This window comes from Qipengyuania sp. L-5Y (assembly GCF_056859455.1).
Map to the genome: position 1 here is coordinate 1 of NZ_JBSXOM010000024.1, position 112393 is coordinate 112393.

A 112393-nucleotide genomic window follows, 5' to 3' on the forward strand; every position below is an offset into this window, starting at 1 on the left:
TCCGCCACCCGATAGCCGCGCTCGGTGATCTGCGCCACTGCATCGCGCTTGAACTCGTCGCTGAAATTAGCCTTGCCCATCGTCGCCTCCTGTCCTCAAAATTAGGAAAGAAAGCGTCCACAAATCTAGGGGCTATTCAGAAATTGCTCAGACGTGCAGATACGACCACGCTTCCCGTACTCCCTTCCGAGCCTTGCTGAAAGCTCATCAGACTCCACCCACGAAAAACGTGTCATTCTTCGAAAGATTCTATAGTCGTGCTCGGAGAGTTTCTGAACTCTAAGAATTCGGCAAAGATTTTTTTTAAGACTGTCGTGATTTATATTATCGAAGAAACCACTTACATCTACTGCTATAGCAGTACAGTCTCCCCGGTTAGTAATTTCATCAAACAGCGCCTTTGCGTGTGTGATGTTATTTCCTACTCCTCCGCGATATGCCAAAATCGCATTAGAGATTGGCCGCTTCGAGAGGTGCCCCTCATAAATTTCGCCCAAAAACTTACTATACCATTCCAGAAGGGCAGCATCAGAATGGGACGCAAATTTGATTGGGCGCTTTTTTTCTTCAAAGGTAGTTTCACCCAGATCATTCTTCCTCATTCGGCGCTCAACATCTTCGAAAGCGAGAAGCGGCCAAAATGAATGATGTCGCAGGTCGTGGGCGGAGAACGAAAGCTTACCTCTCTGCTCTTCGTTCAGAGGAAGATCGAAATGGAGATATTTCCGCTCTTTAGAAACGAAGTCATCAATCTGCGGATCGAATTCATCTTCTTCAGGTGCGTACCCGGAGGCTTCGGATACCGTTCGTCCCATATCCTCCGGGTTACCAACCTTACTCCCGACCTAACGATCGGTTCGAATAATACCTAGTGTGTTATAATATTGGCATGGCCGAAATTACATCCACACTCCATCTCGGAATCGAGGTCACCATGAGCATAAGACTCACAGCTCTCGTTGCCATCATGCGCTTCTGCGCACTTGACATCCTAAACAGTGCTCCCCGCCGCCAACTGCTTCGGGCATGATCAGTTATGGAGACAAACGCCCTTCGATGCAACTAAGTAGGGAATCTTACCACATGAGTGTCCATTTATGAGACACGTGTAACTTACATTGAAATCAACCCTTCATGTGCAGCACTGAGGAAGTAATACTTATTCTTAAATTCTCGGTTCGACCTCACCCCCGCAAAATTTTCTCCATCGCCTTGCCGCGCGCGAGTTCGTCGATGAGTTTGTCGAGATAGCGGATTTCGCGCATCGTCTCTTCCTCCACCTCCTCCACCCGAATACCGCAGATCGCGCCGGTGATCAGGGTCCGGTCGGGGTTCAGGCGCGGGGCGCGTGCGAAGAAGCTTTCCATGTTAGTGCCATCGGCAATGACTGCTGCCAGCGCTTCCTCGCTATAGCCGGTCAGCCAGCGGATTATGGCGTGGACGTCCTCGCGTGTGCGGCCCTTCTTTTCCGCCTTGAGAACGTAGAGCGGATAGACCTTGCCGAACGCCATCTGGTAAACCCGGTGTGCCACAGGTGCGCACTCCCTTCTCTGTCGCCGCCCCGATGATGCAGCCCTTGAGGTTTTGGTGCAAGATGGTGCTGGCTATGCCCGCGACCAGCGGTGCTCGGTCAGTGCTCCACCCCCGCAAGCCGCGCATACCGCAGGTCTTCCGCGTCGAGTTCCGGCAGCTTCTCCGCCAGAAGCCGCACCGCCTCCACCGCGTTGCGCACGTCCAGCTTCGTGAAGATGTTCGCCCGGTAGGTTTCCACCGTGCGCGGGCTGAGGCCGAGATCGCGGGCGATCTCCTTGCCCGTGCAGCCGTTGAAGATGCCTGCCAGCACCTCCTGTTCGCGCGGGGTCAGTACCTCCACCAGCGCGCGGCTGCGGGCATAGGCCTGGTTGCGGCGGAAGATCTCCTCCGCCTTGTCCGCGCCGAGCGCCAGCGTACGGCACAGGCGGTCGTGGGCGCAGGGCCAGTCGAGATAGCCGACGGCGCCGTAGCTGTGCAGCGCCTCCACCACCCGTTCGATCGACGGGGCGCTGCTGTAGGGGATCAGCGGGAAGCGCATGCCGCCGCGTTCCAGCCATGCGTGCAGTTCGCCGAGCCGGTCCCCTTCGTCATGCACGAAGATCTGGCAGCGGGCGGGCCATAGCTCTGCAATCTCGCGCGGGTCGGCGACCGTATGCGACAGGCCCAGCCCCGCGAGCGCGCAGGCGAGATCGCGCTGGCGGGCGAAATCGGGGTCGACGATGATGAACTTGGGCTGCGCCACGATGCTGTCCGGTCCTTTGCCGGAGGGGTGTGTTCCGGGGGGCCGCATGTGTTGAACAGGGAACGAACGCGCCAGTCACGTGATTGAGGGACATGGGATTGAAGGAACGCTGCAGTAAGCAGCGCAGCATGACTGTCGGTTCGCGAAACGAAATATCACCAAGGAGGTGGTTGCGTAATGCCCGACAGTGAAATCTTTCGTCAGATCGACGAGGCCGCAACGCGCGACGACGTGCTGGATGTGCTGGCCGAATTCTATCGCGCGCGAGGCTTTCGATCGTTCTGCTTCGTCATTCCCATGATCACCAAGCCCGACCAGTTCCGCCTGTACGAGCGCGGCATGCCGCCCGAATGGATGCGGCGCTATCTGGAGCGCGATTTCGACCTGATCGACCCCGTGTCCACCGCGGCGACGACCCGCAACAAGGTGGGTACGCTGGGCGAATTGCTGAAGCAGCTGACGGTGAACGACGTGGGGCGCCTGTTCGTGGAAGAAGCGACGCGGATGGGCCTGACCGACGGGCTGGCGATCCCGACATCGGGCCTGCGCCATGCGCGCGGGTTCTTCGGCGTGGACAATGTGGCGGCGGAGGACCTGGCGAAGGTCGACCGGTCGCTGATGTGCGCGGTGGCACAGCACGCCCATCTGCGGATCGACCGGATCGAGGAGGAACACGGCGCCGGGATCGACGGGCTGTCCCCGCGCGAGGCGGAAATCCTCAACTGGGTGGCGGCGGGCAAGTCCAACCCGGAAACCGCGATGATCCTGGGGATCAGCGAGGCGACCGTGGGCACGCATCTGAAGCGGCTGTTCACCAAGCTGGGCGTGCACGACCGGGTTTCGGCCGTGCTGGCCGGGTTCAAGCTGGGGATGCTGCGCTAAAGCGGCAGCGGCGGGGCGCGAAGGCCCCTATGCCGCCGCTTCCTTCTGCCGTTCGAGCATGGGCGCGAGATAAGCGCCGGTGAAGGAGCCTTCGACCCGGGCGACATCTTCGGGCGTGCCCTGCGCAACGACCTCCCCGCCCCGCACGCCGCCGCCGGGGCCGAGATCGAGGATGTGGTCGGCGGTCTTGATGACATCGAGATTGTGCTCGATCACCACGACCGAATTGCCCTGGTCGACCAGCCGGTGCAGCACCTCGAGCAGCTTGCGCACGTCTTCGAAATGGAGGCCGGTGGTCGGCTCGTCGAGGATGTAGAGCGTCTGCCCGGTGCTGCGCTTGGCGAGTTCCTTGGCGAGTTTGACGCGCTGCGCCTCGCCCCCGGACAGCGTGGTCGCCTGCTGGCCGACCTTGACGTAGCCGAGGCCGACTTCGTTGAGCATCGCCATCTTGTCGCGGATGGGGGGGACGGCCTTGAAGAAGGTTTCCGCATCCTCGATCGTCATGTCGAGCACGTCGGCGATGGAGTGGCCCTTGAACTTCACCTCCAGTGTTTCGCGGTTGTAGCGCTTGCCGCCGCATTCCTCGCAGGTGACGTAGACGTCGGGGAGGAAGTGCATCTCGATCTTGATCAGCCCGTCGCCCTGGCACGCCTCGCAGCGGCCGCCCTTGACGTTGAAGCTGAAGCGGCCGGGCTTGTAGCCGCGGGCCTGGCTTTCGGGGAGGCCCGCGAACCAGTCGCGGATCTGGGTGAAGGCGCCGGTGTAGGTGGCGGGGTTGGAACGCGGGGTGCGGCCGATGGGCGACTGGTCGATCTCGATCACCTTGTCGCAATAATCGAGGCCGGTGACCTTGTCGTGCGCGCCCGCGACCACGCGCGCGCCGTTGAGATGGCGCGCGGCGGAGGCATAGAGCGTGTCGATGGTGAAGGACGACTTGCCCGAACCCGACACGCCGGTGACGCAGGTGAAGGTGCCCAGCGGCAGCGATGCGGTGACGTTGTTGAGATTGTTCGCCCGCGCGCCGTGGACGGTGAGCTTGTGCCCGTTGCCCTTGCGCCGTTTGGCCGGGACCGCGATTTCGCGCCGCCCGGTAAGGTATGCGGCGGTAAGCGATTTCTTGGACTTGAGCACCTGTTTCAGCGTGCCTTCGGCCACCACCTCGCCACCGTGGACGCCGGCGCCGGGGCCGAGATCGACCACGTAATCGGCGGCGCGGATCGCGTCCTCGTCATGCTCGACCACGATCACCGTATTGCCGAGATCGCGCAGGCGCTTCAGCGTTTCGAGCAGCCGGTCGTTGTCGCGCTGGTGGAGGCCGATGGAGGGCTCGTCCAGCACGTAGAGCACGCCCGACAGGCCCGAGCCGATCTGGCTGGCGAGGCGGATGCGCTGGCTTTCCCCGCCCGACAGCGTGCCGCTGGTCCGGTCGAGGTTGAGATAGTCGAGCCCGACATTGTCGAGGAAGCCCAGCCGCTCGTTGATTTCCTTCAAGATGGCATGCGCGATTTGCGCCTGCGTTTCGGAAAGCTGGCCGGGCAGCGCGAGGAACCAGCCCTTGGCATCGGCCACGCTCATCTTGGTGGGGGTGGCGATATCGGTCGGGCCGTCGGGGCCCGGGACCTTCACCGCCAGCGCCTTCTCGTTGAGCCGCTTGCCGCCGCAGGTCTCGCACGGCTGCGCGGTCTGGAACTTGGCCAGCTCCTCGCGCATCCAAGCGCTTTCGGTCTGCAGCATGCGGCGGTTGAGATTGCCGATCACGCCTTCGAAGGGCTTCTTGACCGTGTAGCTCTTGCGCCCGTCCTTGAAGGTGAGCGGGATGGCCCGGCCCTTGGTACCGTAAAGGATGATGTCGCGGATTTCCTTGTCGAACTCCTCCCACGGGGTGGTGAGATCGAATTCGAATTCCTTCGCGAGGCTGGCCAGCACCTGCATGTAATAGGGCGATGGCGGATTGCTCTTGGCCCAAGGCACGACCGCGCCCTTCTTGAGGCTGAGCGCTTCATTCGGCACGACCAGTTGCGGGTCGAACAACTGCTTTTCGCCGATCCCGTCGCAGGTCGGACAGGCCCCCTGCGGCGCGTTGAACGAGAACAGGCGCGGTTCGACTTCCTCGATGGTGAAGCCGGATACCGGGCAGGAGAAGCGTTCGGAAAAAACGATACGATTGGCAGGCAGACCCGCCCCCTTCATCGCCCCGCCCGCTTCGCCTTCATCCTCGCGCCCCGGCACGACGCCATCGGCGAGATCGACATAGGCGAGGCCATCGGCGAGCTTGAGCGCCTGTTCGAAACTGTCGGCGAGGCGCGTTTCGATCCCTTCTTTCACGGCGAGGCGATCGACGACCACTTCGATGTCGTGCTTGAACTTCTTGTCGAGCGCGGGCGCTTCCTCGATCCCGTACATCTCGCCGTCGATCCGCACGCGGGTGAAGCCGGCCTTCTGCCATTCAGCCAGTTCCTTGCGATATTCACCCTTGCGACCGCGCACGACCGGCGCGAGCAGGTAGAGCCGCGTGCCATCGGGCAGTGCCATCACGCGGTCGACCATGTTGGACACGGTCTGCGCCTCGATCGGCAGGCCGGTCGTGGGCGAATAGGGCACACCGACGCGCGCCCACAGCAGACGCATGTAATCGTAGATCTCGGTTACCGTCGCCACGGTGGAGCGTGGGTTGCGGCTGGTGGTCTTCTGCTCAATCGAGATGGCGGGAGACAGCCCGTCGATATGTTCGACATCGGGCTTCTGCATCATTTCGAGGAACTGGCGCGCATAGGCGGACAGGCTTTCGACATAACGACGCTGCCCTTCGGCATAGATCGTGTCGAAGGCCAGGCTCGACTTGCCCGACCCGGAAAGCCCGGTGATGACGATCAGGCTGTCGCGAGGCAGATCGATATCGACGCCCTTGAGATTGTGTTCACGCGCGCCGCGGACCGAGATTTTGGTGAGTGCCATGAAAAGGAGAGTGTTCCCGTTGTGTTCGAAATTACGTGGTATCCGTGAGGACGCGTTATCGCAACCTTTCCACGTTTGCCTGCCACATGGGAACGAACGATCCAAAACGCCAGTGGGCCCCTTCGACCCGAAAAACCATTGCCGCGACAAAGATTTGGCGCGGAGGCCGATAGAGACCCCCGTATTAGCCCCTAGTCCGGCGCATCGAGCAAAAAGTTCATTAACTGGTAATCATAAAGATAACCAATCGGTTAACCTGATCTGCGACCGAGTTCGATAAGGGATTGGTAAGGATACTTCCTAGGGTATCGGCGATTCCGTTCGAAGACCAAATTAAGATTATCAAACAGATGTTTACGCCCGTTCCTAAATGGGAGAACATCAATGGTTAGAAGCAAAATCGTTAACATGGCGACTGCAACTTCATTAGCCGCCTTATCTTTCGCAATTCCCCAAACACCGGTTTACGCGCAGACAGACCCTGTGGTGGATGTTTGTACGGGCCTCAGCCTGAACGAATCCGATCTGACAGCTCTGTTGGGAGAGGTGAACACCGGTATCGTTACTCCAGTTCAGGGTACCGTCAACGACTTGCTCGGTGTCTTGACTGTGCTTGGTCTGCCTGCCCCTCTCAATATCAATGTCAGTGATATCGTCGGCAACGCGGTCACCGGCAACCCGATCAGCGTCGATGTGCTGAATAGCAACAACACAATCGTCGGTCCGGGAGAATGCAATGTCACGGTCGATGGCCTTACCCTCAACAATCCCGCCGGTATCGGCATCGGCGGCAACCAGATCACCGGCCTTGGCGAAGGCGAGGTTGCCAGTGCGGGAACAGCGGATTCGATAGCATTCGGCAACGGTGCCAACACTGGCCTGACGGCGACCGGCGCGATTGCGCTGGGGACCGACGCCGAAGTGACTGCCGTCAATGGCATGGCTCTTGGTACCGGCTCGACAGCGAGTGCCATCAACTCGGTTGCCTTGGGTACAGGGTCGCTGGCGGATCGCATCAACAGCGTTTCCGTCGGCGCCTTGGGTGCGGAACGGCAGATCACGAACGTTCTGGACGGTACGGCCGACACCGATGCTGCCACCGTAGGTCAGGTCAATGCATCCATCGCCGCCGCAGTGGGCGACACAGTCACATACGATAGCGCTGCCCATACAACGATTACACTCGATGGGGTCGGAGGAACGACCATAACCGGCCTGGCTGCCGGCACGTTGGATGCGACATCCACCGATGCCGTAAACGGGTCGCAGCTTTTCGCAACCAACCAGAACGTCACGGCAAATGCCGATGATATCGATGCCATCGATACGCGCGTAACTGCAAACGAGGGCGACATTGCTGCCCTGCAGGATACGTCCGTGATGTACACCGACGCCACCCAGACTGCGATTGCCTTGGGCGGCGCTGGCGGAACGACCATTTCCAACGTGGCCGATGGCGAGTTGAGCGCGACGTCGACCGAAGCGGTGAACGGTTCGCAATTGTTCGCCACCAATCAGGCCGTCGATGCACTGGACGGGAGGGTGACGCAGAACGAAACCGACATCGCCCAGAACCGGACCGACATCAACAACCTGCAGACGAGTGTCGGACAGATCCAAGTGACGGTGGACGGCTTCGACGACCGCATCACGCAGAACGAAACCGACATCGTCAATCTCGACAATCGCGTAACGACGAACGAAGGCGACATCGCCAATCTTGATAACCGGGTAACCGTCAACGAGGGCGACATTGCCAATCTCGATGGCCGCGTGACGGTGAACGAGGGTGACATCGCCAATCTGGACACACGGGTTACCGTCAATGAAGGTGATATCGACAATCTCGACGACCGGGTCACGGTGAACGAGGGCGATATCGTCACTCTCGATACGCGAGTGACCGTCAATGAAACGGATATCGACCAGATCCAGGCGGACCTTGCCAATGTTCCGGTTGGCTATGTGGCGACGGCCGATACATCGACCCGCAGCAGCACGCCGACGAATACGGTTGCCTTCTTCGGTGCCGATGACGGTCCGGTGCAGGTCACCAATGTCGCCGCGGGGACGCTGTCCGCGACGTCGACCGATGCCGTGAACGGTTCGCAGCTCTTTGCCACGAACCAGAACGTTCAGCAGAACACGGACGATATCCAGACCATCAACAACAATCTGGCAGGCAGCACGATCGTGGCGGTTCAGTACTCGAACCCCGACAATCCGACGGCCAGCAACGGCGGGACCATCACCAACGATGTCACGCTGATCGGCAGGGATGCGTCTGCCCCGGTGGCGCTGCATAATGTCGCCGATGCGACTGCGGCAACCGATGCCGTCAATCTGCGCCAGATGGAGGCCGGACTTACCGGCGTCCTGACGGACTCGATGAACTACACCGACATGCGAGTGGCACAGATCGGCTTCGATCTGGCTGAACTGCGCGACGATGCTTTCTCCGGTACGGCTTCGGCCATGGCGATGGCTTCGATCCCGCAGGCCCTGGAACCCGGCAGGATGATGGTCGGCGGCGGTGTCGGCTACTATCGCGGCGAGGCTTCGTTCGGCTTTGGCCTGTCGTCTGCCTTCGCCGACGGCAAGGCCGTCCTGAAAGTCAGCGGCACCATGGGTGCCAATGGCAAGGGCGGTGTGGCTGCGGGAGCCGGTTTCTCCTTCTAAACTGTTCTCCCAGACGGGCTCTGCCCGTCAACCAAGAAGGCCGCGGGACAGTGTTCCGCGGCCTTCACCTGTGCCGAGACCTGCCGTTTACCGAGGCGACCGGATCGCGAGGGCACGAGCGTGTCTTTCGCCGATGCGCGTCGGCCGCTTGCCGATTAGCGCGATGCCGGAAAAGCCACCGATCCTATATCAAGGCGTATTCGATCAACGGGGACTCAAGCCATGTATCGCAAACTCCAAACTCTGTCCGCAGCCTCGGCACTGGCGATCGGCCTTGCCCTCGCCGCTCCTGCCTTTGCCGACGAAACCGCGTCCGACGAGAACACCATCGTCGTCACCGGCCAGGCCAAGATCGGCGATTACGGCATCGATCTGACAGCGCGCGATCTGACCGCCGACCCCGGCGACGATTTCGAACGCTATGCGTCCGGCGCGTGGATGGACCGGACCGAAATCCCGGCTGACCGCCCCTCTGTCGGATCGTTCTACAATCTGCGCGAAGATGTAACCGAAGAAGTGAACGGCCTCGTCACGGATGCGCCGGCAGGTTCGCAATATGGCGCGCTCTACACCAGTTTCATGGATGAAAAGGCGATCGAAAAGGCAGGCATCGCCCCGCTGAAGCGCGAGCTGGCGCAGGTGGACGCCATTTCGAACAAGGCAGAATTCGCCCGTTACATGGGCTCGACCTATGGCAAGTTCGGCGGTTCGCTGTTCGGGGCGGGTCCCTATGCCGATCCCGACGATCCGACCATGAACACGCTGTGGCTGTCGTCCGGCGGGCTCGGCCTGCCGGAGAAAGAGTATTATTTCGACGAGAAGTTCGCGCCGCAGCGCGGGGCCTATCTCGATTACCTCGAGCGCACGTTCCGCAATATCGGCCAGTCCGACCCGCGCGAGGCGGCCAGCCGCGTGATGACGTTCGAGACCTATGTCGCCGAGCTAAACTGGGACGCGGAACAGAAGCGCCAGATCGAGAAGATCAACAATCCCATGTCGGGACCGCAGCTGGCCAGTTATGCGCCCGGGGTGGACTGGAATGCATTCTTCCAGGGCAACAACATCCCGCCGCAGGACCGCATCATCGTAACCGATAACACGGCGGTGAAAGCAATCGCGGCGCTGTATGCCAGTACCGATCTGGACACGCTCAAGCTGTGGGAAAAAGCGCATATCGCCGATCAGGCATCGCCGTTCCTCAACAAGAAAATGGTCGACAGCCGGTTCCAGTTCACGAGCGCGCTGAACGGGACGAGCGAACAGCGCGCCCGCTGGAAGCGCGCGGTGGACACCATCGACGGTTCGCTGGGCGAGCAGGTGGGCAAGGCTTACGTCGCCGAATATTTCCCCAAGATCGCCAAGACGCGCATGGACGAACTGGTGGCCAATCTGAAGCTGGCCATGGGCGATCGCATTCGCGGCAACGAATGGATGAGCCCCGACACCAAGCAGGCCGCGCTGGACAAGCTGGAGCGGATGGACGTGATGGTCGGCTATCCGGAGAAATTCCGCGACTACTCGCAGCTGCCGATGTCGCCGGACGATCTGTATGGCAACATGGTCGCCGCGACGAAGTTCAATGCCGATTACGCGATGAGTGATCTTGGCAAACCGGTCGATCGCAAGAAGTGGGGCATGAACCCGCAGACCGTGAACGCCTATAATGGCGGGCTGGAAAACAAGATGGTCTTCCCCGCGGGGATCCTGCAGCCGCCGTTCTTCGATGCCTATGCCGACCCGGCCGTCAATTACGGTGCGATCGGGGTGGTGATCGGCCACGAAATCAGCCACGGCTTCGACGACCAGGGCCGCAAGATCGACGCCAGCGGGGCGATCAAGGACTGGTGGACCGCGGGCGATGCCAAGCGGTTCGAAGCGGAAGCCAAGAAGTTCGGCGACCAATACGCCAAGTTCGAAGTGGTCCCCGGCAGTTTCATCAATCCCGACCTGACGATGGGCGAAAACATCGCCGACCTTGCCGGCGTGCTGGTGGCCTACGATGCCTACAAGAAAGCCCTGAACGGCCAAGAAGCACCCGTGATCGACGGACTGACCGGCGATCAGCGCTTCTTCCTTGCCTATGCGCAGGTGTGGCGGGCCAAGGCGCGCGAGGATTCGCTGCGCAACCAGGTCGCGACCGACCCGCACAGCCCGTCACGCTATCGGACCATCGCTCCGCTGCGTAACGTGGACGCCTGGTACGAAGCGTTCAATATCACGCCGGATGACGAGATGTATATCGCGCCGGAAGATCGCGCGCGCATCTGGTGATCCGGGATAAAGTGAATTTTGCGAGCAGGAACGTTAACGATTGGACGGTATTTTCCCAAGACCCGGCGTGAGAGGGTGTAGGGAAACAACCATTGCGAAACGATCTGGACACTGACGGCAGAGGTGCCGGCGCCTTTACGCGCATCCCGATCGATTCCTACGAAGTCGATCGGGAAGCGGTTATCGCAATGCTCGATCGCGAGCGGCGTTCGCTTCCTTCCAGCCTCATCGGCCTGAGCATGCTGGCGCTGGGTGTCGCCGTGCTGCCCAACCCGGCCGCCATGGCGCTGTTGCTGGCATTGCGGCTGGCGTCGTTCCTGTTCACCCGCAATGCGACGGCGAGACTGGATGTGCGCGTACGGGCGCGCCAGCCGATCAAGACCATGCAGCGCATCGTGTTCGGCGCGATGGCGTTGACCGGCGTTACCCTGGCACTGATGTTATGGCCGCAACCGGCCGGGGCATCCATCGCGGCCGTGGCGCTGATACGGGTCGTGGTGGTGGTGACGATCACGTTGATCGCAGTCACGCTTGCCGCCCTGCCCGCAGCGCGCGACGGGATGCTCGTCAGTTTCTGGGCGACGGCGAGCGCGCTCATCCTGTTTCACCCTGCGAACAGCGACCCGGCGATGATCGGGGTGGTGACCCTGGCCGTCGTCGGCATCCGCCTCTACAGTTCGAGTGCGGGACAGCATCTGCGCAGTTCCGCGCGCATGCTGGTGGAAAACCGGCGTTTGTCCGAAGACCTTGCCGCTGCGCTGTCCAGCGCCGAATTCCTCAGCTGGCGGGATCCGCTGACCGGACTGTTCAACCGCCGCAAGCTGTTCGAGGAAACGCATACCGAGGGCGGCGCGCATTCGCGCCACCTCCTGACGATCGACCTCGACCGTTTCAAGGCGATCAACGATACCTTCGGGCATGCCGTTGGCGACGAAGTCCTGATTGCCGCCGCGGATACGATCCGCGACTGGGCTGCCACTCTAGAGGGTACGGGTGAGCACCTTGCATTCAGGCTTGGCGGCGAGGAATTTCTGGTCATCGCCCGCGGGGTTACCGATACGGCCATCGCCGAGGGGGCAGACGATCTGCGGATGATGATCGCCAAGCTGGAAGACCGGTTCAGCGAGCGTCCCGGCATCCGCATCTCCGCCTCGATCGGCCTGTCGCCCTGGCTGTTTGGCGAGAGCATCGATGATGCGCTCATGCGCGCCGACCTTGCGTGTTACGAAGCGAAGCGCACGGGCAGAAACAGGGTCCGCCGGGCTGCCTGATCGGCACGGCGCGGCCCGGACGGGGCTGCGCAGCGACGAACCGTGGACCGATTGGGCCCCATGAACCGTTCTAAAGACAAGACAGACAGCGCACGGCATTTCCCGCGCCCCTAACGGCGGCTCAGGAGGTGTCGTGCCAGAGCAGATAGAGACCGAAAGGTGCCCGCCTTATGGACAAGGACACCGCTCCACACCCGCAGGGAAGCGATAAACGATCAAGCAGTACGCGGCGCAATACCCAGACGAATGCCAGGCTCGAAGCTATCCTGACCGACTTCAACCGTCCGCTGGACGACATAGATTGGTCGCGCGCGCCATCGCGCGTGGGAAACAACGGAAAATCGAAAGGGATTTTCGAAAGACTGAACCGGCAGCGTCGGCATCGCCGCGATCTTCGCCGTGCGCGCCGCGCAGCCTATCAAGCTTTCCATGTCAAACCCAAACTTTCCGCGCGTAGGCGCGCCACCCTGATGCTCGGCGCGGGCGCGTTGGGCCTAACGGCGTTCACCGGCCCACCGAAAGCGCGCAAGGCTTTCGGCATCGACGAAGACATGCAGCGGGTGGTGGATGACGTCGCAGGTGTACGCAAGCCTGCTGCGCTGATGAAAGCGAGCGGCACATTCAAACAAGCGTTGATCGAGGAAGAAGGCGTACGATACACCGTCTACCGTGATGTGGCCGGATATCCGACCGTAGGGGTCGGTCACCTGATCCTTCCCGAAGACGATCTGCAGGTCGGTGATCGCGTCGACGAGGCGCAGGTCCTGCAATTCCTGGAACACGAACTGGCGAAAGCGGAACAAGGCGTGCGCCTGCTGGTCGGCGACCTGCCGCTTCACCAGCATGAATTCGATGCCCTGCTCGATCTGGTGTACAATGTCGGCCTGGGGAATGTATCGGAAAACGAGAGCCCGCGGCTTAACACGGCAATCGAAAGCCGCGATTACGAGGCGATCGCGGCGGAACTGGACTATACGCACGCCGGCGGAAAATTCGCCCGCGGTCTGCAATTTCGCAGCGAGCGCCGGGCCAAGATTTTCATGAAGGGCCGCTATGGGAATCCGCGCCAGAACGACGACCCCTATTCGACCTGACCGATCGCTCAACGGTCCCAGATATTATCGTCCAGTGACAGTTTTCTAGCATGTCTCACCGCCTCTTCGTCGGCATTCGTCCACCGCCAGAGATACGCGACGCCCTGATCGATCTGATGGAGGGCGAAGACGATGTGCGCTGGCAGGATGATGACCAGATTCATCTCACGCTACGCTATATCGGAGAGGTCGATACGCATCTGGCTGAGGACCTGGCCCTCCAGCTTCACGCCATCGAGCTACCGACCCTCGACCTGACGATTTCAGGTACGGGAGTCTTTGTGCGCAAGGGCCGGGTTCACACCCTTTGGGCTGGCGTGGAGATTTCACCCGAACTGAAGCGCCTTCGCCAGAAAATCGATCGTCTATGCGTATCGGCTGGCGTCGAACCGGACCATCGCAAGTATCATCCGCACATCACGCTGGCCCGGGTCAATAGCTCTTCAGGTCCGCTGGAACCGTTTCTCGAGCGAAACGCGAGCTTGCGACTTGGCCCTTGGAGAGCCGATTCCTATACGCTCTTCGAAAGCACCCTGCACCGCCACGGTTCGATCTACGAACCGATCGTTATCTACGCCCTCAGAACGCCATCATGAACCGCCTCTACCTCTCCCCCCTGCTACTCGCCGTGACGACGGCATGGGCGTGCGTGCCCGATGGCGAGGGTGAGACGGAAAAGTCAGCCGACATCGTCGGCAAGGGTGAGGCTGCCCCCGGCGACTGCCTGTTGTTGGTATGGTCGAGCCAGAAAGAACGAAATCCCCAGTTCGATCGCGATCATGACTTTGTCGAAGGTGGCGCGATCTCATGTGCCACCGGCACCAGTGCCAGCCAGTTCGACGTGGCGATATCGACGCTGCGCGATGCCGCAAGAAGCGGCGATAAGGCACGCCTGCTGCGCGAAGTCGGCCTGCCGCTGCTCTATATCGATGGCGACGGAAAAAGACGGGAGATCAAGGATCGCACCGAAGTGGAGGCCGTGTTCGACGAGATATTCGACCCGGCAATGATCGAGGTGCTCCAGAAGATCGATCTTTCGCGCATGAGTGTGGCAAGGGACCAGGGCGGTTTCTTCGAACTGGGTGCAATCTGGCTGGTCGTCGACCGTGACGGAGGCCGCCCACGTCTCATGACCGTGAACCGACAGGCGCTGGACGAAGCACTGGATACCGCGCGGGAGCGCGCCGACAGGAACCAGGGCGAGCCTGTCCCGTTCGACTAACGTATGAGATGCGCCGACCGGCGACGTGTGCATGCTTGCGTGCGCGCAACAGGCAGGCCAATCGCGCATAACATTATCGCATTCCCGCGCCCGGGTTCCGCGTGGCGCACAATCATGAGGGGAACAACATGAAGGCCCAGATCCTGGCCACCGTTGCAGCATCCGCACTTCTTGGCGCTTGCGCCACCACTCCGGGCGGAGAAATCGAAACCATGGCAGACGCCAACACCGCGGGCGCAAACATACCGCAGGGAACCAGATATTTCGCGTCCGACAGCACCCTGCCGTTCCACGCGCCCGATTTCAGCAAGATTTCCGAAGACGATTACATCCCCGCTTTCGAGCAGGGCATGGCAATCCACAAGGCTGAAATCGATGCCATCATCAACAACCCCGAAGCGCCGACATTCTCCAACACGATCGTTGCGCTCGAAAAGTCGGGCCGGATGCTGGGCCGCGTCGCCACCGTCTTCTTCGCCCTGACCGGATCGAACACGACCGACCGGCTGGACGAGATCAATACGGAGATCAGCCCCAAGCTGACCGCACATTCCGATTCCATCACGCTCAACCCCGAGCTCTTCGCCCGGGTGAAAGCCGTGTATGACAATCGCGCCGCAATGGCGATGACGCGCGAAGACGCCAAGCTGCTCGAAGACACCTATGAAGGCATGGTTCACGCCGGCGCCATGTTGACCGACGCACAACGTGCCCGGGTGAAGGAAATCAATTCCGAGCTGTCAGAAATCACGACCGAATTCGGCCAGGAAGCACGCGCAGCCATGGCCGATCAGCCGGTCATCTTCGATACACGCGAAGAACTGGCTGGCCTTTCGGAATCCGACATCAAGTCTGCCGCCGATTTTGCCACCGAAAAGGGCCATCCCGGCAAATATGCGATTGCGCTGCAGAACACCACGCAGCAGCCGTTGTTGCCAAATATGACCAATCGCGCCGCGCGCGAGAAGCTGTTCATGGCTTCCTATCACCGTGCAGACGGCACCACCGACATCGATACCCGTCCGCTGGTGGCCAAGATTGCAGCGCTGCGCGCCGAAAAGGCATCGCTGTTCGGCGAACCCGACTGGGCAACCTATGCCATGTGGGACCGCATGGCCGAAAAGCCTGCCACAGCGCTTGGCTTCATGGAACGCATGGTCCCCGCCCTTGCCGCAACGCAGCGGCGCGAAGCAGCCATGCTGGACGAAGCGATCAAGGCTGATGGCGGTAATTTCGAAGTAAAACCGTGGGACTGGTATCGCTACGCTAACAAGGTGAAGGCAGCTCGCTACGACCTCGATGAAGACGCGATGACCGAGTATTTCCAGCTCGACAAGGTGCTAGAGGACGGCGTGTTCTATGCCGCGAACAAGCTTTATGGCCTGTCCTTCGAACGCCGCACGGACCTGCCGGTCTATCACCCCGATGTGTGGACCTACACCGTGTTCGACCGCGACGGCAGCGAACTGGGCATCTTCTATTTCGACCCGTTCCAGCGCCCGTCGAAGCGCGGCGGCGCCTGGATGAGCAACTTCGTCGACCAGAGCAAGCTGTGGAATACCAAGCCGGTGATCTACAACGTGCTGAACATCCCGAAGGCACCGGCAGGAGAGGTCCAGCTGGTCAGCTTCGACAATGTGAACACCATGTTCCATGAATTCGGCCACGCTCTGCACGGCTTCTTCGCCAACCAGACCTATCCCAGCCTGTCCGGCACCGCCGTGGCGCGTGACTTCGTTGAATATCCGAGCCAGGTGAACGAGGTTTGGGCGACCTACCCCGAAGTGCTGTCCAACTATGCCAAGCACTATCGCACGGGCGAACCGATCCCTTCCGAAATGATCACCAAGATCGAAGCGGCGGCGAAGTTCAACCAGGGTTACGACTTCGGTGAAACCGTGGAAGCGGCATTGCTCGACATGAAGTGGGCGGCCCTGTCGAAGGAACAGGCCGAAGCGATCAACACGCCAGCCAAGGTTACCGAATTCGAACGCAAGTCGCTCGAAGAACTCGGCCTTGAAATCGACCTGGTTCCGCCACGCTACCGTTCGACCTATTTCAACCACATCTTCAGCGGACCGGCCGGCTATTCGGCAGGCTATTACAGCTATCTGTGGACCGAAATGCTCGACCGCGACAGCCGCAAGTGGTTCATGGAAAACGGCGGTCTTACCCGCGCGAATGGCGACCACTATCGCGAAACCGTGCTGAGCACTGGCGGCACGATGGATTACTTCGAAATGTTCCGGAACTTTGCCGGACGCGATCCGGACGTTACGCCGATGCTTGAAGCGCGGGGCCTTGTCCCGGGCGACGAAGCTGCGGATAGCGAAGTATCGGACGGCGCGCTGCCGGCAGATACAGCCGGATAATCAGCCGCTGATCAACGCCCGGTGGTTCGGTTCGCCGATCCACCGGACGGGAACTTTCCAGACGCGCTCGATCACTCGTGGGTCGAGCGCGTCTTCGCATCTGCCATCGGCGGCAAGTTCGCCGGCATCGAGCACGACCACCCGGTCGGCGTGGTTCATGGCGTGCGCCAGATCGTGCAGGACAAGAACGACGCCCGCCCCCTTGTCGGCAGCATCGCGAAGATGGCGCAGCAAGGTGAGCTGGTGGGCGATGTCGAGCGCAGCCAGCGGCTCGTCGGCAAGGATCCATCGCGGTTCGCCCGCCAGTACACGGGCCAGCAACACGCGGGCCGTTTCGCCGCCCGATAGCGATTGCGCCCGGCGATTCGAAAGCTGTGCGATGTCGAGCGCGTCCAGAGCGGCATCGACCGGCCCGGACAGACGATCGCCATGCGGCATGCGCCCGAGTTCGACCAGACTGCGCACCGGAACATCCCAGGCAATCTCATGCGCTTGGGGGAGATAGCCGATACACTTTGCTCGGTCCCGTGGTGACTTTGTGGAAGCATCCACCCCGTCGAAGGCCACCATTCCATCATCGGGCACCAGCAAGCCCGCGAGCGCTTCGAGCAAGGTCGATTTACCCGCACCATTCGGCCCGCAGATCGCCGTGATCGAGCCCGGCGCGAGGTCGAGCGAGATGCGGGACAGACGCTTGTCGACGGAGAGTTCCCGTGCCGCGAGCATCATGCCAGCCCCCTGCGCATGCGCAGCAGCAACCAGAGAAAGAACGGAGCGCCAAGGAGGCTCAAGGCGATGCCCAGACGCAGTTCCGTCACCAGTGGCAATATGCGTACGACGCTATCCGCGACAAGCACCAGCAGGGACCCGGCCAATGCGCTCGGCACGATGAGCTGTGAAGGCCGGCTATCGGTGAAGGGCCGAACCAGATGGGGCACGATGAGGCCGACGAAGCCGATGATACCGGCCACCGCGACGCCCGCGCCGACCGTCAGCCCTATACCCACGATCAGCAGCCAGAGCAGCCGTCCGGGTTCGACCCCAAGGGATCTGGCGACGGGTTCCCCCAGCGTGAGCGCATCCAGCGATTTCCCGCTCCGCCAGAGCAGAAGCACGCCCAGCGCCACCAGCGGGGTGGCCAGCCACACTTCGCGCCAGCTCCGGTCGGTCAGCGCGCCGTTCAGCCACATCACGATCTCGCTCATGGCGAAAGCATTGGGCGCCATGCTGATCGCAAGCGCCGTCAATGCGCCGGCGAGGCTCGCAACCATCAACCCGGCGAGCGTGAACAGCGCGATCCCGCCCGTGCGTCCGGCAATCGCCGCCAGCAACGCCATCGCCCCGCCCGCCCCGATCAGGGCGAATGCGGGAAGCAGCCAAGGCGAAGCGGCATAGCCGAACCATAGCGCGGCCACGGCACCCAGCGCCGCGCCCGGGGCGATCCCGAAAAGACCGGGGTCGGCCAGCGGATTGCGCAGGTACCCCTGCATGGCTGCCCCGCCCGCTCCCAATCCCGCGCCCACGACCACGGCCAGCAGGGCGCGCGGCAGGCGCAGCTCTGCAAGGATGAGCGCGGCGTTGGGCGTGCTGGCGGGATCGAGCCAGACCCGCCCGGCCAGCAGCGAAAGCGGAAGCGCAACGATGAGCAACCCGCCGAAGATCAAAGTCGCGCGGTTCACGATACTGTGCTCCGTATCTCCGCCAGTCGGCGAGCGGCACGGATGATCGTCGGACCGCCGCAGTAAAGCAGGCTGGTATCGAAGCGTTCGCGCCGCATATCCGGCAGCCGGTCGAGCACCGGGTGCTGCTGGCCAAGGTCGCCGCCTGCAACCAGCAACACCTGCGGCGGCGCGGCGACCACATCTTCGAGCGCCACATAGTCGGCCTGGGACAGCCCGCGGGCCGGCGCACCGTTCGTGAAACCGGTGCGAGCAAGCAGGTCGCTCACCAGCGATTGCTCGCCCGCGACAATTCCGCCGGGCTGCCACAGGAGAACGTCGACGGCGCGCCCGTCTGGCGCCTCTGCTTCGGTGAGCGCCGCTTCGATCCGTTCGATCAGGCGCTGACCCGCTTGCGGATCGCCGGACAGAGAAGCCAGTTCCCGGATCTGCTCCTCGCTCGAGGCGACATCACTGGCTATGCCGAACGTCACGACCTGCATGCCCAGATCTTCCAGGGCGGCGCGTGTTGCGGGTGCGATAAAGCTTCCCGCCACGACCACATCCGGATCGAGCGCGAGAACCTCCTCGACCGTGCCGCCGGTGGCCCGGTATCGCGACGCCTGTTTCGCCGGCATCGAGCTCGACCGCGGATCCTTGCTGTAATGGGATATCGCCAGCAATTGTCCCGGCGCCGTCACATCGGCAAGGATCGCATCGGTGCAGGGGTTCAGGCTGACGATGGTCGGCCGCGCCCGAGCCGTCGGCGCATCGGCCCCGCCCTGCGCACATGCGGCAAGGAGCAGGACCGATGCGGCGAGCAGCGGTTTCACATCTTCGCCCTGATCCCGCCGAAGACGCTGCGGCCAGCCGTCCCATATCCTGCAACCGTCTGGTAATCGGTGTCGAACACGTTCTCGACGCGGCCAAACAGTTCCAGATTGTCGCCCAGGCCGAAGGATGCCCGCACATCGAGCAACTCGTATCCTTCGAGGCGAACGGTGTTGGAGGCATTATCCCAGCTTGCACCCACGAGGCGCAGATCCGCCCCCAGGCCGAGACCGAAATCGCTGATCCAGTCGCCGTAAATGGTACCGAAATGCTTGGGTCGCCGCGCCAGATCGAGATCGGTCGTACGATCTTCCGCATCGACATAGGAATATGTGCCGGCAAGGCGAAGACCGGGTGCAAGATCGAAGCCTGCCTCCGCTTCGATGCCCTGCGCGCGGGCGCGGGCGGTGTTCAGGTATACGCCGGAAGGTCTTTCAGGCGTAACGCCGAACCCGATCAGATTGTCGCTGTCGCGGCGGAAGCCCGTCAGCGCGAGATGCAGACCTGAGCCCCGCTGCCCTTTCTCAACTCCCAGATCGTAGCTGGTGCTTTCTTCGGGTTCGAGCTCCGTATTCCCGTAGAACGAGAGCAACTGGTACAGTGTCGGTGCCTTGAAACCTTCGCCCACGCTACCGCGCACGCGCCAGTCATCGCCAAAGCCATAGCTCACATCGCCGCCGAAGCTTACATGCGTGCCGAACTGTTCGTGATCGTCCACGCGCGCACCGCCATGGACGGCCAGACGGCCCATCACCCAGCCAAGCTGCGCATAGGCCCCGCTGATTTCGGTTTCGGCGGCCGTGTCGAAGCTCGTTTCAAACTCGGTCCATTCATGATCGCCGCCGAAAGCCAGCGAGAGACCGCCCAGCAAACGGTATTCTCCGCGCAGCGAGATGCGATCGGAGCGGCCGTCGCTGGCAAAGGTCTCCGCCCCGGAACCATCGCGATTGGCGCGCTTGGTATCGGACAGGCTGTACGCGGCGCGCAGGGTCAGGTCGTTGCCGTAATAGGCAAGGCCGACATCGCCCCAGTAACGCGTGGTTTTCTGCGTATCGTCGGTATCCGCGAGAACGAAATCGGGTGCGGGAAAGCCATCGATCTCGACGTCGCCTTCCGCAAAGTTGCCATGCGCGAACAGCTCGAGGCTGGGGGTCAGATTGAGGAAGGCGCTGGAGCCGATAGCGAATTGCTTCGATCCGTCGGCTTCCGTGCCCGATGCGGCTGCGGAAAATCCGTCGGTCTCGAACCATGACCCGGTCAGGCCGATAAAGGCATTGTCATTGCCTGCTCCGGCAGCGGCGCTGGCAAACAGCGTGTCGCGCGAGCCGTACTCGACGCTGGCAGTCATGCCGCGCTCGGCCCGCGTCGAGATGTCGATCACCCCGCCCACGGCTTCCGATCCCCAGATCGTGCTGTTCGATCCGCGCAGAACATCGATCTTGCCGGCTGTACCAAGCAGCAGATTGCCGAAATCGAAGCCGCCCGAAGGGCTCGCCTGGTCGGCCACGCGCACGCCGTCGACCAGTACCAGAAGCTGATCGGGATTGGCGCCGCGCACGTTTACGCTGGTTACCGTACCGACACCCCCGCTACGCGACAGCGACAGACCGGGAACGCGCGCAAGTGCGCGTGCCGGATCGGCACCCTGAATGGTTTCGATCTCTTCCCGTCCGATGACGGTGACCGACTGGCCGGTATTGCGCAGATCGGTGCCGAGGCCGTTGGCCGTGACCGTGATGATCGCCTCGGCCGGGGCCGCGCTGCGATAGCTGCCCACAGTCGCTTGCTGATCGCCAGCCTCGTTTGCCTCGTCCTGGGCGGCGATGATTTCCTCGAGCGCCTGCTCGCTGGCAGTCTGCGCATACGCTGCGCCAGGCATTGCCGAAGCGGAAATCAAAAGCAGATATTTATACACGTAACCTCCTGTCATGAACGAAATGCCGCCCATGACGGGAGGGAGCCGAAACGCTCCATCCACGTTTGCTACAGGTACACCCCGCCCTGCAGCCGAACGACGGTCATGGGCAGGTCTCCTGGCTCCCGGATCAGCGGCCCTGTTCCGCCTTCCCGCTTTCGCAGTGGCATATGGAGCGGACCTCCCCGGTCACAGTTGCGGGAGCAGCGAGGGGCTTGCACCCTCTTCCCTCTTCGGGCCTGCGCAAACAGGCCAACCCGTGACTCGCGGCGCCGACTACTGCGCAATGTGTCGTTGCACAAGACGCAACTTCATTAAGTTTTGCTGTTATAGGGCGCCATCGAATCCCGTCCCGTTGCGGGATGGCGATCGCACACATCTGTCGGCCTTACCGGGTATAGGCTATGGGCAATTCCTGAAAGAAGGACGCAGTTTGAGCGGATTGGAAGTGTTGGCCGGGGACAAGGACCGTGCGCTGCACGTCGCCTCGCCGCGCGCCCAGCGCCGAGCCGCCAGACTGCAGGATCGCCGTAAACTGGCGACCCGCCTCGGTATTCTTGGCGCTGCCATCGCTCTTCCGACCGTGGCTGCGCAAGGCGAATGGTCCGATTTCAGAAGCGCGATTGGCCTGGGCGACGAACGCGTACCCTTGACGCCCATGCCGTTCGAAACGGCTGGCGAAAGCTTTCCTGGATCGGCCTTCTATTACCTCGAAGATGCCCCGCGCCTTGCCACAGATATCGCCGACCTTCGCAAGAGCGAAGGGACGCTTGAAACCGTCGAATTTGCACAAAGTCATGGCGCGGTTGCAGCGGCACAGGCATTTCGCCAGACGGGCAACGGTATCGACAAGGCGCGCGCATTGCAGTGCCTTTCCATGGCCGTGTACTACGAAGCCGCCAGCGAAAGCCTGTCGGGCCAACAAGCGGTGGCGCAAGTGGTCCTGAACCGGGTTGCACATCCCGCCTATCCCGCCAGCATCTGCGGTGTGGTGTTTCAGGGGTCGGAACGCAAGACGGGCTGCCAGTTCAGCTTCACCTGCGACGGATCACTGGCGCGCACCCCTTCCCGCCGGGGGTGGGCGGTGGCCCAATCCGTAGCGCTGGGTGCCTTGGCGGGCGAGGTTTACAAGCCCGTCGGCCTGGCCACACATTACCACACCAATTACGTGAACCCCTATTGGGCCGCCAGCCTCGACTATATCGGTGCCATCGGCGCGCACCGTTTCTATCGCTGGAAAGGCGGGGCCGGAACCGCCGGTGCCTTTACCGACGACTATGCCGGCGCGGAGCCGCTTGCCGCCCCCAACGTTCGGCGCGCGGAAGCGGACGTCCCCGGCCCTGTACAGCCTACCCCTCCGTCCAATGCCGCTATCGGTATCAGTACCGAACCGGATGCGCCGGTTGGGGCGCCCGCCGCCGCAGCTCCAGCCGACAAGCTTCCGCAATCCGGCAGGGTTCGCGAGGAGTATGCCAATTCAGGCAAATGGATCAACGAGCCCGGGAAAAAATAGGCTTGCGGGCCAACACGAAGGCAATCCTTTACGTCTCCACAACCATGCTGCGGAACCGAAGTTTAGCGTGCTTCGGCCATGAGGGGGTTCAACAGCCCAGCCCCCCTGAGGAGACCATGGCATGCCGGTCCATTTCGCTGCCGCACGTTCCACCGCTCATTCGCCGATTGCCCGGGCACTGGCTCGCAAAGCGCACTCGCGCGCGGCGAACGACAATGCCGGGGCAGCGCAGATGGTCGCCACCGCTTCCCCTATCGATGGCGTGATGCATGCAGCGCTGAAGCACTTTGCGAACCATGGGCTGAGCGCGGCGAAAGTTGCAGCGCAGCAGGCTGAACACGCCCATGCGGCCGACGACACCGAAAGTTACGACTGGTGGCTCGGCATCTGCCGAACGCTCGACCGCGGGCTGGCCAGACGCCTTGATGAGCAGCTTGCCATCAAGTCGTTGCTGGCGAGCATATCCCCCGTATAACTCCGGAAAATCCACGTGTTACCGTTAACTGAAATATGATGGATCCGCCTTAAACGCTTTGCCATGGGTGAGCGAAGCGGGTCATTCGATTTGAAGCGGTACGTCGCCCATGCGTCGTCGACAGATCCGTTGAGCGAGAAAGCTCGCAACTCTCTCATTCGTTCTCTCTACGACCGGCGCACGGCCCTTGCAGTAGGCGCCATGAACTGCACCATCTCGAGCACGGTCGTGGCGTATCTGTCCGGTAGCGCCCTCCTCTATTCACTTGTCTTTCTGCTCAGCAGCATCGCCGTCCTGCGCATTGTCAACTCTCGTCACCTGGCGAAGCGCCCGGAAGAGATAAGTGCGGCCCAGCTTGAATTCGCTTACAAGTTCGGCGCGTTCGGCTTCAGCCTCATCCTCGGCACTGTGGCTGCATCGGCCATCGCGCTCGACATCGATGCGATGGCGCAGGTCCTGATCATTTCGAATGCGCTGGGCTACGGCATAGGCATCTGCGCGCACAACGCCGCGCGTCCGGCCATAGCTCTGGGCCAGTTGACGCTGGTGTCGACACCCATAGTCATCGCGTCGATCGCCCATGGTTCGATCGCCGGGGCATGTCTTGCGATAACCATCGCTCTTCTCTTTCCCGCAATGTACTCGATCGTCACCTCCATCTTTCGCACCTTGCACGAATCCCTCGACGCGGCAGACCGCAGCGCAGCGCTGGCAGCGGAAATGGAAACCTTCGCCCTGACCGACACGGTAACCGGGCTTTCCAATCGTCTTGGGCTGGACCGCCTTTTGCCTGGCGTCATCTCGGCGGCAGATGTCGACGGGCGGGCTGGTATTTTCTGGATCGACCTGGACAGGTTCAAGGAAGTCAACGATCTCAAAGGTCATCAAGCAGGTGATGAGGTTCTGCACACTATCGGCGCGCGGATCGCCGCGCTGGTCGGCGAGGACGGTATCGTCGCTCGTTTCGCCGGTGACGAGTTCGTCGTTGCCTGCCAGATAGCCGACCGCAACGCCGCGTCTGTCATGGCCAACACGCTCCTGGGCGAGGTCATGCGTCCGCTGCAAGTCGATGGGGAACGCCTGGAAATGGGCGCATCGATCGGCATCGCCTTGATGCCGATCGATGGCGTGACGGCAGATCAATTGATGCGCCATGCGGATATGGCGCTGTATGAGGCCAAAGTCGCCGGACGATCCCAAATTCGATTCTTCACCCCATCGATGACCAGGGACCTGACCCATCGCCGAAAGATCGAGACGGAACTTCGCCTTGCGCTCTCGCGGCATGAAATGTCCGTCTACTTTCAGCCGATTGTCGATCTGGACACGGGGCGCATTCGCTGTTTCGAAGCGCTGGCGCGCTGGCTCCACCCGACGAGGGGAGAAATTCCTCCCGATCAGTTCATCCCGGTTGCCGAAGAATGCGGCGCAATCGTAACTCTCGGCAACTGGCTCACTGGCGAAGCCGCGCGGGCGGCCGCAGCCTGGCCCGACGATATATCCGTCGCGGTCAATCTTTCGCCGATGCAGATTAAGGCTCCGGGCGCGGCTCTGGGTATTCTCAGCGCGATCAGAGATGCGGGCCTGTCGCCGGACCGTCTCGAGCTTGAAATTACCGAAAACGTGTTTCTGGAAGACAGCCCGAGCATCGGGATGTTCATCGAAGATCTTGCGCGTGCCGGAGTTCGGTTTGCGCTCGACGATTTCGGAACGGGTTACTCTTCGCTGAGCTATATAAATCAATGGCCGTTTTCGAAGATCAAGGTTGATCGCAGTTTCGTGTCGGGCGCACAGGCCGGTCGCAAGAGCGATGCAATCATCCGCGCAGTTTCGCAGATGGGCCGCACGCTCGGCATCGAAATCGTGGCCGAGGGCCTGGAAACCACCGAACAGGTCAAGGCTGTTCGGTTTGCGGGCTGTACGCTTGGACAAGGGTATCACTTCAGCCGCGCCATTCCGGCGTATCAGGCGTCGTTGCTGCTGGCCGAAGACAGATCGTCACAAAACAACGATACGCGCAGTCACGGAACGGCTTGACCAACTTCGCGAAAGAAGGGGATTATCGTTCTGAAATTAGCTTGCGCAACGAGCCGAGCCCACCAGCCTATTGCAATTGCGAACCATTTGCAAAGATAGTTTTCTGCGTGGGCCGTTTGCCGGTTGCATTCCCGAGTTGGCGCGCCTAGGTCGCTCTCGCAATCGACCGGTGCCATGCTTCCTTTGCGGGACACTTGATGCATGGCCCATTCATGGTCCGGGTAACATCGCTGTCCCGCATGGCAGGAACAAGGACGCTACCCCCAATGGCACGCAAGAAGATCGCCCTTATCGGCTCCGGCATGATCGGCGGCACCCTCGCCCACCTCGCCGCGAAGAAGGAAATGGGCGACATCGTCCTGTTCGACATCGCCGAAGGCATGCCGCAGGGCAAGGCGCTCGACCTGTCGCAGTGCGGCCCGATCGAGGGTTTCGACGCGAAGATCACCGGCACCAATGACTATGCCGACATTGCCGGCGCCGACGTGGTGATCGTCACCGCGGGCGTTCCGCGCAAACCCGGCATGAGCCGCGACGACCTGCTTGGCATCAACCTCAAGGTGATGAAGGCGGTCGGCGAAGGCATCAAGAACAACTGCCCCGACGCCTTCGTGATCTGCATCACCAACCCGCTCGACGCGATGGTCTGGGCGCTGCGCGAATTCAGCGGCCTGCCGCACAACAAGGTCGTCGGCATGGCCGGCGTGCTCGACAGCGCGCGCTTCGCCACCTTCCTCGCCTGGGAATTCGACGTTTCGGTGAAGGACGTGAACGCCTTCGTTCTCGGCGGCCACGGCGACACCATGGTGCCGGTCCTGTCCTATTCGACGATCAACGGCATTCCGGTGAAGGACATGGCCAAGATCAAGGGCGTGTCGGAAGACCGCCTGGACGAGATCGTCAAGCGCACCCGCGGCGGCGGCGGTGAAATCGTCGGCCTGCTCGGCAACGGCTCGGCCTATTACGCACCCGCAACCAGCGCGATCGCCATGGCCGAAGCCTATCTCGGCGACAGCAAGCGCATCCTGCCCTGCGCCAGCTATGTCGAAGGCAAGTACGGTCTCGACGGTCTTTACGTCGGCGTCCCCACCGTGATCGGCGCGGGCGGCACGGAAGACGTGATCGAAATCGAACTCGGCGATGAGGAAAAGAGCAACCTCAAGGTATCGACCGACGCGGTCGAAGAACTGCTGGAAGCCTGCAAGGGCCTGGACAGCTCGCTCGCCTGAACGGCGAAGAACACCGAACAGGAAAGACACACATGAGCATTCTCGTAGACAAGAACACCAAGGTCATCACCCAGGGGATGACCGGCGATACCGGCACGTTCCACACGCAGCAGGCGCTTGCCTATGGCACGCAGATGGTTGCGGGTGTGACGCCGGGTAAGGGCGGCACAACGCATATCGACCTGCCGGTCTTCAACAGTGTCGGCGAAGCCAAGGCCGCTACCGGCGCAACCGCATCCTGCATCTACGTGCCGCCGCCGTTCGCTGCGGACTCGATCCTCGAGGCGATCGATGCCGAGATGGAACTGATCGTCGCCATCACCGAAGGCATCCCCGTACTCGACATGGTGCGCGTCAAGCGCGCGCTGCAGGGTTCGAAGTCGCGCCTGATCGGCCCGAACTGCCCCGGCGTCCTGACGCCCGGCGAATGCAAGATCGGCATCATGCCCGGCTCCATCTTCAAGAAGGGCAGCGTCGGCGTGGTCAGCCGCTCCGGCACGCTGACCTATGAAGCCGTCCACCAGACCACCATGGTCGGCCTCGGCCAGACCACTGCAGTCGGTATCGGCGGCGACCCGGTCAACGGCACCAACTTCATCGACGTGCTCGAACTCTTCCTCAAGGACGACGAAACCAAGTCGATCATCATGATCGGCGAAATCGGTGGCAGCGCCGAAGAAGAAGCCGCAGAATTCGTCGCGCACATGGCGAAGAAGGGCGTTGAAAAGCCCATGGTCGGCTTCATTGCCGGTCGCACGGCGCCTCCGGGTCGCCGCATGGGCCATGCCGGTGCCATCGTCTCGGGCGGCCAGGGCGGTGCGGAAGACAAGATCGCAGCGATGGAAAAGGCGGGCATCCGCGTTTCGCCTTCGCCCAGCGAACTTGGCACCACGCTCGACGCGCTGCTCAAGGAACTTGCCTGATACCCGGCGCGGGCCACCCTCCTCCCCGGGACCGTCCGCGCCGCTGAGGCATTGCCATTAGGAGCCGACATTTGGTCGGCGCAAGAAGGTGACCCGGATGGGTAACGAAAGCCATGATTTCCTGCCCGAGCTGGGCGACCAGGAAGGCCCCCAGCAGGGGCCCAGCTGGAGCAATCCTGCCTGGCTGACCGAAGTGGTCGACAGCAGCGCGGATCTTACCGCCGCGCTCGATCCCACGCAGATGCGCGTGGTGGTCGCCAAGGCTGCCGAAAAGGCCGGAAAACAGCTCGACGACAAGGCGCTCGAGAAAGCATCGGACGATTCCAATCGTGCAATGATGCTGGTGCGCACGTTCCGCGTCAGGGGCCATCTTGCCGCCAACCTCGACCCCCTCGGTCTGTCCAAGCGGGAAATTCCCGAAGACCTCACGCTCAAGGGCCACGGCTTCGAGGGTGAAGAGGATCTGGAAGTCTATGTCGGCGGTGTCTTCGGCTTCGGCTGGGTAACCATCGGCGAACTCTACGATGCGTTGCGGCATACCTATTGCGGCAATGTCGGCCTGGAATACATGCATATTTCGGACACCGTCGAGCGCCGCTTCCTGCAGGAACGGTTCGAGACGCCCGAAGAAACCATCCAGTTCACCGACGAGGGCAAGCGCGCCATCCTCGCGGCGGTCATCCGCGGCGAACAGTATGAATCGTTCCTCGGCAAGAAATACGTCGGGACCAAGCGCTTCGGCCTCGATGGCGGCGAATCCATGATCCCGGCGCTGGAAGCTGTCATCAAATATGGCGGCCAGCAGGGTGTGCGCGAAATCATCTACGGCATGGCCCACCGCGGCCGGCTGAACGTGCTCGCCAATGTCATGGGCAAACCCTACAAGGTTATCTTCCACGAATTTTCTGGCGGCAGCGCCAACCCGGAAGACGTCGGCGGCTCGGGCGATGTGAAGTACCATCTTGGTACAAGCACAGACCGCGAATTCGACGGGATCGATGTTCACATGAGCCTCGTTCCTAATCCCAGCCACCTCGAAGCGGTCGACCCGGTCGTGCTCGGTAAGGCCCGCGCGCAGCAGGCCATCCGCGACGATCTGAAGCAGCACGAACAGGTTCTGCCCGTTCTGCTTCATGGCGATGCTGCCTTCGCCGGCCAGGGTATCGTGTGGGAATGTCTCGGCTTCTCGGGTGTACGCGGATACAATACCGGCGGCTGCCTGCACTTCGTGATCAATAACCAGATCGGTTTCACGACCAGCCCGCAATTCGCGCGGTCCTCGCCTTACCCCAGCGATGTGGCCAAGGGCGTCCAGGCACCGATCCTCCACGTCAACGGCGACGATCCCGAAGCGGTGACCTTCGCCTGCAAACTGGCGATCGAATACCGCCAGACCTTCGGCCGCGACATCGTGATCGACATGTGGTGCTATCGCCGGTTCGGGCATAACGAGGGCGACGAGCCCAAGTTCACCCAGCCGTTGATGTATGACGAAATCCGTCAGCACCCCAAGGTCAGCGAACTCTATTCGAAGCGCCTCGAAGAAGAAGGCGTGATCGAAAAGGGCTATGCCGACGGGTTGTGCGCCGAGTTCACCGCGCATCTCGAAAAGGAATTTGCGGCGGCCAAGGACTACAAGCCCGATCAGGCAGACTGGTTCGGCGGTCGCTGGTCCGGCATGAACAAGCCTGCCGATCCGGAAAGTGCGCGTCGCAATGTCGAAACGGCGATCGACAAGAAGCTGTTCGACAGCCTCGGCCGTACGCTGACCGGCATCCCCGGCGACCTGACGATCCACAAGACGCTTGGCCGTGTGCTCAAGGCCAAGGAGGAGATGTTCTCCAGCGGTGAAGGGTTTGACTGGGCCACTGCCGAGGCATTGGCGTTCGGCAGCCTCGTGACCGAAGGGTTCGGTGTGCGCCTGTCCGGGCAGGATTCCGGCCGCGGTACCTTCAGCCAGCGCCATGCCGTGTGGATCGACCAGAAGGACGAACACAAATACATCCCGTTGACAACGCTGCCGCACGGCAAGTTCGAGGTCTATGACAGCCCCTTGTCCGAATATGGCGTGCTCGGCTTCGAATACGGTTTCGCCATGGCGGATCCCAAAAGCCTCGTGATGTGGGAAGCGCAGTTCGGCGATTTCGCCAACGGCGCGCAGATCGTGATCGACCAGTTCATTGCCAGCGGCGAAGCAAAATGGCTCCGCGCCAATGGCTTGGTGCTGCTGCTTCCGCATGGATATGAAGGTCAGGGTCCCGAACACAGTTCGGCCCGCCTCGAACGTTTCCTGCAATTGTGTGCGAACGACAACATCCAGGTCTGCAACATCACCAGCCCGGCGAACTACTTTCACGTCCTTCGCCGGCAGATGCTCCGCAACTTCCGTAAACCGCTGGTCATCATGACGCCGAAGAGCCTTCTGCGTCACCCGCTGGCGAAATCCGAAGCGAGCGAGTTCCAGGGCGACAATCACTTCATGCGGATCAAGTCCGACATGAAGGAGATTGACGACGAGAAGGTGAAGCGCCTCGTGCTGTGCAGCGGCAAGGTCGCTTACGACCTGATGCAGCGCCGCGACGAAGCGGAACTGGAAGATGTTTCGATCGTGCGTATCGAACAGCTCTACCCCTTCCCGGGGGAACCGCTTGCCGTTCGCCTCGAACGCATGAAGAACCTCGAACAGATCGTCTGGTGTCAGGAAGAACCGAAGAACAACGGTGCATGGTTCTTTGTCGACCGTCTGATCGAAGAGGCTGCAGAGGCTGCGGGCAAGTCCGGCATGCGCCCCTGCTACGCCGGCCGTGAAGTGGCGGCTTCGCCAGCAACGGGTTACGCCAGCCGCCATCAGGTGCAGCAGGAAGCCCTCGTCAATATCGCGCTCGGCCTCAACGGTCAGGCGCCCAATGTCCGCAGCGACTGCAAGTAATTCGGGAAAGCAAGAATATGGCCACCGAAGTCAAAGTTCCTACGCTGGGTGAATCTGTCACTGAAGCGACCGTCGGCGAATTGCTGAAGAAAGTCGGCGATGCGGTCGCCGTCGATGAACCCATCATCAGCCTGGAAACCGACAAGGTCGCGGTGGAGGCACCCTCCCCCGTTGCCGGCACGATCAAGGAATTCAAGGTCGACGTCGGCGACACGGTCGAAGTCAATGCAGTGATCGCGGTGATCGAAGAAGGCGACGCTCCGGCGAAATCTTCCAGCGATAGCGACGACGCACCCAAGGCGGACAAACCGGACGCGGACGTCGAAAAGGCTGCGCCCGCTCAGGCCAAGGAAGCGACCGACGGTGACAGTTCGCAAACGCTTTCGCCTGCCGTGCGCCGCGCAGTGCTCGAACACGGCGTCGATCCTTCCACGATCAAGGGCACCGGGAAGGACGGCCGCCTTACCAAGGAAGACGTGATCGCTGCGGCGGAAGCCAAGAAGTCGGGCGGAAGCAAGCCGGCTGAAAGCACATCCGCACCGGCATCGACCGCGGGCGAGCGCCGTGAAGAGCGCGTCAAGATGACGCGTATGCGCCAGACCATCGCCAAGCGTCTCAAGGGTGCGCAGGACAATGCCGCGCTGCTGACGACGTTCAACGACGTCGACATGTCGGCCGTCATGGAAGCACGCGGCAAGTACAAGGACATGTTCGCCAAGAAGCACGACATCCGTCTCGGCTTCATGGGCTTCTTCGCCAAGGCGGCCTGTCTTGCACTGAAGGACGTGCCAGCGGTCAACGCCTACATCGAAGGCGATGAGATCGTCTATCACGACTATGTCGATATCTCTGTTGCCGTGTCCGCTCCCAATGGTCTGGTCGTTCCGGTCATCCGCGATGCGCAGGACAAGGGCTTCGCGCAGATCGAAAAAGACATCGCCGATTTCGGCAAGCGCGCCAAGGACGGCACGCTGACGATGGACGACATGAAGGGCGGCACCTTCACCATCTCGAACGGCGGCGTCTTCGGTTCGCTGATGTCGACCCCGATCATCAATCCGCCGCAGAGCGCCGTCCTCGGCCTGCACCGCATCGAGGATCGTCCGGTCGTGGTGAATGGCGAAATCGTCATCCGTCCGATGATGTATATCGCGCTGTCCTACGATCACCGTCTGATCGACGGCCGGGAAGCGGTCACCGCTCTGAAGATCATCAAGGAAGCGATCGAAGATCCGACCCGGATGCTGATCGACCTGTAAGAGCAACGCCGATTGGAGTGCGTGTGTGCGAAAGGCTGTCCTACAGACTGGCAAAAGTGCCATGATGCCAGCCATGACCCACTCGCTTGATCTGGTCGGCACCTGCGATTTGCGTCCGTTCACCCCGGACCGTTTTTACCCTTTGGACCGTGTAACACCCGGTCCATGTCTGCGACGCAACGAAAGTTAACAGAGACGAATCATGGCAGAATACGACTACGACGTCCTCGTCATCGGTGCTGGCCCGGGTGGCTATGTCGCCGCAATTCGTGCGGCCCAGCTCGGCCTGAAGACGGCGTGCGCGGAAAGCCGCGAGACGCTCGGTGGCACCTGCCTCAACGTCGGCTGCATTCCCTCCAAGGCCATGCTGCACGCCTCTGAATACTTCGACGCGGCCAGTAACGGCACGATGAAGGAAATGGGCATCGAGGTTACGCCCAAGCTCAATCTCGACGCCATGCACGCACAGCGCCGCGACGCGGTGAAAGGTCTGACTGGCGGGATCGAATTCCTGTTCAAGAAGAACAAGGTCGACTGGAAGAAAGGCCATGCCACTTTCCAGGATGCCCACACGGTCAAGGTCGGCGATGAAACGGTCACCGCCAAGAATGTGATCATCGCCACCGGTTCTTCCGTTACCCCCCTGCCGGGTGTCGAAGTCGACAACGAAAAGCAGGTGGTGGTCGATTCCACCGGTGCTCTCGAACTCAAGGCCGTGCCCAAGAAGATGGTCGTCATCGGTGGGGGCGTGATCGGCCTGGAACTCGGATCGGTCTGGCGCCGTCTGGGTGCCGAGGTCATCGTTGTCGAATATCTCGACAAGCTGCTGCCGGGGATGGACGACGATGTTCGCAAGGAAGCGGCCAAGATCTTCAAGAAGCAGGGCATGGAACTGCGTCTGTCGACCAAGGTCACCGGGTGCACCGTCGATGGTTCGAAAGCCACGCTGACGCTCGAACCGGCTGCCGGCGGCGACGAAGAAACGCTGGAAGCGGATTGTGTGCTGGTTTCGATCGGTCGCCGTCCGAACACCGATGGCCTCGGCCTCGACGCGATCGGGCTCGAAGTGAACAAGCGCGGCCAGATCGAAACCGATCACGATTTCCGCACCAAGGTCGATGGTGTATGGGCCATCGGCGATGTCGTCCCCGGTCCCATGCTCGCCCATAAGGCGGAAGACGAAGGCATAGCCTGTGCCGAAAACATCGCCGGCCAGACCGGTATCGTGAACCACGATATCATCCCGGGTGTTGTTTACACATGGCCCGAATTCGCCGGTGTCGGTCTGACGCAGGAAGAAGCGGTCGAGAAGCTGGGCGACAAGGCCAAGGCCAAAGTCGGCAAGTTCCCGATGATGGCCAACAGCCGCGCCAAGACCAATCATGAACCCGATGGTTTCGTGAAAATCGTCGCGGATGCGGAAACCGATCGCGTTCTGGGCGTGTGGTGCATCGCAAGTGTCGCCGGCACCATGATCGCCCAGGCCGCACAGGCCATGGAATTCGGCGCGACCAGCGAAGACATCGCTTACACCTGCCATGCCCACCCGACGCATTCCGAAGCCATCAAGGAAGCGGCGATGGCGGTTCAGGGCAAGCCGATCCACATCTGATCGCTGTCGTGACAGTCGGGACGGGAATCTGAATGTCTGCGCGAGTGTCGACAATTCCGGCACTCGCCATACCCTCGCTTGTCGGGCTGACCTATCTGCTGCTTGCAGGTGCTCCACGAAGCTACCTGCTCGTCAATGCGACAGCTCTGCTGCTGTCGATCGCGCTGATGGCTTTGGGCAAGCCGCGCGTGAAACGCCAGCATCGGCTGCCGATCCTGGTTGTAGCCGTCGCGCTGTTATTCGTCCCCCTGTTCACCGGCGTGGCGGTCAATGGCATCGCGCGCTGGCTGCCGATCGGCCCGGTGCTGCTCCATGCCGGGCTGCTTGTCCTGCCGGCCATCAGTGTTCTAGCCGCAGAAGGTAAGGCGCCCGGCAAGATAGCATTGGTCGCGGCGCTGGTGGCGGTCTTCCTCCAGCCCGATGCCGGCACCGGTCTGGCGATAACAGGTGCCGCAATCGGGCTCTATGTGGCGCGGCCCCACTGGGCGACAGGCTGCATCGCATTTGCAGCCTTCCTCGCCAGCCTGTCCATGCTGGTCCGCGGCGAACTCCCCGCCCAGCCGTACGTTGAACGTATTCTGGTCGACGCTGCTCAGGTTTCGCTGTGGTTGGCAGTCGGCATTCTGGTCGCCCTGCTGGGCACGGTCGCGCTGCTCGCCGGGCTGCGCAGCGGAACGGTAAGCCAGCGCTTTGCCCTTGCCGGATCGTTTGCCGGCTTCTCCATCGCTGCTCTTGTATCGAACTATCCCTTCCCGCTCATCGGCTACGGTGCCTCGGCAATCCTCGGATATGGACTGGCATTGTTCCTCATGGGATCGTCCCGATAAACTTTCCGCTTGCCGATACCCCATCCATGCCGCAGATTTGCGCAACAGGGCATCGGGGCGATCGAGCATGAAAATCAGGCACTTGGCGATCGCCGCAAGCTTTAGCGCAATGGCGCTGATCGGCTGCAGCCGGGAGCCGGATTTCGAGCCACCTCCGCGTGCTACGGATACGATCGACATCGAACCTCGAAGTTCGCTCGTCGCAGTACCCGTAACTGCCGATCTGACCGCGCTCGAAACGCAGATGTCGAAAGAGATACCGCGAACCTTGTGGACCATCGACCGCAAGGACCAGACCTGCGCCGCATCGAAAAAGGTCAAGGTGGCCTTCGTCAAGCTCAAGACGCCCACCATCAAATGCGACATCGTGGGCACTGTGACACGCGGACGCGTTACGATCGACGGTCGCGGACGCGACATCATCCTGACGATGCCGATCCATGCCGAAATCAAGGCGCAGGATATTGCCGGTATCCTCAAACAGGAAACCGCAACGGGAGATGCCAGGGTGCGTGTCGTCGCCCGGCTTTCGATCGACAGTCAATGGAACCCGCAGGGCAAGGTCGACATCCAGTACGACTGGACCGACGAACCCCACGTCGATTTCCTCGGGCAGCGTATCGAGTTCACCAGTGACGCGGACGCCAAACTGAAACCCGTGATCGCGCGCCTGGAACGCAATTTGCCGCAGGAACTGGCGAAGCTGGGTCTGCAGGAAGATATAGAACGCTTGTGGGGCGAAGCCTTCACATCCCTCCAGCTTAACGAGACGAACCCGCCGGTCTGGATGCGGATCGTGCCCGAACAACTCTATTATGGCGGCTACACGCTGCGCGGTAAACGCATGGAGTTGCGACTGGGCATGAAGGCGGTGACCGAAACGTTCGTCGGCAAGCGTCAGCCAGACCCAAAGCGCAAACCCTTGCCGCCACTTGCAAAGCTCGAAGAGCAGCCTGGCAAGATGCAGTTCTTCATCCCCGTCATCGCAGATTACAAACAACTCGAACCGGTGGTAGCCAAAGCTTTGGTCAAACGGTCCGCGCGGCCATTCGAAGTGCCCGGGATCGGGCCGGTCAACGCAAGGTTCGGCCAGGTCGTTGCCTATGGCACTACCGGAAACCGCATCGCGCTGGGCCTGACTTTCAAGGCAGCCCGAGCCGACGAAAAGTTCGGCGATGCGACCGGCCAAGTTTGGCTGACCGCCCTCCCCGTCAACGAGCCGGGCTCTCGCAAGGTCAGTTTTTCAAACCTCGAAATTACCGGCGATACCGATCGCGACACCACCGATTTCCTTTTGCAGATCGCCAATTCGCCCGGGTTTTCCCAAACCATTGCGACTGCTCTGACGCAGAATTTCGAAGAAGATTACGATGAATTGATGGCCAAAATCGCCAATGCCATCGATACCAAGCGCGAAGGCGATGTCGTCATTCGTGCGCAGATCGAAGAGGTGAAGACCGGACGCCTGAAGGCGGCGGGACAGGGCCTGTATTTGCCAGTCTGGGGGACGGGTACCGCATCGGTGATCCTCGCCCCCCGTTGACGGCTATCTACACTTCGCTGGGGTAGATCGGCTGAATATCCACTGGAATATCGCTCATTGCGGCGAAACGTCCGCGCGCCCAATCGTCTAGCTTGGCATATCGAGCGAAGAACGCCTTGGTCCCTTCGTAATCGCCATTCGCCTGCAGCATCAGCTGGTCATGCAAAAGGTCGCGCAGACTGGCTTCCATTTTTGCATAATCGACGATGTAGCGGTTGGCAGCCCCATCCCAGGTGAACGCACCCTTTTCCTTGAGATACCCGTATTGCAATGCTGCGCCCTTGCCGTGCGCCTCATCGATCCCGAAGCGCATCGCGCGGAAAATACCGGCGAAATAGCTGGCATAAAGTTGCTGCTTCTCGGCCGCGGGGATTTCGCCCTTCTCCATCATGAAGAGAATGTTCCAGACGCCCATGACGTCCGCCTTGCTCTCTTCCAGCGCCGAATACTGTTCCTTCAATTCCTCGTTCACCGTCGTCTGGCGGCCATCCTTGGTAATTGTCCCGGGCCCGAGGCTGTGGGACAGTTCATGGAACAGCGTTTCCAGTTCCATGTACTTCTTCGCGACCAGTGCGGCCTGATCCTGCTTCAGCACGACATCGCCGATAGGATCCAGAATGCGTTCGTATTTCGCGCCGAGTACGTTGGCCAGAATGACCTTCTTGGCACCTTTGGCTTCGCGCACCCGCTCGTCGTTGGGAAGGTTGAAAGCAATGGTTTGTACGCCTGGTACATTGTCGCCCCCACCGTGGATCTGATCGGCCACCGCGATGGGGCTTTCGAAGCCGCGCTGGAAATTCTTGTAGCGATCCTCGATCGGAAGGTTGCCTTCCATATCGCGCAGGTAATTCTTGTACTTCGCCAAAGCGGCGCTCTCTTCGGGATTGCGCAGCGTGACGAAGCTTTCGAAGGCGGTTTTCGTACCGTACAGGCGGTCGGTATAGACTTCATAAGGTCCAATCGCGACTTCGATCGGCGTGTCGGCTAAGTCCATCCACGCCATTTCGCTTTCGTAATAGTCGTCGGACAGGAAGCTGGCGGCACGCAATGTCAGGAATTTCTTGAGGCTGGGGTTGCTCGTACGCTGGGCAGCCTGTTCCAAGAGTTTGGCAGCAGGTTCGAGCCACTCGCGATATTCCACCGAATAAGGGACAGCGACCAGCCCATCGCCATCGCGCTTCACCACGGTGTACGGGGCCAGCAATTCGTCTTTCTGTGCAGGATGAGCAGTCAGATAGGCATCGAATTCTTCACGGGTCAGATCGGTGGGATAGAAGCCGGCTCCTTCAGGCAGCGGCTCTGTGCCCCAGAAGGGATGGAACTCGTCGAGATCGTCCCACGCGCCGTAATACCGGTCGAACATCGTCAACAGCAGGTCTCGATCGGCACGGCGGCTGCGCGAGATGGCCTGACGAACCTGCGGGTTGGCGGCGAAGCGCTGGCGCAGATAAATCTCGTCCATATAGTCGCTGGCCTGGATCAGCAGATTGACGACGTCGCGTTCTTCCGCAGTCAGGTAAGACGTGTCCGGTGCCATCTCGATGACGGCCAACTTCGCGTACTGGGCCTGGAGATCGTAACCATCGGACGCGGCAGCGGGGGGTGCATCGGCAGACATGACCGGAGCATCATTGGCAACGGGGGCGCAGGCGGCACTGGCGAGCAGTAGGGGAAGAATGGCGCGACGCATGATCGGTCCTCCAGAATTATCTTTATGACATCAGCGCAACGTCATGCGGCGACCATGTGTCCCGCGCAAGTGGGCGATTGACCGCGGGGTCGGCTTATCCGACATTGCCGACCCAAGAGGAGACATCATGGCTTATCCGACGCTGACCGACAATCCCGGTGCTATCGAACTTGCAGAAGCGATGCGCCGGGGCGAGATGTCCCCGCTCGACGCGGTCGAGGCGACCATCGCGCGGATCGAACGTCTTGATGCGCACATCAACGCCGTGGTGGTGACAGATTTCGACCGGGCCCGGGATCGGGCCAAGGCGATGACGGATGATCGTTCGGCGCGTGAACGCCCCTTGTTCGGCGTTCCCATGACGATCAAGGAAAGCTTCGATATCGAAGGGCTTCCCACCAGCTGGGGTCATGAGGCCTATGCCGACAACATAGCGTCTCGCGATTCCAGAGTGGTCAGCCAGTTGAAGGCTGCGGGCGCCATTTTCCTGGGCAAGACAAATGTGCCGCCCGATCTGGCCGACTGGCAATCGAATAACCCGGTCTATGGCCGTACCAACAACCCCCATGACCATGAGCGCTCGCCAGGCGGGTCCTCGGGTGGTTCGGCTGCGGCCGTCGCAAGCGGCATGGTCCCGTGTGAATATGGCACCGACATCGGCGGATCGGTGCGCGTTCCTGCCCATTTTTGCGGAGTTTGGGGTCACAAGACGAGCTGGGGTCTCATCTCAAAACAGGGACACGATCACCCTTCCATGAGCGGCGGTGATGCCCATGATGGTGCGTTGTCCATCGCTGGGCCGCTTGCCCGCAACGCTGCCGATCTTCGCCTGCTGTTGCAACTGACACAAACCGTTCCGCTGCGGAGGATGGAGAAGACGCTGCGGGACTGTCGGATCCTCCTTCTCACCGAACACCCGTCCTGCCCCACCGACACGTCGGTGCAGGCTCCGATCGAGGCGGCGGCAGCAACATTGGAAGGGGCCGGGATAAGCATCGACCGCAGAAGCGAACTGCTCCCCGATCTGGCGCGACAACAGACGGAATATATGCGGATGCTCAATGTAGCCATGGCTCGCGGCATGCCAGGACCCAACGGTGAGCGGGCCAGCGCGACAGATTGGTTCGACATGCTCGATGCGCAAACCCGCAACGAGAACGCCTGGCATACCCTATTCGATAAGTACGATTTCGTCCTTGCCCCGCCCGCACCTGTTCTCGCTGTCCCGCACCGCGATGGCCGCGTCTTCGATGGGACGATGACCATAAACGGAGCGGAACAGCCTGGGGGAGCGGCGCTGTGCTGGGCCGGGCTGGCGACTTATCCGAACCTTCCCGCCACCGTTCTTCCTGTGGGCGAAGGCGGGGGCCTACCTTGCGGACTGCAGGTCATATCGCGCAGGTGGGCCGACCTCGATTGCATCGCCGCGGCAGAAGCCATCGGCACAATCATCCACGGCTAGGGGGCCTTCGCAAAATGGGACAGCAGCGCGCGATGAAGCGCTTGGCCAAATTGCACATCTGGCTCGGATGGCTGGTGGGCGTTCCAATTCTGATGTGGACGATTACCGGCCTCGTCATGGTGGCGAAACCCATAGAGGAAGTCCGCGGCAACCATCTGCGCAAACATGTTCCAGAACGCGCCCTGCCCGCCGATACGCAAATTGCCGTGTCGCTGCCGGCTGAAAGTACACGTCCGGTACGATCGGTAACCACGCAGGTGGAACGCGGCGAAGCTACCACCCGCATCACCTACATGGACGGCAAGACAGCCCGCTTCCGGCCCGACGGCAGTCCTATGGGTCCGTTGTCTGAAGTCGAGGCTCGCCTGATTGTGGCCGACGGCATCGACGGTGGTGACCAAGTTGCCAGCACGGCCCGTTTCGAAGCGGAAGCGGTGCCGCTCGATTTCCGTCGTGCCATGCCGGTTTGGCAAGTCGTCCTGAATGACGGGACGCATGTTTACGTCGGAACGGAAACGGGGCAGATAGAAGCGGTCCGGACGAAATGGTGGCGTACGTTCGACTTCGTGTGGGGGTTGCACATCATGGACTTGCAAACACGCGAGGACACGCATCATCCGATCCTGATACTCTTTGCCGTCCTGTCGGTCATTGGATCGCTGTTCGGCTGCGTGCTGCTGTTTCGTCGCCGAAAATCGCGTATGGCTGCATCGTGAATTCCGAAGTTCTTACCCCCCTGCTCGACTGGCTGGATCTTGCCGGTGTGGCCATCTTTGCTCTTACCGGCGCTTTGGTAGCGGCGAAGGAGAGGCAAACCTTCGTTACGCTCGCCTTTTTTGCCCTAATCACCGGTGTTGGCGGCGGCACGGTCCGTGACCTTCTGATCGGGGCACCGGTATTCTGGATTCATGATGCTTGGGTTGCGGCCATCTGTCTGGCGATGGCGCTGTTCGCCTGGTTTACGCCTACCCGCTGGTGGGAGGGGCGCTTCCTCTCGGTTGCGGACGGACTTGGCCTGTCTGCCTATGCAGTTCTCGGGTCCGCCAAAGCACTCGAATATGGTTTACCGCCCACCCCTGCCATACTGATGGGAGTTATAACCGGCTGTGTGGGCGGCATCATTCGCGATGTCATAGCTGGCCGACCATCGATCCTCATGCGGCCGGAACTGTACGTCACGGCCGCCGCCCTTTCAGCCACCACCAATGTGCTTGGCGATCTGGTGGGCCTGGTGCGCGAGTGGGTCTGGGTGGGTGCGACAGCCGCCGGGTATGGCCTGCGGCTCGCTGCAATCAGATGGAACTTGGCCCTGCCTGCCTACGGACGGGATTAATTTCCCGCGCCCTGATAGCCGTCACCGTATTCGATATCGGCTGCGCCGTATGACTGGTCCTCTTCACCCGGCAACGGCCCACCGGGATAGGCAGGTACGGCGCTTTCAGTGCGTGCTCGTGCGGCGGCATAGTAATCATCGCTATACTGCCGGTCGTCGATACCATTGTTGGCCTCATAGCCATATCCGCCATCGGAATAGCCATTCCCGTAGGTAGCACCGCCGCGGCCGTAGTCGATCGCATCGATCCGCCCGTTTTCGCCGATCGCACAGCTGAAACTCTGCCCATCATACATTGAACCGGTCACGCTCCACCCACGCGCATTGCGATTGACCGCATCGACGGTCTGAATACGCGCATTACGCTCGATCTCGTCCACACAGATACTGACCGCACGGTCCAGCCCGCGGGTGTCGCCATTATGATAATTGCCGCGCTGAGGATCAGGATAGCGTGGATTTCGATCACGCGAACTACTTGCAGCACTCGCCACTGCGGCAATTCCGCCGAGGATCAAAACGCCTGCAATCACATCGCCGGCGTCCACGCCGCGATGGCGGCGGTGCCTGTAGCGCCGGTATTGATCGGCCGTGTCGTCGCCTGGTGCCCAAGCCGGGCTGATGGCCTGTGTAACATGCACCGGTCCGACCTGCGGCAGTTCGGCTGCTTGGGCGGGCATGGCCGTCATTGATACGACGGCCAGAAGTGCTGGTACGACAGAAATGGATTTAATGGACGGCATGTCCGATACCCCTTCGGCGCGCCCCACCTAAACGCGCAATTGCTGATGATGCGGAGTTAGGCGGTTCAGGCTAAACGATGCCTGAACCGCCATAGTGGTATATTTCGTGAATTACCGCAGCCCGCGGATGCCGCTGAAGTCGAGATCGGCAACGCGTCCGCGTTCTATCCGGCAGGTGAAATTGCCACTGTCACGGTCATTCCAGCGCTGATAGCGATTGTTCCGGTCACGATAGCCATAACGGTCGTAACGCCCACCGGCATAACTGCCATCGACGACCATCCGGCCCTTCACCTTCCAGCCATATCGAGTGTCATCGACATCGCGGATTTCCGTAACCTGGGCATGACGATAACCGTAGCGCCGGGCATCGTTTCTCGCAGCGTTGACACAGCGCTCTACGGCAGCACGCGGGTTGCCTCTGCTTGCATAAGCGTTGCGACGGTAGTCGTTGCCATTGTTGTAATATCGGCCGTCGCGATAATAGCGGTCGCCCCGATAATAGTCGCGGTCCCTGCTGGCGGCGCTGGCGACCGCTGCAATACCGCCGATGATGACGGCACCGGCAATCACTTCGCCGACGGAAATGCCATCGTCGTGGCCGCGAGCCTGCGCGGGGGTCGCCCCTGCGAGTGCCATGGCACCGACGGCTGCCGTTGCGATCCCACCCTTCGCGAACGTCTTTGCAAATGTTTTCATCTCGAGGTCCTCCTCATAGGGCCGCGGCGGGACTGCCTCGGCTGTCGAAGAGGTTCTAAATGATTCGCGGTGAGGTCTGGCTGAACTCTAGCGACAGTCGCCGTTCAGGAATTGCCGCACTTTTCTGAATACCTAATTTTGAAGAGAAACAAGAACATCGCGGGTGAAGGCTGCGATATCGAACCGCGCACCGGGCGGATCCTCTCCCCTTCTCACGATCACCGTGTTCATGCTTGGCACGATAACGACAAACTGCCCGCGATTGCCCATGGCAGCGAACGTATCGGCCGGAACTCCCTCGGAATTGTTGAGCAACCAGAACCCTGCGCCATAACCAAAGGGGCCATCGGGCTGCGGACCGGAGGGAGTAGATACGTAATCAATCCAGCCTTCGGGCAAGATGCGGGTGCCGTTGCGCATTCCATCGTCGAGATAGAGCTGGCCAAAGCGGGCAAGGTCGGCGGCACTGGTCCAGACCTGGCTGGAAAGGATATAGTCACCCTGCCAATCGGTCTCAGCCACGGTTGAGTACATCCCGAGGGTTTCGAACAGTGCGGCCGGCGGATGCCCTTCGAAGATTCCGCCGATCGCCTTGACGGCAGCCAGCGTGTCGTTGTTGGCATAGCGATAGATCGTGCCCGGCGAATGGAGCAACGGCCAGTCGAGCGCCACTTCGCCCACCGTCGCGCCACCGAAATAAAGTGGATCGGTGCGGTTGCCCGGCGTGTCCGAATAGCGGCCCGAGGCCATTCGCAGCAGATGGTCGATCGTTATCGCCCGCCGCGGGTCGCTATCGTCGAGCCCGAGCCCGGCAGAAGCTGCGACATCCGCTTCACCGCGCCGGACCGCCGCACCGATCAGTGTGGCCGCGAGGCTCTTGGCGACCGACCAGGTGCGCTGCGGCAAATCCGCGTCGTATCCCGGCGCATAGGCTTCACCCCGGGTGCGATCGTCCTGCCGGATCATGACCGCCGTCGTCCGGGTCCCCTCTCCGTAGGTTTCTCTCAGAGCCGCCTCGGCCGCGCGCATGGTGGCGGGCGCGATAGCGTCGCGAAGCGGAAAGACATTGGGATCGCCGACCCTGTCGATATGCGCCGAATGCACAGCCTCGCTGTCGGGAAGAGCGGCACCGATCGGAAGCAGCGCACAGCCTTTTCCTTGGCTGTAAGCAGCGACGCGCGGCAACATGTCGTCGGCCCATGGCACTGTTACATAGTCGAGCCCGCCATCGCTCCCGCGCGCGATACTATGCGTAAGTTCCGGCATGATCGCATTGAGCGGCTCCTGAATGCCGGACAGTTCGTAATCGCTCACCGAAGATTCGCTGCGCCGCAGATGCGCCGCATCACCACTCAGCGCGCTGCACAGGAATAGCGCCTTGTACCCGGCGGCCAGAGCACGATCGTAGCGGGCGTCGAGTTCGTCCTGCGTCGTCGACTGGGCGGCAAGTGGGGTGGCGGCGAGAAGTGCGGTTGCTGCAAGGGCATGTCTGATCATCCCCGCCTTTTGGCACGGCTGAAGGCGCGTGCAAAACAAAAGGGCCGGGAAGTTTCCCTCCCGGCCCCGCGTGTCTCGTATTTCGAAGTGCGCCTTACGCGTCTTCGAACTCTTCTTCGCTTTCAACCGGACCCGAATCCTGGCCCTTTGCGTCTTCGTCGCGCTCGACGAATTCGATCACAGCCATCTGGGCGGCGTCGCTGCCGCGATAGCCAGCCTTGATGATGCGGGTGTAACCGCCTTCACGATCCGAATAGCGTTCCGCCAGAACGTCGAACAGCTTCTTGAGCTGCGTTTCGTCCTGCAGGCGGCTCATTGCAAGACGGCGGTTCGAAAGGCCGCCACGCTTTGCCAGCGTGATCAACTTCTCGATGTAGGGACGCATTTCCTTCGCCTTGGGCAGCGTGGTCATGATCTGCTCGTGCTTGATCAGAGCGGCCGCCATGTTGCGGAACATCGCATTACGGTGGCCAGTCTTGCGCTGGAGCTTGCGGCCGGAAATCTTGTGACGCATTTCAGTTCTTCCTTCGTTCGTAGGGGGCCCGTTCTAGGTAGCCCGATACGGGCCGGATTGAGGGGTCCGGCCCATGCCCCACGCGAGGTGTCAGCCCAGCAGCTCTTGTTCGAGCTTCTTGGCCATTTCCTCGATGTTTTCTGGCGGCCAGCCAGGGATGTCCATGCCGAGGCGCAGACCCATCGACGAGAGCACTTCCTTGATCTCGTTGAGCGACTTGCGGCCGAAGTTCGGCGTACGGAGCATCTCGGCTTCGGTTTTCTGAACCAGGTCGCCGATATAGATGATATTGTCGTTCTTGAGGCAGTTTGCCGAACGGACCGACAGTTCCAGCTCGTCGACCTTCTTGAGAAGGTAACGATTAAGCTGGTTGGTGTCGCTTTCCTGAGGTTCGGCTGCCTGACCGATCATCGCCGAAGTCGGCTGCGGGATGCCGTCTTCGAAGTGGACGAACAGCGTCAACTGGTCCTGAAGAATGCGCGCAGCATATGCCACTGCATCTTCCGGAGTGACTGTGCCGTCGGTTTCGATCGTCAGCGAAAGCTTGTCGTAATCGAGTTCCTGCCCGACGCGGGCGTTCTCGACCTTGTAGCTCACCTGGCGAACCGGCGAATACAGGCTGTCGACAGGGATCAGACCGATCGGCGCGTCCACGGGACGGTTCATCACGGCAGGGCGGTAACCCTTACCGGTGTCTGCCGTCAGTTCCATGTTGAGGGTCGCACCTTCGTCGAGGTGACAGATCACGAGATCCTTGTTCATCACCTCGATATCGCCGGAAACAGCGATGTCGCCGGCTTTGACTTCGCCGGGGCCGGTTGCGGAAAGCTGAAGGCGCTTCATGCCCTCGCCTTCCATCTTCAGCGCGATCTGCTTCACGTTGAGGACGATGTCGGTAACGTCTTCGCGCACGCCAGCGAGCGAGCTGAATTCGTGAAGGACGTTCTCGATCTTGATCGAGGTGATCGCAGCGCCCTGAAGCGAGCTGAGAAGCACGCGGCGCAGCGCATTGCCGAGCGTTAGGCCGAAGCCACGTTCGAGCGGTTCGGCCACGAAGGTAACCTTGCGGGCCTTGTCGCCGGTATCCTTGATGTCAAGGACGCTGGGTTTCTTGAGTTCCTGCCAGTTCTTAATATTGACGGACATGAAAATCCCCTGGTTCGGATGCGGGCAGGACCGGCGCTCTTCGATAGAGCGTCCGGTCCGTGAGGGTGTGTCGGCGGCCCGCTAGCGAGCCGCCAGGCAGGTACGGATCAGACGCGACGACGCTTGGACGGGCGAACCCCGTTATGCGGGATCGGCGTCACGTCGCGGATCGACGTGATGGTGAAACCGACTGCAGCGAGACCGCGCAGCGCACTTTCACGGCCCGAACCCGGGCCCTTCACTTCGACTTCCAGCGTGCGCACACCATGCTCGGCAGCCTTGCGGCCCGCGTCGTCGGCGGCGACCTGGGCAGCATAGGGAGTCGACTTGCGGCTACCCTTGAAGCCCATCATGCCTGCGCTGGACCAGCTAATCGCGTTGCCCTGCGCATCTGTGATGGTGATCATGGTGTTGTTGAAGCTGGCGTTGATATGCGCAACGCCGCTCGAAATGTTCTTTTTGTCGCGGCGCCTAACGCGGCCGGGTTCGCGTGCCATGGTTATTCTTCCTTACATTCTCTCAAGAAGGGAAAAGCGCTGGGTTACCCCAGGCCTACTTCTTCTTGCCGGCGATCGGCTTGGCCTTGCCCTTACGGGTACGGGCGTTGGTGTGAGTGCGCTGGCCACGAACGGGCAGACCGGCACGGTGACGCAAGCCACGGAAGGACTTGAGGTCCATGAGCCGCTTGATGTTCATCGCGGTTTCACGACGCAGGTCGCCTTCGACAGTGAAGTCTGCATCGATCGTTTCACGAACGCGAAGAACTTCCTCGTCGGAAAGATCCTGAACCCGGCGCGAGTGATCAATGCCAAGCTTGTCGGCGATTTCGACGGCCTTTGAACGGCCGATACCGTGAATATAGGTAAGCGCGATAATAACGCGCTTGTTGGTGGGGATATTTACCCCGGCAATACGAGCCACTTACTTCTCCATGCTCCACAGGGGCGGCTGATGCCGCAGCCCCATCTCATCGCTAAACACACCGACATCGACGGGTCTTGCCTGAAACAAAAGTCCGGATGGCGCACTAATAGCTACCGCCTGCCGGACACACCGCAATGTCGAATGAAACGCGCGCTTAGGAGGATTCGCCAACAGCGTCAAGCACCCTGCGCGCACGTGACGACAAGGCCGCCGATATGGGCGGCCCGCCTGATAGTTCAACCCTGTTAGCCAATCCCATCGGCACGGTCAAAGTTTCTTACACCACTCCGAACGCGAGCATGGCGTCTGCGACCTTCTTGAAGCCGGCGATATTCGCCCCGCGGACATAATCGACATATCCGTCCGCTTCACCGAATTCGACGCATTTTTCGTGAATGGCGTCCATCAGTTCGGCCAGTTCTTCGCCCAGACGCTCGTGGTTCCAGCTGACTCGTTCGGAGTTCTGGCTCATCTCGAGGCCGGAGACCGCGACACCACCAGCGTTTGCAGCCTTGCCAGGACCGTACATGATCTTCGCGTCGTGGAAGGCCTTCACACCTTCCAGCGTGGTTGGCATATTGGCTCCCTCGGAAACGGCGATACAACCGTTCTTCAACAGCAACCTTGCAGCGCTTTCATCCAGCTCGTTTTGGGTGGCGCACGGCAGGGCCACGTCGCACTCGACGCTCCATGGCTGTTCATCCTCATAATAGGTCGTTTCGGGATATTCGTCCGCATATTCGCTGATACGTCCGCGCCTCTCGTTCTTAAGGCGCTTAACCCAATCGATTTTTTCCTGATCAAGGCCGTCGGGATCGTAGATAAAGCCGCCGCTGTCCGATAACGTCAGGACCTTCCCGCCCAGTTGAACGAGCTTTTCCGCGGCGTGGATTGCGACATTCCCCGCGCCGGAAATGACCGCCGTCTTTCCCTCGATCTCCTGATCAGCATGGGAAAGCATATTGCGCAGGAAATATACCGCGCCATACCCGGTCGCCTCGGGTCGCATTTGCGAACCGCCATACTCGGTGGCCTTGCCGGTCAGCACACCCTCCCACCGATTGGTGATCCGCTTGTATTGGCCGAACATGTAACCAATCTCGCGCGAACCGACGCCGATATCACCCGCCGGCACATCGACATCAGGGCCGATGTGGCGATGCAACTCGGTCATGAAACTCTGGCAAAAGCGCATGACCTCATGATCGCTTTTCCCTTTCGGATTGAAATTCGATCCGCCCTTACCCCCGCCCAGAGGCAGGCCGGTGAGAGAATTCTTGAAGGTCTGCTCGAAAGCCAGAAACTTGAGCACGCTTTCATTTACGCTGGAATGAAAGCGGATCCCACCCTTGTATGGTCCGATGGCGTTGTTGTTCTGCACTCGCCAGCCACGCTCGACGCGAACATTCTGATCGTCATCCTCCCAGCAGACCCTGAAACTTACGATACGATCGGGTTCCGCGATCCTGCGCAGGATCTGCGCCTCGTGATACTCTTCCTTGTCCTCGATGAAACTGTAGACGTCCTGCGCGACCTCCTGGACTGCCTGAACGAACTCTTTCTGCCCTGGATTGCGCTTTTTCACGCCTTCCATGAACGTATCCAGATCTACATGCCGGTCGTAAACGGACGCCAATTGCATCTCCCATCTTGCGCAAACAAGATCACGTGAACTCGTGATCCCGAACACACTCAACGGGTACACTCAGTTAGGTTTCCCCGCTCCCCGGGCCATGCAGAGCTGAAAGCCTCCCCCCGGAAACGGGATTGCGATATATTCGAAGATCATGCGGCACGGGTTGATTTTGCACCCCGCGCAAGCAGCGAGCTACACACGGCGCCCACCATGGCTCGTTCGCCATTTCAGGCGAGAAGCTGTGTAATAATGTGAAGTGAGGTCCGCCCCGCGGATTAGCGAGACAAAATCGAGTCTATGGCGTGCGTGACGTCTTCAATCGAAGCCATCCCATCGACACGGCTAACAATTCCACGAGCTTCATATCCGGGCAGGATCGGTGCTGTCTTGCCACGGTATTCCTGCATTCGCGTGCGTACGGTCTCTTCATTGTCATCTGGGCGACGCTTGAACTCCGTGGAGCCACATTTGTCGCAAACACCTTCCTTCGCGGGAAGATGGAAGACGTCGTGATAGCCAGCGCCGCAATTGGCACAGGTGTAACGCCCGGTGATCCGCTCCACGAGAGCGTCTTCATTGACCTCCAACTCGATCACATGATCGAGCTGACGATTATGCTTCGCGAGAATGTCATCCAGTTGTTCGGCCTGCGCTGCCGTGCGCGGGTAGCCATCGAAAATGGCACCCATCTCCGGGCCCATCTCGCCAAGTTTGGCGTCGATCATTGCGGATACGATCTCGTCCGATACCAGTCCGCCGGAATCCATGATGTCGGACACCTTGCGACCAAGTTCGCTATCGGCCTTGCGGGTCTCGCGGAGCATGTCCCCAGTCGATAGCTGGCGCATTCCATGATGCTCCACCAATCGCTGCGCCTGTGTTCCCTTACCCGCGCCCGGGGGCCCAAGGAGGATGATATCCATTGCGTAAAGTCCCCTTCGCGCCTGACGTGCCTTAGCGCAGGCGTCCCTTCAACTTCGCTTTCTTGATCAGATCGCCATACTGGTGAGCCAGCAGATGCGACTGGATCTGGCTGATCGTATCGACGGTCACGTTCACGACAATCAGCAGACTGGTACCGCCGAGGAACAGCGGAACGCCGGTCTGTGCGATCATGTATTCCGGCAGGACACAGACGATCGTCAGGTAGATCGCGCCAATGACCGTGATACGCGTCAGAACGTAATCGAGATATTCTTCAGTCCGCTTGCCAGGACGGATGCCAGGGATGAACCCGCCGTTCTTCTTCAGATTGTCAGCCGTCTCTTCCGGATTGAACACAATCGCGGTGTAGAAGAAGCAGAAGAAGATGATCCCGAGGGCATACAGCGTCATATAGAGTGGCTGGCCGTGCTGCAGATACTGCAAAACCGACTGCAGAAAGCCGCCAGCTGCACTGTCGGTATCGACCGAGTTACCCGCAAACTGGGTGATCGTCAGCGGCAGCAGCAAAAGCGAACTGGCAAAAATCGGAGGAATGACGCCCGCGGTGTTGAGTTTGAGCGGCAAATGCGAACGATCAGCCTGCATCATGCCGCGCTGCGTTGCCCGCTTCGGATACTGGATGAGCAGACGGCGCTGCGCACGCTCCATGAAGCAAATCCCGAGGATCAGGATTACAACCATGGCGATCAGACCGACGATGATGCCCGTAGCGATCGAGCCTTCGGAATATCCCGAACCAAGGTTTGAGACAAAAGTCGGGAACTGCGCCACGATCCCTGCCATAATGATCAGCGATACGCCGTTACCAATCCCGCGACTGGTAATCTGTTCGCCCAGCCACAGCAGGAACATCGTTCCGCCGACCAGGCTGATGACTGCCCCGATACGGAACATCATGCCCGGATCGACCACTGCCTGCATGCCGCTCTGCGCACCGAAGCTTTCGAGACCGGAGGCTAGAAACCAGCCCTGGATGGCACAAAGAAACACCGTTCCGTACCGAGTGTACTGGTTGAGCTTCTGCCGTCCGACGGTGCCCTCCTTCTTGAGGGCCGCAAGCGATGGATGCAATGCAGCAGCGAGCTGCACAACGATCGACGCCGTAATATAGGGCATGACGCCAAGCGCGATGAGGCTCATGCGCTCCAGGCTACCACCCGAAAATGTATTGAAGAGGTCGAGAATCCCGCCGCGCGTCTGATCGTAGAGATCGCTCAGGATCAGCGGGTTCACGCCAGGCAGCGGAACGAAGCTGAGGAAGCGGAAGACGATCAAAGCACCGATCGTGAACCAGATGCGGTTCTTGAGTTCGGTGGCCTTGGAAAAATTGGCGAGGCTCATATTGCTCGCGATATTGTCGGCGCGTGATGCCATGGGAATCTGTTCAATCCTGAATTGGCGCCGGTCCCTCCCGGCACAGGAAGGCTAGATAGGGAACGGGGGGCGGAATGTCGAACCCCGCCCCCCGAATTTTTCCCGCTTACTTTGCCTTCTTCGCCTTGTTGGCTTCGGCGCGAGCAGCCTTCTTTTCATGTTCGGGCTTGTCTGCCGCGATCACTTCGACCTTGCCGCCAGCCTTTTCGACTGCCTCGATTGCACCCTTGGATGCACCGGCAACCTTGAAGCTGACCTTGGCCTTGAGCTCACCCTTACCAAGGAGACGAACGCCATCCTTGCCGCCGCGAGCCAGGCCGGCCGCGCGAAGCGTCTCATGGTCGAGCACGGCCTTCTCATCGAGCTTCTTCGCATCGATGAACTTCTGGACCATGCCGATGTTCACTTCTGCGTAGTCCTTGCCGAACGGGTTATTAAACCCACGCTTGGGCAGGCGCATGTGAAGCGGCATCTGGCCGCCTTCGAAGCCCTTGATGGCAACACCCGAACGGGCCTTCTGGCCCTTCTGGCCACGGCCACCGGTCTTGCCTTTACCCGAACCGATACCACGGCCCACACGGATGCGGACCTTGCGTGCGCCGGAATTGTCGCGGATCTCATTAAGTTTCATAGTGCACTCGCTTTCGCTTTTGTTCGCGCTGTAAAAATGGAAACGGCCCGCTATCGCAGCAGGCCGCTCCCGTCAAATTGTTAAACCTGGTCGATCAGTCGACCACGGTCACCAGATGCGGGATCTTTGCAATTGCGCCACGCACCTCGGGGGTGTCCTGGCGTTCCACGATCTTGTGCATCTTGTTCAGCCCGAGACCGATGAGGATCTTGCGCTGGCTTTCAGGACGGCGGATCGGCGAACCGACCTGCTTGATCTTGATGGTGTTCTTCTTGTCAGCCATCGAACTTACTCCGCGATAGCGGCGGCATCGGCTTCAGCCTCTGCCTCCGAAGCGCCACCACGGCCAAGAAGGTCTGCAACCTTCTTGCCGCGACGCTGCGCGACCGACTTCGGCGAAGTCTGGTCCTGCAAGGCGTCGAAAGTGGCGCGGATCATGTTATAGGGGTTCGAGGTGCCGACCGACTTGGTCACCACGTCGGCAACGCCGAGGCTTTCGAACACGGCGCGCATCGGACCACCGGCGATGATACCGGTACCTGCAGGTGCCGTACGCACGGTGACCTTGCCGGCGCCGAAGTGACCCTTGCCGTCGTGATGAAGGGTACGGCCCTCCTTCAGAGCGACGCGGATCATCTTCTTGCGGGCAGCGGCAGTCGCCTTGCTGATCGCTTCGGGTACTTCGCGAGCCTTGCCCTTACCGAAGCCGACGCGGCCCTGGCCATCACCCACAACGACGAGTGCAGCGAAACCGAAGCGCTTACCGCCCTTCACCGTCTTGCTGACGCGGTTGATGTGGACGAGTTTCTCAATGATGCCGTCGTCTTCTTCCTCGCGCTGGCGGCGATCGTCGCGACGACCACGACCACGGCCCCGGCCGCCTTCGCGATTGCCACCACGGCCGCGGCCCTGGCGAGGCTGACCTTCGTCGCCCTGAGCGGCAGACTGATTGTCTGCGGCTTCGGACGGCGTATCGGCAACAGCCGGCTGCTCGTCGGTTACCGCGTTCTGCGTTTCCGCGGTCACGGTTTCTTCGTTCTTGTTTTCGTCAGCCATCATCAGAACTCCAGCCCGCCTTCACGGGCGGCGTCGGCCAGCGCCTTGACGCGGCCATGGAACAGGAAGCCGCCGCGATCGAACACGACAGTGGTCACGCCAGCCTTTTTGGCCGCAGCGGCAATGTCGCTGCCAACCTTCTTGGCGGCATCGACATTTGCACCCGAGCCCTTCACGCCGAGCGTCGAGGCAGCGGCAACGGTCTTGCCGGCAGCATCGTCGATGATCTGCGCGTAAATGTGCTGGCCGGTGCGGTGCACCGACAGGCGGGGCTTGCCACCCGACACGTTGCGAAGCGCGGTGCGGACGCGACGGCGGCGGCGTTCAAAGAGAGAGAGCTTTGCCATCTTACTTCTTCTTCCCTTCCTTGCGGAAGATATACTCGCCGCGATACTTGATACCCTTGCCTTTGTAGGGTTCGGGCTTGCGCCAGCGGCGGACCTCGGCGGCAAACTGGCCAACGGCCTGCTTGTCGATACCGGAAATCTCCACGGTGGTCTGGTCCGGCGTTTTCACCTCGAGACCTTCGGGCACATCGAGATCGACATCGTGCGAATAGCCGAGCTGAAGCTTCAGCTTCTTGCCCTGCGCCTGTGCACGATAACCGACACCGGTGATTTCCAGCACCTTGGTGAAACCTTCGGTCACGCCTTCGACCAGGTTAGAAACCAGCGTACGCTGCATTCCCCAGTGGTTACGGGCGGCGCGAGTATCGTTGGCAGGCTTGACCGAAATCTCGCCATCTTCCAGCTTGTACTCGATCAGGTCGGACAGTCCCAATGCCAGGGTGCCCTTCGGCCCCTTCACATTAAGCGTGTCACCGTCGATGTTGGCAGTGACCCCACTTGGGATCGCTACCGGCCTTTTACCGATGCGGCTCATCAGAAGACCTCCGCCAGCACTTCGCCACCGACATTTTCGGTGCGCGCTTCGGCGTCCGAAAGCACGCCCTTCGGCGTCGAGACGATGGTGATGCCGAGACCGTTACGCACAATCGGGAGTTCTTTCGAACCCGAATAGACGCGACGGCCAGGCTTGGAAACACGAGCGACATGCTTGATTGCAGGTTCGCCTTCGAAATACTTCAGTTCGATCCGCAGCGCTGGGTGCTTGCCCGAAGAGTCTTCGCTGTAGCCACGGATGTAGCCTTCGCGCTGAAGCACTTCGAGAACGTTTGCACGCAGCTTGCTGGCGGGCGAAAGGACGCTGTCCTTCTTCGCACGCTGGCCGTTGCGGATGCGGGTGAGCATATCACCCAGGGGATCGGTCATAGCCATCGGTCTTTACCTCACCAGCTCGACTTGGTCAGGCCCGGAATCAGGCCCTTGTTGCCGAGGTCACGCAGTTCGATGCGGTTGAGGCCGAACTTGCGGTAATAGCCGCGCGGGCGGCCGGTGGTGGAGCAGCGGTTACGCACCCGGGTCGGGTTAGCGTTGCGCGGTAGTTCAGCCATCTTGAGGCGTGCGATAAGACGCTCGCCTTCATCGAGGCTTTCATCGTTCGCGATAGCTTTCAGCTTCGCGTACTTGTCCGCATACTGCTTGACGAGCTTCTTACGACGCTCGTTCTTGTTGATCGAACTCAGTTTCGCCATTGGACTTAAGTTCCTCTACTAGCGGCTCACGCCGCCTCCTTCTCTTCCGACTTTTCAGTCGGGAACGGGAAGCCGAACAGCTTCAGAAGCTCGCGAGCTTCGTCGTCGGTTTTCGCCGTTGTGGTTACAATGATGTCCATCCCCCGGACCTTGTCGATCTGGTCGTAGCTGATCTCGGGAAAGATGATCTGTTCTTTCAAGCCCATGGCGTAGTTGCCACGGCCGTCGAACGACTTGGTGTTGAGGCCACGGAAGTCGCGGATACGTGGCATGGCCACGGTCACGAGACGATCCATGAACTCGTACATGCGTTCGCGACGCAAGGTAACCTTGCAACCGATCGGCATGCCTTCACGCAGTTTGAACTGCGCGATGGATTTCTTGGCCTTCGTGATCACCGGCTTCTGCCCGGCAATCAGAGCCATTTCTTCAGCTGCAGTCTGAACCTTCTTCTTGTCCTGGCTGGCTTCGCCCACACCCATGTTGAGTGTGATCTTCTCCAGCTTGGGAACTTCGAGGCGGTTCTTGTAGCCAAACTTCTCGGTCATCGCCTTGACGATTTCGTCGTCGTAGCGCTGCTTCATGCGAGGCGTGTAATCAGCCATCGATGGTCTCCCCGGATTTCACGGCAACGCGCACCTTCTTGCCGTCCTTCTCTTCGAAACGGACGCGGGTCGGCTTGCCATCCTTCGGATCGGCCAGCGCAACCTTGCTGAGAGCCATCGGCGCTTCAAAGCGATCGATGCCACCCTGCGGGTTCTGCTGGGTCGGCTTGCGGTGACGCGCTGCGACGTTGACGCCTTCTACGACGACCTTGCCGTCCTTGGGCATGACCTTCGCGACGGTTCCGGTCTTGCCCTTGTCCTTGCCGGACAGAACGACGACGCTGTCACCCTTCTTGATCTTAGCGGCAGCCATTACAGCACCTCCGGAGCAAGCGAGATGATCTTCATGAACCCGCGACCGCGAAGTTCGCGAACCACCGGGCCAAAGATACGGGTACCGATCGGCTCTTCGCTCTTGTTCACGAGCACCGCGGCATTGCTGTCGAAGCGGATCACGCTGCCATCGGGGCGGCGTACGTCCTTCTTCGTGCGCACGATGACAGCGCGATGGACATCGCCCTTCTTCACCTTCGTGCGCGGTTGAGCTTCCTTCACGGAAACCACGATCACGTCGCCAACGGAGGCAGTCCGGCGCTTAGAGCCACCCAGCACCTTGATGCACTGGACGCGCTTTGCGCCGCTGTTGTCCGCGACGTCGAGATTGGATTGCATCTGGATCATCGATCCGTTTCCTTCTCAATGGCTTGCCGGGACGAGTGCCCGGCAGTTCCTACGTCAAACTTGCTTCAGTTACCTGCGGCTTCGACTTCGAGGTCAGCCTCGACAGCCTGCGTGCCGCCTGCGGTAACACGATCGATCACCTGCCAGGTCTTGGTCTTGGAGATCGGCTTGGTTTCTTCGATGCGCACGACGTCGCCGAGCGTGAACTCGTTCTTCTCGTCATGAGCATGGTACTTCTTCGAGCGGCGAATGATCTTCCCGTAGAGGGGATGCTTCACCTTGCGCTCGACGAGCACCGTAACGGTCTTGTCGGTCTTGTCGGAGGTGACGGTCCCGATCAGGATACGCTTGGGCATGGTCTACTCCTTAAGCCTTCGCTTCAGCCGAGCGCGAACGCTCGCTCTGCAGCGTCTTGATCTTGGCGATCGTGCGGCGAACCTCGCGGATGCGGGCCGGAGCCTCGAGCTGGTTCGTTGCCGCCTGGAAGCGGAGGTTGAACTGCTCGCGCTTCAGCGTGGTCAGCTCTTCGGCCAGCTGGTCGTCCGACTTCTGGCGCAGGTCTTCAGTCTTGGCCATCATTCGCCTCCGAGGTGCGATGCGTCACCCAGACGGGCAACAACCTTGGTCTTGATCGGCAGCTTCATAGCTGCGCGCTCGAACGCTTCAGCGGCCAGCGGACCGGCAACGCCGTCCAGTTCGAACAGGATACGGCCCGGCTTCACGCGAGCGGCCCAGTATTCGATCGAACCCTTGCCCTTACCCTGACGGACTTCGGCAGGCTTCTTGGACACCGGCACATCGGGAAAGACCCGGATCCAGAGACGGCCCTGACGCTTGATGTGGCGGGTGATCGCACGACGCGCAGCTTCGATCTGACGCGCGGTGATCCGTTCCGGTTCCATCGCCTTCAGGCCATAGGACCCGAAGTTCAGCGTGGTGCCGCCCTTGGCGTTGCCATGGATCTTGCCCTTGAACGCCTTGCGGTATTTGGTTTTCTTCGGTTGCAGCATGGTTCTTTCCTAATCCTGCAATCAGCGAGCCGGACGGACGCCAGAGGTCTGGGCTTCCATCATGAGGCGATCCTGAGCGGTCGGGTCATGCGCCATGATCTCACCCTTGAAGATCCAGCACTTGATGCCGATGATCCCGTAGGCGGTCAGCGCTTCGGCTTCCGCATAGTCGATGTTGGCGCGCAGGGTGTGAAGCGGCACACGGCCTTCACGATACCATTCGATACGCGCGATTTCAGCGCCGCCGAGACGGCCGCCGCAGGTGATCTTGATCCCTTCGGCGCCCAGACGCAGTGCCGACTGAACGGCACGCTTCATTGCACGGCGGAAAGCCACGCGGCGGATAAGCTGGTCGGCGATGCCCTGGGCGACGAGCTTCGCGTCGATTTCCGGCTTGCGGATTTCAACGATGTTCAGCTTCACTTCGCTTGCGGTCATCTTCGAAAGCTTGGCACGCAGCTTCTCGATGTCCGCGCCCTTCTTGCCGATGATGACACCGGGGCGAGCGGCATAGATCGAAATGCGGCACAGCTTGGCCGGACGTTCGATCACGACCTTCGAGATGGCTGCCTGCGGCAGGCTCTTCACGATGTACTTGCGGATCTCGACATCTTCGCTGAGCAGCTTGGCATAGTCGCGCCCTTCGGCGTACCAGCGGCTGTCCCAGGTGCGGTTGATCTGCAGGCGCAGACCGATCGGGTTGCTTTTATGGCCCATCTTACGCCTCTTCCTGCTCGCGGACGACGATACGAAGGCGGCTGAACGGCTTCAGGATGCGCGTCGACTTGCCGCGGCCACGGGTGTGGAAACGCTTCATCGTGATCGACTTGCCTACCGAAGCCTCGGCAACGACCAGCGCGTCGACATCGAGGTTGTGGTTGTTTTCCGCATTGGCGATCGCCGAAGCGAGCACCTTGCTGGCGTCACGCGCCATCGCCTTCTTGGAGAAAGCGAGGATGTTCATGGCCTCTTCGGCCTTCTTGCCGCGGATCAGACCGGCAACGAGGTTGAGCTTCTGCGCCGAACCACGAATGGTGGTTCCGACGGCCAGCGCCTCGTTTTCGGCAACGCGACGGGGTGCCTTCTGCTTGCTCATCAGCGCTTACCCTTCTTGTCGGCAGCATGACCCGGGAAAGTACGCGTCGGTGCGAACTCGCCGAGTTTGTGGCCGACCATCTCTTCCGAAACGGAGACCGGGATGAACTTGTGACCGTTGTAGACGTTGAACGTCAGACCAACGAACTGCGGCAGGATGGTGGAACGGCGCGACCAAGTCTTGATCGGCTTGGCGCCACCGGCGTCCTGGGCGGTCTCTGCCTTCTTTAGAAGGCTGAGCTCGACGAACGGACCTTTCCAGACGGAACGAGCCATGTCGGATTACCTCTTCTTCTTCGCGTGGCGCGAACGGATGATCATCTTGTCCGTCTGCTTGTTCTTGCGGGTACGGGCGCCCTTGGTCGGCTTGCCCCACGGAGTGACCGGATGACGGCCACCGCTCGTGCGGCCTTCACCACCGCCGTGCGGGTGATCGACCGGGTTCTTGGCGACACCGCGGGTCAGCGGCTTGATGCCCATCCAGCGACGACGGCCGGCCTTGCCCAGGTTCTGGTTCTGGTTGTCCGGGTTCGAAACAGCACCAACGGTCCCCATGCAGTCGGCGCGCAGATAACGCTGCTCGCCGCTGTTGAGACGCACGATGACCATGCCGCGATCGCGACCGACCAGTTGGACATACGAACCAGCAGCACGAGCGATCTGACCGCCCTTGCCAGGCTTCATTTCCACATTGTGGCAGATCGTGCCGACCGGCATCTGACCGAGCAGCATGGCGTTGCCAGGCTTCGTGTCGCACTTTTCGCCAGCCACGACCTTGTCGCCGACAGCAAGACGCTGCGGAGCAAGGATGTAAGCCAGTTCACCGTCCGTGTACTTGACCAGGGCAATGAACGCGGTGCGGTTCGGGTCATACTCGAGCCGCTCGACGGTGCCTTCGACGTCCCACTTGCGACGCTTGAAGTCAACGTAACGGTACTTCTGCTTGTGACCGCCAGCCATGCCGCGCGAGGTGACGTGACCCTTGTTGTTGCGGCCACCGGTCTTGCGCTTGCCTTCGACGAGCGACTTGACCGGCTTGCCCTTGTAGAGGGCCGACTTGTCGACGAGGATCAGGCCACGACGGCCCGGGCTCGTAGGTTTATAGTTCTTGAGTGCCATGTCTTATCTGCCCTCAGATACCGCTGGTGACGTCGATTGAATCGCCGTCCTTCAGGGTGACCACAGCCTTCTTCTGGTCGACACGCTTGTAAGCCTTGCCCTTCCAGCGCTTGGTCTTGCCCTTCATGTTGATGGTGTTCACGCCCATCACGCTAACACCGAAGATCGCTTCGACCGCTTCCTTGATCTGCGGCTTCGTGGCGGTGTTGGCGACCTTGAAGACGACCGCGTTATGCTCGGAAGCAAGCGTAGCCTTCTCGGTGATGTGCGGTGCGAGCACGACGTCGTAGTGACGTGCTTCAACTTCCTGCTTCTTAGCCATTGAAACGGGCCTCCAGCTTTTCGACCGCGTCCTTGGTGAGGACCAGCGTGTCGTGCTTCAGGATGTCGTAGACGTTGGCACCCATCGCCGGCATCACATTGACGCCCGGGATGTTGCGAGCAGCCTTGCTGAAACCGTCGTTGACGCTTTCGCCGTCGATCACGAGGACCTTGCCGCTCCAGCCATTCTGGCCGAACGTAGCAACAAGCGCCTTGGTCTTGGCATCTTTCAGCTCGAGGCTGTCGACGATCACGAGACCGTCCTTGGCCTTCGTCGACAGAGCCATCTTGAGACCGAGTGCACGAACCTTCTTGTTCAGCGACTGCTCGAAGTCACGCTTGCGCGCACCGTGAGCCTTACCGCCACCGATGAAGATCGGAGCGCCGCGATCGCCATGACGAGCCGTGCCGCCGCCCTTCTGGCGACCCCACTTCTTGCCGGTGCGGGCAACGTCCGAGCGTTCGCGGGTCGGGCGAGCCGTACCACGGCGATTTTCGAGCTGCCAGGTGACAACGCGATGCAGGATGTCTGCGCGCGGCTCGACACCGAACACGTCATCGTTCAGCTCGATGTCGCCCGACGCCTTGCCGTCGATTTTCTGGACCTTCACCTTCACGGATCAGCCCTCCTTGTTTTCGTCCGAGCCGGCATCGGCTTCGGGCGTATCGGTGGTGGTTTCGGTGTCGACACCAGCTTCCTGCTCCTTCAGCAGCTTTTCCTGCTGTTCGGCGGAAACTTCCGTGCTGACTTCATGCTCTGCAGCGTTCTCGACGAGACCGGCATCAGCTTCCTGATGTTCGAATTCGTCACGGTTGCGATACATCACACCCGGGAACGGCAGCTCTGCATGATCGATCTTGACCGCGTCCTTGACCAGCAGCCATCCATTCTTCGCACCCGGGACAGAGCCCTTGACAAAAAGAAGGCCGCGATCAGCGTCGGTACGAACGATTTCGAGGTTCTGCTGGGTGCGTTGACGGTCGCCCATATGGCCGGCCATCTTCTTGCCCTTGAACACGCGGCCCGGATCCTGGCGGTTACCCGTCGAACCGTGCGAACGGTGCGAGAGCGACACACCATGGGTAGCGCGCAGACCACCGAAACCCCAACGCTTCATGGCACCTGCAAAACCCTTACCCTGGGTATGACCGGTGATGTCGACCTTCTGGCCAGCAATGAAGTGCTCGGCCGAAATGCGGGCACCGACGGGAAGCAGCGCTTCTTCGGTGTCGACGCGAAATTCGGCGACCTTCATCTTCAGCGGAACCTGAGCCTTGGCGAAAGCTTCGCGCTGCGGCTTGTTCACATTCTTTTGCTTGGCCTCGCCCGAACCGACCTGGACCGCGAAGTAACCATCGCGATCGGCAGTGCGGTGAGCAGTGACCTGGCAGTTTTCCAGCGCAAGAACGGTAACCGGCACATGCCGACCGTCCTCCTGGAAGAGGCGGGTCATCCCGACTTTCTTTGCGATAACGCCAGTGCGCATCGTAAAACTCCTAAACAGAGGCACCGCGGCCCATCCGAGGTGCTTGCCAGCCCGTTTCATGATACGTCGCCCCGTCCGGGCTGAGTGCCACCGCAGCATATTGCCTAGGTAGCGAGACGGAGGACGCAGACCCGATCTAATTCCTTCTGGAACAGACCGGCGGTATCCCGATGTCTTGCCGGACCTTCCGGACCGGCGGGGCTATCGAGCACCCCTAAACTTCCCTACCCATTTAACGTCCGGGAGGGGGACGGAAATCAGTCGGCTCAGGCCAGCTTGATTTCGACGTTCACGCCGGCAGCAAGGTCGAGCTTCATCAGCGCGTCGACGGTCTGGGCGTTGGGCTGCACAATGTCGAGCAGCCGCTTGTAGGTGCGCACCTCGAACTGCTCGCGCGACTTCTTGTCGATGTGCGGGCCGCGGTTCACGGTGAACTTCTCGATACGCGTCGGCATGGGAATGGGGCCGCGAATAAGCGCGCCAGTACGACGTGCGGTATCTGCGATTTCGCCAGTTGCCTGGTCGAGAACACGATGGTCGAACGCCTTGAGGCGAATGCGGATATTCTGAGCTTCCATTACCTACACCGATGCGAAAGAGCCAATGGACCGTTTCCGATCCACAAAAAAGAAAGGCCAGCCCCGCTGGTGCCGGTTTCCCGGAACGGGCGACCTTTCATGAATTCGTTGTGTTCAGGGGACGAATCCCCGTCTCTTGGCGCGCATATACGGGTGAGACTCGCACATGGCAACCCCTCAATTCCGTCGAATTTGTGAAGACGGAATATTGGCCGAAGAGGAAGGTACGATCGCAACCTTCACCCTCATAAAACGAAGGCCCGCCCCTCTTGAAGAGGAGCGGGCCCGCGATTTAACTTGATCCGACGAAAATTACTTCGTGATCGAGCTCACAACGCCCGAGCCGACGGTGCGGCCGCCTTCGCGGATTGCGAAGCGCAGACCTTCGTCCATGGCGATCGGTGCAATCAGCTTAACGCTGATCGTCACGTTGTCGCCAGGCATCACCATTTCCGTGCCTTCGGGAAGGATCACTTCGCCGGTGACGTCGGTGGTGCGGAAGTAGAACTGCGGACGGTAGTTCGCGAAGAACGGCGTATGACGGCCGCCTTCGTCCTTCGAAAGGACGTACACTTCTGCGCTGAACTCGGTGTGCGGATTGACCGAACCGGGCTTGGCCAGAACCTGGCCACGCTCGACGTCTTCACGGGCAACGCCGCGGATCAGGGCACCGATGTTGTCGCCAGCTTCACCGCGATCAAGCAGCTTGCGGAACATTTCAACGCCGGTCACGGTCGTCTTCGCGGTGTCTTTGATACCGACGATTTCAACTTCGTCGCCAACGTTCACAACGCCGGTTTCGACGCGACCGGTCACAACGGTACCGCGACCCGAGATCGAGAACACGTCTTCGATCGGCATCAGGAACGGCTTGTCGACCGGACGGTCCGGAGTCGGGATGTGCTCGTCGACGGCAGCCATCAGTTCCTTGATCGAGTTTTCGCCGATTTCAGGATCGCGACCTTCGAGAGCGGCCAGAGCCGAACCCTTGACGATCGGAATATTGTCGCCGTCGAAGTCGTACGAGCTGAGCAGTTCGCGAACTTCCAGTTCGACGAGCTCGAGGATTTCCTCGTCGTCGACCTGATCGACCTTGTTCATGTACACGACCAGAGCCGGAACACCGACCTGACGGGCAAGCAGGATGTGCTCGCGGGTCTGGGGCATCGGGCCGTCGGCTGCGTTCACAACCAGGATAGCGCCGTCCATCTGGGCAGCACCGGTGATCATGTTCTTGACGTAGTCGGCGTGGCCCGGGCAGTCGACGTGGGCATAGTGACGTGCGTCGGTTTCGTATTCGACGTGAGCGGTCGAAATGGTGATACCGCGCTCACGCTCTTCGGGAGCCTTGTCGATGTTTGCGAAATCGACAGCCGAACCCTGAACCTTGGTGATTGCCGCGGTCAGCGTGGTCTTGCCGTGGTCAACGTGACCGATGGTGCCGACGTTGACGTGCGGCTTGTTACGCTCGAACTTTTCCTTCGCCATTTTTAAATAACCTCTGTCTTAAAAATTTAATTTCTGCGGGGAGGAAACGGCGCCCGCGGAATCAGGCGCCGCCCCTAGACCTCAAAGCTAGCTTACGCAAGCTTCTCCTTGACTTCCTGCGCGACGTTGGCCGGCACTTCGTCGTAGTGGCTGAACTGCATCGAGTACTGGGCGCGGCCCTGAGTAAACGAGCGCAGTTCGTTGACGTAACCGAACATGTTGGCCAGCGGCACGTTGGCTTCAACGGCCTGCGCGTTGCCGCGCGTGTCGGTGCCCTGGATCTGGCCACGACGGCTGTTGAGATCGCCGATCACGTCGCCGAGATAATCCTCGGGAGTGACGACCTCGACCTTCATGATCGGCTCGAGCAGCTTGATGCCCGAACGGTCCGCCACTTCACGCATGGCACCGCGCCCGGCGATTTCGAACGCGATCGCGCTCGAGTCGACGTCGTGGTACGCACCGTCGTAAAGCGTCACGGTGAAGTCGATGATCGGGAAGCCGACGAGGTGGCCGCTTTCGGCCTGCTCGCGGAAACCCTTTTCGATCGCGGGGATGTATTCCTTCGGAATGTTACCGCCCTTGATCTCGTCTTCGAACACGAAGCCCTGGCCGCGCTCACCCGGGGTGACCTTGACCTTGACGCGGCCGAACTGACCCGAACCACCCGACTGCTTCTTGTGGGTGTAGTCCACATCCACCGGCTTGCCGAGATATTCGCGGTAAGCCACCTGCGGCGCGCCGACGTTGGCTTCGACCTTGAACTCGCGCTTCATGCGATCGACGAGGATGTCGAGGTGAAGCTCGCCCATGCCCTTGATGATCGTCTGACCGCTTTCGTGGTCGGTCGTCACACGGAAGCTCGGATCCTCGGCAGCCAGGCGGTTGAGCGCAACGCCCATCTTTTCCTGGTCGGCCTTGGTCTTCGGTTCCACCGACAGTTCGATGACCGGCTCGGGGAATTCCATGCGTTCCAGAATGATCGGAGCGCTCGACGCACACAGGGTGTCGCCGGTGGTGGTTTCCTTGAGACCTGCGATCGCGACGATATCGCCGGCGAATGCTTCATCGATGTCCTCGCGGTTGTTGGAGTGCATCAGCAGCATGCGGCCGATCTTTTCCTTCTTCTCCTTGACCGAGTTCAGAACCGAACCCTTGGAGAGCTGACCCGAATAGATACGGGTGAAGGTGAGCGTCCCGACGAACGGGTCGTTCATGATCTTGAAGGCCAGCGCCGAGAAAGGTGCCTCGTCCGACGACGGACGGGTGTCTTCTTCGTCGCTGTCGGGCTTCACGCCCTTGATGGCCGGAACGTCGAGCGGGCTCGGCATGTAGTCGACAACAGCGTCGAGCAGGGGCTGCACGCCCTTGTTCTTGAACGCCGAGCCGCAGACGACAGGCACGAAGTCGCGCGCCATGGTGCCCTTGCGGATCAGCTTCTTGAGCGTCGCCGCGTCAGGCTCGTTGCCTTCGAGGTACTGTTCCATGACATCGTCGTCCTGCTCGACGGCAGTTTCGACCAGCTTTTCACGGTATTCGGCTGCCTTGTCGGCGAGGTCCGCGGGGATGTCGACATAGTTGAACGTCGCGCCGAGGCCGTCGTCTTCCCAGACGATGCCGCGCATGTTCACGAGGTCAACGACGCCCTTGAGGTCGCTTTCCGCGCCAATCGGGAGATAGAGGACCAGCGGGGTCGCGCCGAGGCGGTCGATGATCGACTGGACGCAGTAGTAGAAGTCGGCGCCGGTGCGGTCGAGCTTGTTGATGAAGCACATGCGGGGGACGCCGTACTTATCGGCCTGGCGCCACACGGTTTCGGATTGGGGTTCCACCCCGGCAACTCCATCAAACACGGCCACGGCGCCGTCGAGGACGCGCAGCGAGCGTTCGACTTCGATGGTGAAGTCGACGTGTCCGGGGGTGTCGATGATGTTGATGCGGTGCTTGGGACCCTGACCGTCTTCGGCCGACCAGAAGGTGGTCGTGGCAGCCGAGGTAATCGTGATGCCGCGTTCCTGCTCCTGCTCCATCCAGTCCATGGTGGCGGCGCCGTCGTGGACTTCGCCGATCTTGTAGGACTTGCCGGTGTAGTAGAGGATACGCTCGGTCGTGGTGGTCTTGCCGGCATCGATGTGGGCCATGATGCCGATATTGCGGTACCGCTCCAGCGGATATTCGCGAGCCATGTGGTTTTCCTCGAATTCGGGGTTAGCGCAGGTGCGCGCCCCATATGGGTATCAATGTGACCACTTGAAGACCGGGAGAGTAGGAATCCCCCTCCCCCGGTCCTTCAAGCAGGGCGCCCTACCAGCGGTAGTGCGAGAAGGCGCGGTTCGCGTCCGCCATGCGGTGCGTGTCTTCGCGCTTCTTGACGGCATTGCCGCGATTGTTGGCCGCATCCATGAGTTCGCCCGAGAGGCGAGCCGACATGGTGGTTTCCGGACGACCGCGCGCAGCGGTGATCAGCCAGCGGATGGCCAGGGCCTGGGCACGTTCGGGGCGAACTTCGACCGGGACCTGATACGTCGCACCGCCGACGCGGCGCGAACGCACTTCGACCTGCGGCTTGATGTTGTCGAGCGCTGCGTGGAACAGCTCGACCGGATTGGCCTTGGCCTTCGTTTCCACCACGTCGAGCGCGGTGTAGACGATACCTTCGGCAACGGCTTTCTTGCCGTCATACATGAGGTTGTTCATGAACTTCGACAGGACCTGATCACCGAACTTGGGATCAGGCAGGATTTCCCGCTTCTCGGGACGACGACGACGACTCATGTCGCAATTCCTTCTCTTGTCCGGCCCTTCCCGATTTCGTCATCCCCGCACAGGCGGGGATCGAGGGGCGGCCGGTAAATTCCTAAAAAGCCTTGGGACTGGATCCCCGACAAAATCGCCTGAAGCGATTTTCCGAGGATGACCGGTCCCCCGGACCGATCACTTCGGACGCTTGGCGCCGTATTTCGAACGGCTCTGCTTGCGGTCCTTGACACCCTGCGTATCGAGCACGCCGCGAAGGACGTGGTAGCGAACGCCGGGAAGGTCGCGAACACGGCCGCCGCGGATCAGGACAACGCTGTGTTCCTGCAGGTTGTGGCCTTCGCCCGGGATGTAGGAGATGACTTCGCGCTGGTTGGTCAGGCGGACCTTGGCAACCTTACGCAGAGCCGAGTTCGGCTTTTTCGGGGTCGTCGTGTAGACGCGGGTGCAGACGCCGCGCTTCTGCGGGTTCTGCTCCATCGCAGGGACCTTGCTCTTGGCCTTCTGCGGGACGCGGCCCTTGCGGACCAGCTGGTTGATTGTCGGCATGATTACTCACTTCACCGTTGGTTGGCGGCGACTAGAGGGTTGATGGGGCGGTACGCCGGGTTCGTGCCTGCAGCGCGCGCGGCGCGGGTAAGCACCGGGGCGGCATGATCGCACGAGCCTGAAACGCTCCACCCATCGGCCCACACGGCCACCGGGTTACTTTGACGGCTGCCCCCAGCTTTCGCTGCAATAGAAAAGGGCCCGCCAAATGGGAGCCCCGGGACATGACCGGCAATGTTCAGCTCTATCTGCCCGATGGGAATCGCAAGGCGGTTCCTACACCGGATGGGCGCGCACATAGTGAAACGGGCGCACAGCGTCAAGTTCCGTCAATCGCGCGCCCGATCACCAACCGGCGGATCGCCCGCGCCCTCTGCCGCGTGCTGCGACAGTTGCCGCATATGTTCGGCCACCGCGAGGTCCAGATCCTGATAGACATAGGGGCCGACGTGATAGTGGCGCAGATGGTTGCAGATCACGCCCGCCGGCAGAACGACCTGCGGCGGATCGAGCGCCCCGCCCTCACCTTCCCAGGAATTAACCGCCACCGCGGCCGAGGGCTGTTCGAGCGCGCCGGTATAGGTGCCGTAGATGATGGTTTCGGGCTGCGTGATGGTGATCGTGACCGGGTCGAGATTGGCCTTCACCGCATTATCCTCGCGCATGCGCCGCACGCGCTCCGCATATTCGGCCACCTTGGCGAAGTGATTGCCACGCTCGCCATCGTCCGTAGCCTCGCTGGCGCGCCGGACGGCGAGCTCATGTTCGTGAAGCAGATCGTTGATATCCATGACGGTTCCCCTTTCGCGGGGGTTGAAGAAAAGCCCTGCAGGGGGATGGGTCGGACGCGCCGGACGGCGCGCCCCGACCGATCGCACGATCAGCCCATTTGCTGCATGGCCTGCTGCGCCTGCGGATCTCCCGCTTCGGCCTGCCCGTGCGCATCGCTGCGATGTTGCTGGCGCAGATTGGCCGCATGGACCTTGCCGCCACCGGCCTGCTTGGTGTCATAGCCGTAACGCTGACCCTGCCGGGGTTCCGCCGCACGCTGCTGCACATCGTTCCAGCCAAAATGAAGCGGCTCGCCGCCCTGCTCGGGAGCGATGGTGCTACTGCCATTGCCGCTGTCATAGGCCTTGATGGTGCCAAAATTCGTCATGGGAGATCCTTCCAGGTCGCGCAGGCGCTCATCAGCGACCGCTTATGCGCGGGCTAAGAGGCGAAATGGAAAGAAGGGAGGACAACTGGCCCTCGGGACCGTCGATCACGACTGGTAGCTGGGTTTGAGGTGGGGTTGGTTGGCCGGTGTTACAAGATGGGTGCGGAAGGGGGGGGGGGGGCGCGGTCAATGGCATGTGATGCGTTAGCCGGCAGGCCGCTTTTGATACCGATCGGCGGTAAGCTACCGGTCCGCTTATGGGAGCTTCCCGTGAAACCGCGAACGTCCGCAATTGGGGGTGGAAACCGGTCATTCAAGAGATCTGGCTGTTTGACTGGATTTGGGCCGGAAGCGGACCGTCCGCTCTTGGCCTCACATTCGGCAATATGGACATCTACGGGCCCATAAGTCGGTGCGAGACGTTGCCGTTACATGACCATACACCACACGCGCACGGGGCGCGGAAAACCCCTCCTCCTTGTCCACGGACTGGGGGCGACCTGCGGCTCGTGGGACACGATCTCGCCTGCGCTTTCTCAAGTCAGGGAGGTAATTGCCATAGACCTGCCCGGCCATGGGCAAACACCCGACGAGGCGGACAGCGGCACGTTTGACGGACTTGCGCGCAGTTTGGACAACTGGCTCGGCGCGGAGAACCTCACAGGTATTGATATGGTTGGCAGCTCGCTGGGGGCTCGCCTGGTGCTCGAGATGGCGCGGCGCGGCCAAGCGGGCGCGGTTGTCGCACTCGATCCGGGCGGCTTTTGGCAAGGGTGGGAGCGCACCTTCTTCAAAGCCACCTTAATGCCATCGGTTGCTCTGGTTCGCGCACTGCGACCGGCGCTTTCTGCCATCACCGGAAATGTCGCAGGCCGGACCGCGCTCTTGGCCCAGCTCTCTGCTAGGCCGTGGGCGCTCGACGGGGCATTCGTCGCGCGCGAATTGAAGTCGTTGGCTGACACGCGCACCGTCAATTCGCTTGTGAAGGATCTCGCCAACGGCGCGATGCAGGAGGGTTCTGCGAAAACGGCTGCGCCTGTTGTCATCGGCTGGGGACGAAAGGATCGGCTGTGTCTACCGCAGCAGGCGGATCGCGCGATCAAGGCTTTCCCTGGAGCGACGCTGCACTGGTTCGAGCGTAGCGGACACTTCCCGATGTGGGATCGGCCAGAGGAGACTGTTCGCGTGATACTGGATGCAACGAGCATCTAGGAATCGAAATAATACTGCCACTGGGTAATTAGCAAAATGAGGGCCTATGCAGGGGCCGGCCCCATTGCAAAGTCCTTTGTTGGGCCGCTAGCGGTCAGTCCGCTTCGGGTCGACGCGAAGCGAAAAGCTGCCGTGCGGCTAACGACCCCATCTCAGTCATAAGTGCGGAACACTTTGATTGCTAAGAGCAGACGCAATTGGGCTGGGTCGCAATGTCGTAGAATGGGGTAAAAACGGACATTTTTGAGAGCTAGGTTTTGCCTCCAAAATAGATCAGCGCCTCTTGATGTGAAGCAAGGCCCCATGGCCAATATCGACAACCTTCTCTTCGCCGCGCTCTAGATCAACGTGGCCATGAAAGCTGTGGTTGACGTCCTCCGGCCGCTGCCCTTCGCACGGATCATTGTCGTGATCGTCGACTTCCCGTCGCTCTTTGATGTTGAAATAGAGACCAGCCCTTTCCTCAGGGTGTCCATTTTCTCTCACATAAAGCGTGATCTTCCGATACCCGAATTCGACCGCCCCTTTGTCACAAGCTGGAGGAAAAATGCGGGTGCGTGTCTCGGTTGAATAAACGCCCGTGCGAACTTCTTTGCTACCCTCAACGATGGTCTCACCGTCGAGTGTGACTGTGAAGTCGACCAGATAAAACGGCTGCTGCTCAGGGCTCGGAACAGGAGGAGGCGGAGCAGAAGCGGCAAGCACGAATGCAAGAAAACCGATCATTTGCGCTCCAATGTGATTTGGAACCCCGAATATGGTGGAAGGACCACACGCTCACCTGACTTGATGTAAAGCCTGTTGCTCATTTTGGTGATCCGGATGTCAGATTGACCGTGGCAAGGGTCCCCGTTCAGCACTGAACGTTCATATTCAAAGGAAAAATCAAAGCGTTCGGGATTGGCCGCACTAGAGTTATACGGCCGGATGTTGATCGTGAGCTTAGGCACACCAGCGTTGGCAAGAGTGTACGATGGCGCGATCCCATCAAAGGCTCCCACCACGATAATGCAGCCTGGACTTTCGCTGAAGCCAGACTTTATCTCAATGCGGTCTTGTCTTCCGTCGACTTGCCCTCTCCAGAAAAACTCGCCGTCTTTCTCGATCGTAACGCCGATTCGAGTGGGTTCTTGACCCGGGTTAGCCTGTCCCCACGGCCTATGCCCAAAAGGAGCTGCTCTCACCTCTGGCTCGCTATCTTGCGCGGTCGCAGTGAAAGGTTCTGTGCAAATAAGCGCTACAAAGAGGACAAGATATCGCATCATTTGGGCGCAACCTTGAGATAAAGACCTTCATCGCCAAAGAGCGTCACTGAGTGCTGCAAATTGATAGGGACCTCGCGCGCGAATGAAGCCGAATATTCCACGGTCGGAAAGCGCTTGCATGATGGAGTATCCAACCCGGTACCTTCCGGCATCCCTTTGTTGGTGCGCCAAGATGCTCTTACGTCCATTAACTGCGACCGCGCGGTTTCCCCGTAGTTGCGACGCAGAGGTGTCAGGCTCACTCTCACGCTCTGCGTTTCCGCCATACGCCGGACGTCGCGTGGTAAATCAACTCGCCTTGCGATGCAGAATTCTTCAGCGATCAGCGGCCAAGTTCGATCATAAGTGGCATCTTCTTCGCCTGCGATTTGCAGATCAACGCGAGCAAGAATTTCGTCATCCTTCCCCATCTCAATCTGGTACGTCTTGACGTCGTTCCAAGTAAGAGATGAAGAGCCGGAATCCGATTGGAGCGACGCGCAGCTGGCTGCGAAAACAGAAATACAAGAGGTCAAGATTAGTCGATGCTTCAATCCGGCCTTTCCTCGCCTTAATGCTTTGTTTCCCATCGCGTTACACACCGATGAATACCAGAGCCTTAATCAAGAACAAAGTCGGAGAAATGGAGCCAATAGCATCGTCGACTTCTCACCACAGTCCTTGCCAGAAAATGGATGAAATTGGGTCGTTTGCAGTCATGCCAATTTGATGGTGAATGCGTCTTCTTTCTCGGGTTTTGTTTCCAAAACCGGACTTTCCGCTTCCCACCCAACCTCCGACATTCAGGAGCCGCTCGGACAGTCCCGAAAGCGGCTATCATTTTGGACGCGCAGCTATGACCGCTTTCGGGAGCTCTTAGCGGTTAGGCTAACGACCGAGATTGGGGCGCGAATCCGACATCTGGAGCATGTCCGCTTTGGGGTCGTTAGCAGTCGGGCCGCTTTGCGGCGATTGTCTGCCAAGAGCGGACAGTCCGGTAACGGCCCAAATCGAGCCACTAATACGACGCGGGAGTTTCGATAACAGAATACTCAACTGTCCCCGGAACCTCCCCCCGTCCCTCGCCCGTTGGTTGGGCGAGGAGAGCATCATGCCCACACCATCGGACCGCAAGGACGAACCCATCCACTATGACGCCGACAAGGCGCGCGGGGCGGAGATCATTCTGACCAAGCGGCGCAACCGGGTGATCTTCATGGCCGGACTGGTCGGCTTCGTGGTGCTGGCGCTGATTTTGGACTGGTTTGCCTGACCGTCACTCACATAAACACGGGCGCGAAGCCGCACTTGCGGCGCGCGGCGCGCAGACCGGACCATTCCACGCAGGGGCGTCGCGCAGGCTCTCCCGAACTTTCGCGGCTGCGCTGCATTGAGGCTGTGTGGCCGACGAACCCACGCTCTATCTGATCTGGCACGATCCCGCCGCCGCGCCTGCGGAGCCGATCGATCTGCATGGCGACGGGCATCCGCTGGCGGACGAGATGTGGCTGGTGCGTTCCGCCCTCACCCGCTCCAAGCTCTACCACCGGATCAAGTGGCAATTGCCCGAGGGCACGGCCCTGCTCTGCGCGCCGCTGGGGGACGATCCCGACGGCTGGCCCAAGTTCAAGGGGATGGATGCGGGCGCGCTGGCGTGGCTGCGCAGGGATTAACGTGCGTCGGTAAAAACCATTTTCCTACACGCGAATAATCTGCATTCTATGCGTGGTCATGAGCAAGATCGACCGCCCCACCAAGCCATCCGCCCTGCCCCCGCCCGCTGCGGCTGGAGGTCCCCCGACCCAAGCTGCAAAGAAGGCCAAGCCCACCCGCAAGATCGCGCGGCAGGCGACCTCTGCCGTGGCGCGGATCGGCCTGCCGCCGCAGCCGGGCGATCCGCTGCTGGCCTTTACGCCCGTGCCCCACAAGGCCGCGCGCCGCAATTCCATCACTGCCGGGCGCCAGCGCGCCTTCATTGCGCATCTGGCGGCGACGGGCATCGTCACCCAGGCGGCGATGCATATCGGGGCGAGCATGGAAGCGCTGTACAAGCTGCGCAACCGGCCCGGCGCGGAGGAGTTTTCCGCCGCGTGGGATGCCGCGGTGGAGCGCAGCGTGCAGCGGCTGGAGGATTGCGCGCTCGCCCGCGCGATCGACGGCGTGCCCGAATGGAAGACCGACCGCGATGGCGGGCTGATCACCTATGGCGTGAAGCACAACGAGGCGCTGGTGATGTTCTTCCTGCGCAACCGCCGCCCCGAACGCTATAGCGAGCATATCCGCCCCGGGCACCCGGTGTACGAGCGCATCCGGCGCGAGGTGGAGGCTGGTCTGCCCGCTGCGCCTGCGGAGGACCGGGAGGCGCCGTGCGAGGGAGAGACGGATACCCGCGAATGTGCGCTGTCGCGCCATTTCGCCGACCGGCTGGCGCAGGGCGGGCCTGCGGGAACAGCGGCGGTTGCGGAGGACGGCCAGGCACCTGCGCAACTTTTTTGGATAAAACGGGCACCAAAGCGGATCTCGTTCGTAGCAGGGGCCGAGGGGCGAATTCTCGCTCTCGAGATTCACGACAAGGGGAAACCAAGTGAAATTCAAGACAACCGCAATCGTCGCATCTGCATTCGCCATGACCGCGCTGGGCGCATGCTCGGAAAGCGAGCAGGAAGCCAAGGAAGATCTGGCCGAGCAGCAGTACGAATCGCAGGAAGACGTGCTTGAAGAGCAGGCCGACCTTGCCGAAGCACAGGGCGACGAAGCCAAGGAAGAAGCGCTCGACGCACAGGCCGACGCTGCTGGCGAAATGAGCGACCGCGCGGAAGACGCCGTGGAAGACGGCACCGCGACCACGAACTGATAAGCCTAGCCGGCGGCTCCTTACCGCCGGTCAGCATCAAGGCGGCAGTTGTCCCATGGGCGGCTGCCGCCTTTTCCATGGGCGAAGGGGATGTGGGGCCTTGAGGATCGGGGTCGGGATCGGCCGCCCGGATCAGCCCTGCGCGGTGCTGCCGTCGGCGAGGCGGCGCGCGGCGCGCTCGACAATGGCGCGCTTCTCCGCATCGTCGGCCGACTGCCAGCCGGCGATCTCCTCCAGCGAGCGGCCGCAGCCGACGCACAGCTCCCCCGCAACATCGAGACGGCACAGGTCGATACAGGGGGATGAAACCGATTGCATGCGGCGCCCCCTGCCCGCCTGGACACGCTTTGGCCACCCCCAAGAGGTTAACCAACATGGTTAACATGAGATAAAACGTGGTGAGTGGCCGGTGAGTTGTTGCATCCGCTGACGCGGCTCATCCGTATCTATACCTAAGTGAGGAAACGCTCGCGAACGATAGAACGATAATGGGTCGCTCGATGAAAAATGCCAAAGCCGGAGACGGCACTCACGATTACGGCCGGACACGGGCGGGTGGCGTCTTCGCCCTGGCCGGCCTCGCCGCCGGCGCCGCCCTGCTGCTGGTATGGGGCGCCTGGTCCACGCTCGAAGGAGCCACGCAGGACCAGCGCATAGCGCCGCCGCCGGATCTCAAATCCGTGGTCGAAAGCGTGGAAGCCAAGGGCGAACAGATCGCCGAACGCGCGCTGCACGAAGGCCGCGCCGAAGCGCAGGTTCCGCAATGATCGCGGTGTCAGATGGCGAGAAGCGCGATGGCAGCCTTGCCCGCGAAGATGGCGAGCACGATCGCGCCGTCGATCAGGCGGTCGCCGAGCGTGTCGAACATGGAACGTCCCCTGTGGCTGCCACGTCCTCCTGCGCGCGCAACCTTAGCGAAGGGTTCGCAGACGCGGTTATCGCACCGTTAACCACAAACTCTTGAATCTACGACAGAACCTGTGCGCACAGCGCGCCAGGTGACATCGTCTGCCACCATCGGAGGGACATCATGGCGGAGAGCACAGCGCGGCTTTCGCACGGCTGGCAACCCGGCCGGAACCGGGAAGACGCTCACCGGCGAGACCGCTGGGCCGTAGGGCGCTTCGGCCTGTCTCTGATTCTGGCGCTGGCCTGGGTCGTGTTCAGTATCTGGCTGTCGCTGCCCTGGCTGAGCGATCTGGGCGGGCTTACCCACCCGCTGGCAGCGTTGTTCGTGCTGGCTTTCGTCGCCTATGTGCCGGGCTTCATGAACGCGTTTCTCATGGCCAGCCTGGTGCTGCGGCCCGATGCCCTGCGCCGCACGCCGGAGCAATGGCCCGCGCTGAGCATCCTCATCGCCGCCTATAACGAGGAAGCGTTGATCGGCGAGACCCTGCGCAGCATCGCCGCGCTGGATTATCCCGGCGCGCTGCAGATCATGGTGCTGGACGACGGCTCGACCGACGGGACGGCCGCGGCCGTGCGGGATGCCGAGGCGCTGTTTGCGGGGTCGAGCGGGCGCGACCTGCTGCTCGTCAGTGAAAAGCAGAACCGGGGCAAGGCACGCGTGCTGAACGACGGACTGGCCCTCGCAGCGCACGATCTGGTGGTGACGATCGATGCCGATACGCTGCTGGAGAAAGGCTGCCTTGTCGCGCTGGTCGAGCATCTGCACGCCAGTTCGCCCGAGACTGCGGCCATCGCCGGTGCGGTGCTCGTCGGGAACCAGAACGATAGCTGGATCACCCGAGCGCAGCAGTGGGACTATTTCCATGGCATCGCAGCGGTAAAGCGCATGCAGGGCATGTATAACGGTACGCTGGTCGCGCAGGGGGCGTTCTCGATCTACAGGAAGGCTGCGCTGGTCGAAGCAGGCGGATGGCCTGACACCGTGGGCGAGGATATCGTACTGACCTGGTCGCTACTTCGCATGGGTTACAAGACGGGCCATGCGGAGGACGCGGTCGCCTGGACGCACGCACCCGATACGTTGAGGGGCCTGTCGAACCAGCGCAAACGGTGGGCCCGAGGCATGATCGAGGCGCTGGCAATTCACAAGCGCCTGCTGGTCGCTCCACGCCTGCGCACCATGTTCATCTGGTGGAACCTGTTGTTCGTCAGCATCGATCTCACCTTCACCTTCGCCTTCATTCCAGGCCTGATCCTGGCCTTTCTCGGAATATTCTGGCTGGCCGGGCCGATCACCCTCCTGGTGCTGCCGCTGGCGGCGCTGTGGAATGTGGTCATTTACCGCATCCAGACCAGAATGCTGAAACGCAACGATATCGACATGGAGAAGAGCCTGCGCGGCTTCCTTCTCTACGCTTTCATCTATCCGCTGCTGATGCAGCCGGTTTCGGTGTGGGGCTACCTCGCCGAACTGACAGGAGGCCGCAAACAATGGAACTGACGCCCACATACAAGACGATCGCCGCGCTGGTCCTGAGCGCCGCCCTCCCCGGTGTCGCATCTGCACAGGACATCGAGCCTTCCCCCGCGCTGGGGGGAGAGGTATTCGCATCTACCGATAGCGACGACACCGACATTCTTCGCACGGCAATCGATTTCGATCTGCGCAATGCGGGCGATGACGACCGTATCGGAATACGAGTGGAAAAGGCTTGGTACGATCCATCCGGCACTGGCACGCGAAGCCGCGAACGTGTGTTCGGACGCTATGCCGGCGGCAGCGGGAACTGGAACTGGTCCATCTTGGCGGGGACCGACGGTCATACCGTCATCGGGTCTGCATCGATCCATGACGAGAGCTCCTTCCGCAAGGAGTTGTTCATCGAACGTGACGTGGTGGAAACGCCCCGCGGGCTCGATGAAAACATCTATTCCACCTTTGTAGGGGCCGCCATCGATCTGCCCGTCGATGACCGGAACATTGTGACAGTGCTGGGAGGAATACAGGATTTCACCGGGGAGAACCTGCGCCTCCATGCGCGAGCTAATTACGTGCATGTGGTGAAACCTGAATGGGGGCTCAGCCTGCAATTGCGAGGCCGATATTTCCGCGACAGCGAGCCACGTGAATTCGATTATTATTCGCCGCGCTGGTACGCACAGGTTCTTCCAGTAGTGCAGCTTCGCAGGTTCGTGGGCGGATGGGAACTGCTCGGCGCGGGGGGCATCGGCGCGCAGCGCGACGCAGCCACCGACTGGCGCCGGTCGAACTTCGCCCAATTCCGTTTCCAAAGCCCCGACACGGATCGCAACTGGTCGACATTCGGCGAAGTTATCTACACCGACACGCCTTCGAACAACGGTTCCGTCGGGACGGGATACAGCTATGTCCAAGGCCGTTTAGGCGTCATGCGGCGTTTCTGATCGGCTTGCTGCGGATCAAGGGGTCCGAAACGGCAAAGCGCGCGCTACATGGTGGGTGGGCCGGGTTCTGTTGCCTAACAAGCAATGCAGAACCGTGATGGAGATGAAGATGGTCGGTACCGGCGACGATTACACCGGGATTCCCATATCTAAAGGCTGCGGCGATGCTGCGATCCAGACAAGTCTCGTAGATGGGCGTCCTGTCTGCATTCGTATCGTCACCCCAGCCGACGAAATCCGGCTGCGGGAGGGAATCGCGCGGATGAGCCCCCGTTCGCGCTATCTGCGTTTCTTCACTGGAGGGGCAAGCCCGCCCGACTGGATAATCGAGCGGCTTTTGGGTGCGGACGGAGTGCGCCATCTTGCCTGGGGCGCGCTGGACTTTACCGATCCTTCACAGCCGGTAATGGGCGTCGTGCGCGCCATCCGGCCGGGCACCGCCGATCCGATCGCTGAATTCTCGATCGCAGTTGTCGATGCTTATCACGGCCTTGGCGTCGGCCGATTGCTGGCCGCCACGCTTCTGCTCGATGCCTTCGCCGGCGGGCTGACCGCGTTTTCGGCTAATGTGCTGAGCGAGAACGAGGCCGCGCGCAGTTTCATCCGGCGCCTGGGAGCACACCATGTCTCCCAGGACGGGCCGGAGGCCGAATACAGGCTGGACGTCGCATCAGCTTTGGAACAGATGCGCGAAGAACGCGATCCCCCCGGATTGGCCGACGTATTCGCGTATTTCGATGGCAAACGCTGAGAGCTTGGCTGCTCAGCAAGTCATTTTAACAAGCTTCTGAGTGTTGCTGATTTTGTTGTTCTGCCGACCGCGCACATTGAAGGCGCTTTCGTAACGAATTGTCGGCGAATTGAAGAAGCCTGTCGAGACCAGTGGTTGGTACGTGTAGGTCGCTTCCACAAACATGACGGCGGTGTCAGAAGCTGCAACGATCTTGTTTGCTCCCGCGCCCATTCCATCACTAAGCGAAGCGTTGTTCTTGCCCTTGCCTTCCGTTCCATAAGCAGGGTCGATATCAGTCCTGCCCCAACACCTTTGCCAAGAAATCACCTGCCCCTTCTTCGAGCCTGTTTTGCCGTTGTTTTCCAACGATGAAAGAACAATTCGACCATTGGTAGTGAAGTCGAGGCCTTCAGCGATAGCTTGGGCACCTGTGAAAGTTTCAATTATATTAGCCTCATCGATACCCGAAGTGACACGACCGGCATTGTCAGCAACGGTCATCGCCATCTGGCTTACCCGAAGATGAGCGAGTGCGAGATTTGACAGCTCGAGACCAGTTAGTACCAAAGTTAGAAAGATTGGGGCGGCAAAGGCAAATTCGACCATTGCCATTCCCGTGCACTCTCTACGTAGCCGGGCAAACAGGCTGACTTGTGCAGGCATGTCAAATTGCCCCCGCACAAATAACGGGCGGTGCCGACTGCGTTTTGTATGGTTGGTTGCGGACGGCTGTCTTGAGCGTGAGTTTATAATTCGGCCCAACCCCCGGTATGAAACCGTGAAGCGGCAAGAGACGAGGCGTAGAAACCGAAGCGGTGTAAAGGACGACATCGTCCGCCCCGCCGTTACCATCACCCCCTGCGTCCGTGTCGTATGCACCGTTGCGATTTGCATCTTCCCAGCAATCACCGTCGGCTGCATCGAATTCGCCGTTACCATTATGATCGGTCATGAGCTTTTCTGGATTGCCGATGTCCGAAAAGTCGAAATAGCTCTTCGGTGTGACTTTTACTTCGGCCTTCGGTGCGACGTGTTGAACGGTTGTACGGATCATGTTCTCTACCTGCTCCGACACGGTATCGCCCTCGACGTCGATTATCGGAAACTCCACTGCCGCCTTACGCGCAGCGTCGTTCAGCGCCCCCTGCATGGTGGAACGCACGTAGCTGTTGTAACCGAGTTCCAGACCACCCAGCAGCAATAGCACCATTGGCCCCGCTACAAATGCGAACTCGATAATCGCTGCACCGCGATTATCGCTATGCAGGTGCTTGAAAAACTTGCCAGTTGCCCTCATCGCGTCAGCCTCAAGTTGCCGATGCCCCGACCGATATTCTCAAAGATTTCCTCGAGATCTGATCCGTCACTGGTGTAGAAATGCGAGGCCGTGGTAGCGCAAGGCCTCACATCATCAGTGTCAGTGACATCGAGCGCGATTACCCACACGGTGACACCCATGGATTTCGCTAGATTACACGCCGAGCGGAACCGTTCGATATGTGCCGCCCGATTAGTTCCGGTCCCCTTCGTCCGGTCCTGGAAGAATTCAAGACCATGCGCCGTATAGAGATTATGCGAACCGTCCCCTTTGTCGGTATCCAACATACCGTCCGTCATGAATACGATGTGCTGATCGACCGCGACATCATCTATCTTTGATGTATTATTGAAAAATCCCGTTTGCGATATGAAACGCAGGCCCCAGAGCATGCCCACGTCGTGGTATGTGCCGCCCGTCACATTGGCAGTAGCTCTCAGCACACCATCGTTTTTAAACGAGCTCTCGCTTGCGAACTGCCGCAAACGAATTGCTGGCGAAGGGCACCCGGTCTGATTTTCACGGTTCTGGATATTTGGATCATACCGTCCGAACTGTAACTCTGGTTGGGTGTCACCACTGGCGCGCATATCTACGTCGTTCAACGTGATAGAGGTCTTGATGGCAATCGGATCGGCGGCATTGCCGTAGCTCGGCCGTTCTTCAATGCATCCACCAGACGATCGAAAATTGCTCTTGGAACCCCAGGAAGAGTCGGTCGCGCGGACATAACCCCTGTCCGAGCCATAGCGGTCTCGCCACCTAGGCGCATAATAGTAGCTGCCATTGTCGATGTAATGGTCGTCATCAGCCCAGCCGCTAGAGGGCTTCCGGGCAGCATAATAAGAAGCCCAACCAGAATCCCTGGTCCACATGGCGTATTGCCATTGGCCTACATAGTCGTTTTCGTCGCGAATATCGCTATCGGCGAGAGACGCACCGACATTTACGGTGTGGGAATATGGGACAATCCCGAAACGGGTGATCGACCCGTTTTCCTCATTCATCAGGGCCCGATAAAGGCCCAAAGCGCCCTGTTGAAGGCGGGCGATCTTTGTACCCCCACCACTCGAGGGGGCATTTGCCATCGATCCGGTCACGTCTAGCACCAGAACGACATCATTATGCCCCAAGTCGCGCTTTGCATCGCAATTCGCCTCAAGTGGAATATGGTCAAAACCGAAGATATGCATCAGCGCAGTAGGAATATTCGCCTTGGCTACGCCAAGAATCTGGGCATTGTCTTCAGGATCCTTACCGACGGTAAAGTCGACAGATTGCGCCCCCATAGTACCGTTCGGAAAATTGAAGTTGAAGAACTTCCGTGCCTCCGCCTCGTTGGCCTCTTTCCAGAAATTACCATCCATAGATTGGCGCCCAGCCAGCACTGCAGCGTCGCACGCATTCTGCAGTTTGGCGCGCGCCATATAGGCAAAGCTCAGGTCCAACCCGCTACCGATCATCGCCACGAGCGGCACCAGGGCCGCGGCGAAAATCGCCAGCGTATTACCTTTGGTATCGGTCAGTAGATTGCGCAAAGTGCGGATCATTAGGCTAGCCCCCTGTGGCTGTGGGGTAGCCATTGCCGCGTTAAGCCCGGCTTGGAATTCGTGGTTAATTTGGTCTTAAAATTCGAAACAATGACGAATAGTCAAAAGAGAAATAAATATCTTTTGAATATCGCAGCGCGAGAAAAGAGTTCAAAGTCCAGCCAAGAAAAAATATGATTTTTTCATGCGCATCCGCAAGAAAATCTATTCAAAATTGGGAATCCTTTTCTATTCCGAAAGGAACGAAACCAGCGATCTGACCTTTTTAGTACGCCATTGCGGCGTCGGCGCAACTAACCAGTACGCGCGCGTCCCGGTATGGGGGCCGTCCAGCACCTCTAGCCTGCCGGCATCGATCGATTCCTTTGCCAGCAGTTCCGGCAGGATCGCCTTGCCCAGCCCGGCCAAGGCCGACGACAGCGCCTGTCCGGCATTGGAGACGGTGACATGCGCAGCGACACCGTCCTGCAGCGGCAGGCCCCAGTCGATCCACTTGTCGGGCGCCCCGCCGTGCTCGGCCGGACGCGCAACGGTTACGCGGCGAGCCTCGTCCAGTTCGATCCCCTGCAGGTCGCCCGGCCCGTCGACCAGCCGGATGGCGCAATCGAGATTGGCTTCGGTGAAATCGGCATTCTCGTCCGCCACGAAGGTGAAGCGGATATCGGCATCCTCCTCCCCGAACTTTGCCAGCCGCGGTGCGAGCCACTGCGCATAGAATTCGCGCGGGCAGGCTATCGTGTAACTGTCCGAAGCCTGGCCCGCCTGCATGGCAGACACGCTTTCTTCGAACTTCAGAAACCCTTCGCGCAGCGCGTCCAGACCGGCCGCGCCTTCCTGTGTCAGTTCCAGCCCCTTGCTGGTGCGACGAAACAGCACGGTGCCCAGATGATCCTCTAGCGCGCGGATCTGCTGGCCGACCGCGGCCGGGGTGACCGCCAGTTCGTCGGCAGCGCGTGTGAACGACAGGTGCCGCGCCGCGGCATCGTAAACGCGCAGGGCGTTCAGGGGCAGATGGGTGCGCTTCATAGTGCGTTGCGCCTTAAATGCGACCGGCGCAGGAAACAAGATGCAGAGAAAGGGCCTTTTCTTTCCCTGCCATCAGGGCACAGTGTAATTCAACCGTCATATTGGAAGCCCATGCCCCCGCCTCGTAGCCCGATGAGTACGGAATTCCCTTCCCGCGTAGCGGCCAATGACGCCGAAGCGCTTGCGCAGCTTGCGCCCGAGGATCGCTATACCAATCGCGAACTGAGCTGGCTGTCCTTCAATCGCCGTGTCCTGGCCGAAAGCGAGAACGAGCGGTATCCGCTGCTGGAGCGGCTGCGCTTCCTGTCCATCTCGGCGAGCAATCTCGACGAGTTTACGATGGTCCGGATCGCCGGGCTGGAGGGGCAGGTGCAGCGCGGCATCGAAACGCTGGGCATAGACGGGTCGAGCCCGCGCCAGCAACTCGCCGCGATCCGCGAACAATTGCTCGCGCTGGAAGATCGTCAGCAGGCAAGTCTGGAAACCCTGCGCGATCTGCTTTCGCAGGAAGGCATCCTGCTGGCATCGATCGACGATCTGTCGAAAGACTGCAAGAATTGGCTGGCGCGCCATTTCGAAAGCGACATTCTGCCGCTGATCACCCCGCAGGCGATCGATCCCAGCCACCCTTTCCCCTTCGTGGCGAACAGGGGCATCGGGGTGATCTTCCGTCTTAAGCGCGGGAAGCGGCAGGCCGATCTGATCGAGATGGTGCTGATCCCCAGCGGCGCACCGCGCTTCGTTCGTGTCCCGGGCGATGAAGCGATCTACGTGGGCATCGAACAGCTGGTGACGCGTTTTGCCGACCAGCTTTTCCCCGGTTTCAAGGTGCTGGGCGACGGCATCTTTCGCGTCCTGCGCGACAGCGACATCGAGGTCGAAGAAGAAGCCGAAGACCTCGTGCGCTATTTCCGCACCGCCATCCAGCGGCGGCGGCGCGGCCGGACGGTGCTGCTGGAACTGGACGATGATTGCGACGAGGTATCCGAGGCGCTGCTGCGCGATCAGCTCGATGTCGAAGAGGCGATGATCGTCAAGACGAACGGGATGCTTGGCCTGGCCGATCTTGCCACCATCTGCGGCGAGCCGCGCCCGGATCTGAAGTTCGAACCCTTCAGTCCGCGCTATCCCGAACGCATTCTCGAACATGACGGCGATTGCTTCGCCGCCATTCGCGAGAAGGACATCGTCATTCACCATCCCTTCGAAAGCTTCGATGTGGTGGTTGATTTCCTGCATCAGGCTGCGGTCGATCCCGCCGTGGTTTCCATAAAGCAGACGCTGTATCGCGCAGGCGATCAGTCCCCGGTCATCGCGGCTCTTATCGAAGCTGCCCAGAACGGCAAGGCAGTGACCGCCGTGGTCGAACTCAAGGCCCGGTTCGATGAAGAGCGCAACATTCACTGGGCTAGCGAGCTCGAGCGTGCCGGCGTGCAGGTCATATACGGATTTACCGACTGGAAAACGCACGCCAAGGTCAGCCTTGTCGTCAGGCGCGAAGAAGACGGCTATCGCACCTATTGCCACTTCGGCACCGGCAATTATCACCCGGTGAACGCGAAGATTTATACCGATCTAAGCTTCTTCACGGCCGATGCCACGCTTGGGCGCGACGCGGCGAAGATGTTCAATTTCATCACTGGCTATATCGAGCCCGACCAACTGGAACGCATATCGCTGTCGCCGATCGGCCTTCAGGAACATCTTTACGAACTGATCGATGCCGAGATTGCCAATGCCAAGGCGGGCAAGCCTGCCGGTATCTGGGTGAAGCTCAACTCCATCACCAACCGCGCGATTATCGACAAGCTTTACGAAGCCAGCCGCGCCGGAGTGGAAATCCGCATGGTGGTTCGCGGCATTTGCTCGCTCAGGGCTGGTCTTCCCGGCATTTCCGAGAATATCAGCGTGAAGTCGGTCATCGGCCGCTTCCTCGAACATTCGCGCGTATGGGCGTTTGCCAATGGCAAGACGCTGCCCAGCCGCCAGGCGAAAGTCTATCTCACCAGTGCCGACGCGATGAGCCGCAATCTGGAACATCGCGTGGAAGTGATGGTCCCGATCACCAACAAGACCGTCCACGACCAGGTGCTCGGGCAGGTCATGCTGGCGAATATCCTCGATACCGAACAAAGCTGGAGGCTGGACCCGGATGGCCAGTACCGGCGCATGCGGACCGATGATGGCGGGTTCAACTGCCATCAGTACTTCATGTCCAATCCATCGCTGTCGGGCCGCGGGGCAGCCCTGACCGATCACGAAGTCCCTCGCCTGACCCTCGGAGGGGCAGAGACATGAACAAATCCCGTTCGGCCAAATGGCAACGCCGCCTGATCCAGCCGCCGCGCGCGGTGATCGACATCGGTTCGAATACGGTGCGCATGGTCATCTACGAAGGGACCGGGCGTGCGCCCGAAGTGGTCTGGAACGAGAAAGTCGCTGCGCGCCTTGGCCGCGACCTTTCCAATAGCGGACGGATCCCGCAGGAAGCATGGGACGAGGCGCTCGCTGCTCTCGCGCGCTATTCGCTCATCATTTCCGATCTCGGCGTGGAAGATGTGCAGACCGTTGCAACCGCAGCGGCCCGCGATGCGGAAAATGGCGGGGAATTCCTGCAAGCCGTCGCGAAACTCGGGCTGACACCACGCCTTCTGTCGGGCGAGGAAGAGGCATGTGCTTCGGCCATGGGCGCTCTGGGGGCCTTTCCCGGTGCGCAGGGTGTCGTCGCCGATCTCGGCGGGGGCAGCCTCGAACTGGTTTCGATCGCCGACAATGACTGTCGCGAAGCGTCGAGCCTGAGGCTGGGCACCCTTCGCCTGCCCGCGCTTCGCGCGGAAGGCCCGGAAGCATTCGAAAGCGCAGTGCACGAACAGCTCGCATCGGTCGGCTGGGCCGCTGCCCACACCGGCCCGATGTATATGGTCGGCGGCACATGGCGCGCGCTTGCGGCTTACGCCATGCGATACATCGAATACCCGCTGACCGATCCGCATGGCTTTTCACTGCTGCCAGACGATGCCCGCCGGCTGGCGAAGGAACTCGTCGCGGCCGATCCGGAAAAGCTGATCGACATCTCCGGCATCAGCCCGATGCGCGCCAATTATCTGCCCGATGCCGCGGCCCTGCTCTGCCCGCTGCTGGACGAGATCGGTCCGGACGAACTGGTGTTCTCGTCTTGGGGCCTGCGCGAAGGTTTGCTCTATTCACGGCTCGAACCCGGGCAGATGCAGGCCGACCCGCTTCTGGCGGGTGTGACAGCCTATGCCGCTCCTCGCGATGCATCGATCACCGAAGCGACTTTACTAGCGGCCTGGACAGTCGATCTCGCCGACGGCGATGGAACGCTGAACGAACGTCTGCGCCTGGCCGCAGCGCAATTGTCCGGCGCACTGCAGCGGGTGGAACCCAATCTGCGCGACAGCCATGCGATCGAATGGTCGCTGGGCAAGCGCTGGATCGATTTGGATGCAAGGGGCCGCGCAATGATCTGCGCCGCGCTGTTCGGCAGCATGGGCCGCACCGAGTTGCCCGAAAGGCTGCGCGTCCTCGCCAGTGACGACGACTTGCGCGAGGGTGTAACCTGGGGGCTGGGTTTCCGCCTCGCACGCCGATTGGGGGGTGGCAGCAGGATGTCGCTCACCACCAGCGCTCTGAAACGCAAGAAGAAGAGCCTGGTCCTGCGTCTGGACGAAAGCCGCGCAGCTCTCGCGATCTATCCCGCGACGCGCGATTTCGAAATCCTGGCCGAATGGCTGGACCTCAAGCCGAAGATAAAAATTGGAAGCTTCGCGGTTTCCGAACTGAGCGAAGAGGAAGAATGAGCTTCAGTTTGCGGTGGCAGGCGCCGCGAGCGGAAAGAACGGGATGCGCACTTCCATTGGCGACCCGTCTTCCGCGTGGAATGTATAGAACCCTTCCATCGAGCCATGCGGCGTATCCAGTGGGCAACCCGATACGTAATCGTGGCTCTGACCAGGCATAAGGACGGGCTTTTCACCGACCACGCCTTCCCCGTCGACATGGCTGACCATGCCCGCCCCATCGGTTATCCGCCAGTGACGGGTGATTAGCTGGACGCGCTCGTGCGAACCGTTTTCGATACGGATGTGATAAACCCAGAACCATTTCCCGGCCTCTGGGCGGGATTGTTCGGGCAGGAAGTTCACCGCGACCCGTACGGTTATCCCGTCGGTCATTGCGGCATGCTGGAAAAGCTCCTTGATCACATGGCCAACCTAATGCCCTGATCCCCTTGTGCAAGTATGTGCGCAGGAATTTCCCCGATACACGCGGCCCCGAGGGCCTTTGAAAGGTTAATTCCGCTTTACCGTGACTCGTGACAGTCTCCTAAGAGGCGGGCTCTAGACATGCCCCCGACAGCGGTTTCGGGCGAGCCCGGACTGCGGCAATCGGGGGATTGAACATGATCATCGCATTCTTCGGGCAACTGGCCCGCGACCACTGCGGAGATTCGTTCGTCAATCTGGCGCTCATCGCGCCGATTGCGGGAATGGCCCTGCTGGTACTCTGACCGACGTCTCTTTTATTATCTCTCGGCAGCGATTCAATTCCCGTGGGTCATGCCGCGGACGGTGATCCCAGCGCCAACTTTCAAAGCTTCTATTCCCTTCAACGCCCTTTCAGGACCGCCTGAACAGGAAAACCTCGAATTCGTCACTTGCGAATGATTATCATTTGCATACTATGGGCCGCGAAGGAGATCGCATGGCCCATCCGCATGATTCGACCGCTCTCGAGCTTCCCCTCCCCGCACGACGGCATCAGACCTTGGGGCTCGTCATACTGCGAAGAATGGCAGGTCACGGTCTGCATGACGCACGGGCGACCATGCTAGCCCTCGACGCCGGCGGCACCGATTTCCGCAAGCTTCTGGTGCTGGCACGGGCGCTGATTGTCGATCTGGCCCGGACTTCGCAGCGCCGCATCCTCCTTGCCCCCTGCTGTGCAGCGGGGATGACGCGCGACGAAGGGCTGCTGATGGCACTCGTCAGCGGCGCCGGACTGGACGTCCATGGCGTGCTCACCGACGATTCCTCCTGTCCGGTCGCCATGACGACTGCCCATGCTCTGGGCGAGGAACTGGAGCGGATCGCCACCCGCAATCGCTGGCGACGCTAGAGCCCCGCTGTCGCCAAGGCGCGGTCGAGGTCTTCCTTGATGTCCTCGACATCTTCCAGCCCGACATTGATGCGCAGCAGTCCTTCGGTCACGCCCATCTCGTCGCGTGCTTCCTGGCTCATGCCGGCGTGGGTGGTACTCGCGGGATGGCACATGAGGCTGCGTGCATCCCCGATATTGTTCGAAATATCGATCAGTTCCAGCGCGTCGAGCAGGGCGAAGGCTGTGGCCCGATCCCCCACGTCCAGCGCGAAGATGGGCCCGGTGGCGACCATCTGCGCCTGCGCCAGTTCATGGCGTGGGTGGCTTGGCAGCCCCGGGTGCAGGATCTTGGGTACGCGGCTTTCCACGAACTTGCCCAGTTCCACTGCATTCTCGCTCTGCCTGCGCGCGCGCAGGTCGAGCGTTTCCAGCCCCTTGTGCACGACCCAGGCATTGAAAGGCGAAATGTTCGGGCCGGTATTCCGCTGGAACGGCAGCAGGACCTCGTCGATCCATTCCTGCGACCCGCACACGGCACCCGCCAGCACCCTGCCCTGGCCATCCATCAGCTTTGTCGCGCTATAGGCAACCACATCCGCGCCGAATTCCATCGGTTTCTGAAGTGCGCTGGTGGCAAAGGCATTGTCGACGACGGTGGTAATGCCATGCGCGCGCGCAACCCCGCAGACATGCGCCAGATCGACCACGTCGAGCGTCGGGTTCGCCGGCGTTTCGAAGAAGAAGACCTTTGTGTTCGGCCGGATCGCAGCTTCCCATGCATCATCGTCCGCACTGTCGACGACTGTTGTCTCGATCCCGAAGCGCGGCAGCAGGTGATCGAGCAGCCAGCGGCACGAACCGAAGGCGGCCCGCGCGCCGACCACGTGGTCGCCAGCGGAAACCTGGCACAAGAGCGCAGTCGTCATCGCGGCCATGCCGCTCGCCTGCGCACGGCAGGCCTCGGCCCCTTCCATCAGCGCGATACGCTCCTCCAGCATCGCGACGGTCGGGTTCTGGAGGCGTGAATAGGTCATTCCAGCCGCTTCGCCGGCAAAGCGATCGGCGACGGTCTGCGCATCGTCATAGGTATAGCCGCTGGTGAGGAACAGTGCCTCGCTGGTCTCGCCCTGCTCGCTACGCCACGTGCCGCCGCGCACGGCCTGCGTCGCGGGGCGCCATTTGGAGGTGACGGAACGGTCCATGCCAGTAGTCTTTTTCATAGCGCGGCGAGATAGCACGGAGGCCCCGCCCCGCAAGCAGATTAGGATTCCAGCACGGCAAGCCCCGCTTCACCGATATCGCCGCGCCCGATGGTCCGCAGCATCATGGCCCCTTCGATTACCGCGAGCACCGCTCGTGCGCCCGCAACGGGGTTGGGGTCGTCGGTCGGCAGATGCGTCTCGATCCATTCCAGCAGCCTGTCGGCCATCGCTCCGGCGCTGGCGAGATAGTGGGCATTACCGTCCGCGCATCCTGCAACGATGTCCCACCACACCCGCATGAAAGGGGCAAAGTCCGGTTGTGCCGTGGTCCTGAGAACCGCCTCGGCGAGCGAACGCCGCGACGTTGCTGCACCATCGGGAAAAGCCGCGTCGAGCGTGGCGGCATAGAGGCTGGCCAGATATTCCAGCAGCCCGGCCACCAGTTCCTCCTTGCTGCCGAAATGATAGAGCAGCATCCGGTCGCTCGTTCCCGCCGTCTTCGCCAGCGGGCGAAGCGAGACATCGGCAAGGCCGTTCTCCAGCACATATCCTGCCAGCATGGGAAGAAGGGTTTCGCGGGACATACGGTTGGGCGCCATTCCCGACTTGTAGCGAACGCTACGAATCGCTACAAGTGTAGCACTCGCTACATACATTCGGGAGATGCTGCCATGACGTCCTATGAACTCCTCGCTGCAGGCGGCGCGGTCGCCATCCTGCTCGTCATCGCCCATGTGCTCACCAATCGCGAGGCGACGGGCAGCGCCCTGTTGGCCGCAGTGCTGTCCGCTGCCTTCTTCGGCTACACCGCGATCACCATCTTCAAGGAAGGCGTGGTGCTCGTCTGGACCAATCACACCACCAACCTGTGGGGCGTACAGGTGTGGTGGGACCTGCTGTTCGCGACAGGCACCGCGCTGTTCTTCGTCGTTCCCCGCGCCCGCGCAGCGGGAATGAACATCGTGCCATGGGTGATCTTCACCGCGCTCACCGCCAGCATCGGCCTGCTGGCCATGGTCGCACGCCTGTTCTGGCTGGAGAAGCGCACAACTCACTGATCCCGCTTGATGCGCACGCGCGGCTTTTCTAAGCCAGCAGGTGATGAGCCGCGCGCCAGAGCAACCCAAGGACCCGATCCGCTGGTGCGCCGCGCTGGCGCTCGCCTTCCTGCTGGGCTGCCTGCCGTTCCTGACCGTCGTCACCCATCCCTATTTCGACGAGGTCCATTATCTGCCCGCCGCGCGCGAGTTTCTGACGCTGGGCACATTCATAAACCGCGAACATCCACTGGTCGGCAAGGAACTGATCGCGCTCGGCATCACCCTGTTCGGCGACAATCCCTGGGGCTGGCGCCTGCTGCCGACCCTGTTCGGAACGCTGGCCCTGTTCGCCGCGATGCGCGCGCTGTGGTTCGGCACGCAAAGCCGTTTCGCAACGCTTTCCTACGGCGTTCTGGTGGCGACCGGCTTCCACCTCTTCATCCATGCCCGCATCGCGATGCTGGATATTTTCTACCTGACCTTCCTGTGCGTCGCCGCATGGCAGTTCGCCGCGGCGATCCGGCAGCCGGAACAGGGGCGCTGGCGTCTGGCGCTGACGGGCATCGCACTGGGTCTTGCCATGGGGGCCAAATGGAATGCGATCACGGTGGCCATGCTGCCGGGTCTGGTGTTCTTCTTTGCCCGCGCAGCAGCGGGGCGTCGCCGCCTGTTCCTCAGCCGCCGCGGCGCACCAGTTCCCGGCACGACGCTGGTCGAAGCCGCGCTATGGCTCGGCGTCGTTCCGCTGGCCGTCTACGCCGCCAGCTTCCTGCCGGCCTTCTTCTTTCGTGAAAATCCCATCACCGAAGGGTTGATCTTCCACCACCAGTTCATGCTCATGCAGCAGGAAAACGTGCTCAAGCCGCATCCCTATCAGTCGACCTGGGAACAATGGGTGCTGAATGCCCGCGCGATCTGGTATCTCTACGAACCGGTCGACGGGGTGCAGCGCGGCATCATGCTGATCGGCAATCCGCTGACCATGATTCTCGGCCTCCCGGCCCTCGCATGGTGTGCCTGGCATGGCGCGGTGCGCCGCTACTGGGCCGCCCTCGGCGCGGTGGTCGTCTACACCGTCAGCCTGGCTTTCTGGATCTTCGCCAACAAGCCGGTGCAGTTCTATTACCATTACAGCCTGCCCAGTATGGCCCTGCTCGCCGCACTGGCGCTGGCCTGCGATGCGCTATGGCGCAATGGCTGGCGCAAATCCGCGCTTGCGCCCGTAATCGGCAGCGTGCTGATGTTCGCCTGGTTCTACCCGATCATCAGCGCCGCACCGCTCGCCGGGCCCGACAGTTTCAAGGTCTGGACCTGGCTCGCAAGCTGGCGCTAGCGCCGCTGTCAGCTTCCGCGGGTCAGTACCGTCCCCAGACGAAGCGGCTGGACAGGGCATAATTCCAGACCGAACCGATGCCGATGCCGACCAGCGCGGCCACGACGGTCGGCAACCCGCGATCGTGCAGCGTCGTTGCCACGGCCACATTGGCGAAGGCGCCGATGGAACAGGCGGCGATGAAGCTGACCCAGCCCCAGAATACCTTGTTCGCTTCTTTCAGGCGCCGGTCGCGATAGGTGAGGAAGTTGTTGAGCCAGAAATTGAACGTCATCGCGCCGAAGGTCGCGACCGCCTGGCTCCAGCTGAAATTCGCGCCGCCCACCAGCATGAAGGCATAGAGGATCGCCATGTGGACACCCACGCCGATGACCCCGACCGTGCCGAACAGCGCAAAGCGCGTCGGAATGACCCGGCCGAAGCTCTTGTCGTAAAGACCGGCCAGGAAATCGAGGGCGATCGCCCGGTCGAGCTTGCTTTCGCCGGAACGGCGGGCGGAGAAATTCATCGGGAAGTCCTTCACCTTGAGCGGTGTTTCGGAAGTGGCGAGCAGGTCGAGCAGGATCTTGAAACCGATCCCCGAAAGGCCGGGCACCAGCTCGCGCGCCGTGGCGCTGCGCAGCAGGAAAAATCCGCTCATCGGGTCGGACAAATCGACCCCGGTCAATTTGCGGGCAAGCGTGTTGGCCACGCTCGAAAGCTTTTCGCGGTCGGGCCGGTTCCATTCGGCCATGCTCGCGCCTTCGGCAAAGCGGCTGGCCACGGCGACATCGGCCTCGCCCGATTTCACGGCTGCCAGCATCTCGACCAGCAATTTGGGATCGTGCTGATGGTCGGCGTCCATCACCGCCACATAGGGCGCAGCGGTGGCGCAAAACCCTTCGATAGCGGCGCTCGACAGGCCGCGGCGACCGATCCGCTGGATGACCCGCACGCGCGGATCGGACAGGGAAAGGCGGCGCGCCTCGTCACTGGTGCCGTCGGCGGAATTGTCGTCCACGATCAGGACTTCCCAGCCGGACCGGCCCAGCGCGCCTTCGATCCGCTCTACCAGCGGGGCAAGATTGTCCCGCTCGTTGAGAGTGGGAAGAATTATCGCCAGCTCGAGAGCGGTGGCTGCGGAGGTGGAGGCCATGGAAGGCTGCGTTTCCGGGTTCATGTCCATTGCTTCACCCGCTTATGCCGCAATCCTCAAGATATGGTTAGCAGCTTGCTAACAATCGCATCGCCAATTTGGCCGGTTGTGGCATTGCCGCCCAGATCTCCGCCGAATACTCCGTCGGCAAGGATACCCTCCACCGCGCGCTCCACGCGTACCGCTTCTTCCTCCCGGCCGAGCGAATGGCGCAGCAGCATGGCAAGGCTCAGCACGGCGGCAACCGGATTGGCCTTGCCCTGCCCCGCAATATCGGGCGCGCTGCCGTGGATCGGCTCGTAAAGGCCGAACGTGCCATGTTCGGTCTGGCGTTCGCCCAGGCTCGCGCTGGCCAGCAGTCCAATCGATCCGACACAGGCGCTGGCCTGATCGGAAAGAATATCGCCGAACAGATTACCGGTGACGATCGTGTCGAACTGCCCGGGGGCCTTCACCATCTGCATGGCAGCATTGTCGACATACATGTGATCCAGCGTGACCTCGGGATAATCCTTGGCGACGTCGATCACCGTTTCGCGCCAGATGCGGCTGGTTTCCAGCACATTGGCCTTGTCCACGCTGGTCAGCCTCTTGCCCCGCCCCATCGCGGCCCGGAAGGCGGTTTGCGCAATGCGGCGCACTTCGGCTTCGTTATAGGACATGGCATCCCACCCTTCACGGCCGCCGGCGCTCGCCCGCTCGCCCTTGTCGCCGAAATACACGTCACCGTTCAGTTCGCGCACCACCAGCACGTCGATACTGCGCGCAATCTCGGGCTTGAGCGACGACAGATGCTCCAGCCCCGGAAAACCGGCCGCCGGGCGCAGATTGGCAAACAGGCCCAGCTCGCTGCGCAGGCCCAGAATGGCTTGCTCCGGGCGCAGGTGGCGCGGCAGATCGTCGCACGAAAAATCGCCGACGGCTCCGAACAGAACGGCATCGGCCGCCCGCGCCATCTCCAGCGTTTCGTCCGGCAGGGGCTGGCCGTGGCGGCGATAGGCGACGGCACCTACATCGCCTTCGAACAGGGTCAGCCCGGGAAGGGAAAGTTCGTCCAGCACGCGCAGCGCCTGTGCCGTTACTTCCGGCCCGATCCCGTCACCTGCAAATACCGCAATTTTCATTCTACCATCCGTGCCAGTCGCTGCCGCAAGAGTTGCCGTGCAGCTAGGACGTCGGTGCGGGTATCGGCAAGCAGGTAGCGTGCGATAAGGGGCTCCTGCCGGTCGAGAATTTCCAAGGCCTGCCCAAGGTTCGCTATCGCCGGGCGTTCTCCGCCATAGCCGAGTTCGCGCAGCATCAGCGCCTCGTACACGGCCAGCGCCTCTACCCACTGCCGCGCCGCCTGCGCCGAACAGATCGCATCGAGCAATCCGCCGAGCGCACCGTAGAGCGCGGGATAGGCATTGCGTTCCGGCAGCACGCTGGCCGTCAGCGCGGTGACCCAGGCGATGGCGGCGGCGGGCAGCGGCTCGCTCAGCCATGGCCCACGGCTCGTTACCAGTTCCAGCCGAGCGAACGGCAACTGGCTGTCCGACTTGGCACGAATATCGGCCTGCACCAGATTGCCCGGGATAACGACGGGGCGCAATTGCCGCCCCCGTCCTCCTGCGACATAGGCGGCAACCAGGCCGCTCTCTTCGGTCAGCATCCGTGCGATCACCGCCGTTTCCCCATGCGGGCGGGCTGCGACCAGAATGGCGGGTGCGGTGAGGTGCATGGCCCCCGCCTTAAGCTAACGGATGCTCAAGTCGAGACTTGCTGGCGCAGCGCTTCCTTCGATGCAGCCACGGCCAGACCCTTGCCGCGCCCCATGCTCCAGTTGGCCTGCATGCGAATTTCCGGATTGGGTGCGCACCAGATCTCGCCCGTATCGTCGATGGCGGTGACCCAGATCAGATTATGCTCCTGGCCGTAATCGATCACGGCCAGAGCGTAGCCGTCACCTTTCCCTAGAACGTGCAAGGGTATCGGGGGATTGAGCTGGGTAAACATGTGCAGCCCCTTTCGGGAACTGCAACACCCTGAATTGGCAGCGGGTTCCCGCGGCCCTCGTCAGCTTCCGATACGGGCTTCGAGCGCGGTTACGCGGGCCTTGAGATCCTCGGCCTCTTCGCGTGCCTTGCTGGCCATCGTCTTGACCGCGTCGAATTCCTCGCGGCTGACAAAATCCATGCCGCCAAAGGTTTCCTTGGCGCGTTCGCGCGCAGCGTCGCGCGCTTCGCGGCCCATGCCGGCAAGGGTTCCGGCCGCCGAATTGGCGAGTTTGACGAAATCGGCGATCATGGGGTTCTGGCTTTGCATGGCTGCTATCTAGGCGCAGACCCCGCCCGTATCAATTGCCGATGCGCACGCGTTCGACCGCGCCATTGGCATCGCCGCCGTCGGCATCGGGATTGAGCTGGAGGAACTGATAGTTCAGCACGCTCGCGAACAGGACCCAGGCGAGGTACGGCAGCAGCAGGGCCCCCGCCAGCTTGCGCACGCGCCAGAACAGCGCGATCACCGCCAGCAGGGTCAGCACGATCAGCGCCAGGACGATCAGCCCGCCGGTGATCTGCTGCGCGCCGAAAAAGACATAGCTCCACGACAGGTTGAGCAGGAAATGGATGGCGAAAACCCACAGCGCGGTGCTGCGTCCCCGGGCCCCCCAGGCCGATGCGACTACCGCCACGGCGAGCCCGATCATGATGTAGAGAATCGTCCACACGATGCCGAACCACTTGGGTTCTGGGAAAATGCCGGGCTTCTCCAGAGCAGCGAACCATGCCGTGTCCGGGCTGCCCAATCGTCCCGCCAGAAATCCAAGCAACACGCAAAGTGGCACGGTGAAGAGCGCCCACCGAATGAAACTTGCGCGCAGCTGCCCGCGCGACGCCAGCATGTTCATCCATTTACCCCGTCAACGATTCGTTTCATGCGCTTTCTGGCGAGACACCGCGCAGGTGGCAATGCAGCATGGCAATTCCGTCCCATGCCGGTGCGGGCCGATCACGGGGTCAAACCTTGACTATTCCCTTGGCGACCAGGCTGCGGATGGTGGCTTCCAGCGTTTCTTCCGCCGGTATGAAACGCATGCCCAGCACGTCTTCGGTATGCTTGCCGGATACATCGCGCACATTGCCCAGTTCGCTCTTGATCTGCTTCATTTCGTCCAGAAACAGCGCCAGCACACGCACCAGCCAGTTCGGCATCGCGCGGTGTGGTACCTTGCCCGCATGCTCGGGCACGCGCTGACGGATGATGTCGGCCATTTCGCTTATCCAGAGGAACTTCTCGCTCGTCGGAAAGCGCTCCCCGCGGACCTTTTCCGCAGGCGCCTCGATTGCGCGGACATGCGCTTCCGCCACATCGCGTACGTCGGTCACGCAGATACCCATGTTCGGGATCAGCGGGATCGATCCATCGATCAGCTTCTTCACGATTTCCACGCTGGTCGACATGTCATCGTCGTGGACCGGGCCGAAAACGGCGACCGGATTGATCGAGCAGAAAATCAGGTCCGGCGCATGGATGGCCACCCAGTCGCGCGCCGCGCGTTCAGCCACCGTCTTGCTCTCGATATAGGGCGGGACCCCTGCGGTAAGATCCGTCCAGTCGAGATGGGTGAAATGATCCTTGTCCGGCTGCCCATAGGCGATCGCCGCTGCACTGCTGGTCTGCACGAACCTTTCGGCACCTGCCGAAGTGGCGAATTCGAGTGCGCGGAGCGTGCCCTCGCGAGCGGGAATGATCAGCTCGTCCTTGTTCTTCGGTACACGCAGGGGAAACGGCGAGGCGACATGGGCAACCGCGCTGCAACCCGCGTTCGCCTCCGCCCAGCCCTCGTCGCTCAGCAGGTCGGCCTGAAACACTTTCAGGCGCTCGCCAGCGCCAGTCCACCGGCTGCGCAATTTCGGCTCGCTCTTCGCCTTGTTCCTGACCGTCGTGTGGACGGTGTAGTCCCTCGCAAGCAACCGATCGATCACTTCTCCGCCGATATAGCCTGTGCCGCCCGTCACAAGTACCGTAGCTGTCATCTGCGTCCCCCGTCGTTATGCACGCAAGGAGGCTAGGCGGATTGGTTTCGAGGAGCAACGAGGCACCATGCTGCAGATCGATTATCTCGTCATCGGCGCCGGGATTGCCGGCCTGTCGGTTGCATCCCGGCTGGCAAGGCACGGCAGAACCGTCGTGTGCGAAGCGGAAGCGGCTCCGGGCGTCCATGCTTCGGGACGTAGCGCCGCCTTCGCCCATTTCGACATGGACAGCGCCCTGGTCCGGGCCCTGACGGCGGCCAGCATCCCCTTGCTCGAAGAACCGAACGCTCGGCGCCATTCGGCACTGTTCGTCGCTCTCGAACAGCAGGATCATACGCTTGATCGACTTGCATATCACTATAGTGAATGGTCCTCGCAGGCGCGGCGCCTCTCCGTATCCGAGGCGCGAGAACTGGTGCCGGTTCTGCGCGAAGACCGGATCTGCGGCGCTCTGCTCGACGAAAACGGCCGCAAACTCGATGCACACTCCATGCTCGAAACGCATCGTAAAGCCTTGATTCAAAACGGGGGTTCGATCGCTTGCGGCGCTCCGGTCACGGGAATGCAGCACGATGGCACCCGCTGGATCGTCGATACGCCGGGCACCAGCTACGCTGCAAAAACGGTCGTCAACGCCGCCGGGGCCTGGGTCGACGAGATTGCCGGACTTGCGCAGGTCAAACCCATCGGCATCCACCCGCTACGCCGTACGGTCATCACGTTCGACGTCCCGATTGATGTCTCCACATGGCCCTTCACCAAAACGGTCGGCCCGGGCTTCTATATCGAACCCGAAGGCGCCGGACGCCTCCTCGCCTGCCCCATGGACGAAGGGACAAGCGCCCCCTGCGATGCCCAGCCTGAAGAAGAAGACGTCGCCCGCGCCGCCTGGGAAGTCGAGCAGGCGACCACCCTTGCGATCCCGCGCTTGGCGAGCAAATGGGCCGGTCTGCGCAGCTTTACGCCCGACCGTTTGCCCATCGCCAGCTTCGACAGCCACGCACCGGATTTCTTCTGGCTCGCCGGCCAGGGCGGCTTCGGATTGCAGACCTCCCCCGCCATGGCCCTGGCTGCAGAGGCACTGGTCACCCGCAGCGCCTGGCCCGCCGAATTGCGCGCCGTGAACGTCAGGCCCGAAGACCTGTCGCTCACGCGGCTGAACTAGCGCATGAGGACCAGTTCTTCCGCCATCGTCGGATGGATCGCGGTCGTGGCATCGAAATCCGCCTTGGTCAGACCGGCCTTCACCGCAATCGCCGCCGCCTGCATCATTTCCGGAGCTTCGGGTGCGATCATGTGAATGCCCACGATCTTGCCGCTGTCGCCGTCGCAGATCATCTTCATCAGGCTACGCTCGTTACGTCCAGCGAGGACGTTCTTCATCGGTCGGAAGTCGGACAGATAGACCTTCACGCTGCCGAGTTTGTTCTTCGCTTCGCCTTCGGTCATGCCGACCGCGGCGATGGGCGGATGGCTGAAAACCGCACTCGGGATGCAGCCGTGGTCCACGGCAACCGGGTCCCCCTTCCCGAAGACGCTGTCGGCAAAAGCCTGGCCTTCGCGAATGGCGACAGGTGTCAGCTGCACGCGATCCGTCACGTCCCCCACCGCGTAGATGTGATCCACATTGGTCTTGCTGAACCGGTCGACTTTGACCTCGCCCTTGTCGCCAAGCTCCACGCCGGCAGTTTCAAGACCGAGCCCTTCGGTATTCGGAATACGGCCGACCGCAAACATGACGAGATCGGCCTTCTCCTCGTCGCAATCGGACATCTTCACGAAATACCCGCCGTCGTCGCACGGCTTGATATATTCGAAAGTGGTGTTGAAGCGGAACTTGATGCCCTTCATCGTCGAAATCTGCAGAAGCCGGTCGCGAACCGCTTCGTCATAACTACGCAGCAGCTTGTCGCCGCGATTGACGATGTGAACATCGCAGCCGAACTCGTTGAAGATACCGGCAAATTCATTCGCGATGTATCCGCCGCCTGCAATGATGATCTTCTTCGGCAGTTCATCGAGATGGAACGCCTCGTTCGAACTGATCGCGTGTTCCGCACCCTGGCACTCCGGCATCCGCGGACGGGCACCCGTAGCGATGAGAATGTGCTTGGCGGTGACCTTGGTCCCGCTGGCCAGCGTGATTTCGTGAGGTCCGGTTATCTCGGCACGCTCGTGATAGATGGAGACGTCGTTATTCTCCAGCGTCTCGGTATAGGCGCCTTCGAGGCGGTCGACGTCGTTCAAGACGTTGTCGCGCAAGGTTACCCAGTCGAACTTGGCATTTTCGGTAGACCAGCCGAAATTGCGCGCGTCTTTCAGATCCTCGGCGAAATGTGCGCCGTAGATCAGCATCTTCTTGGGAACACAGCCGCGGATGACACAGGTGCCGCCGACCCGATGTTCTTCAGCGATTGCGACCTTCGCTCCGTGGGCAGCCGCTACCCGGCTGGCGCGTACGCCCCCAGACCCCGCGCCGATTGTGAAAAGATCGAAATCGTACTTGTCGGACATGCGGGGCTCCTCGTTGCGCAGGCCCGCGATATCGCGACGCATCGGGCGTTTGCCAAGGTCGGACCAGGGAAAGTATTTTCAGCTAGTTGAGCGGAGGCTCTTCAACCGCCAGGCGCCGCGCGACCTGAATTGTCTGCGTCACGAACAGCGTCACCAGCAGTATGCCTACCCCGCCCACAAAAATATCGAACGGATTGAGCTGCCACAGAACGGGAGCTTCGCGCCCGGCGATGTACATTGCCAGGGTCAGGGCAATCAGGATCAGCCGCATCTCCGTGGGTCCGGCATTGAGGTAGGAAAGCCGCAGTTCGCCAAGCACGCGAACCGACAGAAAAGCATGGATCGACATGAGCAGATACCCTGCCAGCGCCACCAGGGATACTTCGAGCAATACGAAGGGACTGAGGCCGATCCCGACCACCAGCAGCGTGGTCGCAAAACCATCGCAGCTATGGTCGAGAAAATAGCCGTAACGCGGGCGTTCGATCTTGCGAAAGCGCGCGAGGCTGCCATCGAGGGAGTCCCCCAGCCAGTGAACGACATATCCGACGATCGAGAGCCACAGCCAGTCAGGATCCAGATTGCTGCCGAGATAGCCCGTGAAGACCAGCAGCGCGCCAAACATCCCGAATGCCGTCAACATATCCGGAGATACGCGCCGCGGCATCCTGGCGCAGAGCCAGTTCAGCGCACGCCGTTCCACCCGGGCAACCAGGTTTTCCTGAATGCGATCGATCGGAGTGATCTTCGGCTTGAAAGCAGGTTCCATGCGGTTGCGCTCGATAGTGACAAGTCGGATGACATCGTGTGGCCAGCGGTATCCCTCTGGCCACCTGCTGATGGGTTAGCCCGGCTGGCGAGCGCCTGAACGACGGCGGCGATTGCCGCTTCTGCTCTTGCCTCCAGCCGGCACACCTTCCCGCTTCGGTGCACCAGCGCGGTTGGGATGCTTGACCTTCGGTTTGCGCTTCTTGGCCGCATCGCCCGTGGGCCGAACTTTCGGCCTCGCCAGGCGGGGCCTCTGTTCGCGCTTTGTGGGTCCGACGCCTTCGACCACTGCACGGAAATTGTCCGGAAGCGGAAGGCGCTCGAATTCGGCGTCGGTCTTCTTGCGGATATCCTTCAGATAATCGCGCTCGTCTTCGGCACAAAAAGCAATGGCTATGCCGTCCTTGCCCGCACGCGCCGTCCGGCCAATGCGGTGAACATATTGTTCCGGCACATTGGGCAATTCGTAGTTGAGGACGTGGCTGACGCCTGGGATATCGATGCCGCGAGCCGCAACGTCTGTCGCGACAAGAATGGGCGTCTTGGCGCGCTTAAACTCATCGAGCGCGCGTTCGCGCTGCGGCTGGCTCTTGTTGCCGTGGATAGCGTTGGCCGGGATGCCGACCTGCGACAGCTTCTTCACGATCCGGTCGCAGCCATGCTTGGTGCGGGCAAAGATCAGCACGCGTTCGAACTTGCCGGGCACCGAATGGCGTTCGGACAGGATCATTTCGAGCAGCGTCTGCTTCTCGTCCTGCTGAACCATGAAGAGATACTGGTCGATGCGTTCTGCGGTCGTGCTTTCCGGCGTGACCGAGACCTTGACCGGGTTGCGGCAATATTTGCCGACCAGTTCCTGGATCTGCTTTGGCATGGTTGCCGAAAAGAAAAGCGTCTGGCGATCTTCCGGTACGAGTTGGCTGATCCGGCGCAGCGCATGAATGAAGCCCAGATCGAGCATCTGGTCGGCTTCATCGAGGACAAGCACTTCGACCTTGTCGAGCGTGAAAGCCTTCTGATCGATCAGGTCGAGCAGCCGACCGGGCGTCGCCACGAGAATATCGGTGCCGCGATGCAGCTTGTTCCGGTCCTTGTTGACCGACGTACCGCCGACGATGCTCTGCACCTTGAGGCCGGCAAGTGCGCCGTAATCCTTGGCGCTCTGGGCAATCTGCCCAGCCAGTTCGCGCGTCGGCGCGAGCACCAGCATACGACAGGATTTGAAAGGTGTCTGCCGGTCGGCATCGCGCAAGCGGTCGATGCTGGGCAGCATGAAGGCGGCCGTCTTGCCGGTCCCCGTCTGCGCGATGCCCATGAGGTCGCGCCCTTCGAGGACGGCCGGAATCGCCTGTGCCTGAATTGGAGTAGGTTCGTTGTAACCCTTCAGGTCGAGGGCCTGGAGAACGGGCTGCGACAGCCCGAGATCTGAAAACTGAGTCATGTTTACTCGCATTCGATATGCGGCGCGCAGCCGAAATCGGCGCGCGGTCGCGGGGTTGAATAACCACCCGCGTGAAAAGGGAAGTCTGGAAATATGGACCGAGGCGCGGCCGGGGCGATGAACTTTTAGGCATCGCCGCTTCACGCTGGCTAGCGCGCTTCGATGCAGTCATCTGGATGCTGCAGTGCAAAAAGTCAATTCAATTCGCGCGTACGGGCATTCGTTATGGCGTCAGACCTGACGGAAATTGATCGAAGCGTTGAGGCCGAAAACGGCAAGGCCGGCGAAAACCGACACGATTACGCGCGCCACCAGATAATTCATCGGGGTGAGTTCTGTCAGCACCCAGAACAGTCCGACCGTCACTGCCAGACCGATCATGGCATTCATGAGGAATATCGCATAGCCGGTAGAAAGCTTGCGATCCGATCCGGCGAAAATCCACGTTCGGCCGAAAATATAGTGGATGCTATTGGCAACGAGGAAGCTCAGCCCGGTCGCCAGTACTGCATTCACTCCCGCCTTCTCGACCAGAACCCAGAGTACCGCCAGACCGAGCAGGAAGACGCCCGTGCTGACCACGGTGTTACGCAACAGCATGCGACCGGCAGGGCGCGTGAAGAAACGAGCGAACATGCGGGCTTGTAAACTCTCAGGCGGTGGCCAGCGAGCGTGGTGTCGGGCGCGGATTACTTTCGCCCGCGTCGCGCCATTCCGTCAGTCGAGGGGCACGGAACCACAGGAACAGGAGCGGCAATTTTATGAAAAGCAATTCGGAATGGATCAGGCGATCGATCCCCCGTTCCCACGCATTGGGCATGCGCCGCGCATTTTTCGGCAAGCCATTTGTCGTAAGGCAGAAAATGGTCGGGTTCATCCACATGGACGATCTCGAAAATGCGGTGGAGAGCCTTGTCCTGTTTCACCATCGGATGATCGAGCAGGATTTCGACCTGTTTCAGTCCCCGCTTTTCCGTCAGGGAAACGACCCGGCAAAGCCGTTCGAACAGATCGTCGCTGGCGATAATGGCCTGGGTGTCGAGGCTGTCGATGGTGCAACCGAAAGTAATTTCGATGAACCGATCGATATGGCCAAACATCCGGTCCAGGGCGATGGGCATTGTCCCCCGCAGTTCGAACCACCGCTTGAACATGGTATAATGTTTACGTTCGTCGGCACGGTGTTTCTCGACCGCCGCGATAAGCTCTGTAGCCTCAGGATGCTTTGTCCGAACTGCTTCGAGAACCCTGTCGAGTGCGGTATATCCGCGATGCTCGTTATAAATGTATATCGATCCTAACAGATCGAGATAGCGCCGTGCGAACCATGCCTTCATTCCAGACGTCTAACACGTCCGGAGATAGCCGTCATCTTAATCCCGCAGCGCTGTTTCAGCGGGCAGCTTCAAGTTCCACCTGTTCCATCGCGAGGGACTGAAGGCCCGCAGCCACCTTCGGTTCGATGCCCAGTTCGTGGGCTGCGTGTTCGTTCGCACCGAACTCGCGCACGTCGAAACCAGTAATGGTTGCGAAGACGACGAGAGCTTCAAGGTACGAGCCTTCGGCGCTCGCGTGGTAGTGATCGTAGCTCCATAGGTCGACCTTGCCGTAGTCGCGACCATCATATGGGTTGTCGTCGGCAATGCCTGCGGCAATTGCACGGTTCCACGCCTCGCCTACCGGGATGACACCGTCGATCTGTTCAGCCTGGTTGTCGATCCGATCCATGGCGCCGCGCAGATCGATGGCCATCTGCCCAACGGTTTGTCCGTACCAGTGACCTTCCGGCTTGTAGGTCTGGTCCGCCCTGCTCCACGTCGACATGAGATAAACGCGGGCATTCGGATTGGCGGTTTCGAACATTCTCGCAAGCGCGTTGGCGTCCCTGCCGGTATCGGTCGCATTCCCCGGATCCTCGGGGTTGAGGACGGAATATTCCTGCATCACCACCACGTCCCAAGCATGATCGATCAGTTTGCGCCTCTCGCGCAAATGAAAGCCCAGCGTAGTTCCGCCCTGCAGTTCGTGGCTGACTTCCCAATCGAGATCCGCTTGCTCGGCGAATTTGGCGAATAGCGCCGGAATGCCGCCGACGCCCTCTCCGTTGAGATCGTCCACGCTGTCGGGACGATATCTCAGCACGGCAGAGTTGGCGCCCTGCGTGAAGCTATTGCCGATGAAAAGGATTCGGTGATCTTCCTGCGCAGCTAAAGGTGCGGAAACAAGGGCGACGGCAGCCAGCAGGAGGCGAACGACCCCGATCATTGCGAAAGGCCCGCTGCCTGCAAAAGCGCTTCGGTGCTGGCATCGAAGCGTTCGCCACCCTGTTCGATTGCCTTTGCCATCTGCTTGCCCAGTTCCACCCCAAACTGGTCGAAGGGATTGATCCCCAACAGGACAGCATTGGCGAATGTGCGGTGTTCGTGAAACGCGATGAGTGCACCGAGCGTAGCAGCGTCGAGGTCATCGCACAGGATCGTCGCGCTTGGACGGTCACCGGGATAATTGCGCGCAGGATCATCGCCCTTCTTGCCCGCCATCAATGCCGCACCTTGGGCGAAGCAGTTCATCAGCAGGATACGGTGATGTGCAGGGTCGAGATCGTCCCCCGGCGCAATGCTGGCGATGAAATCGACCGGAACCAGATGCGTGCCCTGATGCAGCAACTGGAATACCGCGTGCTGCGCATCCGTGCCAACCCCGCCCCAGGTGATCGGCGCAGTCGGGCCGTCGACCGGCTGCATGTCTACAGTGACGCGCTTGCCATTCGATTCCATTTCGAGCTGCTGGAGATAGTCGGGAAACAGGCCCAGCCGTTCGTCATAGGCGAATACGGCGCGGGTCTGGCAGCCGCGCACGCGGGCATAGTAAAGATCGGCGAAGGCCGCCCGCATCACCAGATTGTCGGCGATATCGGCATCCCGGAAATGCGCGTCCACGGCTTTTGCGCCGGCAAGAAAGGCGCGAAAATCATCCATCCCCACAGCCAGCGCGATCGGAAATCCGATACTCGACCAGATCGAATATCGCCCGCCGACGCTTTCCTGGAAGGGAAGGATCCGTGTTTCGTCCACGCCCCATTCTACGGCGCCTTCCGGATTGGCCGTCAGCGCAATGACGCGTCCCCCGGGGTCCGACACCCCGTTGTCACCCAGCCATTTGAGCGCGCTTTCCGCGTTGGTCATCGTTTCGATGGTCGTGAACGTCTTGCTGGCGACAGCAATCAGGGTCTTGGCCGGATCGCATCTGGCGAAAGCTTCTTCGAGCGCGACGCCATCGATGTTGGATACGACGTGCACATCGCAATAGGACAGATCGCGAGAGAGCGCGTTGACCCCGAGCGCGGGGCCCAAGGCACTTCCGCCAATGCCGATGTGAATGAGGTGCTCGATTTCGCCCAATGCGCCCTGGTGGATCGCTTCGACCAGCATGCCCATGCGGTCGATCAGCGCCATCGCTTCTTCGACCTTGGCCTCGTCACCCGTTCCCCGCAATGTGCCGTGATCGGCGGCGCGGCCTTCCGTCGGATTGACGATCTCCCCCGCGAAAAGCTTCTTGCGCATTCCGGCGAAGTCCATCGTTTCTGCCAGATCCTGGAATGCGGAGATCACGGCACTGTCGAGATGGGTCTTCGACCAGTCGAACAATATTCCGCCTTCGTCGAGTTCGATCCGGCCAGAAAGATTGGCGACGCGCTCCTCATTGCCCGGTTCGCTACCGCACTCACCCCCGTCGCGTTGCGTGCTGAACAATTCGCCAAGTGTAGGGCGAGGCAGATTGTCGAGGCGGGCCCAGAGCTCGGCGGCGGTCGTCATGGCGGGCAAAAATCCTTTAATGGCTGCGCTCCTGCGACTAGGGACTTCGGCGATGATTGAGAACCCCGCATGACAGACCCGACGCTGGATACGAATGCATCCTTGGATGCCTCCACCAAGCCGCAAGAAAAGGAATCGCTCGGCAGTTTCCTGTGGTTTGTCGCCAAGCTGGTGATCGCAGTGCTGATCTTCCGCAGCTTCATATTCTCGCCCTTCACCATTCCCTCCGAATCGATGCTGCCCGGATTGCGCAACGGCGATTATCTGGTGGCCGCCAAATGGCCGTACGGATATTCCCGCTATTCTCTTCCGGCTGACTTGCCGCTTTTCGAAGGAAGGATTTTCGCGAAACTGCCCGAACGCGGCGATGTCGCCATTTTCAAACACCCGGTGTCCGGCGTCGATTACGTCAAGCGCGTGATCGGCCTGCCGGGAGACACGGTGGCGGTCCGGGACGGTGTCGTAATCCTCAACGGGGAAGCCCTGCCCAAGGAAGAAGCAGGTTATGCCGATATCCCGATGAGCGAGAACACCGGTTGCCGCAGCGATGGCGGCGTGGTCGTCGATGGCACGCTCTGTCGTTACCGCCAGTTTCGCGAGACGCTGCCTTCGGGCAAAAGCTATCTGACCATCGACTTCGGCGATGTCGGCCCACGTTTCTTGACGGACGGCACAGGTGCATTGTCTATGGATGGCAATGGCGAGCCTATCCGGATCGATCCCGATAATACCGAACCCGTAATCGTGCCCGAAGGCCACTTGTTCATGATGGGCGACAATCGGGACAACTCCCTCGATAGCCGCTTTCCTGCCGTTCCAGACGGTGGCGTCGGATTTGTCGATGCAAATCTGCTGGTCGGTCGTGCGAGCCGGGTACTCTGGTCTACGGACGGAAGCGCCGAATGGCTGCTGCCGTGGACATGGTTTACGGCCGCCCGCTGGAATCGCATCGGGAGCGACATATGAACGCGCTCAAGCCCGAAACCCGCAAATGGCTTGCAGAGACGGGCTTCACGGTGAAGGACGAGGCCCTGTGGTTTGCCGCGCTGACCCATGGCAGCATGGGCGAGAAGCAGGATTACGAACGGCTGGAATTCCTTGGTGACCGCGTTCTTGGCCTGTCGATTGCGGACTGGCTCTATGCCCAGAGCGACGCGCCCGAAGGCAAGCTTGCCCAGCGGCTCAACGCTATCGTCAGCCGCGAAATGTGCGCCACCATCGCGCGCGGCATTGGGCTTGCCCCGCATATCCGGATTTCCAAACAGGCCAGCAGCGACGGCGGCCGTGACAGCGACAACATCCTGGGCGATGTGATGGAAGCGCTTCTCGGCGCCGAATTCATCGACAACGGCTTTGTCCAGGCACGCGGCATGGTTCACCTACTCTGGCGCCCTGCCCTCGAAAGCGGGGCAGGCAAAGCCAAACATCCCAAGAGCGCGCTGCAGGAGTGGGCAGCGGGCAATCAGCGGCGACCGCCGGAATATGAACTGGTAGACCGATCGGGGCCCGATCATGCCGCCAAATTCACCGTGCGCGTCAAGGTCCACAAGGTGGGTGAAGCGGTAGCCACCGCAGGAAGCAAACAGGAAGCCGAAAAGCAGGCGGCAAGAGAATTCATGGAGAAGTTCGGGTGAGCGACAAACAAACCAGATGCGGTGTGGTCGCCGTCCTAGGCGCGCCCAACGCGGGCAAGAGCACGCTGGTCAACCAGCTCGTTGGCCAGAAGGTCGCGATCACCTCTGCCAAGGCGCAGACCACGCGCGCGCGCATGATGGGCATCGCGCTGGACGGCGATACGCAGATGATCCTCGTCGACACGCCCGGCATCTTCGCGCCCAAGCGCCGGCTCGACCGTGCGATGGTCAGCGCGGCGTGGGAAGGCGCCGAGGCAGCCGATGCCGTCCTGCTGCTGGTCGATCCGATCAAGCAGCGCCGTCACGAACTGGAACCGCTGATCGAACAGATCGCCTCGCGGCCCGAACGCAAGATCCTCGTCCTCAACAAGGTCGACGCGGCGAAGAAGGAACCTCTTCTGGCGCTGGCCCAGGAACTGGGCGGCAAGGTCGATTTTGCCGACATCTATTTCGTTTCGGCGCTGACCGGCGACGGGGTGCCGGAAATGAAGGCCGCACTTGCCGCGATGATGCCCGAAGGTCCGTGGATGTATCCCGAAGACCAGGTGTCGGACGCCAGCGAACGCCTGCTCGCCACCGAGATCACCCGCGAACAGCTCTACCAGCAGTTGCACGAGGAACTGCCCTACGATTCCGCCGTGCGCCCGGAAAAGTACATTCAACGCAAGGATGGCAGCCTCGAGATCCACCAGCAGATCGTGGTCATGCGCGACAACCAGCGCGCCATCGTGCTGGGCAAGGGCGGCAGCCGGATCAAGGCCATCGGCGAGGCGGCGCGCAAGGAACTCACCGAACTGCTGGGCCAGAAGGTTCACCTGTTCCTGCACGTCAAGACCGACGAGCGCTGGAGCGAGGACAAGGAAATGTTCGAGGAAATGGGCCTCGAATGGAAGAGTTGATGCAACGGCGGCGATAGTCAGAAACGAGCAACAATTACTCTACAGCACTGCGCCGTTTGCCGCGTCAGGCCTGCCGCGAACTGTCGAATCCCAAGAGAGGCGCGCAAACGCGCTTGCGATGCTAGCGGATAGTATGCGGCATGAGCAGGAGTTGCCAGATATTTGCGGCGATTAGAGGTGCCGCCCGAACTAGCCGCCTAATCGGCGGCAAGTTCGAAGGTGACCTCGAAATTTCGCACATAGGGCACGGCATTACCATTCGCATCGGCTCTCACATCAAACCCATTCGCGCTCGCCTGTTCGCAAGCCACCGCGCGAAACGCTTCTGGCCCGTTTCCGTGTCCTTCACAGCGTGAAACTTTGCCATCTGCTCCTATTACTAGGTCCAGTAACAATCGGGTCGCGGACATTGAGTCAGGAAGTTGGCTTACGGTGAGAACGATGCCGTCTTGCTGCAGTCCTCCTAGACGGGCTGCTAAGTTAGATTCCCCATCGTTATCCACAGCAACCATCATAAGGACCAGACCGTAACTTTTCTCGCCCTGGAAATCCTTGGCCGGTACAACCCTGCTCCCGATCAAGACCCTGCACATTTCGTCGGCCACGTCCTCGTAAGGCAAGAACCGCCTAACTTCGCAAGTCAGGACTTTGCCCTTCGGATCGGCGAATACTTCGATCTCTGCAGCCGTCCATTTACGCTGACGATCAACCGAACGGTGCAAGTTGCGGTTGATCTCCATCGCAACATTTACGTCAACTGAAGGTGTGGAGAACGACGCGGCACCAGCCAAAATGGGAAGAAACAAAGATTCACTCCAACGGCCAGCAGATGGACACAGACACTAGTTGCATCCGGATCGCTTGGCCAGTGGATCGGCCGTTGTTTTACCGTTTCTTCGCGATGTCGATCTTGTTCTTCTTGGCGAAGTCCTTGGTCGATTCCTCGCTGCGATTGAGCGCCTTTGCGATCTCCTTCAGGCCCTTGCCCTTGGCGGCAAGGGTGCGCAGTTGACCTGCTTCCTCGCCGTTCCACGGCTGCTTGTGGCGTTCGAAACGTTCCTTGGCCATCAGTCCGCCTTCGCTTTCTGGGCCGCCGGCTTTTTCTTCGCAGCAGCTTTCTTGGGCGCAGCCTTCTTTTTGGCTGGGGCCTTCTTTTTCGGGGCCGCCTTCTTCTTTTTCGCCGGCCCCTTGGCGACCCGCGCGTCGATCAGTTCGATCGCCTGCGCATCGGTCAGGTCTTCGGGTTTCATGTCTTTGGGGATCGTTGCGTTCGTCGTGCCATCGGTCACATAGGGGCCATAGCGACCCGGCATGACCTTCATTTCGCCGCCGCTGGTCGGATGTTCGCCCAGCGTCTTGATGGGTTCGGCCTTGCCGCGACCGCCGCCCTTGCGATCGGCCGCCTGGGCGAGGATATCGACCGCGCGGTTCATGCCGACATCGAAGACTTCCTGCGTCGACGATAGCTTGCCATACTTGCCATCATGGCGAAGATACGGGCCGTAACGTCCTATCGCGGCTTCGATTTCCTTGCCGGTTTCGGGATGCGCTCCGACGATGCGCGGCAGGCTCAACAGCTTGAGCGCCCATTCGAGATCGAAATCGTCCAGATCCTTGGGGATGCTCGCGCGTTTCGCTTCCTTGCCCTCGCCCAGCTGGACATAGGGACCGAAGCGGCCGCTCTTGCGCTCCACCGGCAGGCCGGTTTCGGGGTCTTCGCCCATCACGCCGTCGTCAGCACCGTCATCGCCATCCGCGCCGCCGGGCTTGGCAAATTGGCGGGTGTACTTACATTCCGGATAGTTGGCACAGGCAACGAAAGCGCCGTAGCGACCGCCGCGCAGCGCCAGCCGTCCGCCTTCGCGGCCTTCGCTTTCGCACAGCGGGCAATGGCGCGGATCCTTGCCGTCGGCGCGTTCGGGGAACAGATAATCGGCGAGGAAACCGTCGAGCACTTCGGTCACTTCCGAAGGCTTCTTGTCCATCACCTCTTCGGTCTTGGGCTTGAAATCGCGCCAGAACGCTTCGAGCAGTTTCTTCCAGTCTTCCTTGCCGTCGGAAACGACGTCGAGCTCGTCCTCCAGGCCCGCGGTGTAATCGAAGGCGACATATTGTTCGAAGAACCGCTCGAGAAACGCCGTCAGCAGCCGGCCCGATTCCTCTGCGAAGAAACGGTTTTTCTCCATCCGCACATAGTTGCGATCGCGCAGCGTCTGGATCGTGCTGGCATAAGTCGACGGGCGACCGATGCCGAGTTCCTCGAGCCGCTTGACCAGGCTGGCTTCCGAAAAGCGCGGGGGCGGCTGGGTGAAATGCTGGTTCGCCTCGACCCCGCGCTTCAGCGGCGCATCGCCCTTGGATATGGTAGGAAGCAGGCCGTCTTCATCGTCGTCCGGATCGTCGCGGCCTTCCTGGTAGACCGCCAGGAAGCCGGGGTATTTCACAACCTGTCCGGTGGCGCGCAATTCATGCTGGCCGGTGGGGTCGCGCATGGTGACGGTCGTGCGTTCCAGGCTGGCGGCGGCCATCTGGCTGGCCGTCGCACGCTTGAAAATAAGATCGTACAGCTTGCCCTCGTCACCCGACCCGGCGCGGTCGCGGTCGAAATCGGTCGGGCGGATGGCTTCGTGCGCTTCCTGGGCGTTCTTCGCCTTGGTCTTGTACATGCGCGGGCTGTCGGGCAGCGCGTGTCCGCCATAGCGGTCGGCAATCGCCTTGCGGCAAGCGGAAATGGCGCTGCCATCCATGCTGACCCCGTCGGTACGCATGTAGGTGATCGCCCCGGCTTCATAGAGCGATTGGGCCAGACGCATGGTGTGGCTGGCGGAAAAACCGAGCTTGCGCGCGGCTTCCTGCTGCAGGGTAGACGTGGTGAACGGGGGGGCCGGGTTGCGCTTGAACGGCTTGGTCTCGACCTCCTCGACGGTGAAGTTCGCCCCTTCGACCGCCTGCTTGGCGGCCATGGCGCTGCCTTCATTGCCCAGCGTCAGCTTTTCGAGCTTCTTGCCATCGAACTTGACGAGGCGCGCGTCGAATTCCGTGCCGTCGTGCTGCAGCTTGGCGATGACGGACCAGTATTCGTCGGCCCGGAACTGTTCGATCTCGATCTCGCGATCGACGATCAGCCGCAGGGCGACCGATTGCACGCGGCCCGCGCTTTTCGCGCCCGGCAGGCGGCGCCACAACACGGGCGAAAGCGTGAAGCCGTACAGATAGTCGAGCGCGCGGCGCGCTAGGTAGGCGTCGATCAGATCCTGATCGAGTTCGCGCGGCGCCTTCATGGCGTCGGTCACCGCCTGCTTGGTGATGGCGTTGAAGGTGACGCGTTCGACATCCTTGGGCAGCGCCTTGCGCTTCTGCAGCAGCTCGCGCACGTGCCATGAAATCGCCTCGCCCTCGCGGTCAGGGTCGGTGGCGAGGATCAGGCGATCGGCCTTCTTCGCGTTATCGGCGATTTCCTTGAAGCGGCTCTGCTTGTCCCGGTAAAGCTCCCAGTCCATCTCGAACCCTTCGTCCGGACGCACGCTGCCGTCCTTGGGCGGCAGGTCGCGGACGTGACCGTAGGAAGCGAGAACCTTGAAGTCCTTGCCGAGGTATTTCTCGATGGTTTTCGCCTTCGCGGGCGATTCGACGATGACCAGTTGCATGGTGAAGAAGGCAGTCCTTACGTGTGCATGTGCGTATACGCGCGAAAATGGGGACCGCTCCCAAGAGCCGTCAAGCAGGATTGTGGTGAACCCTGATCGTTCGGAGCTAACTACCTGACGTCATTTGAGCGAGACCCGCCCTGCGGCATGGCGCTCCAGTCTGCCGGCGATCTCCAGTTCCAGTAGCGCCAACTGCACTGCTGCTGCAGATGTTTCAGATTGCCTGATAAGTTCATCGACCCCGATCGGAGCCGTCGTCAGCAGTTGCTCGATATCCGCGGGATGAGTGTAGGCGAGGTCATCATGCGTGTAATGGAACGCCTGCGCCGGCTCGCGAAAAGTCGAGCGCGGCTCGCCCTCGAAAGTCCTGAGTAGTTCCGTCACATCTTCCGGAGATTGCACGAGGACAGCACCTTCGCGGATCAGATGGTTGCAACCATGGCTGCGGGCTTCCAGCGGGCTGCCGGGTATCGCCATGACTTCGCGCCCGGCCTCTCCCGCCAATCGAGCTGTAATGAGGCTACCCGATTTTACCGCCGCTTCCACCACCAGCGTCCCGCTCGCCAGCCCGGCAATGATGCGGTTTCGACTGGGGAAGTGGCTTCCACGCGGTTCGGTGCCCGGCGGTTGTTCTGCAAGCAACAGACCTTCGGTAGCGATCCGATCCTGCAAATCTGCATGCTGTGAGGGGTAGGCAATGTCGATGCCGCTGGCGATCACGCCAATTGTGTGAGGAAAAGCACCCTCGTGCGCAGCGCCGTCGATGCCACGGGCAAGACCCGAAACGACTGTAAAGCCCGCTTCCGCCAGCCCTTTTGCAAATTCGCGGGCCAGCTTGACCGCCGCCGCACTGGCGTTGCGGGCACCGACGATGGCCACGCATGGTCTGGCGGCAAGAGATAGGTCCCCCCGCCATGTCAGGATCGGCGGCGCGCCTTCGATTTCACGGAGCAATGCGGGATAGCCAGGCTGATCGTGGAAAAGGTATTTGGCGCCGGCTTTGCGCACGCTTTCCACCTCGCGTTCGACTTTCTCAGCCGGTATCGCACGGTACTGTCTCCCGCCACGTTTTCCCAGATCGGGCAGCGCTTCCAACGCCTCCGCAGCGGTGCCGAAACGCTGCAGCAGCATGGCATAGCTGACCGGGCCGATATTGGGTGAACGTAGCAAGCGTATACGGGCGAACGCTTCCTCCTGCGATAGCGCCGGATGCGCGGGTGCGTTCATTTCTTGCTGCCGCCGACCTTCGGTTCATCTCCCTTCATCAGGCGCGTGATATTGGCGCGGTGAAGGTAGATAATCACCACCGCGATCGCGGCGAGAACAGGAAAGAACTGCGGGTATCCGAACAAAGGTGCGGCGGCGGCGGCGGCGACCACCGCAGCCATACCGGCAAGCGACGATACCCTGAAAATTGCCAGCACGCTGAGCCATACGAAAGCATAGGCGAGCCCTATCGGCCAGGCGAGGCCGAACGAAACGCCGGCGTTGGTGGCCACGCCCTTGCCGCCTTTGAACCCTAGCCACACCGGGAAACAGTGTCCCAGCACCGCAGCACCCGCAGCGAATGCCATTGCGATTTCGCCCCAGAGCTGCCCCGCGATGACGACCGGAGCAAGCCCCTTGGCAAGATCAAGGACAAGCGTGGCCACCGCCAATCCCTTGTTGCCCGTTCTCAGTACATTGGTGGCGCCGATATTGCCGGAGCCGATACTGCGCACGTCCCCCATGCCGGCGGCTTTGGTGAGCAAAAGGCCGAACGGAATGGATCCGATCAGGTAGCCGAGCAGCGCTGCGTATAATGCTTCCACGGGAAACTCCGCTTATGGACGAACCGGGAACGGTCGCGCCCTTTCTCTATGAACTCGCTCTAAAAGTAAGTACGGGCCTTGGGCAATGCCCGACTGACGTCACCTTCACACCCGCATCGTAAAGAAAATCCGCTTTGGACGCATCATCACCCATCCTGTTGTTCGATTCCGGTGTCGGCGGGCTCACCGTACTGGCAGAATTGCGCGCACTGCTGCCGCAAGCGCCGATCATCTATGCAGCCGACATGGCTGGCCTGCCTTACGGCGCGAAAAGCGAAGCGGAAATCGCCGCCCGCGTGGCGGGCCTGCTGGGCCGCATGGCCGAACGCTACCAGCCGCGCCTGATCTGTATCGCCTGCAACACGGCAAGCACGATCGCGCTCGGCATGGTTCGCGACGTGTTGGAAACTCCAATCGTGGGCACCGTTCCCGCGATCAAGCCAGCTGCCGCCATGACGCAGACGGGCGTCTTCGGCCTGCTCGGCACCGAGGCGACGATCCGCCAGAAATATGTTGACGATCTCGAACGCGAATTCGCTGGCGGCAAGATGTTGCTGCGTTACGGTGCCAACGACCTCGTCACCCTGGCGGAAGCCAAACTGCGCGGCGAGAAAGTGGACATCGACGCCGTGGCGGAAGCTGCCCGGGGGCTGGTCCTGCAGGCTCGCGGCAACGAAATCGATACGGTGGTACTGGCCTGCACCCACTTCCCCCTGCTCGAGCGGGAACTCGGCGAAGCTTTCGGACCAGGCGTCCGATTCGTACATGGCGCGCACGGCATTGCGCAGCGTGTCGCCCAACTGGTCGAAGGGCAACCGATGACGCGCACCGTACCGGACCGGGCCGTGACAACCGGCTCTCTCCAAAACTTCGAGAAGGTACGCGGGCCCCTGTCGCAAATCGGTCTCGATCGCCTCGAAGTTCTGTAACCAGCCGGGTTTCGGCCAGCAGAGCTTGTTTCGACAGGTGAGAATCGTTCGCAAAGATCGCAGTGGCGATTTGCAACGCATTCGATTAGGGCGAGCCGCATAGTCAGCCGCGGAAGGGCGGCGCAGATACGAGCGACTACGCCGTGAACTACGACCAGATCTTCGACGAAGCGATTGCCCGACTCCATGAGGAAGGCCGCTATCGTGTCTTTATCGACATCCTGCGCAACAAGGGCGCCTTCCCCAACGCGCGGTGTTTTGCTGGTCATAACGGTCCCAAGCCCGTCACCGTGTGGTGCTCGAACGACTATCTCGCCATGGGCCAGCATCCCAAGGTCATCGAGGCCATGGAAGAGGCGCTGCACGATGTCGGCGCCGGTTCGGGTGGGACGCGCAATATCGGCGGCAACACCCATTATCACGTCCAGCTCGAAGCCGAACTTTCGGATCTACACGGCAAGGACGCGGCCCTGTTGTTCACCAGCGGCTATGTTTCCAATGACGCTACGCTCTCGACCGTGGCGAAGCTGCTGCCGGGCTGCGTGATCTTTTCCGACGAATTGAACCACGCCAGCATGATTGCGGGCATCCGTAATTCGGGCTGCGAAAAGCGCGTCTTCCGCCATAACGATCTCGAACATCTCGAACAGTTGCTGGCTGCCGAAGATGCGGACACGCCAAAACTGATCGCCTTCGAAAGCGTTTATTCGATGGATGGCGACGTCGCACCGATCCATGCGATCTGCGACCTTGCGGAAAAGTACAACGCGCTCACCTATATCGACGAAGTGCACGCCGTTGGCATGTACGGCCCGCGCGGCGGTGGTATTTCGGAACGCGACGAAGCGGCACATCGTATCGACATCATCGAAGGCACGCTGGGCAAGGCGTTCGGCGTGATGGGCGGCTATATCGCAGCCGATAAGAAGATCGTCGACTGCATCCGGTCCTATGCGCCCGGCTTCATTTTCACCACATCGCTCAGCCCTGCTCTGGTGGCTGGCGTGCTGGCATCCGTCCGCCACCTCAAGGCGTCGAGCGAGGAACGCGAAGGTCAGCAGGCTGCCGCCGAACTGCTCAAGCAGAAAATGCGCGATGCGGGCCTTCCGGTTATGGACAGCGTGACGCATATCGTCCCGCTGATGGTGGGGGACCCGGTTCACGCCAAGAAGATCAGCGACATCCTGCTCGCCGAATATGGCGTCTACGTACAGCCGATCAATTTCCCGACCGTACCGCGCGGCACGGAACGGCTTCGCTTCACGCCCGGCCCGGCGCACACTCCCGCCATGATGGACGACCTCGTGTCTGCCCTGGTGGAGATCTGGGACCGGATGGATATGGAACTGGCCAAAGCGGCCTGAAGCGGCGTGGCGAAGGCAGCCGACCCCGACTTTCGCCACCAGCTCACCCCAGAACTTAAAGCTATGCTCGATGGCGATGCTTTGCTGTCGGCGAAATGGGAAGCGCTGACCCCGCTCGCCAGAAATGAATGGATCTGCTGGACCCTGTCCGCCAAGCAGGAGGCTACGCGCGAAAAGCGTCGCGAGCGGCTGCACGGGGAAATCCTCGCCGGGAAAAAGCGCCCATGCTGCTGGCCCGGCTGCCCGCACCGGCGCGAAAGCGCGCGCAAGTTCGTCGACGCATGACCCTCTAGCCAGTTCTCCTCCCCTTGTGGCATGCTACGCCTAGAGGAGAGAGATAAATGGCAACTACCTTCGACCGCACGACGCTCGATACCGGCACGCTCGACATCAGGCCGATGACCCCTGCCATTGGGGCCGAAATTCTGGGCATCGACTTGGGGGCGACGGATATCGGTGATCGGATACCGCAGATCCGGGCGGCCCTTCTCAAACATGGTGTCATCTTCTTCCGCGATCAGGATCTCACCACGGCGCAGCATATCGCTTTTGCGCGCCACTTTGGAAAACTCGAAATCCACCCCGC

118 protein-coding genes, 3 pseudogenes and 1 riboswitch (1 of these 122 cut by a window edge) are annotated in these 112393 nt (G+C 60.9%); of the genes and pseudogenes, 45 read left to right on the top strand and 76 right to left on the bottom strand.

Annotation, left to right across the window (positions count from 1 at the left end; translation table 11 throughout):
• Nucleotides 1-125: 125 nt before the first annotated feature.
• From AC13F2_RS04385 to AC13F2_RS04395, 3 genes are all read right to left on the bottom strand, one after another.
• Nucleotides 126-815: an RNA-dependent RNA polymerase family protein gene (locus AC13F2_RS04385; RefSeq protein ID WP_482964031.1), complete on the bottom strand. Its 690-nt coding sequence runs from the start codon at nt 813-815 to the stop codon at nt 126-128.
• A gap of 369 nt (nt 816-1184) precedes the next feature.
• Nucleotides 1185-1532, bottom strand: a complete 348-nt coding sequence (locus AC13F2_RS04390; RefSeq protein ID WP_482964032.1) for a DUF2200 domain-containing protein — start codon at nt 1530-1532, stop codon at nt 1185-1187.
• 98 nt (nt 1533-1630) lie between these two features.
• Nucleotides 1631-2275, bottom strand: a complete 645-nt coding sequence (locus AC13F2_RS04395) for a response regulator transcription factor (RefSeq protein WP_482964033.1) — start codon at nt 2273-2275, stop codon at nt 1631-1633.
• A 177-nt stretch (nt 2276-2452) separates the two neighbouring features.
• On the opposite strand from AC13F2_RS04395, the gene AC13F2_RS04400 reads away from it, so the two are divergent.
• A complete protein-coding gene (locus AC13F2_RS04400) occupies nt 2453-3157 on the top strand; it encodes a helix-turn-helix transcriptional regulator (RefSeq protein WP_482964034.1) in 705 nt (234 codons plus the stop codon).
• A gap of 27 nt (nt 3158-3184) precedes the next feature.
• Here AC13F2_RS04400 and uvrA read toward each other — a convergent pair whose 3' ends face one another.
• The gene (uvrA, locus tag AC13F2_RS04405) at nt 3185-6112 is read right to left on the bottom strand and encodes an excinuclease ABC subunit UvrA (protein WP_221597596.1); all 2928 of its coding nucleotides are present in this window, start codon (nt 6110-6112) and stop codon (nt 3185-3187) included.
• A 939-nt stretch (nt 6113-7051) separates the two neighbouring features.
• On the opposite strand from uvrA, the pseudogene AC13F2_RS04410 reads away from it, so the two are divergent.
• The 9 genes and pseudogenes from AC13F2_RS04410 to AC13F2_RS04450 form a co-directional block, all read left to right on the top strand.
• Nucleotides 7052-7663: pseudogene (locus AC13F2_RS04410) on the top strand (hypothetical protein); the annotation flags it as partial.
• Between the two features lie 495 nt (nt 7664-8158).
• Nucleotides 8159-8279 (top strand): annotated as a pseudogene (locus tag AC13F2_RS04415) (hypothetical protein); the annotation flags it as partial.
• Nucleotides 8280-8425: 146 nt separating this feature from the next.
• Nucleotides 8426-8791 (top strand): annotated as a pseudogene (locus AC13F2_RS04420) (YadA-like family protein); the annotation flags it as partial.
• 222 nt (nt 8792-9013) lie between these two features.
• Nucleotides 9014-11062 carry a M13 family metallopeptidase gene (locus tag AC13F2_RS04425; RefSeq protein WP_482964035.1) on the top strand — a complete coding sequence of 683 codons (2049 nt, stop codon included), beginning with the start codon at nt 9014-9016 and terminating at the stop codon, nt 11060-11062.
• A 92-nt stretch (nt 11063-11154) separates the two neighbouring features.
• On the top strand, nt 11155-12333 hold the full coding sequence (locus tag AC13F2_RS04430; RefSeq protein ID WP_482964036.1) for a GGDEF domain-containing protein: 1179 nt from the start codon (nt 11155-11157) through the stop codon (nt 12331-12333).
• A gap of 170 nt (nt 12334-12503) precedes the next feature.
• Nucleotides 12504-13427, top strand: coding sequence for a lysozyme (locus AC13F2_RS04435; protein ID WP_482964037.1), 924 nt, complete (start codon nt 12504-12506; stop codon nt 13425-13427).
• 50 nt (nt 13428-13477) lie between these two features.
• Complete coding sequence (gene thpR, locus AC13F2_RS04440; protein ID WP_482964038.1) at nt 13478-14023, top strand: RNA 2',3'-cyclic phosphodiesterase; 546 nt, start codon at nt 13478-13480, stop codon at nt 14021-14023.
• Nucleotides 14020-14649 (top strand): hypothetical protein, encoded by a 630-nt coding sequence (locus AC13F2_RS04445; protein WP_482964039.1) that lies wholly within the window; start codon nt 14020-14022, stop codon nt 14647-14649. Before thpR ends, AC13F2_RS04445 begins: the two co-directional genes overlap by 4 nt.
• A 212-nt stretch (nt 14650-14861) precedes the next feature.
• Nucleotides 14862-17021, top strand: a complete 2160-nt coding sequence (locus AC13F2_RS04450) for a M3 family metallopeptidase (RefSeq protein ID WP_482964060.1) — start codon at nt 14862-14864, stop codon at nt 17019-17021.
• On the opposite strand, the gene AC13F2_RS04455 is transcribed toward AC13F2_RS04450, so the two are convergent.
• The 4 genes from AC13F2_RS04455 to AC13F2_RS04470 are packed head-to-tail and all read right to left on the bottom strand — an operon-like array spanning nt 17022 to nt 21425.
• Nucleotides 17022-17750, bottom strand: a complete 729-nt coding sequence (locus AC13F2_RS04455; RefSeq protein WP_482964040.1) for an ABC transporter ATP-binding protein — start codon at nt 17748-17750, stop codon at nt 17022-17024.
• Nucleotides 17747-18700, bottom strand: a complete 954-nt coding sequence (locus AC13F2_RS04460; protein WP_482964041.1) for a FecCD family ABC transporter permease — start codon at nt 18698-18700, stop codon at nt 17747-17749. The genes AC13F2_RS04455 and AC13F2_RS04460 overlap by 4 nt, the downstream gene beginning before the upstream one ends.
• Nucleotides 18697-19512, bottom strand: a complete 816-nt coding sequence (locus AC13F2_RS04465; RefSeq protein ID WP_482964042.1) for an ABC transporter substrate-binding protein — start codon at nt 19510-19512, stop codon at nt 18697-18699. Before AC13F2_RS04465 ends, AC13F2_RS04460 begins: the two co-directional genes overlap by 4 nt.
• Complete coding sequence (locus tag AC13F2_RS04470; protein WP_482964043.1) at nt 19509-21425, bottom strand: TonB-dependent receptor plug domain-containing protein; 1917 nt, start codon at nt 21423-21425, stop codon at nt 19509-19511. Before AC13F2_RS04470 ends, AC13F2_RS04465 begins: the two co-directional genes overlap by 4 nt.
• A 91-nt stretch (nt 21426-21516) precedes the next feature.
• Nucleotides 21517-21701: riboswitch (cobalamin riboswitch) on the bottom strand.
• A gap of 157 nt (nt 21702-21858) precedes the next feature.
• Here AC13F2_RS04470 and AC13F2_RS04475 point away from each other — a divergent pair.
• From AC13F2_RS04475 to AC13F2_RS04520, 10 genes are all read left to right on the top strand, one after another.
• Nucleotides 21859-22938: a cell wall hydrolase gene (locus AC13F2_RS04475; RefSeq protein ID WP_482964044.1), complete on the top strand. Its 1080-nt coding sequence runs from the start codon at nt 21859-21861 to the stop codon at nt 22936-22938.
• 121 nt (nt 22939-23059) lie between these two features.
• Nucleotides 23060-23413, top strand: coding sequence for a hypothetical protein (locus AC13F2_RS04480; protein WP_482599700.1), 354 nt, complete (start codon nt 23060-23062; stop codon nt 23411-23413).
• Between the two features lie 129 nt (nt 23414-23542).
• Nucleotides 23543-25450 (top strand): putative bifunctional diguanylate cyclase/phosphodiesterase, encoded by a 1908-nt coding sequence (locus AC13F2_RS04485; RefSeq protein ID WP_482964045.1) that lies wholly within the window; start codon nt 23543-23545, stop codon nt 25448-25450.
• A 266-nt stretch (nt 25451-25716) separates the two neighbouring features.
• A complete protein-coding gene (gene mdh, locus AC13F2_RS04490) occupies nt 25717-26679 on the top strand; it encodes a malate dehydrogenase (protein WP_222827243.1) in 963 nt (320 codons plus the stop codon).
• Between the two features lie 32 nt (nt 26680-26711).
• Entirely contained in the window at nt 26712-27602 is an 891-nt protein-coding gene (gene sucD, locus AC13F2_RS04495) for a succinate--CoA ligase subunit alpha (RefSeq protein ID WP_103023228.1), read from the top strand.
• A 97-nt stretch (nt 27603-27699) separates the two neighbouring features.
• Nucleotides 27700-30531 carry a 2-oxoglutarate dehydrogenase E1 component gene (locus AC13F2_RS04500; protein WP_103023227.1) on the top strand — a complete coding sequence of 944 codons (2832 nt, stop codon included), beginning with the start codon at nt 27700-27702 and terminating at the stop codon, nt 30529-30531.
• A gap of 17 nt (nt 30532-30548) precedes the next feature.
• Nucleotides 30549-31790 (top strand): 2-oxoglutarate dehydrogenase complex dihydrolipoyllysine-residue succinyltransferase, encoded by a 1242-nt coding sequence (gene odhB, locus AC13F2_RS04505; protein ID WP_482964046.1) that lies wholly within the window; start codon nt 30549-30551, stop codon nt 31788-31790.
• A 202-nt stretch (nt 31791-31992) separates the two neighbouring features.
• Nucleotides 31993-33402 (top strand): dihydrolipoyl dehydrogenase, encoded by a 1410-nt coding sequence (lpdA, locus tag AC13F2_RS04510; protein ID WP_482964047.1) that lies wholly within the window; start codon nt 31993-31995, stop codon nt 33400-33402.
• A 32-nt stretch (nt 33403-33434) separates the two neighbouring features.
• Nucleotides 33435-34229, top strand: coding sequence for a hypothetical protein (locus AC13F2_RS04515; RefSeq protein ID WP_482964048.1), 795 nt, complete (start codon nt 33435-33437; stop codon nt 34227-34229).
• 67 nt (nt 34230-34296) lie between these two features.
• The gene (locus AC13F2_RS04520; protein WP_482964049.1) at nt 34297-35772 is read left to right on the top strand and encodes a DUF4403 family protein; all 1476 of its coding nucleotides are present in this window, start codon (nt 34297-34299) and stop codon (nt 35770-35772) included.
• Between the two features lie 7 nt (nt 35773-35779).
• Here the strand turns inward: AC13F2_RS04520 and AC13F2_RS04525 are convergent, their stop codons facing one another.
• Nucleotides 35780-37462: a dipeptidyl-peptidase 3 family protein gene (locus tag AC13F2_RS04525; RefSeq protein WP_482964050.1), complete on the bottom strand. Its 1683-nt coding sequence runs from the start codon at nt 37460-37462 to the stop codon at nt 35780-35782.
• A 127-nt stretch (nt 37463-37589) separates the two neighbouring features.
• Here AC13F2_RS04525 and AC13F2_RS04530 point away from each other — a divergent pair, with 127 nt between their 5' ends.
• The 3 genes from AC13F2_RS04530 to AC13F2_RS04540 are packed head-to-tail and all read left to right on the top strand — an operon-like array spanning nt 37590 to nt 40257.
• Nucleotides 37590-38924: an amidase family protein gene (locus tag AC13F2_RS04530; protein WP_482964051.1), complete on the top strand. Its 1335-nt coding sequence runs from the start codon at nt 37590-37592 to the stop codon at nt 38922-38924.
• A gap of 14 nt (nt 38925-38938) precedes the next feature.
• Nucleotides 38939-39640, top strand: a complete 702-nt coding sequence (locus AC13F2_RS04535; protein WP_482964052.1) for a PepSY domain-containing protein — start codon at nt 38939-38941, stop codon at nt 39638-39640.
• On the top strand, nt 39637-40257 hold the full coding sequence (locus AC13F2_RS04540; RefSeq protein ID WP_221597616.1) for a trimeric intracellular cation channel family protein: 621 nt from the start codon (nt 39637-39639) through the stop codon (nt 40255-40257). The genes AC13F2_RS04535 and AC13F2_RS04540 overlap by 4 nt, the downstream gene beginning before the upstream one ends.
• Here the strand turns inward: AC13F2_RS04540 and AC13F2_RS04545 are convergent.
• The 37 genes from AC13F2_RS04545 to AC13F2_RS04725 all read right to left on the bottom strand — a co-directional run bounded on the left by AC13F2_RS04545 (nt 40254) and on the right by AC13F2_RS04725 (nt 65865).
• Nucleotides 40254-41000 (bottom strand): hypothetical protein, encoded by a 747-nt coding sequence (locus tag AC13F2_RS04545; protein WP_482964053.1) that lies wholly within the window; start codon nt 40998-41000, stop codon nt 40254-40256. The genes AC13F2_RS04540 and AC13F2_RS04545 overlap by 4 nt on opposite strands.
• 111 nt (nt 41001-41111) lie before the next feature.
• Nucleotides 41112-41699 carry a hypothetical protein gene (locus AC13F2_RS04550; protein ID WP_103023218.1) on the bottom strand — a complete coding sequence of 196 codons (588 nt, stop codon included), beginning with the start codon at nt 41697-41699 and terminating at the stop codon, nt 41112-41114.
• A gap of 132 nt (nt 41700-41831) precedes the next feature.
• The gene (locus AC13F2_RS04555; protein WP_482964054.1) at nt 41832-43196 is read right to left on the bottom strand and encodes a serine hydrolase domain-containing protein; all 1365 of its coding nucleotides are present in this window, start codon (nt 43194-43196) and stop codon (nt 41832-41834) included.
• 94 nt (nt 43197-43290) lie between these two features.
• The gene (gene rplQ, locus AC13F2_RS04560) at nt 43291-43710 is read right to left on the bottom strand and encodes a 50S ribosomal protein L17 (protein ID WP_103023216.1); all 420 of its coding nucleotides are present in this window, start codon (nt 43708-43710) and stop codon (nt 43291-43293) included.
• 90 nt (nt 43711-43800) lie between these two features.
• Nucleotides 43801-44856 carry a DNA-directed RNA polymerase subunit alpha gene (locus AC13F2_RS04565; RefSeq protein ID WP_103023215.1) on the bottom strand — a complete coding sequence of 352 codons (1056 nt, stop codon included), beginning with the start codon at nt 44854-44856 and terminating at the stop codon, nt 43801-43803.
• 107 nt (nt 44857-44963) lie between these two features.
• Entirely contained in the window at nt 44964-45353 is a 390-nt protein-coding gene (gene rpsK, locus AC13F2_RS04570) for a 30S ribosomal protein S11 (protein WP_006831904.1), read from the bottom strand.
• 55 nt (nt 45354-45408) lie between these two features.
• Nucleotides 45409-45777, bottom strand: coding sequence for a 30S ribosomal protein S13 (rpsM, locus tag AC13F2_RS04575; RefSeq protein ID WP_103023214.1), 369 nt, complete (start codon nt 45775-45777; stop codon nt 45409-45411).
• 280 nt (nt 45778-46057) lie between these two features.
• Complete coding sequence (gdhA, locus tag AC13F2_RS04580; protein WP_482964055.1) at nt 46058-47416, bottom strand: NADP-specific glutamate dehydrogenase; 1359 nt, start codon at nt 47414-47416, stop codon at nt 46058-46060.
• A 275-nt stretch (nt 47417-47691) separates the two neighbouring features.
• A complete protein-coding gene (locus AC13F2_RS04585; protein ID WP_103023212.1) occupies nt 47692-48339 on the bottom strand; it encodes an adenylate kinase in 648 nt (215 codons plus the stop codon).
• A gap of 31 nt (nt 48340-48370) precedes the next feature.
• On the bottom strand, nt 48371-49735 hold the full coding sequence (gene secY, locus AC13F2_RS04590; RefSeq protein WP_482964056.1) for a preprotein translocase subunit SecY: 1365 nt from the start codon (nt 49733-49735) through the stop codon (nt 48371-48373).
• Nucleotides 49736-49841: 106 nt separating this feature from the next.
• The gene (gene rplO / locus AC13F2_RS04595; protein ID WP_103023210.1) at nt 49842-50366 is read right to left on the bottom strand and encodes a 50S ribosomal protein L15; all 525 of its coding nucleotides are present in this window, start codon (nt 50364-50366) and stop codon (nt 49842-49844) included.
• A gap of 94 nt (nt 50367-50460) precedes the next feature.
• Nucleotides 50461-50649, bottom strand: coding sequence for a 50S ribosomal protein L30 (rpmD, locus tag AC13F2_RS04600; protein WP_103023209.1), 189 nt, complete (start codon nt 50647-50649; stop codon nt 50461-50463).
• Between the two features lie 5 nt (nt 50650-50654).
• The gene (gene rpsE / locus AC13F2_RS04605) at nt 50655-51422 is read right to left on the bottom strand and encodes a 30S ribosomal protein S5 (protein WP_482964057.1); all 768 of its coding nucleotides are present in this window, start codon (nt 51420-51422) and stop codon (nt 50655-50657) included.
• A 2-nt stretch (nt 51423-51424) separates the two neighbouring features.
• The gene (rplR, locus tag AC13F2_RS04610) at nt 51425-51769 is read right to left on the bottom strand and encodes a 50S ribosomal protein L18 (RefSeq protein ID WP_103023207.1); all 345 of its coding nucleotides are present in this window, start codon (nt 51767-51769) and stop codon (nt 51425-51427) included.
• Nucleotide 51770: 1 nt separating this feature from the next.
• Complete coding sequence (gene rplF, locus AC13F2_RS04615) at nt 51771-52304, bottom strand: 50S ribosomal protein L6 (RefSeq protein ID WP_103023206.1); 534 nt, start codon at nt 52302-52304, stop codon at nt 51771-51773.
• Nucleotides 52304-52699, bottom strand: a complete 396-nt coding sequence (gene rpsH / locus AC13F2_RS04620; protein WP_103023205.1) for a 30S ribosomal protein S8 — start codon at nt 52697-52699, stop codon at nt 52304-52306. Before rpsH ends, rplF begins: the two co-directional genes overlap by 1 nt.
• 11 nt (nt 52700-52710) lie before the next feature.
• Nucleotides 52711-53016 carry a 30S ribosomal protein S14 gene (gene rpsN / locus AC13F2_RS04625; protein ID WP_103023204.1) on the bottom strand — a complete coding sequence of 102 codons (306 nt, stop codon included), beginning with the start codon at nt 53014-53016 and terminating at the stop codon, nt 52711-52713.
• 26 nt (nt 53017-53042) lie between these two features.
• Complete coding sequence (rplE, locus tag AC13F2_RS04630) at nt 53043-53621, bottom strand: 50S ribosomal protein L5 (protein WP_103023203.1); 579 nt, start codon at nt 53619-53621, stop codon at nt 53043-53045.
• A complete protein-coding gene (gene rplX, locus AC13F2_RS04635) occupies nt 53614-53934 on the bottom strand; it encodes a 50S ribosomal protein L24 (protein ID WP_103023202.1) in 321 nt (106 codons plus the stop codon). Before rplX ends, rplE begins: the two co-directional genes overlap by 8 nt.
• Nucleotides 53934-54302 carry a 50S ribosomal protein L14 gene (gene rplN, locus AC13F2_RS04640; protein ID WP_067464754.1) on the bottom strand — a complete coding sequence of 123 codons (369 nt, stop codon included), beginning with the start codon at nt 54300-54302 and terminating at the stop codon, nt 53934-53936. The genes rplX and rplN overlap by 1 nt, the downstream gene beginning before the upstream one ends.
• Before the next feature lie 65 nt (nt 54303-54367).
• Nucleotides 54368-54658 carry a 30S ribosomal protein S17 gene (rpsQ, locus tag AC13F2_RS04645; RefSeq protein WP_067690112.1) on the bottom strand — a complete coding sequence of 97 codons (291 nt, stop codon included), beginning with the start codon at nt 54656-54658 and terminating at the stop codon, nt 54368-54370.
• A 10-nt stretch (nt 54659-54668) separates the two neighbouring features.
• The gene (gene rpmC / locus AC13F2_RS04650; protein WP_067464826.1) at nt 54669-54878 is read right to left on the bottom strand and encodes a 50S ribosomal protein L29; all 210 of its coding nucleotides are present in this window, start codon (nt 54876-54878) and stop codon (nt 54669-54671) included.
• Nucleotides 54878-55312 carry a 50S ribosomal protein L16 gene (rplP, locus tag AC13F2_RS04655; protein ID WP_103023201.1) on the bottom strand — a complete coding sequence of 145 codons (435 nt, stop codon included), beginning with the start codon at nt 55310-55312 and terminating at the stop codon, nt 54878-54880. Before rplP ends, rpmC begins: the two co-directional genes overlap by 1 nt.
• Nucleotides 55313-55333: 21 nt before the next feature.
• Nucleotides 55334-56029 carry a 30S ribosomal protein S3 gene (gene rpsC, locus AC13F2_RS04660; RefSeq protein ID WP_103023200.1) on the bottom strand — a complete coding sequence of 232 codons (696 nt, stop codon included), beginning with the start codon at nt 56027-56029 and terminating at the stop codon, nt 55334-55336.
• 1 nt (nt 56030) lies between these two features.
• Nucleotides 56031-56408, bottom strand: coding sequence for a 50S ribosomal protein L22 (gene rplV, locus AC13F2_RS04665; RefSeq protein WP_103023199.1), 378 nt, complete (start codon nt 56406-56408; stop codon nt 56031-56033).
• Nucleotides 56408-56683: a 30S ribosomal protein S19 gene (gene rpsS, locus AC13F2_RS04670; protein ID WP_067464762.1), complete on the bottom strand. Its 276-nt coding sequence runs from the start codon at nt 56681-56683 to the stop codon at nt 56408-56410. The genes rplV and rpsS overlap by 1 nt, the downstream gene beginning before the upstream one ends.
• 6 nt (nt 56684-56689) lie before the next feature.
• Nucleotides 56690-57526, bottom strand: a complete 837-nt coding sequence (rplB, locus tag AC13F2_RS04675; protein ID WP_103023198.1) for a 50S ribosomal protein L2 — start codon at nt 57524-57526, stop codon at nt 56690-56692.
• Between the two features lie 13 nt (nt 57527-57539).
• Nucleotides 57540-57848, bottom strand: a complete 309-nt coding sequence (locus tag AC13F2_RS04680; protein ID WP_103023197.1) for a 50S ribosomal protein L23 — start codon at nt 57846-57848, stop codon at nt 57540-57542.
• Nucleotides 57841-58464: a 50S ribosomal protein L4 gene (gene rplD, locus AC13F2_RS04685; RefSeq protein ID WP_103023196.1), complete on the bottom strand. Its 624-nt coding sequence runs from the start codon at nt 58462-58464 to the stop codon at nt 57841-57843. Before rplD ends, AC13F2_RS04680 begins: the two co-directional genes overlap by 8 nt.
• Nucleotides 58465-58467: 3 nt before the next feature.
• Nucleotides 58468-59334, bottom strand: a complete 867-nt coding sequence (rplC, locus tag AC13F2_RS04690) for a 50S ribosomal protein L3 (protein ID WP_103023195.1) — start codon at nt 59332-59334, stop codon at nt 58468-58470.
• Between the two features lie 266 nt (nt 59335-59600).
• Nucleotides 59601-59912, bottom strand: a complete 312-nt coding sequence (gene rpsJ / locus AC13F2_RS04695; RefSeq protein WP_006831877.1) for a 30S ribosomal protein S10 — start codon at nt 59910-59912, stop codon at nt 59601-59603.
• A gap of 312 nt (nt 59913-60224) precedes the next feature.
• Nucleotides 60225-61400, bottom strand: a complete 1176-nt coding sequence (gene tuf, locus AC13F2_RS04700) for an elongation factor Tu (protein WP_103023194.1) — start codon at nt 61398-61400, stop codon at nt 60225-60227.
• 92 nt (nt 61401-61492) lie between these two features.
• Nucleotides 61493-63586 carry an elongation factor G gene (gene fusA / locus AC13F2_RS04705; RefSeq protein ID WP_103023193.1) on the bottom strand — a complete coding sequence of 698 codons (2094 nt, stop codon included), beginning with the start codon at nt 63584-63586 and terminating at the stop codon, nt 61493-61495.
• Nucleotides 63587-63704: 118 nt separating this feature from the next.
• Complete coding sequence (gene rpsG / locus AC13F2_RS04710) at nt 63705-64175, bottom strand: 30S ribosomal protein S7 (protein WP_103023192.1); 471 nt, start codon at nt 64173-64175, stop codon at nt 63705-63707.
• 159 nt (nt 64176-64334) lie between these two features.
• Nucleotides 64335-64706 carry a 30S ribosomal protein S12 gene (gene rpsL, locus AC13F2_RS04715; protein ID WP_006831873.1) on the bottom strand — a complete coding sequence of 124 codons (372 nt, stop codon included), beginning with the start codon at nt 64704-64706 and terminating at the stop codon, nt 64335-64337.
• Nucleotides 64707-65035: 329 nt separating this feature from the next.
• Nucleotides 65036-65497, bottom strand: coding sequence for a hypothetical protein (locus tag AC13F2_RS04720; protein ID WP_482964058.1), 462 nt, complete (start codon nt 65495-65497; stop codon nt 65036-65038).
• 89 nt (nt 65498-65586) lie between these two features.
• On the bottom strand, nt 65587-65865 hold the full coding sequence (locus tag AC13F2_RS04725; protein ID WP_482964059.1) for a cold-shock protein: 279 nt from the start codon (nt 65863-65865) through the stop codon (nt 65587-65589).
• A 432-nt stretch (nt 65866-66297) separates the two neighbouring features.
• Here AC13F2_RS04725 and AC13F2_RS04730 point away from each other — a divergent pair, with 432 nt between their 5' ends.
• Nucleotides 66298-67077 carry an alpha/beta fold hydrolase gene (locus AC13F2_RS04730; RefSeq protein WP_482964123.1) on the top strand — a complete coding sequence of 260 codons (780 nt, stop codon included), beginning with the start codon at nt 66298-66300 and terminating at the stop codon, nt 67075-67077.
• Nucleotides 67078-67350: 273 nt separating this feature from the next.
• Here AC13F2_RS04730 and AC13F2_RS04735 read toward each other — a convergent pair whose 3' ends face one another.
• Genes AC13F2_RS04735 through AC13F2_RS04745 form a run of 3 tightly spaced genes read right to left on the bottom strand, consistent with a single transcriptional unit; the run spans nt 67351 to nt 68875 of the window.
• Nucleotides 67351-67803: a hypothetical protein gene (locus AC13F2_RS04735; RefSeq protein WP_482964122.1), complete on the bottom strand. Its 453-nt coding sequence runs from the start codon at nt 67801-67803 to the stop codon at nt 67351-67353.
• Nucleotides 67800-68342 carry a hypothetical protein gene (locus AC13F2_RS04740; protein WP_482964121.1) on the bottom strand — a complete coding sequence of 181 codons (543 nt, stop codon included), beginning with the start codon at nt 68340-68342 and terminating at the stop codon, nt 67800-67802. Before AC13F2_RS04740 ends, AC13F2_RS04735 begins: the two co-directional genes overlap by 4 nt.
• Entirely contained in the window at nt 68339-68875 is a 537-nt protein-coding gene (locus tag AC13F2_RS04745; RefSeq protein WP_482964120.1) for a hypothetical protein, read from the bottom strand. The genes AC13F2_RS04740 and AC13F2_RS04745 overlap by 4 nt, the downstream gene beginning before the upstream one ends.
• 557 nt (nt 68876-69432) lie before the next feature.
• On the opposite strand from AC13F2_RS04745, the gene AC13F2_RS04750 reads away from it, so the two are divergent.
• The 4 genes from AC13F2_RS04750 (at nt 69433) to AC13F2_RS04765 (ending at nt 71175) form a co-directional block, all read left to right on the top strand.
• On the top strand, nt 69433-69594 hold the full coding sequence (locus AC13F2_RS04750) for a hypothetical protein (RefSeq protein WP_482964119.1): 162 nt from the start codon (nt 69433-69435) through the stop codon (nt 69592-69594).
• Nucleotides 69595-69721: 127 nt separating this feature from the next.
• Nucleotides 69722-69994: a hypothetical protein gene (locus AC13F2_RS04755; RefSeq protein WP_482964118.1), complete on the top strand. Its 273-nt coding sequence runs from the start codon at nt 69722-69724 to the stop codon at nt 69992-69994.
• A 58-nt stretch (nt 69995-70052) separates the two neighbouring features.
• Nucleotides 70053-71039, top strand: a complete 987-nt coding sequence (locus tag AC13F2_RS04760; protein WP_482964117.1) for a hypothetical protein — start codon at nt 70053-70055, stop codon at nt 71037-71039.
• Nucleotides 71032-71175, top strand: coding sequence for a hypothetical protein (locus tag AC13F2_RS04765; protein ID WP_482964116.1), 144 nt, complete (start codon nt 71032-71034; stop codon nt 71173-71175). The genes AC13F2_RS04760 and AC13F2_RS04765 overlap by 8 nt, the downstream gene beginning before the upstream one ends.
• Nucleotides 71176-71307: 132 nt before the next feature.
• Here AC13F2_RS04765 and AC13F2_RS04770 read toward each other — a convergent pair whose 3' ends face one another.
• Nucleotides 71308-71493, bottom strand: a complete 186-nt coding sequence (locus AC13F2_RS04770; RefSeq protein ID WP_482964115.1) for a DUF1289 domain-containing protein — start codon at nt 71491-71493, stop codon at nt 71308-71310.
• 182 nt (nt 71494-71675) lie between these two features.
• Between AC13F2_RS04770 and AC13F2_RS04775 the strand changes: the two genes are divergently transcribed.
• The 4 genes from AC13F2_RS04775 (at nt 71676) to AC13F2_RS04790 (ending at nt 75259) form a co-directional block, all read left to right on the top strand.
• The gene (locus tag AC13F2_RS04775; protein WP_482964114.1) at nt 71676-71942 is read left to right on the top strand and encodes a hypothetical protein; all 267 of its coding nucleotides are present in this window, start codon (nt 71676-71678) and stop codon (nt 71940-71942) included.
• Between the two features lie 263 nt (nt 71943-72205).
• Nucleotides 72206-73585 carry a glycosyltransferase family 2 protein gene (locus tag AC13F2_RS04780; RefSeq protein ID WP_482964113.1) on the top strand — a complete coding sequence of 460 codons (1380 nt, stop codon included), beginning with the start codon at nt 72206-72208 and terminating at the stop codon, nt 73583-73585.
• Entirely contained in the window at nt 73576-74508 is a 933-nt protein-coding gene (locus tag AC13F2_RS04785; RefSeq protein WP_482964112.1) for a hypothetical protein, read from the top strand. The genes AC13F2_RS04780 and AC13F2_RS04785 overlap by 10 nt, the downstream gene beginning before the upstream one ends.
• A gap of 109 nt (nt 74509-74617) precedes the next feature.
• Nucleotides 74618-75259 (top strand): GNAT family N-acetyltransferase, encoded by a 642-nt coding sequence (locus tag AC13F2_RS04790; protein ID WP_482964111.1) that lies wholly within the window; start codon nt 74618-74620, stop codon nt 75257-75259.
• A gap of 12 nt (nt 75260-75271) precedes the next feature.
• Here AC13F2_RS04790 and AC13F2_RS04795 read toward each other — a convergent pair whose 3' ends face one another.
• From AC13F2_RS04795 to AC13F2_RS04810, 4 genes are all read right to left on the bottom strand, one after another.
• On the bottom strand, nt 75272-75853 hold the full coding sequence (locus AC13F2_RS04795) for a TadE family protein (protein WP_482964110.1): 582 nt from the start codon (nt 75851-75853) through the stop codon (nt 75272-75274).
• Between the two features lie 52 nt (nt 75854-75905).
• Nucleotides 75906-76538 (bottom strand): TadE/TadG family type IV pilus assembly protein, encoded by a 633-nt coding sequence (locus AC13F2_RS04800; protein WP_482964109.1) that lies wholly within the window; start codon nt 76536-76538, stop codon nt 75906-75908.
• Nucleotides 76535-78109, bottom strand: a complete 1575-nt coding sequence (locus tag AC13F2_RS04805) for a Tad domain-containing protein (RefSeq protein WP_196846429.1) — start codon at nt 78107-78109, stop codon at nt 76535-76537. Before AC13F2_RS04805 ends, AC13F2_RS04800 begins: the two co-directional genes overlap by 4 nt.
• 228 nt (nt 78110-78337) lie before the next feature.
• Nucleotides 78338-79135: a LysR family transcriptional regulator gene (locus AC13F2_RS04810; protein WP_482964108.1), complete on the bottom strand. Its 798-nt coding sequence runs from the start codon at nt 79133-79135 to the stop codon at nt 78338-78340.
• Nucleotides 79136-79267: 132 nt separating this feature from the next.
• Between AC13F2_RS04810 and AC13F2_RS04815 the strand changes: the two genes are divergently transcribed.
• The gene (locus AC13F2_RS04815; protein WP_482964107.1) at nt 79268-81433 is read left to right on the top strand and encodes an RNA degradosome polyphosphate kinase; all 2166 of its coding nucleotides are present in this window, start codon (nt 79268-79270) and stop codon (nt 81431-81433) included.
• Nucleotides 81430-82956 (top strand): Ppx/GppA phosphatase family protein, encoded by a 1527-nt coding sequence (locus AC13F2_RS04820; protein WP_482964106.1) that lies wholly within the window; start codon nt 81430-81432, stop codon nt 82954-82956. Before AC13F2_RS04815 ends, AC13F2_RS04820 begins: the two co-directional genes overlap by 4 nt.
• A gap of 3 nt (nt 82957-82959) precedes the next feature.
• Here the strand turns inward: AC13F2_RS04820 and apaG are convergent, their stop codons facing one another.
• Nucleotides 82960-83358: a Co2+/Mg2+ efflux protein ApaG gene (gene apaG / locus AC13F2_RS04825; RefSeq protein WP_103023442.1), complete on the bottom strand. Its 399-nt coding sequence runs from the start codon at nt 83356-83358 to the stop codon at nt 82960-82962.
• Nucleotides 83359-83860: 502 nt separating this feature from the next.
• Between apaG and AC13F2_RS04830 the strand changes: the two genes are divergently transcribed.
• Entirely contained in the window at nt 83861-84274 is a 414-nt protein-coding gene (locus AC13F2_RS04830; RefSeq protein WP_272020288.1) for a DUF6628 family protein, read from the top strand.
• Here the strand turns inward: AC13F2_RS04830 and AC13F2_RS04835 are convergent.
• Entirely contained in the window at nt 84271-85476 is a 1206-nt protein-coding gene (locus AC13F2_RS04835) for a trans-sulfuration enzyme family protein (RefSeq protein WP_482964105.1), read from the bottom strand. The two genes, AC13F2_RS04830 and AC13F2_RS04835, sit on opposite strands and share 4 nt — an antisense overlap.
• Nucleotides 85477-85517: 41 nt before the next feature.
• On the bottom strand, nt 85518-86042 hold the full coding sequence (locus AC13F2_RS04840) for a TetR/AcrR family transcriptional regulator (RefSeq protein WP_482964104.1): 525 nt from the start codon (nt 86040-86042) through the stop codon (nt 85518-85520).
• A gap of 87 nt (nt 86043-86129) precedes the next feature.
• Between AC13F2_RS04840 and AC13F2_RS04845 the strand changes: the two genes are divergently transcribed.
• Together AC13F2_RS04845 and AC13F2_RS04850 are read left to right on the top strand one after the other, a co-directional pair.
• Nucleotides 86130-86516: a hypothetical protein gene (locus AC13F2_RS04845; RefSeq protein WP_482964103.1), complete on the top strand. Its 387-nt coding sequence runs from the start codon at nt 86130-86132 to the stop codon at nt 86514-86516.
• Between the two features lie 43 nt (nt 86517-86559).
• Entirely contained in the window at nt 86560-87831 is a 1272-nt protein-coding gene (locus AC13F2_RS04850) for a phospholipid carrier-dependent glycosyltransferase (protein ID WP_482964102.1), read from the top strand.
• 22 nt (nt 87832-87853) lie between these two features.
• Here AC13F2_RS04850 and AC13F2_RS04855 read toward each other — a convergent pair whose 3' ends face one another.
• The 7 genes from AC13F2_RS04855 to AC13F2_RS04885 form a co-directional block, all read right to left on the bottom strand.
• Entirely contained in the window at nt 87854-88990 is a 1137-nt protein-coding gene (locus AC13F2_RS04855) for a glycosyltransferase family 2 protein (protein WP_482964101.1), read from the bottom strand.
• Nucleotides 88991-89022: 32 nt separating this feature from the next.
• Complete coding sequence (gene leuB / locus AC13F2_RS04860; protein ID WP_482964100.1) at nt 89023-90090, bottom strand: 3-isopropylmalate dehydrogenase; 1068 nt, start codon at nt 90088-90090, stop codon at nt 89023-89025.
• Entirely contained in the window at nt 90087-90686 is a 600-nt protein-coding gene (gene recO, locus AC13F2_RS04865; RefSeq protein WP_482600923.1) for a DNA repair protein RecO, read from the bottom strand. The genes leuB and recO overlap by 4 nt, the downstream gene beginning before the upstream one ends.
• A 26-nt stretch (nt 90687-90712) precedes the next feature.
• Nucleotides 90713-90961 carry a hypothetical protein gene (locus tag AC13F2_RS04870; protein ID WP_103023166.1) on the bottom strand — a complete coding sequence of 83 codons (249 nt, stop codon included), beginning with the start codon at nt 90959-90961 and terminating at the stop codon, nt 90713-90715.
• A 60-nt stretch (nt 90962-91021) separates the two neighbouring features.
• On the bottom strand, nt 91022-91270 hold the full coding sequence (locus tag AC13F2_RS04875) for an accessory factor UbiK family protein (RefSeq protein WP_103023165.1): 249 nt from the start codon (nt 91268-91270) through the stop codon (nt 91022-91024).
• 31 nt (nt 91271-91301) lie between these two features.
• Nucleotides 91302-91856, bottom strand: a complete 555-nt coding sequence (locus AC13F2_RS04880) for a TspO/MBR family protein (RefSeq protein ID WP_103023164.1) — start codon at nt 91854-91856, stop codon at nt 91302-91304.
• A gap of 109 nt (nt 91857-91965) precedes the next feature.
• A complete protein-coding gene (locus tag AC13F2_RS04885; RefSeq protein ID WP_482964099.1) occupies nt 91966-92985 on the bottom strand; it encodes an NAD-dependent epimerase/dehydratase family protein in 1020 nt (339 codons plus the stop codon).
• 67 nt (nt 92986-93052) lie between these two features.
• Between AC13F2_RS04885 and AC13F2_RS04890 the strand changes: the two genes are divergently transcribed.
• A complete protein-coding gene (locus tag AC13F2_RS04890; RefSeq protein ID WP_482964098.1) occupies nt 93053-94150 on the top strand; it encodes an NAD(P)/FAD-dependent oxidoreductase in 1098 nt (365 codons plus the stop codon).
• On the opposite strand, the gene gorA is transcribed toward AC13F2_RS04890, so the two are convergent.
• From gorA to pgi, 7 genes are all read right to left on the bottom strand, one after another.
• Nucleotides 94147-95499, bottom strand: coding sequence for a glutathione-disulfide reductase (gorA, locus tag AC13F2_RS04895; protein WP_196846441.1), 1353 nt, complete (start codon nt 95497-95499; stop codon nt 94147-94149). The two genes, AC13F2_RS04890 and gorA, sit on opposite strands and share 4 nt — an antisense overlap.
• Before the next feature lie 82 nt (nt 95500-95581).
• Nucleotides 95582-96268, bottom strand: coding sequence for a CDP-alcohol phosphatidyltransferase family protein (locus AC13F2_RS04900; RefSeq protein ID WP_482964097.1), 687 nt, complete (start codon nt 96266-96268; stop codon nt 95582-95584).
• A 75-nt stretch (nt 96269-96343) separates the two neighbouring features.
• Nucleotides 96344-97708, bottom strand: coding sequence for a DEAD/DEAH box helicase (locus AC13F2_RS04905; RefSeq protein ID WP_482964096.1), 1365 nt, complete (start codon nt 97706-97708; stop codon nt 96344-96346).
• 231 nt (nt 97709-97939) lie between these two features.
• Complete coding sequence (locus AC13F2_RS04910; protein ID WP_482964095.1) at nt 97940-98344, bottom strand: GtrA family protein; 405 nt, start codon at nt 98342-98344, stop codon at nt 97940-97942.
• A gap of 53 nt (nt 98345-98397) precedes the next feature.
• On the bottom strand, nt 98398-99045 hold the full coding sequence (locus AC13F2_RS04915) for a ferritin-like domain-containing protein (protein ID WP_482964094.1): 648 nt from the start codon (nt 99043-99045) through the stop codon (nt 98398-98400).
• Between the two features lie 55 nt (nt 99046-99100).
• Complete coding sequence (locus AC13F2_RS04920; RefSeq protein ID WP_482964093.1) at nt 99101-99973, bottom strand: PEP-CTERM sorting domain-containing protein; 873 nt, start codon at nt 99971-99973, stop codon at nt 99101-99103.
• Nucleotides 99970-101523 (bottom strand): glucose-6-phosphate isomerase, encoded by a 1554-nt coding sequence (gene pgi / locus AC13F2_RS04925; protein ID WP_482964092.1) that lies wholly within the window; start codon nt 101521-101523, stop codon nt 99970-99972. The genes AC13F2_RS04920 and pgi overlap by 4 nt, the downstream gene beginning before the upstream one ends.
• A 69-nt stretch (nt 101524-101592) precedes the next feature.
• Here pgi and lepB point away from each other — a divergent pair, with 69 nt between their 5' ends.
• From lepB to era, 3 genes are read left to right on the top strand one after another with little or no spacing between them, the layout of a single operon-like run.
• Entirely contained in the window at nt 101593-102489 is an 897-nt protein-coding gene (gene lepB / locus AC13F2_RS04930; RefSeq protein WP_222827205.1) for a signal peptidase I, read from the top strand.
• Nucleotides 102486-103157, top strand: coding sequence for a ribonuclease III (gene rnc, locus AC13F2_RS04935; protein ID WP_482964091.1), 672 nt, complete (start codon nt 102486-102488; stop codon nt 103155-103157). The genes lepB and rnc overlap by 4 nt, the downstream gene beginning before the upstream one ends.
• Entirely contained in the window at nt 103154-104056 is a 903-nt protein-coding gene (gene era / locus AC13F2_RS04940; RefSeq protein WP_482964090.1) for a GTPase Era, read from the top strand. Before rnc ends, era begins: the two co-directional genes overlap by 4 nt.
• Before the next feature lie 197 nt (nt 104057-104253).
• On the opposite strand, the gene AC13F2_RS04945 is transcribed toward era, so the two are convergent.
• The 5 genes from AC13F2_RS04945 to plsY form a co-directional block, all read right to left on the bottom strand.
• Nucleotides 104254-104862, bottom strand: a complete 609-nt coding sequence (locus AC13F2_RS04945) for a hypothetical protein (protein ID WP_482964089.1) — start codon at nt 104860-104862, stop codon at nt 104254-104256.
• A gap of 79 nt (nt 104863-104941) precedes the next feature.
• Complete coding sequence (locus tag AC13F2_RS04950) at nt 104942-105124, bottom strand: hypothetical protein (RefSeq protein WP_103023151.1); 183 nt, start codon at nt 105122-105124, stop codon at nt 104942-104944.
• Complete coding sequence (gene topA, locus AC13F2_RS04955; protein WP_482964088.1) at nt 105124-107703, bottom strand: type I DNA topoisomerase; 2580 nt, start codon at nt 107701-107703, stop codon at nt 105124-105126. The genes AC13F2_RS04950 and topA overlap by 1 nt, the downstream gene beginning before the upstream one ends.
• A 120-nt stretch (nt 107704-107823) precedes the next feature.
• On the bottom strand, nt 107824-108930 hold the full coding sequence (gene dprA / locus AC13F2_RS04960; RefSeq protein ID WP_482964087.1) for a DNA-processing protein DprA: 1107 nt from the start codon (nt 108928-108930) through the stop codon (nt 107824-107826).
• The gene (gene plsY / locus AC13F2_RS04965) at nt 108927-109514 is read right to left on the bottom strand and encodes a glycerol-3-phosphate 1-O-acyltransferase PlsY (RefSeq protein ID WP_103023148.1); all 588 of its coding nucleotides are present in this window, start codon (nt 109512-109514) and stop codon (nt 108927-108929) included. The genes dprA and plsY overlap by 4 nt, the downstream gene beginning before the upstream one ends.
• Before the next feature lie 134 nt (nt 109515-109648).
• On the opposite strand from plsY, the gene murI reads away from it, so the two are divergent.
• The 4 genes from murI to AC13F2_RS04985 form a co-directional block, all read left to right on the top strand.
• Nucleotides 109649-110443 carry a glutamate racemase gene (gene murI / locus AC13F2_RS04970; RefSeq protein ID WP_482964086.1) on the top strand — a complete coding sequence of 265 codons (795 nt, stop codon included), beginning with the start codon at nt 109649-109651 and terminating at the stop codon, nt 110441-110443.
• A gap of 143 nt (nt 110444-110586) precedes the next feature.
• Nucleotides 110587-111807 carry a 5-aminolevulinate synthase gene (gene hemA / locus AC13F2_RS04975; RefSeq protein ID WP_222827198.1) on the top strand — a complete coding sequence of 407 codons (1221 nt, stop codon included), beginning with the start codon at nt 110587-110589 and terminating at the stop codon, nt 111805-111807.
• Between the two features lie 6 nt (nt 111808-111813).
• Nucleotides 111814-112092, top strand: coding sequence for a YdeI/OmpD-associated family protein (locus tag AC13F2_RS04980; RefSeq protein ID WP_482964085.1), 279 nt, complete (start codon nt 111814-111816; stop codon nt 112090-112092).
• Nucleotides 112093-112148: 56 nt separating this feature from the next.
• Nucleotides 112149-112393, top strand: partial view of a TauD/TfdA dioxygenase family protein gene (locus AC13F2_RS04985; protein WP_482964084.1) — the beginning only. Its footprint extends 613 nt past the window's final position; the window shows 245 of its 858 coding nt (coding positions 1-245); the start codon lies at nt 112149-112151; its stop codon lies beyond the right edge, outside the window.

What these genes read in the sequence shown, in the direction of transcription:
- AC13F2_RS04385 (WP_482964031.1), bottom strand. Translation starts at nt 815, where the DNA reads ATGGGACGAACGGTATCCGAAGCCTCCGGGTACGCACCTGAAGAAGAT.
- AC13F2_RS04400 (WP_482964034.1), top strand. Translation starts at nt 2,453, where the DNA reads ATGCCCGACAGTGAAATCTTTCGTCAGATCGACGAGGCCGCAACGCGC.
- uvrA (WP_221597596.1), bottom strand. Translation starts at nt 6,112, where the DNA reads ATGGCACTCACCAAAATCTCGGTCCGCGGCGCGCGTGAACACAATCTC.
- AC13F2_RS04425 (WP_482964035.1), top strand. Translation starts at nt 9,014, where the DNA reads ATGTATCGCAAACTCCAAACTCTGTCCGCAGCCTCGGCACTGGCGATC.
- AC13F2_RS04435 (WP_482964037.1), top strand. Translation starts at nt 12,504, where the DNA reads ATGGACAAGGACACCGCTCCACACCCGCAGGGAAGCGATAAACGATCA.
- thpR (WP_482964038.1), top strand. Translation starts at nt 13,478, where the DNA reads ATGTCTCACCGCCTCTTCGTCGGCATTCGTCCACCGCCAGAGATACGC.
- AC13F2_RS04445 (WP_482964039.1), top strand. Translation starts at nt 14,020, where the DNA reads ATGAACCGCCTCTACCTCTCCCCCCTGCTACTCGCCGTGACGACGGCA.
- AC13F2_RS04450 (WP_482964060.1), top strand. Translation starts at nt 14,862, where the DNA reads ATGGCAGACGCCAACACCGCGGGCGCAAACATACCGCAGGGAACCAGA.
- AC13F2_RS04455 (WP_482964040.1), bottom strand. Translation starts at nt 17,750, where the DNA reads ATGATGCTCGCGGCACGGGAACTCTCCGTCGACAAGCGTCTGTCCCGC.
- AC13F2_RS04480 (WP_482599700.1), top strand. Translation starts at nt 23,060, where the DNA reads ATGCCGGTCCATTTCGCTGCCGCACGTTCCACCGCTCATTCGCCGATT.
- mdh (WP_222827243.1), top strand. Translation starts at nt 25,717, where the DNA reads ATGGCACGCAAGAAGATCGCCCTTATCGGCTCCGGCATGATCGGCGGC.
- sucD (WP_103023228.1), top strand. Translation starts at nt 26,712, where the DNA reads ATGAGCATTCTCGTAGACAAGAACACCAAGGTCATCACCCAGGGGATG.
- AC13F2_RS04500 (WP_103023227.1), top strand. Translation starts at nt 27,700, where the DNA reads ATGGGTAACGAAAGCCATGATTTCCTGCCCGAGCTGGGCGACCAGGAA.
- odhB (WP_482964046.1), top strand. Translation starts at nt 30,549, where the DNA reads ATGGCCACCGAAGTCAAAGTTCCTACGCTGGGTGAATCTGTCACTGAA.
- lpdA (WP_482964047.1), top strand. Translation starts at nt 31,993, where the DNA reads ATGGCAGAATACGACTACGACGTCCTCGTCATCGGTGCTGGCCCGGGT.
- AC13F2_RS04515 (WP_482964048.1), top strand. Translation starts at nt 33,435, where the DNA reads ATGTCTGCGCGAGTGTCGACAATTCCGGCACTCGCCATACCCTCGCTT.
- AC13F2_RS04520 (WP_482964049.1), top strand. Translation starts at nt 34,297, where the DNA reads ATGAAAATCAGGCACTTGGCGATCGCCGCAAGCTTTAGCGCAATGGCG.
- AC13F2_RS04525 (WP_482964050.1), bottom strand. Translation starts at nt 37,462, where the DNA reads ATGCGTCGCGCCATTCTTCCCCTACTGCTCGCCAGTGCCGCCTGCGCC.
- AC13F2_RS04530 (WP_482964051.1), top strand. Translation starts at nt 37,590, where the DNA reads ATGGCTTATCCGACGCTGACCGACAATCCCGGTGCTATCGAACTTGCA.
- AC13F2_RS04535 (WP_482964052.1), top strand. Translation starts at nt 38,939, where the DNA reads ATGGGACAGCAGCGCGCGATGAAGCGCTTGGCCAAATTGCACATCTGG.
- AC13F2_RS04545 (WP_482964053.1), bottom strand. Translation starts at nt 41,000, where the DNA reads ATGCCGTCCATTAAATCCATTTCTGTCGTACCAGCACTTCTGGCCGTC.
- AC13F2_RS04550 (WP_103023218.1), bottom strand. Translation starts at nt 41,699, where the DNA reads ATGAAAACATTTGCAAAGACGTTCGCGAAGGGTGGGATCGCAACGGCA.
- AC13F2_RS04555 (WP_482964054.1), bottom strand. Translation starts at nt 43,196, where the DNA reads ATGATCAGACATGCCCTTGCAGCAACCGCACTTCTCGCCGCCACCCCA.
- rplQ (WP_103023216.1), bottom strand. Translation starts at nt 43,710, where the DNA reads ATGCGTCACAAGATTTCCGGCCGCAAGCTCCAGCGCAAGACTGGCCAC.
- AC13F2_RS04565 (WP_103023215.1), bottom strand. Translation starts at nt 44,856, where the DNA reads ATGTCCGTCAATATTAAGAACTGGCAGGAACTCAAGAAACCCAGCGTC.
- rpsK (WP_006831904.1), bottom strand. Translation starts at nt 45,353, where the DNA reads ATGGCACGCGAACCCGGCCGCGTTAGGCGCCGCGACAAAAAGAACATT.
- AC13F2_RS04585 (WP_103023212.1), bottom strand. Translation starts at nt 48,339, where the DNA reads ATGGATATCATCCTCCTTGGGCCCCCGGGCGCGGGTAAGGGAACACAG.
- secY (WP_482964056.1), bottom strand. Translation starts at nt 49,735, where the DNA reads ATGGCATCACGCGCCGACAATATCGCGAGCAATATGAGCCTCGCCAAT.
- rplO (WP_103023210.1), bottom strand. Translation starts at nt 50,366, where the DNA reads ATGAAACTTAATGAGATCCGCGACAATTCCGGCGCACGCAAGGTCCGC.
- rpmD (WP_103023209.1), bottom strand. Translation starts at nt 50,649, where the DNA reads ATGGCTGACAAGAAGAACACCATCAAGATCAAGCAGGTCGGTTCGCCG.
- rpsE (WP_482964057.1), bottom strand. Translation starts at nt 51,422, where the DNA reads ATGGCTGACGAAAACAAGAACGAAGAAACCGTGACCGCGGAAACGCAG.
- rplR (WP_103023207.1), bottom strand. Translation starts at nt 51,769, where the DNA reads ATGGCAAAGCTCTCTCTCTTTGAACGCCGCCGCCGTCGCGTCCGCACC.
- rplF (WP_103023206.1), bottom strand. Translation starts at nt 52,304, where the DNA reads ATGAGCCGCATCGGTAAAAGGCCGGTAGCGATCCCAAGTGGGGTCACT.
- rpsH (WP_103023205.1), bottom strand. Translation starts at nt 52,699, where the DNA reads ATGGCTATGACCGATCCCCTGGGTGATATGCTCACCCGCATCCGCAAC.
- rpsN (WP_103023204.1), bottom strand. Translation starts at nt 53,016, where the DNA reads ATGGCGAAACTGAGTTCGATCAACAAGAACGAGCGTCGTAAGAAGCTC.
- rplE (WP_103023203.1), bottom strand. Translation starts at nt 53,621, where the DNA reads ATGGCTGATTACACGCCTCGCATGAAGCAGCGCTACGACGACGAAATC.
- rplX (WP_103023202.1), bottom strand. Translation starts at nt 53,934, where the DNA reads ATGGCTGCCGCTAAGATCAAGAAGGGTGACAGCGTCGTCGTTCTGTCC.
- rplN (WP_067464754.1), bottom strand. Translation starts at nt 54,302, where the DNA reads ATGATCCAGATGCAATCCAATCTCGACGTCGCGGACAACAGCGGCGCA.
- rpsQ (WP_067690112.1), bottom strand. Translation starts at nt 54,658, where the DNA reads ATGCCCAAGCGTATCCTGATCGGGACCGTCACCTCCGACAAGACCGAC.
- rpmC (WP_067464826.1), bottom strand. Translation starts at nt 54,878, where the DNA reads ATGGCCAAGACTGAAGACCTGCGCCAGAAGTCGGACGACCAGCTGGCC.
- rplP (WP_103023201.1), bottom strand. Translation starts at nt 55,312, where the DNA reads ATGCTGCAACCGAAGAAAACCAAATACCGCAAGGCGTTCAAGGGCAAG.
- rpsC (WP_103023200.1), bottom strand. Translation starts at nt 56,029, where the DNA reads ATGGGCCATAAAAGCAACCCGATCGGTCTGCGCCTGCAGATCAACCGC.
- rplV (WP_103023199.1), bottom strand. Translation starts at nt 56,408, where the DNA reads ATGAGCAAGCAGAAGGCACCCCGTCGCGTTGCCGAAAACGAGGCGCTG.
- rpsS (WP_067464762.1), bottom strand. Translation starts at nt 56,683, where the DNA reads ATGGCTCGTTCCGTCTGGAAAGGTCCGTTCGTCGAGCTCAGCCTTCTA.
- rplB (WP_103023198.1), bottom strand. Translation starts at nt 57,526, where the DNA reads ATGGCACTCAAGAACTATAAACCTACGAGCCCGGGCCGTCGTGGCCTG.
- AC13F2_RS04680 (WP_103023197.1), bottom strand. Translation starts at nt 57,848, where the DNA reads ATGGCTAAGAAGCAGGAAGTTGAAGCACGTCACTACGACGTCGTGCTC.
- rplC (WP_103023195.1), bottom strand. Translation starts at nt 59,334, where the DNA reads ATGCGCACTGGCGTTATCGCAAAGAAAGTCGGGATGACCCGCCTCTTC.
- rpsJ (WP_006831877.1), bottom strand. Translation starts at nt 59,912, where the DNA reads ATGGAAGCTCAGAATATCCGCATTCGCCTCAAGGCGTTCGACCATCGT.
- tuf (WP_103023194.1), bottom strand. Translation starts at nt 61,400, where the DNA reads ATGGCGAAGGAAAAGTTCGAGCGTAACAAGCCGCACGTCAACGTCGGC.
- fusA (WP_103023193.1), bottom strand. Translation starts at nt 63,586, where the DNA reads ATGGCTCGCGAATATCCGCTGGAGCGGTACCGCAATATCGGCATCATG.
- rpsG (WP_103023192.1), bottom strand. Translation starts at nt 64,175, where the DNA reads ATGAGTCGTCGTCGTCGTCCCGAGAAGCGGGAAATCCTGCCTGATCCC.
- rpsL (WP_006831873.1), bottom strand. Translation starts at nt 64,706, where the DNA reads ATGCCGACAATCAACCAGCTGGTCCGCAAGGGCCGCGTCCCGCAGAAG.
- AC13F2_RS04720 (WP_482964058.1), bottom strand. Translation starts at nt 65,497, where the DNA reads ATGGATATCAACGATCTGCTTCACGAACATGAGCTCGCCGTCCGGCGC.
- AC13F2_RS04725 (WP_482964059.1), bottom strand. Translation starts at nt 65,865, where the DNA reads ATGACGAATTTTGGCACCATCAAGGCCTATGACAGCGGCAATGGCAGT.
- AC13F2_RS04730 (WP_482964123.1), top strand. Translation starts at nt 66,298, where the DNA reads ATGACCATACACCACACGCGCACGGGGCGCGGAAAACCCCTCCTCCTT.
- AC13F2_RS04735 (WP_482964122.1), bottom strand. Translation starts at nt 67,803, where the DNA reads ATGATCGGTTTTCTTGCATTCGTGCTTGCCGCTTCTGCTCCGCCTCCT.
- AC13F2_RS04740 (WP_482964121.1), bottom strand. Translation starts at nt 68,342, where the DNA reads ATGATGCGATATCTTGTCCTCTTTGTAGCGCTTATTTGCACAGAACCT.
- AC13F2_RS04750 (WP_482964119.1), top strand. Translation starts at nt 69,433, where the DNA reads ATGCCCACACCATCGGACCGCAAGGACGAACCCATCCACTATGACGCC.
- AC13F2_RS04760 (WP_482964117.1), top strand. Translation starts at nt 70,053, where the DNA reads ATGAGCAAGATCGACCGCCCCACCAAGCCATCCGCCCTGCCCCCGCCC.
- AC13F2_RS04770 (WP_482964115.1), bottom strand. Translation starts at nt 71,493, where the DNA reads ATGCAATCGGTTTCATCCCCCTGTATCGACCTGTGCCGTCTCGATGTT.
- AC13F2_RS04775 (WP_482964114.1), top strand. Translation starts at nt 71,676, where the DNA reads ATGAAAAATGCCAAAGCCGGAGACGGCACTCACGATTACGGCCGGACA.
- AC13F2_RS04780 (WP_482964113.1), top strand. Translation starts at nt 72,206, where the DNA reads ATGGCGGAGAGCACAGCGCGGCTTTCGCACGGCTGGCAACCCGGCCGG.
- AC13F2_RS04785 (WP_482964112.1), top strand. Translation starts at nt 73,576, where the DNA reads ATGGAACTGACGCCCACATACAAGACGATCGCCGCGCTGGTCCTGAGC.
- AC13F2_RS04790 (WP_482964111.1), top strand. Translation starts at nt 74,618, where the DNA reads ATGGTCGGTACCGGCGACGATTACACCGGGATTCCCATATCTAAAGGC.
- AC13F2_RS04795 (WP_482964110.1), bottom strand. Translation starts at nt 75,853, where the DNA reads ATGGCAATGGTCGAATTTGCCTTTGCCGCCCCAATCTTTCTAACTTTG.
- AC13F2_RS04800 (WP_482964109.1), bottom strand. Translation starts at nt 76,538, where the DNA reads ATGAGGGCAACTGGCAAGTTTTTCAAGCACCTGCATAGCGATAATCGC.
- AC13F2_RS04805 (WP_196846429.1), bottom strand. Translation starts at nt 78,109, where the DNA reads ATGATCCGCACTTTGCGCAATCTACTGACCGATACCAAAGGTAATACG.
- AC13F2_RS04810 (WP_482964108.1), bottom strand. Translation starts at nt 79,135, where the DNA reads ATGAAGCGCACCCATCTGCCCCTGAACGCCCTGCGCGTTTACGATGCC.
- AC13F2_RS04815 (WP_482964107.1), top strand. Translation starts at nt 79,268, where the DNA reads ATGAGTACGGAATTCCCTTCCCGCGTAGCGGCCAATGACGCCGAAGCG.
- AC13F2_RS04820 (WP_482964106.1), top strand. Translation starts at nt 81,430, where the DNA reads ATGAACAAATCCCGTTCGGCCAAATGGCAACGCCGCCTGATCCAGCCG.
- AC13F2_RS04830 (WP_272020288.1), top strand. Translation starts at nt 83,861, where the DNA reads ATGGCCCATCCGCATGATTCGACCGCTCTCGAGCTTCCCCTCCCCGCA.
- AC13F2_RS04835 (WP_482964105.1), bottom strand. Translation starts at nt 85,476, where the DNA reads ATGAAAAAGACTACTGGCATGGACCGTTCCGTCACCTCCAAATGGCGC.
- AC13F2_RS04840 (WP_482964104.1), bottom strand. Translation starts at nt 86,042, where the DNA reads ATGTCCCGCGAAACCCTTCTTCCCATGCTGGCAGGATATGTGCTGGAG.
- AC13F2_RS04845 (WP_482964103.1), top strand. Translation starts at nt 86,130, where the DNA reads ATGACGTCCTATGAACTCCTCGCTGCAGGCGGCGCGGTCGCCATCCTG.
- AC13F2_RS04850 (WP_482964102.1), top strand. Translation starts at nt 86,560, where the DNA reads ATGAGCCGCGCGCCAGAGCAACCCAAGGACCCGATCCGCTGGTGCGCC.
- AC13F2_RS04855 (WP_482964101.1), bottom strand. Translation starts at nt 88,990, where the DNA reads ATGAACCCGGAAACGCAGCCTTCCATGGCCTCCACCTCCGCAGCCACC.
- leuB (WP_482964100.1), bottom strand. Translation starts at nt 90,090, where the DNA reads ATGAAAATTGCGGTATTTGCAGGTGACGGGATCGGGCCGGAAGTAACG.
- recO (WP_482600923.1), bottom strand. Translation starts at nt 90,686, where the DNA reads ATGCACCTCACCGCACCCGCCATTCTGGTCGCAGCCCGCCCGCATGGG.
- AC13F2_RS04870 (WP_103023166.1), bottom strand. Translation starts at nt 90,961, where the DNA reads ATGTTTACCCAGCTCAATCCCCCGATACCCTTGCACGTTCTAGGGAAA.
- AC13F2_RS04875 (WP_103023165.1), bottom strand. Translation starts at nt 91,270, where the DNA reads ATGCAAAGCCAGAACCCCATGATCGCCGATTTCGTCAAACTCGCCAAT.
- AC13F2_RS04880 (WP_103023164.1), bottom strand. Translation starts at nt 91,856, where the DNA reads ATGAACATGCTGGCGTCGCGCGGGCAGCTGCGCGCAAGTTTCATTCGG.
- AC13F2_RS04885 (WP_482964099.1), bottom strand. Translation starts at nt 92,985, where the DNA reads ATGACAGCTACGGTACTTGTGACGGGCGGCACAGGCTATATCGGCGGA.
- AC13F2_RS04890 (WP_482964098.1), top strand. Translation starts at nt 93,053, where the DNA reads ATGCTGCAGATCGATTATCTCGTCATCGGCGCCGGGATTGCCGGCCTG.
- gorA (WP_196846441.1), bottom strand. Translation starts at nt 95,499, where the DNA reads ATGTCCGACAAGTACGATTTCGATCTTTTCACAATCGGCGCGGGGTCT.
- AC13F2_RS04900 (WP_482964097.1), bottom strand. Translation starts at nt 96,268, where the DNA reads ATGGAACCTGCTTTCAAGCCGAAGATCACTCCGATCGATCGCATTCAG.
- AC13F2_RS04905 (WP_482964096.1), bottom strand. Translation starts at nt 97,708, where the DNA reads ATGACTCAGTTTTCAGATCTCGGGCTGTCGCAGCCCGTTCTCCAGGCC.
- AC13F2_RS04910 (WP_482964095.1), bottom strand. Translation starts at nt 98,344, where the DNA reads ATGTTCGCTCGTTTCTTCACGCGCCCTGCCGGTCGCATGCTGTTGCGT.
- AC13F2_RS04915 (WP_482964094.1), bottom strand. Translation starts at nt 99,045, where the DNA reads ATGAAGGCATGGTTCGCACGGCGCTATCTCGATCTGTTAGGATCGATA.
- AC13F2_RS04920 (WP_482964093.1), bottom strand. Translation starts at nt 99,973, where the DNA reads ATGATCGGGGTCGTTCGCCTCCTGCTGGCTGCCGTCGCCCTTGTTTCC.
- pgi (WP_482964092.1), bottom strand. Translation starts at nt 101,523, where the DNA reads ATGACGACCGCCGCCGAGCTCTGGGCCCGCCTCGACAATCTGCCTCGC.
- lepB (WP_222827205.1), top strand. Translation starts at nt 101,593, where the DNA reads ATGACAGACCCGACGCTGGATACGAATGCATCCTTGGATGCCTCCACC.
- rnc (WP_482964091.1), top strand. Translation starts at nt 102,486, where the DNA reads ATGAACGCGCTCAAGCCCGAAACCCGCAAATGGCTTGCAGAGACGGGC.
- AC13F2_RS04950 (WP_103023151.1), bottom strand. Translation starts at nt 105,124, where the DNA reads ATGGCCAAGGAACGTTTCGAACGCCACAAGCAGCCGTGGAACGGCGAG.
- topA (WP_482964088.1), bottom strand. Translation starts at nt 107,703, where the DNA reads ATGCAACTGGTCATCGTCGAATCGCCCGCGAAGGCGAAAACCATCGAG.
- dprA (WP_482964087.1), bottom strand. Translation starts at nt 108,930, where the DNA reads ATGAACGCACCCGCGCATCCGGCGCTATCGCAGGAGGAAGCGTTCGCC.